This window comes from Neobacillus kokaensis, from assembly GCF_014656545.1.
GTDB classification, from domain to species: Bacteria; Bacillota; Bacilli; order Bacillales; family Cytobacillaceae; genus Neobacillus; species Neobacillus kokaensis.
This window is the reverse complement of the sequence record NZ_BNDS01000019.1, coordinates 1-94072: the sequence shown is the minus strand read 5'-3', so window position 1 is coordinate 94072 and position 94072 is coordinate 1. Positions and strand designations below refer to the sequence as shown.

Genomic DNA, 94072 nt, shown 5'->3' with positions numbered 1-94072 from the left:
AGAGCGTATAGGCGACCGAGCACAATAAAAAAGGAACAGCAGGGTAGCCAATAGAGCGTATAGGCGACCGAGCGCAATAAAAAAGGAACAGCAGGGTAGCCAATAGGGTTGATAAGCGGGCGAAATCCTCAATAAAGAAGACATTCGGTCGGTTATTGATTTTTATAGAATCCTAAAGACTTTTTTGCAGAATCATAAGACTTATTTCACAATCTGTTTCAATTAGATTTTCTTGTAGAATATTCTCGTAACCAGTCAGGTATTGGCCTGAGGTTAGCTTTACGGCGTTCGCGCTTAATTCTCTCCCTCCCTTCCTTAATCCAAGTCTGTAATTTTTCAGGACAATCATTCTCCTCCGATGTAAATACGGCAATATCCGAAATAGTAGGGGGAAATCGACTAATGCGAATGTGTTTTTTTAGCTTCGCCATCACTTTCTCATAATCCATTTCAGAGCAAATTTTGAACCAATACTGAATCGTCTCGTCCTTGGTAGTACAGTGAGGATAAACAGATTCGATTAATACCAATAATTGAAAAACCTCTTTCTTGGTCATGTATAGCGCTCTCCTCTAGTTCATATTTTATCTCCAATAGCCATCACCCGTTCTGTTATGAAGGCGCGATTTACGCCTGATGCCGGCCGCGCTTCTTCTCTTCCACAAGTATTATCCGAATCTCACCACTCGTAGACCTTTTTTGATAAGTTTGTCGACTGTGCCGTACTCCTAGCAAGGGACTTTTCTCATCTTTCTTTGTTTTTTATAAAAGAAAACAGGCAAAAGGACATGGTCATTGTATTGGTGTTTTATGAAAAAAGTCTTAGCTGGGCAGCAGATGTCGAATTATATTACGGAATTTTCTACATAAAGTTACAATTATATTACATTACCGACAGTTCTATTGTGTTTAGTCCATTTGGAATATAAACTAGTAATATATTACGAGTTTGAATTAATGATAGGTATCAAAGGAGATTTTGCAATGATCAAGAAACTACTAAAATATTCGGTATCAGTTGCCGTTCTCACTTCTATGTTTCAAGTTACGCCTGCATTTGCAGAGCGGCCGGTGACACAAGAACAAATTAATGCAACAGAAGGACAGATCGATGACCTTCAAGGCAAGATTCAACAATTAGATGACCGCATTATCATGTCAATGGAGAAAAGCCAGGCATTAAAAGAAAAGATTAACGAACAACAAGGAAAAATTAAAGAAACAGAAACAGAAATTAAGGAAGCCAAAGAGGCCTTAGAAGTTCACAAACAGATTTATTCAGAGCGCCTAAAAAGCCTTCAGTCAGAAGGGAAAGAGTCACTAGCAACCTATGCGGAACTTTTGATTACTTCTAAAGACTTCTCACAGTTTATGACTCGATTCACCGCGATTTCTGCCATTTTGCAAAATGACTCTGACTTATTAACTGGTTTAAATGAAAAACAACAGGCATTAAATAGTGCAGAGGAAAAGTTACATAACCAATTAGATAAGTTAAAGCAGGACCAGACTGACTTAGCTTCAGAGCAGCAAAGCATTAAGGCTGATAAGGGAGAAATTTCTAGGGCTTTGGCAGCTGCGAAAGACACGTTACAGAACCAAAAAGATCAGTATGCACAACAAGAGGCTGAAAAAGAAGCGGCACGTCAGGCGCGGTTAGCTGAACAGCGTGCACAGGAACAACAGCGTGCACAGGAACAGGCTAGTCAAGAGGCACAGCAGCCTGAGCAGCGTGTAACGCAGCAAGAAGAGCGGCCGCAAGCTCAATCCAATCAGCAGCAAGATCGACCAAAAGCATCTGTAAAAAACGAATCTAAGTCAACATCATCAGATGATGGCGGTGGTTCAACTGCTTCTGCAACGGCAAGTCAGGTCATTGCCAATGCTAAAAAATATTTAGGCGTTCCTTACGTTTGGGGCGGGACTACACCAAGAGGATTTGATTGTTCAGGATTTACGGGATATGTGTTTCGTTCTGTAGGCATTAATCTCCCAAGGGTGTCACGTGACCAGCAAGATTTTGGAACTAGAATTTCCTTGAGTCAAGTACGACCAGGAGATTTAGTATTCAGGGGTAATCCAGCATACCATGTTGGTATTTATATTGGAAATGGACAATATATCCATGCACCGCAAACCGGTGATGTTGTAAAAATTTCTTCTTTTAATCCGTCTAAGTTTACTACTGCTGCTAGAGTATTGCATTAATAGCAGAAATCTTTTGAGATACCTATCTAAATCATAAATTAAAAATAAAGAGCCTTGTTCCGGATTGCGGAATAAGGCTCTTTTTCCTTTTTTAGCCGGTTATTGATTTTTTATGGGAAAGCATGATTTAAAATTTAGCACGTATATGTATTAAGAAAAAAGTTTGCTATATGAAAGGAGATTAAATTTTGAGCAATCATGCAGGTAATCAAAATGGACCTTTCAATATTTATAGTTATTATGTTGGTTATAATCCACCGACAACAGTAAATCCTTATCCCCGATATCCTAAAATCCATAACCGGTCATTCTTAAGTCCCTTTACCTTTGTGGTAGGGGATGTCACCATTAATAGCAATACTTATGTCGGCCCTTTTGTAAGCATACGAGCTGATGAAGGGACGCCATTTTATATTGGAAGCAACAGTAATTTACAGGATGGTGTTATTCTTCATGGCTTAAGAAATAAATATATCCAAAAGAGTAATAAAAGGTATTCCATTTATATAGGCAATAAGGTTTCCTGTGCTCATGGGTCACTGATTCATGGCCCTTGTCGGGTTGATGATGATGTATTTATCGGTTTTAAAGCGATCGTCTATAACGCTGTGATAGGGGAAGGCTGCTTTATTTCATCAAGTGCTGTGGTAACGAATGGAGTCAAATTAAAACCCAATTGCTTTGTTCCTCCTGGAGCCAATATCGATACTCAGGAAAAGGCGAACAGGTTATCACCAATGCCTAAAAATGAAGAGGAGTTTGCCAAAGAGGTTCAGCGGGTTAATCAAGAATTTCCGGCTTCTTATTCCATATATTTTGGGAAGAATAAATGTTCATGCGGCTTTCCTTATTAGGAATGTTTATAAAATAACCTGGAAATAAGTTAATGTTTTCAAATGAGAATGTCTTTATCGTCAAATGGCACCGGTAGATCAGCAAAAGAAGTTTTTCCGAAATGGAAAAAGAATAGATTAGTTGAAACGTGGAGACGGTTCATTTGTTTTATATTTTGTCTATGAAACGCAAGAACCGTCCCTCAGTATCTGCTATTTTCTAATTAGGCTGTACAAAGAGGATCCAACTAAATCGCCAGCTTCTTTTAAACGATCTATACTGATATGCTCAATTTTATCTAGTGGTGTATGGTAATAAGGTTCAAGATTTGCTGTTCCAGGCTCACGGCGGATAAAGTTTACTGCTGGGATACCCGCATCATGGAATGAAACATGATCAGAGGCACCGCGCTGGTAGAGAACCAATTGAGAAGGTGTGCCGATTCGTTCTGCTGTTGCCTTTGCGGTATCCGTCACGATGTTTGCCTTACCATCCACAGTGTTCATATAAATTGCTGTAGCTTTTTCCCAGCCGGTACCAACCATGTCCATGTTAAAATTCGCAATGCTGCGGTTGATTTCGTCTTTACTTAACTGGCTGACATAATATTCTGAACCGACTAAGCCGATTTCTTCTGCCCCGACAAAGACAAAACGTAATTCCTTATCAATTGGGTAGCTCTTTAGAACATTTGCCAATTCTAACGCTACAGAAGTTCCTGAAGCATTATCGCTTGCTCCCGGTGCAAATGGAACGCTGTCGAAATGTGCGGAAACATGTACAATGTCATGTTTCTCACCCTTTTGTGGAGTTCTGGTGGCAATAATGTTTTGTGATTTCGCATTTGCAATCCGGTCTACCTTCAGCGTGACAGTTTTACCTTGAGCTGCCACGTCCTTTAGCAAAGCTTCACCGCTTGTTTTTGTAATTCCACCAACAGGTACCGTGGCATTGCCGCCAATCGAAGGGTTTAATGGACCTGGCTGATTAACATTATCATAGATTAATACTCCGATAGCTCCCGATGCAACGGCATTATCAATTTTTTCCTTAAACGTAATCTCACCTCGTGAAATAAGAGCAATCTTTCCTTTGACATCAGCGGTAAAATCGGCTGTTTTCCCTAACCCAGCATTAAAGAGCTGTGACGTAATTCCATCACTTGAGGTAGATGCTGAACCTGCTGGTATATTAACGAGCACTTCATTGTTGTCACTCGTATGTAAGTGTCCAATCATTTTGTCAGGAATGCTAAATTCCTGAGTCTCAACTTTGTAACCTAATGATAATAGGCGCTGTTTGATGAATTCGGCAGCCTTTTGCTCGCCCTCAGTACCAGTAACACGTGGACCAATCGTTTCCGATAAATAGTGGACATCCTGAAAAATTCGTTCGGCATTCACTCTCGCAATTGTTTTCTGGTCGAATGCCTTCACACTAGGGTTATCGATATTCTGTGCTGCCGCTTGGACCTGAGTAGTCAGATTCACTGGAGTAAAATACAAACCAGAAGTTACCAGCATTGAAGATAATAGTATAGCAGAACGCTTTTTTCCTTTTTTCAAAATAAATCCCTCCTAAAGTTTAAATCCCAAGAATGTATTCGCTTACATTTTTGGAAATCCTTCTCACTTTTTAAAAAATGAACCTTTAGGACTAATAGAATAGTTGCCGTGGATAATATTTTGGTACTTAGGGTTTACTTATTGTAAAAATAGTAAGTTTTACAGAGCCTAAAATAAAAAAACTTGTAGAACCATCATGGTCTACAAGTTTTTTATTTTTTATATACCTGTAATCAACAAAAAGAATCTTTTGAATTTGGATTCTTTAAGCCGAATAAAGGACGGATATATAATGCCAAGAAGGTCCCTAGCATTGCCATAATCATCCAAACCCAGCCGTGAAGACTGAAGGAAGCAATTCCGCCGAAATAGGCGCCAATATTACAGCCGAATGCCAGACGTGAACCGTACCCCATTAAAAGGCCGCCGATAATAGATGCCCCAGCTACTCCAGGCTTAATTTTTTTAGGTTTAAATGTACCTTGGAAGGAGGCTGAAATAAATGCCCCTAAAATAATCCCAAAATTCATGACACTTGTTGAATCCGCTAAAACTGTCTTTTTAAGTGCTTCTCCATTTGCTCCTGAGAAAAATCCCCAGCTAGTGACATCTACACCTGCAGCCATAAGGGTTTTGGCGCCCCAAAGAGCAAAGGCAGAGGTAATTCCCCATGGAGTCCCTCTAACTGTTAGGGTTAAAGCATTTAGCACTGCTAAAACAATAGCAGCTGTAAACAATGGCCAAGAACCACGAAGGACCCTTTTCCAACCCGTTGTGGTAGGGAGAGGCTTCATCATTGGCGGATTTTTCTTTTTCGTAATGATAATGGTAATCCAATAAATCGCTGCAAAAACTACTAATTGCAGGAGCCATGCTCCGAAATAGCCAAGTCCAGTCGATTCTGCCAAAGAGATCGGCGGGAGGCTTGGAGTATCCTCCATCCAGAATGTAAAATGATAAGCACCTAGAGTGGAACCAATAATAAAGAAAGTAAGCGTTAAAATCATTGAGGATGAACCGCCGCCTAAATTATATAAAGTCCCCGACGCACATCCATTACCAAGCTGCATCCCAATTCCGAATAAAAATGCACCAAATATCACACTTACTCCGACAGGTGAAACATATCCCTTAGGTGTAATACCGGTAAAGCTGAACCCCGTACTCAGGATAATAGCAAATAATGTGGTTGCGACGACAAACATCAGCATATGAGCTTGAAGCCCTTGAACATTACCAACAGAAACGAGCCTGCGGAAGGCTGACGTAAATCCAAAACGTGCATAAAGTAAAGTCGCTCCAAGGAATAGACCTATTATAAATAAGCTTCCTTGAATCCAATTTGCCGAATGAACAATCGCTATTAATAAAATTAGTGACAAAAGAATCCCAATAGAAACTAATTTCTTTTGCATGGGACTAAGCTTTGTAATGAAAGTTGTAGACTTATGATTCCATGATTTATGGTTAAAATCTGATGTCGTATCTATTACAGTCTGTGCCAATTTTTCCACCTCATATTCCGATAAGATTAGTGTGATTAATACTTTAATATACTAATATGAATTAAACAAAAAGTAAAGAGGCGATATACAATGGGGTTCCATAACTATCAAAGCACAGTTAACATTTTTTTGCCGGAAAAAATTTTATGGTTTTCTTAAATAAAAATGGTATTTTAGACTATATATAATGATATTTTCATAGTATGTATACAAAATTGTACGTAAAGTAGAGGTAATTGTAATGAGTGAAAAACTGATACTTAATGCCGATATCTGTTATCGGCGCGCTGAGGAGCAGGCCGTGGAGTATTTTCAAATCCTTAAGGTGCTGGTCTCGCAAAAAAACTATATCTCTACCCTTACAAAAGATATACAATCATGGAAACACAACCATATCCGCCATCATTTTTTTTCACTGGGAAAGCAAAAAACGACTTCTCGAGGATATCACCCTTATATTCGCTGGCTGGATTACACAGGAAAACTGGAGTCGTATCTTGATCGAAGCATCTCTTATATTTATATGCGGGACTTAGGCAAAGCACTAGGCTCACCTGACACTCAGTTAAGGGTTTGGCGTACGGTTGACACTCTAAAAAATTATTTGATTGATCGAAATAATAAACATGAAACCTTCAGCATGGCCGGGTTGTACCGCTGGGCACAAAAAGAAGGTATTGAAACGACTATGATTTGGCTGTTAGACAAATTAAAGACGGTAAGCGCAAAAATTCCCGAAGGTATGGATGCAGTGCATGCTCAGCGAAAATTGATTAAAATCATTGCTGGGGTCATCATGCATGTGCTTGAAGAGATGGAGGAGGATGTTTCACCTGAAAAACGAATTCAAAAACTAGATAAAGCGATTAGACTTGGTTATGCCTATGGTTTGACATATCCCTTCATTGATGACCTTCTGGACTCTAATATTTTATCCTCAGCAGAGAAAAGGCGATATTCCGATTTGATTTGTACCACCCTTATCACAGGGACTGTACCGAGATTGGGTAACTGGACTGGAAAAAACTCAAATCTAATACGGTTTATACATTCAGAGCTTACTGAAGCGTTTGATTACATTAAAGCCAATCAGCGGGAAACGAATAGAAAAAACTTTTTCGAGCAGGCCTATGTTTTTTTCCTATCTCAAGAAATCGACAGGATGAAGGATCTTAAGCGTACAGATTACACTAATGAGGAGCTTTATATCCCAATCATTTTAAAATCAGCTTCTTCCAGATTGATTGCCCGTTCTGTTATCAGTGCCCCGGAGGATGAGGGCTTTGACAATCGGACATTCTATTACGGAATCTACAATCAGCTTGCAGATGATTTTGCCGATCTGTTTGATGACATGAAGGATGGGGCGGTAACACCTTATACTTATTATCTGAAATACCATGAAAAACGTAAGGATTTGATCAATCCTTTTGAATTGTACTGGGCGGTCATTGCTAATTTGATTCATAATGTATATCAGTCAGATCCCAAGACCTGTGAAGTCATCCTTGGTCGAGCTATAAATGGGCTAAAAAGGTTTAAAGAACGAGTAGGTACCGAGAAATATAATGAGGTAATGAGTCTATTTGCTCTCGGAAATCCAAAATTTAATCATCTTATTCAGAAAATGGTGCGGAAAGCGGATGATGTTGACTTTTTTGATAAATTACTTCGGGACCATATCATTACGATTCTAAAGGAAGAGCAGAAAGAGCGGGAAGAATTTTTAAATATATTTGAAACTGTACGTAATGAAATTAACGGTATGCTGAAAATCGGCGGGCATAATATATTGCTTGGAGATCCAATTATCGATGCAGCCAATTACAGTCTAGAGGGAAATGGAAAGCGGCTCCGACCCATTATTACTTGGTTCATGGGTGTGAAAGAATATGGATTGAAAAAATCAGCCGTTGGACCGCTTCTTAAATCATTGGAATATATGCATACCGCTTCCTTAATTTTTGATGATCTTCCGTCCCAGGATAATTCGTCAAGCCGCAGGGGGCGGTCAACCTTGCATATGACATATAATATTGCTATTGCAGAATTAACTGGTCTCTTTTTGACCCAAAAGGCAGTTGAAGAACAGACATTTCTTGAGCAATTTAATTCAAAAACGGTGTTAAACTTGGTTCGCTATTCGGCCAAGATGACGGCAGATATGTGCCGAGGCCAGGCGATGGATTTGGAATCAAAAGGGAAATCATTGACGCTGGAGCAGCTGAATGTGTTGAGCTTTTATAAAACGGGGATAGCGTTTGAGGCTTCTCTAGTTATGCCTGCCATGCTTGCGGAGGCAGGTGAGTCCGAAATCGATGCTTTGAAAAAATATGCTAAACATACTGGGGTTGCTTTTCAAATCAAAGATGACCTGCTGGATGTCGAAGGGGATATAGAGTCACTTGGAAAACCCTCTGGTCAGGACGCTGAAAATAACAATTCTACTTTCGTTTCTATACTAGGTCTCGATGGAGCAAGAAAAGAGATGTGGAATCATTACTGTCTGGCTGTAGAGGCGTTGCAGGAAGTCCCCCGCAATATACCCTTTTTAAAGCATTTATTGGATTATATCGTGAACAGGGAGCGTTGATGAAAAAACATGGGAACGGTTTTTCTGCTTCCTAAAGGAAGCAAAAGCACCATACCCATGTTTTACTTTAATTTATTTTCCTATTGCCTTTACAATTTCAACAGCAAATTCTGCACCATATTGGCCTGCAGTTTCTAAATCCTCAATTTTATCACCTGAAACTTCTGAGTTTGAAACGGTTCTAATCGATAAATAAGGGATATTAAAAGCTTTAGCTACTTGAGCAACCGATGCTGCTTCCATCTCTTCTACACTTGTTCCGGCTTTCTCGTGAAACCATTGAATTCGATCCACTTCTCGGTTCCAAAAGTCTGCACTGCCGACTTTTCCTTCAACCACTTTTCCATGTGAATATTTATTAGCAACGCTAAGAGCAGCTTTTACTAATTCAGGATCGCTCTTAAAAGATTCATATTCCACCTTTTTACCATTTTCTCTTATGCTTGTAGCCATGAACTTCCATGTTTCTGGCTTCATTCCCTCGCCATCATCTAAATGTTCAGACCTCATGCTGCCAATATTCATGACCTCGGTGCCAATTACTGTATCAAATACATGAATATTCGGGTCATGTCCTCCTGCAGTTCCTTGATTAATAATGACCTTTGGATGGTATTTATCAATAAGTAATGTTGTTGAGGCAGCAGCATTTACCATTCCAATCTCAGTTCTTGATACAACTACTGGGATTTTGTCAATTTTTCCAGTATAAAAGGTGTAATTTCCAATTTGTTCTTCTTTATAATTCCTCATTGCCTTTAGGAGAGCTGAAATTTCAATGTCCATTGCTCCTTGAATAGCAATCGGCTGTTCTGTTTTCTTTTGTTCGTGTCCGGCTTTTTTGTTCTCATTTTTTATCGATGAAAAACCAGCAAGCAATAATGCACTAATCAGCATTACAGCAAAAAACGAGATTGTCATCCTTTTGTTCATAATTTTTTAATTCCTCCTTAACGTAAAACGAACATTAATGGTTTAATATAACAACAATGTTCGTATATTGTTATATTCTACAATAACGAATGATGGCGTTCAAGATAAAATGAATAGGGATTTTGTCCTGTTTTTAGTTTTAACAAAGTAATAAAAATCATAATGAAAAGTAAAAAATAAAGGTCTTTTTACTTTCTTAAAGTAAAAGACCTCTAATATGGCGGCGATTTTTCATGGTATTTGCCTTATGAAACAGAAGAACCTCCTCCTTGTATTATCGCTTAGTAAAGTTTTCGTGGAGATGGCGAGAGAGCAGGATTTGGAGGTAGTCGTCTGGGTTATTGAGCTTTAGTTTTAGTAGTTCTTCTATTTTTTTAATTCGGTGATAGAGCGTGTTTTTATGAATGTGAAGTGTTTCTGCTGTTTCTGAGATCGATTGATTTAGTTTGATATAGGTGAACAGTGTTTTTTCTAATTCGTTATTTTGTGCTTTTTCAGTTCGCAATGGTCCTAAAATATCTTCGATAAATCGTTCTATTTCAGGAGATGGCAGGGTCATGAATAAGCGGTTAATTCCCATCTTTTTGTAATTCATGATGCCCGTTTTTTGACGATTGATAGAAAATGATAGTGACTTCGCTGCTTCATCAAAGCATTTTGACACAAATTCAATCCCCTGATAGGTGGTACTTAAGCCGGCCTGCATGGTGATTTCCTCTTGATTTCCCCACCTGAATAAAAGCGAGTCAAGGGCTTCTGTCATGTAGTCAATTTCTTTCGGGTCCTTTGCTGAAAATAGGACCGTTATTTTATTATGAAAGCCAAAGATCAGTGTGCCTTGTTCCGGCAGCCGCCGCTTCATTCTTGAAATGAAACGATGAATAACCGCTTCAAGTATTTGTAAATCTGAATAGGAGATGATTTCAATTAGTAATACAGCAAAGTATGAATTTGTTTGAATGCCTAAAGATTCACCCATTTCCGCCAATAAATAATCATCCTTGCATTTCACCAGGTCATTAAAAGCCTCATGTGTCTTTTTATAGTATACTTCAGCCTGTGTTTTCTGCTTTGTCAACTCAAGTGCCAAAATCGAACTTGCTTGTTCAATTGTCATTTTATCCTGTGAGGCTATCGGCGTGACTAGCGGAATAATGATACAGCCTAGAGAAACGCGGTCTGAAAGAATAGGGTAAATATAGTAGCTGATCTCCCGCTGCTCATAAATTTCTATAAAAAACGGTCTGTTTTTTGTTCTTAGAATGGCGGAAAACTCTTCGTTACTTAAGTAGGGATAGCTAATGGTTGTTTTTGGATAAAGTTGGGAATCAAGATTATCATAAAAGAAAATCTCTCTATTCATTATTCGGTTTAATTCTGGAATAATTGATTCAATGCTTTTATTTTGTAATGAAATCCTCGTAAGAGTTTCATGGATTTTTGCCCTTTTGATAAGAATATTATTTTTTTCCTCAAGTGTTTTGGTTAATTTAATAATTTCCGCTAATTGTTCATTTTTTTCTTTAAATAGCCTGGCATTGTGTATCGCAATCGCTGCCTGCGCTGCAAAGCCCTCTAACAATTGTAAATCGTCTTCCGTTAAATTCCCTTTCGCGTCATACTGTTGTACGGTCATGACACCAATAGTATTGTCCTTTACAATTAGCGGTACGCTAATCAGTGCTTTTAATTTTAAATGGTTGCTGGCATCTTCAATATAGTCTAAATTTTGTTTAGAGATTGTTGCCATCCCCTCATAAATTTCCGAACGTGAATAATAAATAACAGGTTTGCTAGTGATGAATACTTTTCCGGTAATTGATTCGCCTATTTTTATTTTGATTTCTTGAAGTTTTTCATTAAATCCTATGGCTGATTTAACGAATAGCTCTTTTGTTTCTTCATTATACAGTTGTACGTAGCCGGCATCCGCAGCTGAGATAACGTTAATGGCATGGGTAACGATATGATCTAACACTTCGTTTATTTCTAACGAAGATGTTATAGAACGAATGCTTTCAATTATACTAGTAAGCTGATGACTTTTTTTCACAATAACACCTCCATATTATTATTATACAAAAACCGTTCTTTTATTGTGTGTTCGAACAACGGAGATAGGTTTTTGTTGTGTAGTTAAACATTGAAATAATTTTCAGATATTTTATAATCTTTATTATACAAAAATAAATCTGTCTAAAATTGTCGAAAGTATGGGAGATGGCTAATATGAATAAACTTTATGAACTTTTAGATAAAGCATACGAAGAAATGGTAAGTGTACGTCGTTATTTGCATCAATATCCTGAATTGGGCTTTCAAGAGGAAAATACACCAAAATATATTGCGGAGTACCATAAGAAGCTTGGTCATGAAGTGCGGACTGGCGTAGGCGGCCGCGGTGTTGTTGCAACTTTACGCGGTGGTATGCCTGGACAGACGGTTGCGCTTAGGGCAGACTTCGATGCACTGCCGATTCAAGAAGAAACAGACGTTCCTTATAAATCTAGGGTTGATGGTCTTATGCACGCTTGTGGTCACGATAGTCATACAGCAACCTTGTTAGTACTAGCAAAAGTATTAAACAGTATGAAAGATGAAATTGAAGGAAACGTTGTGTTCATTCATCAGCACGCAGAAGAGGTTTTACCTGGCGGGGCGATTGCCATGATTGAGGATGGCTGCCTGGATGGTGTCGATGTCATCTTTGGACAGCACATCTGGTCACTTTTACCGGTTGGATCAATTGAATATCGTACAGGGCCTGTTATGGCTGCAGCCGACTTTTTTAAAGTCGAAATCCAAGGCCACGGTGGACATGGATCACAGCCTCATCGGACAAAAGATAGTGTCGTAATTGGCGCCCAGCTGGTCAATAATTTGCAGCAAATCGTTTCCCGCCGGGTCGATCCGCTTGATTCAGCTGTTCTTTCCATTGGTTCTTTCGAAGCAAAAAATGCACCAAATGTCATTGCCGATACAGCAAAGATTGCGGGCACAGTGAGAACTTTTAAAGAAAGCACTCGTGAGCATGTGGAAAAAGAAATTGAACGGATTATTAAAGGGACTTGTATCGCTGGGGATGTCGACTATACCTTTGAGTATCAAAAAGGGTATCCTGCAGTTGTCAATCCGAAAGAGGAAATGGAGTTTGTAGTAGATATCGCAAGAACAGTTCCAGGTGTAACAGATGTTGTGGAATGTGAACCGCATATGGGCGGAGAAGATTTTGCTTACTATTTAGAGCATGTAAAAGGAGCCTTCTTCTTTACCGGAGCACAAAATCCAGAGGTGCATGCAGTATTTCCACATCACCATCCTAAATTCAATATTGATGAAAAAGGTATGCTGATTGCAGCGAAAACATTAGGAGCAGCAACATTAACTTATCTACAAAATAGTAAGTAAAAATTTAATGGGAAGAAGGTTGATTCTACATAAATAGAGTAGACTCAGCCATTTAACCGAATTGTAATTTCTGAATATTCAATTAAATATTAAGGGTTTAGATACTTGTTTAATGAAAGGAAGTCATGCTATGTCGCAAATGTTAGCATTGGTAATTGTTTTAATGATTTTATTTATTGGTGATTTTGTTTCTGTTCGTACAAAAGCCTGGGTACCATCTGTATTTATATGTGCAGTCTTGTTCCTGCTGGGCTATTGGACTTTCTTTCCCAAAGAAATCGTCGCCGTTGCAGGTGTACCGCCGGTTGTAGCAACTATGGTCATCTATTTAATTATTACAAACATGGGAACATTACTCTCACTTAAAGAATTGAAAGCACAATGGAAGACAATTATCATATCACTTGCAGGAATCGTAGGGATTATTGCGATCCTTTTTGGGATTGGAATGTTCATTTTCGATTTCCGAACAGTTATAGTTGCCATTCCTCCGTTAGTTGGCGGATTAGTATCTGCTGTGATCATGTCTGAGGGTGCGAAGGAAGCTGGTTTAGTCAGTTTATCGGTTTTCGCCATCGTGATTTATGTGATGCAAGGCTTTGCGGGGTACCCATTAACATCTATTGTTTTGAAAAAAGAAGGGAAAAGACTTCTTGGACAGATTCGTAATGGAAATCTTGCTGTCAAAGGAGAAGAAGCAGGAGCATCTGCACAAGCTGAGCTAAAGCTTTTCAAAAAGCTCCCTGACAAGTACAATACGGATTTTTTCAAGTTTTTACGGCTTGCTGTAGTAGGGTTCGCAGCATACCTAGTATCTACTGCACTAGCTCCAATTATCTCAATTAGTCCATTTGTTCTTTGTTTGTTATTCGGTGTAATTGCTAGAAGCATCGGATTTTTAGAAAAACAGCCGCTTCAAAAAGCAAATGGCTTTGGGATCGGCATTATGATTCTTATGCTCTTTGTGTTTGATGGATTAAAACATGCGACACCAGATATGATGCTGGAAATTTTATATCCACTAATCGTATGTATTGTTCTGGCCGTTATCGGTATGTATATTTTCTCTTTCATCATAGGAAAGGTTTTAAAAGTCAGCAAAGAAATGGCATTTGCTGTTGCACTTACTGCATTATATGGATTTCCAGCAGATTATATCATCACTACTGAAGTAATTAAATCCTTAACAGCTAACGAAAACGAACGAGAAATACTAACCAGCCATATGCTGCCACCAATGCTCGTCGGAGGATTCATCTCCGTCACAATGGTCTCAGTCGTCTTGGCAGGCATTTTCGTAGGATTTTTATAAAATAGATGAAACATGGGATCGGTTCTCATGTTTCATTTTTTTAAATAATAGAGTAATAGCTTTAATGTATTACAAATATTAGTATAATTAGTAATTAACTCCTAGTTGATATAGTAGTTTCTACCCTTATTGGAAAATTTCAAATAGTATAATATTGATAGGAATACAATAACTAGGAGTGATTTAATTGAAGAAACCGTTTTTATCCATCGCCCTAGCATCAACATTGGCATTTGGTGCAATAGGTACTCAGGCAGTTTTCGCCCAAGAGACGGGGACTGTCCACGAACAGCCTTTAAAGGTATTTGATCACAAGGTGATTAAGCATATTAATGCCGAAAACATTTACAATAATATTGCTTATCTATCCAAAACACCTAGGGTAGCAGGTACTGAGGCAGAAGATAATGCGGTGAAGTATATTAAAGAACAGTTCGAATCATATGGCTATGAGGTTGAAATCCAACCGTTCCAATATTTTGGATACACACCTCCGCATACCATTCAATTATCCGTTGAAGGTTATGATGGGGAACTTAAACCCGCTTCGTTTACATACACTGTAAGCGGAAATGTCGCCGGCGACTTGGTTTATGCGGGACTTGGGAAGAAAGAAGAACTGGAAAACATGGACCTAAAAGGTAAAATCGCTCTCATTAAAAGAGGAGATATCAGTTTTGCCGATAAAGTACTAAATGCAGCGGAAAAGGGGGCTGCAGGGGTTATTATTTTTAACAATACAAGCGGTCCCGTAAATGGAACACTTGGTGGTGCAAATGATCAATATGTTCCAGCTGTCGCAATTACTCAGGCTGAAGGAGAGGTATTACTGGAAAAATTAAACAGCGGCTCTAAATTAACTGCCTCAGTAAAAATTGAAGGAGCAAGAACAGGGGAAAGCACTTCCCATAATGTAATTGCTACGAAAAAACCTACCAATAACCAAAAGGATACAAATAAAGTGATTGTCGTTGGTGCTCATCATGATTCTGTTGCCGGAGCGCCAGGGGCAAATGATGATGCCTCCGGAACAGCGACAACTTTAGAGCTTGCCCGCGTATTAAAAAATGTTCCAACTGATACCGAAATTCGCTTTGTCACATTTGGTGCGGAGGAGCTGGGGTTAATTGGTTCAACCTACTATGTTAACAATCTATCAGATGAGGAAAAGGATCGTGTAATAGCAAACTTTAATCTTGATATGGTTGGAAGCCGGGACGCTGGAGAGCTTGTATTACTTACCCTTGACGGTAAACCAAACCTAGTAACTGAGCTGGCTCAAGCTTCAAGTGAGAGACTGAACGGTGCACCGACACCATATGGACAAGGCGGGCGCAGCGACCATGTCCCATTTGCCGAGGCGGGAATCCCGGCAGCATTATTTATCCATAGCCCATCCGAGCCTTGGTACCATACGCCAGAGGATTCTATTGATAAAATCAGCAAGGAAAAACTTCAGGATGTAGCTGAAATTGTAGGCACTGCAGTTTATGACCTTGCCCGTTTTGATAGCATGGGACCAAAGCCGAAAAAAGGACCAAAAGTAAAAGCTGATGCTGATATGTACTTTGAGCAGGCAATAAGATAATTATAGAAAGCCAGTTTGCCACTTTGATGAGGCGGACTGGCTTATTTTATTTTGCGTTGTTCCAATTAGTTCCCAAAAATGTAGATAAGATAGGTTGTTTTGTAGAAAAGGGGGGAATTTCGTAAAATAACTTTATTTTTGTAAAAAAGAACTATAAATTCCTAAGAAATAACCTAATAGCTGTAATTAGTGGTTTTGGAAGTAAGCCCTGAAAAAGTGATGGCGGGCACGGTCTAGGCCTATCAATAGCCAAATGGATTGTCGACACACATCTTGGGACAATTGAAGTAAAGAGTGAACTAGAAAATGGGAGTGGATTTTTGGTAAGATTGCCTAAGAGGTGCTTGGCACCCAATTGAACATGAGACAGAAGAACCATACCCATGTTTCATAAGGAAGTGAACGGAATGAAACCAGCTATACAATTTAACAGTGTAAATTACTCAATTGATGGTCACCCGATTTTGAGGAATATTTCGGGAGCTTTTTATGATGGGGAGATTACGACTTTGGTGGGGCCTTCCGGGGCTGGGAAGACCACACTTCTTAAGCTATGCAATGGGCTGTTGTCGCCAAAGGATGGAGACATTACCATTGGTAATCTAAACATAAATGATTATGACCCGGTGGAATTGCGGAGGACGGTTGGAATGGCGCTTCAAAGTGCGCCGATGATTGATGGAAGTGTCCATAAAAATTTGGCACTGCCTCTGGAATTACAAGGAAAACGGCTTCCAGATATCCAGGCCAGAGATTTGTTAAATGACGTAGGCTTGTCAGAGGATTTTCTTCAAAGAACCAGTAAAGAATTATCCGGCGGGCAGCGTCAAAAAGTATCAATAGCCCGCACTTTGGTGAATCGTCCGCAAATATTATTGCTGGATGAAATCACTTCATCCCTCGACCAAGTTTCGCAAAAGGAAATTGAGGAGCTGATTGTCAAAATCAACCGGAAGTACGGCGTGACTATTGTTTGGATAACACATAACTTAAAACAGGCTTTAAATGTTGGAGCATACACATGGGTGATGATGGCAGGGGAGATCGTTGAAACGGGTGAAAGTGAATTATTAGAATCGCCAAGTAATGAACGAGTAAGACAGTTTGTAAAGGGGGAATTGGGATGGGGATCATTGCATTAATTTTTTCATTAATTTTCGTTCTCATTCCCATCGTATTATCGAAAACCTTGAACCTTGGACTGGAAAAAGATACGATGATTGCAGTCATCCGTTCGATCATCCAATTGTTTATTGTAGGCTATATTCTTAAATTTGTGTTCGATGCCGAAAGCATTATTTATATTTTCTTAATGGTTGCCGTTATGATTATTGCCGCGACTTTAAATGCCCGTAAAAAAGGAGCAGCGATTAAAGGGATTACCTGGAAAATTGCGGTTACGTTAATTTTTATCGAAGTTTTAACTCAAAGTATTTTACTCGGGTTTAATATTACACCCCATACCGCCCAATATATCATTCCAATCAGCGGAATGATGGTTGGTAATGGTATGGTGCTGGCCATCCTGTTTCTTAATCGGTTTATCGCTGAGACTGAGGCCCATCAAGACAAGGCGGAGCTGATACTATCTCTTGGAGGAACGCCTAAACAGGCCGTACACATTCAATTGATGACCTCAATCAAAGCTAGTATGATTCCGACTATTGAGAGTCAAAAAACGATTGGACTTGTCCAGCTTCCCGGGATGATGAGCGGGCAAATTATTGCTGGTGCGAGCCCTGTTCAGGCGGTCCAATTTCAGCTGCTCGTGCTGTTTTTGCTTTTAACAACGGCATCCATCACAAGCGTCATGCTTGGATTTTTATCATACCCAACGCTATTTAACAAACGGATGCAGTTAGCAAGAAGTAAGTAAAGAACCAATCAAAAAGGAGCTTCAGGGCTCCTGTTTTATTATTAGATTATTTTTTTCTCCTGACAGAATACAAAATAAATAATAGAACAAACCATACTGGTGTTAAAAATAAAGCTGTCCGGGTCTCATCGGCAATTGCCATGATAATTAAAATAAAGATGAAAAATGCCAAGACGAGATAATTGATAAATGGTGCTAACGGTGCTTTAAAGATTGATTTTTTTCGTAAATCCGGTCGCTTTTTGAGATAGCAGATATGTGAGATTAAGATGATGCTCCAAACCCAAATAAAGCATATCGCGCTAATGGTTGTCACAATGCCAAATGCCTGGTCGGGAATGAGTTTGCTTAAAAGGGCGCCAAGCGAAAGGACAACCGTTGATAAAAGCAAGGCGTTACTTGGAACACGATTCTTGTTTAATTTCGCAAGCTTAGGCGGAGCCTCTTGGTGGCGGCTTAAATTATAAAGAATTCTGCTTGTTGAAAACAGGCCGCTATTGCACGCCGAGGCGGCTGATGTTAATACAACAAAATTAATAATTCCCGCTGCAACTGGAATTCCAACTAAACTGAAAGTAGTGACAAATGGGCTGCTGGAAGCATTCAAGTGATTCCATGGGTTAATGCTTAAGATGACCAAAAGGGCACCGACATAGAAAAATAAAATCCTTAATGGAATCTTATTAATGGCGGAAGGAATATTTTTTTGCGGATTGGCTGTTTCGGCTGCTGATACACCGACCAGCTCAACCCCTACAAAAGCAAATACGACCATTTGGAATGAAAGTAAGAAACCTGTGCCCCCGTGTGGAAACAATCCGCCGTACTGCCATAAATTTTTTACTGAAACCGTTCCTGTATGTGTTTGAAAACCGATTATCATTAGCACAATTCCGACAATGATGAGTGCAAGTATTGTAATCACTTTAATTAAGGCAAACCAAAACTCTAATTCTCCAAAAAGTTTAACTGTCAGCAAGTTAAGCCCCAATAATAGAATTAAACAAATGGCAGCAGGTATCCATTGGGGTATATTGAACCAATATTGCACATAGACACCAACCGCTATAATATCAGCCATCGCTGTCATGATCCAGCAAAACCAATAGGTCCACCCGGTTACATAACCTGCCCATGGGCCGATATAATCAGCGGCGAAGTCGGTAAAGGATTGATATCCGGCATTAGATAGCAGCATTTCCCCCAATGCCCTCATGACAAAGAATAAGGCAATCCCTACTGCTAGATAGGCAAGAATGATGGACGGTCCGGCTAATTGAATGGCTTTGCCGGCACCAAGAAATAAACCTGTTCCAATCGTCCCGCCGATAGCTATGAGCTGGACGTGGCGATTCTTAAGATCTCGTTTTAATTCTTGTTGTTGTGTCACGTGAAATTCCCCCAGATGATAGTCTTGTAGAACGCAAAAAAAAGAGATTGGATTTCTCCAATCTCTTAAAAATAAAAATGACAAATAGAAAAGTAGGTGTTAATACTTTTCTGTCCTTTTGCCTGAGATTGTGAACCCTTCGGCGCCGCAATCAAAGTTGCGGTCTCTCCAGAAACTGCTCCTGTTATAGTGTGACCCATAACATTCATCGCTTGAGATATTATAAATATTGTCGAAATATGTCTTATATAAAAATAGTAACACATTCAATGGAATTGGTAAATAACCTGAAAAGTGCCTCTAAGGACAAGGTAGAGTGATGAATGATCCCTTCAGGCTTCAAGTAATGTGATAAGAACAAAGAATAGGGAGCACAGGGTTTCCTTTACTTTTTGCCAGTTTTTTTCGTTGGACGAAATAAATAGAAAAGAGTATAGTAGACTCCATGAATTTGGTGAAATGAGAGAAAATTATTTTTTTCATCACAGGAGTGACATTCATGGATAGATTATTACAATTAAATACGATATTTATCAGCATTGTGATAGAAGCTATCCCTTTTATAATAATTGGAGCTTTTGTCTCTGCACTGATTGAAGTATTTGTCTCTGAAAATACGATTATTCGAATGATGCCTAAAAATAGGTTTTTGTCTGTTATAACAGCTAGTTTAATAGGTGTATTGTTCCCAGGCTGTGAATGCGGGATTGTTCCGATAGCTGCACGTTTGATAAAAAAAGGTGTAGCTCCATATGCAGCGATTTCCTTTATGCTCGCAGCACCTATAATTAATCCAATTGTTCTATTTGCGACCTATGTCGCTTTTGGTGACAGTTGGACAATGGTTTGGCAGCGAGCAGGATTGGCTTTGGTGGTTTCTATTTTAGTCGGCTTTGTATTATCTTTTGTTATCAAAGAAAACCCGTTGAAAGAGAATGGTGATGTGCACGTACACGATCACTCTAATCAAAACACCAAACAAAAATTAATAAGTGTTGTAACTCATACGATTGATGAGTTTCTAAGTGTCGGAAAGTTTCTTGTCATGGGTGGATTGATTGCCTCCGCTATGCAGGTGTATGTACCTACGAAAATTTTGCTTACCTTGGGTCATACAAAGGTAACGGCGACTCTAGTCATGATGGCCTTAGCATTTATTTTATCGATTTGTTCCGAAGCAGATGCTTTTGTTGCTTCATCATTTAGGAATAGTTTCGCTAATTATCAAAGCTCAATTGTTGCTTTCCTAGTTTTCGGGGCTATGGTAGATATTAAGAATGTTTTGATGATGACTGGATATTTCAATAAACGACTAATTGTTATCTTAGTTTCTTTAATTACAGTATTTGTATTTATTGGCTCACTTCTTTTTTAAGGGATGGTTGATCATGTATAGAGTTGTTATTTTACTACTTTTTACTAATCTTTTTTTTATGTTGCACTCTACTGGAAACATAGCAAAATACATTAATTTAAAATATTCTTTCCTATCGTACAGCATGATCTACGTCCTTTTGTTTTTAACGATTGCTGAAGGGATAAGATGGTATTTTTCCGATAAAAGGAAAGAACAGGAGAATGAATGTCTCGATTGCGAGCACGGTCATGTCCATGTTAACGAACACCATCATCACCACGACGAAAAAACATTATCGAAGGGAAAGAAAATAAAAAAATTCTTAGCTTACACGTTAGTGTTAATCCCTGCCGTTTCAGGTGTTGTTTTACCTGTGGCGACGCTTAATTCAAAACTAGTGGATGCGAAAGGATTTTCATTTCCAGCGTTAGAGGATTCATCCGACAAATATGGAATGCATCAGGTACTTAATCCAGATATGAGCCAATTTATGGGGAAGGATGCCTTCTTGGATTTAGTTAGCAAAGAATCGAAATCTTACGTAGGGAAAAACGAGTTTACATTAAGGGATGAAGATTACTTAGTGGGTCTTGAAGTACTTTATAATTATATGGGTAAGTTTGCGGGGAAAACACTAACCATGAAGGGGTTTACCTATAATGGTCCCAATTTAAAAAGCAACCAGATATTTTTACTGCGTTTTGGAATTATCCACTGTGTGGCAGACTCAGGGGCTTTCGGAATGATGCTAGAGTTCCCTAAAGACATCCATATTCCAAATGACCAGTGGTATGAAGTAACGGGAAAAGTAGATATGGTATACTATCCGCCAATGAAGGCGAAAATTCCTGTTATTAAAGTAACAAGTTATAAGACGATAGCCAAGCCAAACGATCCATATGTGTATCGAAATAGTTTAAACTAAAAAATACAGGGCCATTTTTTAAGATTCCTCAAAGGAGATTAAAAACTGGCCCTTCTTTATTTTATAAATGTATGGGGCCTTCTGGACCCACTGGAAATCCTACTAGGTACCAGATGATAACTAGTATAATCCAGAAGATGCCAAAGAATAGTGTGTATGGGAATAAGGCTGATATTAGTGTCCCTAAGCCAATTTTGCTATCATATTTTTTAGCGAATGATAATAACAATACAAGGTATGGAAGCATTGGTGTAATTGGATTTGTAATTGAATCACCGACACGGTAGATTGCTTGGATAAACGCAGGGTGATAATCCAAGTACATAAACATCGGCACGAAAATTGGAGCTAGAATTGCCCATTTTGCTGATGCGCTGCCAATTAACAAGTTAACACAGGCAACAAAGATAATAAAACAAACAATTAAAGGAATGCCAGTAAATCCGATTGCTTTTAGAAATTCCGCTCCTTTAATCGCAATAATCGGACCTAAGTTGGTTGCACCGAAAAAAGCAAGCAGCTGAGCAGCGGCAAATACTAGAACGATATATGGTCCCATCGTGCTCATTGATTTCCCAAGCATTTCTCCAAAATCCTTCGATGTCTTTATCGATTTGGAGCCAATTCCGTAGAAAAGACCAGGTATAAAGAAAAGAATCGTGATGAGCGGCACAATGCCATTAATGAACGGTGAATCTTCAATAATTGATCCTGTCTTAGGATTACGTAACAACCCGTTTTCAGGAATAAGCATAGATAATAAAGCCAGCACAAAAATCAATGTAGCAATACCCGCCCACTTCAATCCACGGTGCTCCTCAGGTGTTACTCCCTCCATTTTTTCAATTTCACCTGTATACGTACCAAAGCGGGGAATCGTAAATTTGTGGGTAACCCATAAGGAAACAAATAACAATATAATCGTTGAAACCACAATAAAATAATAGTTCATAGCAGGGTTGGCGGTATAGTCTGGATTGACGGTTTGTGCAGCTGGTCCTGTAAAACCGGCAACAAGTGTATCTGACATACCAATAATTAAATTCGCAGCAAAGGCTCCTAAATCTGAAGCATAGGCAACGACTAACCCTACAAGCGGGTGGTAACCAAATGCCATGACGATCGTTGCCGCAAGCGGTGGCAATACGATTGGACCGGCATCACCAGCAGCATTGGCCACAATCGCAATTAAAATAATACTAGGAATAATGATTTTTTTAGGAGTGGCAATGACAGCCCGCTTCATAATGGAGGTAAAAAATCCACTTTGTTCAGCAAGCCCAACTCCAATCATCATGACCAATACCATGCCAAGCGGGGCAAATGAACTAAAATTGGTCACCATTTTTGTGAGGATTTCGACTACCCCTTCACGATCCAATAGATTATTAATGACTACTTTTTCACCAGTAACCGGGTGAACTGCTGATACATTAAAAAGAGAAGCAATATAGGCAATTAACAACGTAATACCGCAAAGAATAAAAAACAATACGATTGGATCTGGTAATTTGTTACCGGCATATTCAATCGAATCCAGCATTCGGTCAAAAAATGACTTTTTCTGTTTGGGTGTGTTTTCAGCTAATGATGTTTGTTGAGCCATGAGAGCCTCCTTCTATGATTTGTTTGTAAGCGTTAAAGCAGTAAGGACATGGAACTTCAATCCGTCTTTCATCGATGCTTCATCGACATCAAATTTCGGATGATGGTGAGGATACACAATACCTTTTTCTTCATTTCCGGCGCCAATAAATACAAAGCAGCCTGGTTTTGTGTTACTGTAAGCCGAGAAATCCTCACCTCCAAGCATCGGATCAATCCATTGAAGCTTTCGGTCAGGGAAGTATTCTTCAATCATACTTACAATTTCATCCGTCAATTCGTCGTTATTAATCACTGAGTCATAACCATAGGTGTATTCCACTTTTACTTCGGCCCCGTGTGCTTTCGCAATTCCTTCGGCAACCTCGCTAATCCGATTTTTAATTAATTCACGAGTTTCTTTATCAAGAGTTCTAACAGATCCGCCAATTTCAACGGTATCAGGTATGACATTCACTGCATCGCCGCCGTGGAATCTCGTAACAGAAATGACCGCGGAGTTTAAAGGACGGACAGATCGTGAAACGATATGATGAAGGCCAGTAACAATTTGTGCTCCGGCTGCTAATGGGTCGATGGACAGCTCAGGTGTTGAGGCATGACCGCCTTTTCCTTGGACAATAATAGTGAAAATATCACTCGCTGAAGAAATAGCCCCTTTGCGGATGTTAATTGTTCCATATGGATAAGTACTCATTAAATGGATTCCGGCTACTTGGTGTACACCATTGAGGACTCCTGCAGTCACCAATTCCTGTGCACCGCCTGGAGGTAACTCTTCAGCGTGTTGAAAAATAAACACGACCTCACCGCTCAAAGAGGATTTAAATTCTTTTAATATTTTTGCTGCACCTAATAGCATTGCTGTATGTCCGTCATGTCCGCATGCGTGCATGACGCCATCCATTTCAGATGCAAACGGCAGCGCTGTTTCCTCCTTAATCGGAAGTGCGTCCATATCGGCACGAAGCGCAATGACTTTACCTGGCTTTTCTCCTTTTAATCGTGCTACTACGCTTGTTTTTGTTGGTCTAGAAAGCTCCAATCCACCAAACCCTTCAAGGATGTCATAAACAAATTGAGCTGTATTATATTCTTGAAAAGATAGCTCCGGGTGCTGATGTAAGTAACGGCGCCACTTTGTTACATCTTGGAATACCTCTTCTATTCGCTGCCCGAGATCACTAGTCATCATTTTCGGTCCACTCCTCTTAATCTATTAATTTGATAATGCTTTACTACGTTAATAAACTATATAGAGTTTATATAATTTTTTCAATAGGGTTTCAATTTTGATTTCTCGATAAATTATATTAATAAAATAAATATAAATGATAAAACAAATATTTTTTATTAGTTAAACTGTAAAAACATTAAATTTTTAGTTAATAGAAAAAGTTTCAGAATAACTTTTTTTGAATATATTTCTTTATTGATTATATTTTGGTTAAAATAATTCTGAATATTAGATATTGACGAAAAATAATTCCAGCACATATAATTTAGGACATAACCATAAATGAACCGTAAGTTCGAAATATTTTGGAGGGGATTATCGTGGAACAATTGTATCGTTACTTAGAAGAAGGTTTTCAGGAAATGGTTGAAATTAGACGCCATCTACATCAGTATCCTGAATTATCCTTTGAAGAAGTAGAGACGCCAAAATTGATTGCTGATTATCATGAAAAATTAGGGCATGAAGTCCGCACGGATGTGGGGGGACGGGGTGTTGTTGCCACTTTAAGGGGAGGAAAACCAGGGCCGACTGTTGCCTTAAGAGCAGACTTTGACGCTCTGCCAATTCAAGAGGAAAATGATTTTTCTTACAAATCAAAGGTTGATGGAGTGATGCATGCCTGTGGACACGATGGCCATACTGCGGCATTGCTTGGTCTTGCCAAAGCACTTAACCGGATGAAAGATGAGATGGAAGGAAATATAGTCTTTATTCATCAGCATGCAGAAGAAATTCCTCCAGGAGGAGCGATTGCGATGATTAAAGACGGCTGCCTTGACGGGGTTGATGTTATATTTGGAACTCACCTTTGGGCTACTTGTCCGCTTGGAGAAATTGGCTACCGCACAGGGGCATTTATGGCCGCACCCGACCGTTTTGATATTAAAATTCAAGGGTATGGCGGACACGGTTCCCAGCCGGAATTAACAAAGGACAGTATTGCGATCGCCGGCCAGCTGATTGTCAATATGCAGCAAATCGTCAGCAGGAGAGTAAGTGCACTTGATTCGGCCGTTGTATCCATTTGTTCCATTGAGGCCAAAAATCCTTATAACATTATTGCCGATTCTGTTAACCTAACAGGTACTGTCCGAACCTTTAAGGAAGAAATCCGAAATCAAATTGAAAAGGAAATCGAGCGTGTAGTTAAGGGAACATGTATGGCGGCAGATGCTGATTACGACTATCAATTTACAAGAGGGTATCCGGCGACCGTTAACCATAAAGAAGAAACGGAATTTATTGCTGAGATTGCTGAATCAGCTCCGACTGTTACATCAGTTAAGGAATATGAACCACAAATGGGCGGCGAAGATTTTGCCTACTACCTGCAGCAGGTCAAAGGTGCATTCTTCTTTACGGGAGCAGGAATCCCCGGCCGTGAGAGTTATCCGCATCACCATCCGAAATTTGATATAGACGAAAGAGCTTTATTAACGGCTGCGCAGGTGCTGGGAACGGCGGCATTGGAATACTTGAAGAAAAAGTAACGCGTCATCAAGAGGAGTGAACATAGATGAATTTATGGAAAGACTGGCGGTTGCATGTGGTAGTCTTAGGGATTGTAATCGTTACAGAACTAATTGGAACTCATAAAGTGTCTATCGGCAGCGGTGTCATTTTGTTATTGCCAATGCTATATGCCATTATCATTGGTCTTGGAGTATTTTTTACCCCTGTTGTTAAAGAAAAACAATCAAAAAATGCGGAAACGCTTGTCTTTCTGGCAGTCAGCTTATTAATGGCCAAATTTGGCGTAACAATAGGGCCGGCTGTTAACACGATTTTAGAGGTTGGTCCGGCATTGATATTACAGGAACTTGGGCATCTAGCCACACTATTAATAGCCTTGCCAGTAGCTGTATTACTAGGTTTAAAGCGGGAGAGTATTGGTATGACACATTCCATTGGAAGAGAACCGAATGTAGCCTTAATTATGGACAAGTACGGACTAAATTCGCCTGAGGGTCGAGGTGTTATGTCTATTTATATCTTTGGTACGATTTTTGGAGCCGTGTTTTTAGGGCTGATTTCCGGGATCTTGGCGACGATTACACCGCTTCATCCATTAGCGTTTGCGATGGCTTCAGGCGTAGGGAGCGGCAGTATGATGGCTGCAGCCAGCGGTTCGTTAGTTTCGGCTTTTCCGAACTTAGAAAAAGACATTGTTGCACTTGCCGGTGCCAGTAATCTTATTTCTACAGCTACCGGCTTATATGTAAGTATTTTTATCGCACTGCCGTTAACGGAAAAATTTTATGCATTTCTGACAAAATTTCGAGATAAAAAGACTGCTTCAAAGGTCAAGGTGGAGGGCTGATACATGTTACGAACTATCCAAGAGTGGATTATGGTGTTTATTATTGTCGGGCTTATCACGCTCGTTGGAAATTGGATCGGTTATAGTGTTATGCCTGTAAAGGCAATTCCGGGAATAATCGTTTTAATCCTAATCAGCCTTGCGGGACTAGTCCTTGATAAGGTGCTGCCGTTTAAAGTTCCGGCGATTGCCTACATCTCGATTATTGCAATTATTGTATCTATGCCTGGGGTTCCGGGGTCAGAGCAAGTGGTAAAATGGACGACAGACGTAAATTTATTAGCCATTACTACACCAATATTAGCTTATGCGGGGATTGCAATTGGGCGTTCATGGGCAGATTTTGCAAAATTGGGGTGGAGAAGTATTATCGTTGGCATGCTCGTGTTGTTTGGAACTTATTTAGGTTCTGCTGTTATTGCCGAGTTTATATTAAGAATACAGGGGATCATTTAAGTGAGTATTCGTGTAGGACTTATAGGGGTTGAGGACAATTTATCATGGATTAAATCCATAGTGGATGAATACCCCGAATTTCAGTGTTTACCGCTGCTTCATTATTACGACGAAGACGTGATTGAACTTCTTAAAGTACATTCCCATGAAGTAGATTTGTGGCTTTTTTCTGGGATATATCCGTATACGGTTGCAAAAGAATGGGGGCAGATCGATAAGCCGATGTTTTATGTCCCATATACGGGTACAAGTTTATATCGGAGATTATATCAAATCCTTTATCGACATCAATTTGAAGTGGACGAGCTGAGTTTTGATGCCTTAGCGGAAGCGGGATTAAGACAAATCTTTGATGAGTTAGCCGTTCCTTTTCATCAAAATCGTTTGAGTAAAGAATATCATTCTCTTGAAGAAGTAGTTGATCATCACTATCATTTATGGAGCTCCGGTCAAACAAAAGCCGCTGTGACTTGTGCTTGGCAGGTACAAACTGAGCTTGAACGGCTTGGTGTCCCGGTGTTTCGTGTTACCCATACAAAATCAGCGGTTCAGTCGGTGTTAAATATGGCCCTTAGAACATATGAAATGCTGCATTTTAAAAACCGGCAAATTGCCGTTCAAATGTTTGAATTCGATTACTTATCACATTTAACGAAATCAACTTATGCTTCCGATGAGATTTACAACATTGAAATCAATATTACGCAAAGACTGTTAAACTATGCAAAAATGGTACAGGGTTCACTAAAGTCAGTTGGACCGGGCCGGTTTGTTATTTTTACTACCCGCGGCGCACTTTCAGAGATTACCAGAGAGTTTACAGTAATTCCTGAAGCCGCTGAAACAGGGCTGATCACACAAGGCTTGGTAACATGTGGAATCGGAATCGGGCAGTCAGCGTATGATGCAGAAATTCGGGCGGGGAATGCGATGCTTCATGCGCTAGAGCATGGTAAAGGGAATTGGATGGCTGCCTTCGAGGACAAGACGTTCCACGGACCTTTAGGAAAACCCGAGAGTATCTCTTACTCCTATAATTCCAAAGAAATTAAACAGGTGAGCGAAGTAACGTCTTTAAGTCCGGTCACCATAAGCAAGATTTATGCTATTATAAAGAAAATGGACAAGGATGAAATCACAGCCCAGGAGTTGGCCGATCAGCTTCGCATCCTGCCAAGAAGTGCCCGCAGGATATTGACCCAGCTTGAAAAAAAAGGGTTCGCCAAAGAGGTGGGAGAGGAAACACCGCATTTGCGCGGCCGTCCAAGAAAAATATACAGGATTGATTTTAAGATTAGCAAGGTTTGGCAAAAAAATGATATTTAACTTGACAGAAAGTTTCATAAACAGTAATATTACTAACATAAATATTTTAATGACTTCTAAAAAATATAGATTTGCTTTAGCATAAAGTTAATTTAATTGACTAGATGAAAAAGTAAATACCTAAAATGAAGAAGTGAACTTGGAAAATAATGAGGTAGACTGATTAAAGAACCATTTTTGGCTAGTTAATAGTAAACCGACATTTTTTTAAGAATAGTGGACTAGTATGTCCAATATTCCTTAAAGAATGTCGGTTTTTTGTTGTTAAAATTGATGGGAAAGAAAGGAAAGTTCCGAAATGAAGCAAATAAAAAGGAAAAATATTTTCGGAGTTTTGACAGTTTCCATTCATTTATCTCAAGGGAGGGAAGCGTGATGTTCAGTTCCTTGCCAACTGTATTTACGATATTTCTTACACTTTCATTGATTAGTGCATTATGCATGTTATATCCAAGAGTTCCGCTATCTTTCGTTCGTATTCATGTCGGAATTATTTCGTTTCCTCCTATTATCGCTCTTGTTGGTCTATTTACTAATACTGGAAGTATCAGTTTTGGCCCTTTTCTTTATGATTCCTTATCATGGCTGCTGGCGGCGTTTGTCCTAACCATTGGATTAATCGTACAGCGTTACTCTATTCGCTACTTACTTGGCGATTATTCCTATCGAATATATTTTGCGCTGCTGACATTTACTACAATTGCAGATGCACTTGCCTGGCTAAGTGATGACCTTCGCCTTCTTCTAGGCTGCTGGGGGGCAACACTTTTTGGATTGGCATTGCTTATAAGGGTTAATAAAGAATGGCGAGTGGCAAGGAATGCGGCTGTGTTGTCCGGGCGAATGTTTGCCCTTAGCTGGATCCTCTTGTTGGCTGCAATAGGCTGGTTAACATACTTAACAAGTTCTTGGCAGCTGTCATTTATACTTAACCAAAAAGTTTTTTCTCAAATTGATTCTTGGGAGCGAACTGGCATTACTCTTTTGCTAATAGGGGCTGTCATTATTCCAGCAGCACAGTTTCCATTCCAGCGCTGGCTCCTGGATTCGGTCGTTGCACCAACGCCTATTTCCGCCGTTATGCATGCGGGAATTGTCAATGCCGGTGGGATTATGTTGACTCGTTTTGCACCATTTTATGATGGTAACGCAGCGCAGATCATTTTACTGATTCTCTCTAGTATTTCAGTTTTAATTGGCACTGGAATCATGCTGGTTCAGGTTGATTATAAGCGTCAACTGGTAGGTTCTACGATTGCACAAATGGGATTTATGTTGATTCAATGTGCTTTAGGTGCTTATTTGGCAGCGATTATTCACGCCGTGTTACATGGTCTGTTTAAATCTACTTTATTCTTACAGGCAGGATCTGCTGTACCGCACCATGACCCGGTAGATTATTCTTTCCAGCCGCCGTCCGTTCTATGGAGGTTGGCAGGAGGAATTATTGGCATTGTGACCGCCGTTACTTTTTGGCTGTCTGCTCCTGAAGCGGCCTATCAATGGGTCAGCGCACTTATTTTAGGCTGGTCTGTAACGTTAGCGTGGACTCAGCTTGTTGCTTTTGGGTATGGCCGGATTGGACGCATTGCAGGATTGATTCTGCTCGTTGGAGCGGCAATCGGGTACAGCTTGATTCATAGTGCTTTCAGCAGTCTGTTACATGAAACAGTTAACAATGGAATTCCGCCTTCACTTCCCGCGGTATTATTATTTTTCATCATCTTACTGGCAGGAAGTGCTATAGGATATTTATCGGTACACAAACGTACCTCAACATCCTTAGCTGTTATTTACTTATGGTTAGTCCAATTAGGTGAGCCGAAGGAAGATATGGTTGAAAGCCATCCGAAATATTTATCACATTCACTATCCCAAGGAGGTCATTTGAATTGAGTACGGCATTACCATTAACCAGGCCAAACGATTTGGAAAGAAATAATGATTACCTTAGTTTGGATATGAAAGAATTGACAGCGGCAGCAAGCAAGGTCATTGCACCGTTCGGGCCGATTACTACGTTTGCGGCACGTCACCCTTGGGTCGGTTTGGAACACCACACATTTGAGGAAGTGACACGGCAATTCAAAGACACAGTTAATGTAGATTTGCTCCCAAATGATGCCGTACTGCGTTCGGCCTGGGATCAAGGTGAAATAAGTCAAGATAATTTAGATGTAGTGCTTAATTATTGGCTTGATACACAGCCGCTGGATATGCCTCGTGATATTGCGGAACAGTTTTGCAGGAAGGCATTAGGACTTAATCAGTCATTCACTGAACAAACTGCTAACCATGAGTTACAAAGTATGGCAAAGAAACTTAGCCGATTTAAATACCAAATTAGCGAACGTCATGGCGTTCAAACCCTTAGTCAGCGCTTAGAGCAGCATAGCGATAAGAATGTTTTGAAAGAGCTTAACAGTCAATTGATTAAGTGGTGTAAATTGTTCTTGGATGAGTCACAGGCGGTATGGTCCATGCCTAATCGCGAAAAAGGTTTCTATCATGCATGGAGAAGTCTTGCAGGTTTCGACCCTGGTCTTAAAGCTCCTTTACGAAAAGAACTAAAAGAATTGCCGGAAAAGGCGGACGATGCATTAAGAGAAGCGCTGCTGGCACTCGAAATTTCTTTTACTGAAATAAAGGGCTATCTTGAAGCTCATTTGCTGGCCTTACCGGGATGGGCAGGAATGATGCTTTGGCGTTCACAGCAAAGGCCAGACGATCAATCTCTATTAATGGACTATTTGGCTGTTCGACTTTCCATGGAAAGGATTTTGATCAAACCCTATCTGCCAGTACAGGTGCAAAAATACGACGTTCATGTTGAGAAGTTAATTGTCTCCTGGATTCAGTGGGGAGATATGCCTGTTAATGAATGGTCGCAGCTATCTGCGGCTGAAATAAAAGCACGATTGACTCTAGCTTACCGTTTTGATCAAATTCTCCGTAGACGTCTTTGGCTAGAGGCGTGGGAAAAAACATATGAAGACCAATTAAAAAAGACTATAGCATCCGAATGTCATACAGCAGAAATAAGCGAAAAGCCCGCGCTAGTGCAATTTGTCTTTTGCATTGATGTGCGCTCAGAGCCATTTCGCCGCCAACTTGAAAAAACTGGTCCTTTCAAGACCTTTGGAACGGCCGGCTTTTTCGGACTTCCAATCGAAACATGTGAACTGGGCAGTACACATAAACATGACTCTTTACCGGTTATGTTCAAACCGAAATATAAAATAAAAGAATCTTCCTCATCAGAGGTAGTAACTCAATATAAGCAGCGTAAGCAGGCAGTCAATGCACTTGGCAGTACCTTTAAGTCTTTGAAGCACAACCTGCTTGCCAGCCTGGCATTGCCGGAAATCAGCGGTCCATGGCTAAGTCTGCAAACATTCGGACGTACTTTTGTACCTAGGGGTACTGGTACTGCAATAAGAAAGATTCGCGAAAGCTGGCAGCGTAAACCAGCAGCTGAATTGACCCTAGACCACCATCATTACTTAGAATCAGAGCTTCCGGTTGGATTTTCTGAGGGAGAGAAAGTACACTTTGTACGGCAGGCTCTAAATATGATGGGAATAACGGAAGGCTTCTCTCCTTTAGTGGTAATTTGCGGGCATGGAAGTCACAGCACAAATAACCCGTATGCCTCGGCTCTCGACTGTGGTGCTTGCGGTGGAAAATCCAGCGGCTTTAATGCCCGTGTTCTTGCAAACTTATGCAATCAGCAGGAAGTAAGGGAATCGTTAGCTGCGGAGGGGATCGTGATTCCAAAGGATACCGTTTTTGCAGCGGCAGAACATATTACAACTCTTGATGAATTACGGTGGCTGTATGTTCCGGAACTTTCAGCTGCTGCACAAGAGGCACTAGGTCTTGTTAAATCTTTACTGCCAAAGGTTAGTGAGCAGGCAAATACCGAGCGTCTTCTGAAATTACCAAGTCTTGGCTCCAGCACCAAAAATGTAAAAGCAGAGGTTCAAAGGATGGCAGATGACTGGAGTGAGGTACGTCCAGAATGGGGATTGGCGCGCAATGCTGCCTTTATCATCGGGGACCGAGAGATGACGCTAGAGTGTGATTTAGAAGGCAGAGCCTTTTTACAAACTTATCATTGGCATAAGGATCGAAACGGCACATTGCTGGCAAATATTCTTGCGGGACCGGCAACGGTGGCCCAATGGATTAATTTGCAGTATTATGCTTCTACTGTTGCTCCGCATTATTTCGGAAGCGGGAATAAAGCAACACAAACGGTGACATCAGGGATTGGTGTCATGCAAGGGAACTCAAGTGACTTATTAGCTGGCCTGCCTTGGCAGTCAGTCATGCGCTCCGATCAAGAGGCTTATCATGCCCCGCTAAGATTGTTGGTGGTAATCCAAGCGCCAAGTGACTATATCGAGCGAGCGCTCAATCAAGATCGAGCATTTCGGCAAAAGCTGCAAAATGGCTGGATCCGTCTTTCATCCATTGATCCGGAAGGAAACTGGAAAAGCTGGTCTTAATGGCTAATTAGAATATTACAGCCAATTTTTGGCGATAGATGAATGGAACTACTCTTAAGAGAAAGGAGCTTGTTATGGAGAAATCAAAAGGGGCCATGGAAGCTGAGATCAGCAAGGCTTTAACACATTGGGAGAAAAGTTATCTTGGACGCGGTTCCGTCTCTGTAAAATCAGATATTCTAAGAGATATGATTATTGTAATTCTGAAAGGTATCTTAACTCCTGCTGAATATTCACTATGTCAGGATAAAGATGGAATGTTGTCAGTCAAAGAAAATCGGAATAGTTTGGTTGAAAGTGGTATGGAGGACTTAAAGGAAATTATTTTATCCATAACAGGGGTGGAGGTAATTGGTTTTCACACTGATATTAGCACACGGACAGGAGAACGGGTGATGGTCTTTAAACTATCTAGTGATTTGCAAAATAATTGGGGTGAAGATTAATGTCCAAAAATGAAAAGAAAAAAGTGCTGTTTGTATCCGGAATGGGACACAAAAAAGAAGAGTTAATCAAACAAATAGGTGAGCAGAATAACGAAAATATCATCATCATTGAAAGCTATGGATCTGTTATAGCGCCATTTGGTGAGATTATGAGGAATATAATCATTGCTGCTTATCAGGAAAATGTGGATGAAATATTTGTTGCAGCCATAAAAAGTCATCAAAATGATGTGGATGAAACACTTAAGAAAGTATCTGAAAACAAAACTCTACAAGATAAAATTCAAACACTAGATTACCTTTTTAAAAATTGTATGCCTGAATTCCCTGAAAATAATATTAAAGCATGGATAGGAGGAGTCAAGGATTTGTCCAAAGGCGGACAGACCAGTATTGATATCATACGCAATCATCCATTAATGCCATCTCATGTAAAGGTAACAGAATTACTCATAAACGAAGAAAATAATGTACTTTGTTAAAACAAGCGGAAGCCATTAAGGTTTCCGCTTGTTTACTTTCTTTATTCTTTATGTCAAATAGTATTTACTAGATGTAATTATATAAAGTTTCTAGTAAAATAATTACGGGAGTCTAAATATTCTAACTATTAAAAACATAAAATTTTTTTATAGCTAGATTTGAAAGGAGTAACCTTATAATGAAATCAGATGAAAGGGCAAGCGAAGAATCGAGAAGTGACAGCCATTTAATTCAGTTAGCATCTGTGGGACAAATTGCAGCAGGAATTGCTCATGAGGTTAAAAATCCTTTAACGGCAGTGAAAGGGTTTCTACAGCTGCTCAAGCAGGAAGAAAAACACGAATATATTGATATTGCCCAATCTGAATTAGATCACGCTCTTTCAACATTAAATGATTTATTACAGGTTTCAAAGCCGGATTTGGAGGACGAACAGCTTCAAACCATCTATTTATCTGTAGAATTGGAATCAATCTTAAATCTTTTTCAAGATAAATTATATGATATAAAAATCATAACGAATTTTAAAAATACGAATATTGGAATTTTAGGTAAAAAGAATCAATTTAAAAAGGCTTTTTTTAATCTCATTAAAAATGCGATTGAATCAATGAACGGGGAAGGAACTTTAACCATCACCCATGAAGCGATCAATGGGGAACTGATTGTTTCCATTAAAGATACAGGGGTTGGAATTCCTGAGGATAAACGATCATTACTTGGCACTCCTTTTTTTTCAACCAAAGCAGAAGGTACGGGGATGGGGTTGACACAGGTATTTTCAGTCATTTATCAGCATGGCGGTAAGATTGTTGTTGATAGCAAAGAAAATCTAGGAACGACCTTTATAATAAAGCTGGTGCAGCAAAATCAATTAATCCAAAAGGGAGTGAAAAAATTGTTACTACAGTATGAAGAAGGTTGTTCCATAAAGAATTTCTTTTTCAAGAATCGTGAAGCATTTGAAAATACATTGTTAGACGAAGCTATTAATGTAAAAGATAAAATTGATGAAATACATAGAATTGGAAATATTAATCTGTTAAAAAATGCACATAAGCTCGTTTTATTTGTTGTTGAGGAGCAGGTACATGAATTAATTTTGTTTGCTAAGCAGGAAGGGGTTGCATGGGCAAAATATTCCTTAACGCTAGCCTTCAAATTGGAGTGGGTCCAAGCCATTCGCAGGACGCTGTGGGACTTCTTGTATAACTATGATTTGTTAAGTAAGGCTGATAGCGATAGAGAGGCTTTCTTCTATCTGGAAAAAAATATAAATGAATTGATTGACCAGTTTATCAGCTATTTTTTTATCAGCTATTCGAAATACAAGGATGAATTACTAAATCAAGAACGAAAATTAGTTGAAAATCTTTCTGTTCCCATCATTCCGATAAATGATCAAATCTGTATTCTTCCTTTAATAGGTCAACTTGACCAACAGCGGATTAATACGATTCAAAATAAAGTGTTAAATGAAATTGAAATGAACCATATTCAAACTCTAATTGTGGATCTTTCTGGTGTTGCCGACATGGAACAAACTGCATCCAGTAGTTTTATAAAGATAATGGAAGGAATTTCAATGATGGGCTGTAAAGCGATTCTAACCGGATTGCATGCAGAGCTGGTCAAAAGTTTAATATCAGGTGGTACCAGCATCAGTCAGGTGGCAGAATTTAAAGGCACGCTTAAACTTGCATTGAATGATGTGTTTTTTAAGACAGAGTTAGTTTGATTTCATATAAGATAAAAAAAGCTGCTTGGATCCTTGGATCCAGCAGCTTTTTTATTGTTTATTTGACAGTTCACAAATTTGTCATTTTTCATTTTCAAGGTAAAATCCCTATTTTTTCTTATATTACAAAAATAAAAGAAGCTGTTTTTAAGTTAAAAACAGTGATAACAAGGCTTTTTAGGATAAATAAGGGATATTCTTTTACTGGTTGAGACTAAAGTTCAGTTTTTGTAATAGCCAAAAGTTTATTTGTAATTGTGATTCAGTTCACTTCTTTGAGAATGATTCTTAACTATTATGAAAGTAAGAAATGAGACCAATATAAGGGGGTAAATCAAAATGGGAGCTTCAAAAGTTCACAACCACAAAAAAACAAGTGGAGAAAAAGAATTACCAAGAACAGGAACATGGATTTCCCTGGGCGTGGTTGCAGCAGTTATTCTTTTTACGTATTTAGTGTTATACGGATTATATATGGGGAGAGTTTAGGGGGGATAAGAAATGAAGATGCACAAAGATGAAAAGATATGGCTTGCCTTAAGCTTCGGTCTTATGATGATTTTCATGTTAATCACGGGCTATCAGGCTATTGCGGAAGGTATGGAACCACCGAGTAATACTGATATCATTGATCCGCAAAAAGTCGATCAAACGGCGCCATTTGATAAGCCAGGGATTAAGCAGATCGGTGATAAGGAATATGAAGTTGTAATGACATTGCAAGTATTTAGCTTTAATCCAGGTAATATTGAGGTTCCAGCTGGATCCACAGTACATTTTATCTTAACTTCAAAAGATGTTGTCCACGGTTTTGAAATTGCTGAAACCAATGCTAACGCCATGGTAACACCAGGTTATATCCAAAAAGTTACCCAGAAGTTTGATAAACCGGGAAGTTATTTAGTTCTATGTAATGAATATTGCGGTGCCGGCCACCAAGCCATGAGCACCACAATTACTGTTAAGTAAGGGGGGAAAGGCTAATGGAAACGGCACTAAATCAAACGTTCAAAACAAAAGCAACTAAATTGCTAGGAGTTAATAAACAAGACGCAAAAATTTCGAAAACATATTTATTTGTATCATTTGTCATATTGTTAGTTGGTGGTTTTTTAGGGTTAGCACAAGGATTAAACCGTGCGGGTCTTCTAGAACTGCCATCTTGGTTAAACTATTATCAAATTCTAACTATGCACGGCGTGTTCATGCTTCTTGCCTTTACAACTTTCTTCACATTTGGTTATCTCTATGCAGGACTTTCACATGAACTGGGAGGTTTACTTCCAAAGGTTAGAAAGATTGTCTGGACTGCGTTTGCATCCAAGATTATTGGTGCAGTATTGGTTGTGATTCCAATCCTTATGAATGAAGCATCAGTAATGTACACTTTTTATCCGCCTTTGAAAGCACACCCGATGTTTTATATCGGTTTAGTATTTTTCGCAGTAGGTATGTGGCTGTGCAACGTTGGGGCATTTATCCAAGTAGCCAATTGGCGGAAAAATAACAAAGGAAAGCATGTTCCGATTTTTTCCTACTTTGCGACTGGCATTAATGTTCTAATGTTTTTTGCACTTATTCCTGTAGCAGTCGAAGTTATCTATCTTATTCCTTGGTCTTTTGGCTGGGTTAAGACAGTCAATGTTATGGTTTCTCGTACGTTATTCTGGGCGTTTGGACATACGCTTGTTAATATCTGGTATTTAACAGCTACTTCTGCATGGTATGTCATTGCACCGAAATTAATCGGCGGCAGACGATGGAGCGATACATTAACCCGCGTCGTTATTATTGCCCTGGTGATCATGAACATTACCGGTGGATTCCATCACCAAATCATTGACCCAGGTATTTCACTACCAGTTAAAATGATGCACGTATTTATGAGTTTAGCAATTGGTTTCCCATCACTAATGACAGCATTTGCATTGTTTGCCGTATTTGAAAAAACTGCAAGAAAGCAAGGCGGCAAAGGACTTATCGGCTGGTATAAAAAAATGCCATGGGGTGATGTTCGTTTCCTAGCAGTATTTATCGGAATGGCTTCCTTTATTCCAGCAGGTGCCGGTGGTATTGCCCAAACAACCAACCAGTTAGACACGGTTGTGCATAACACAATGTGGATTGTCGGTCACTTCCACTTAACACTTGGTGTGACTGTCGCATTGACATTCTTTGGTATTAGTTATTGGTTAGTTCCATATATTTCAGGACGTATTCTAACACCACAAATCAATAAATTAGGTGTCATTCAAACTTGGATCTGGACAATAGGCATGATCTTTATGTCTGGCGCAATGCATACAGCCGGATTATTTGGATCACCACGTAGAACTTCATATACAACATATGGCGATCATGCAACAGCATTAGGCTGGGACCCATATATGATGTGTCTAGCTATCGGCGGAACATTACTAATCGTTGGTATTATTCTCCAAGTGTATGCAGTGATTAACATGATGTTCTTCGCACCAAAAGGGGAAACAGAATTCCCAATTGCGGAAGCAGAAGAAAATGCATCTCCAACTCCTTACTGGACAGAGCGCTGGGGAATATGGATTATTGTTATGCTAATCGTTGTAGCGATGGCATATGTCGTTCCATTAACAGAGTTTATTGTGAATGGACCTCCAGGATCTCCAGGATTTAAAACTTGGTAAAAAAAACGAGCCGGCGAGAAGGCTGTCCTTTAGCCTTCTTGACGGATTGGCTTGTGACCTCGAGCCCCTAGGCGCTGGAGCTGGACAAATAGAAAGTATAATTCCTTGAAAAAAGAGATAGCTCGTTCGATAGGGCTATCTCTTTATGCTAAATTAGGCAGGATGTGATCATAATGATCAAAAAAAATTGGCAAACCACATTAGCAAGCATCATAGTTATTATATTTGGCTTTAGTCTATTCTTTTTTGGAACAGATGGTTTTACTGCCTATACGGCAGAAAAAGCAAGAGTTAACAAATTAATGCAAGATCAACCAAAATTCCCGAATGTAACCTTTGAAGACAGCAAAGGAAGGGAATATTCAATTTCTGAATTTGAAAATAAATATGTATTCATTACATTTTTATATACGTCCTGTACAACGGTTTGCCCGCAGCTTGAGATGAATATGTCACAGGTTTATAAAAACATACCAAAAAAATATATGGGTAAAGATATTGCCTTCTTAAGTATCAGTTTTGATCCAGATCGGGATACACCGGCGACATTGGAAAAATATCGAACTTATTTTCATAGTGACGGGGAAACTTGGAGAATGGCTAGAATTCCGAACCAAAAGGAATTAGATTCCTTGCTAAAAGCATTTGGAGTTATTGTTATTCCTGACAAAAATGGAACATTTGCCCATAATTCTGCCTTTTACTTAGTAGATAATAAAGGCACCTTAGTGGATGTCTTAGATTATAAGAAACCGGATGAAGCAGCTAAAACAATTATCAACATTCTTAATAAGGAAGAAGGGGAGTAATCATGACGCAATTATTAGTAGGCTTAATTATGATTATTTTCCTGGCACTCCCGCCGGTTGCGAAGATAATGGAATCCGTCATGATTATTCATATGCACATGCAAATGCCTATGCTCATTATTGCCGGATTTCTAATTGCAAAAGTTTTTCAAGAACGGTTTCCCGGCTTTTTTGATAAATGGAATCGAAATGGATTGCCTGGTATCATGTTGTTTATCATCATCGTTTCCTTTTGGACTCTGCCGCGAACAATGGACGAAGCATTAAATGAACAAAGTATGGAAGTTTTTAAATTTATCAGCTTACCGTTATTAGCCGGAATTCCCCTAAGGGATAGCTGGAAACGGCTTGAAAAGCTGGGCAGGAACATTGTTGTCATTCTATTTACCATTTTGTTTTTTGCCATGGGGTGGTTATATGTTGATGCACCTGTACAGCTGTGCAATAACTACCTCGTGATCGATCAAATCATCCTCGGGTGGGGATTTCTAACTACCGCAATTTGCTTTGTGATTTACCTTGGTTATGTTTTCTTCGTCGATCCTTCGAAGTATGAATAAAGGTGTCAGGCACCATGTGAAAAATTCACATGGTGCCTGACACCTTTCTGTATACGCCGTTTGCAAAATCTTTATATGGTGTATGAGGCATAGCTTTAAAATTCTCTACAGCCTCTTTTGCCGATTCCAAGGCATCGCTTATATTGCCTAGTTCGATTTGACATAGCGCATTATAGGAATCTTTGATATAAAATAATGATAGATCATACGGGTGGTGGGCATAGGCTGGTACTTCTACTTTCTTCAGGCAATCCAGCGCTTCTTCATAGCGTCCCAGCCCATATAAGGATTTTCCCTTTTCAAGAAGGAACCAACATCTGTAGGCCTTATCTATTTTTAGGTCTGCCAAATACTTGTCACAGATTTCAAGTGCCTTAGTAAATTCCTGTTCTTCCGAGTTGAGTGAAAAGGCATGAAACAGGTCATAAAAAATAATCGCCTGCTGATCCTCGGCAAAATCCCCGTATTGCTTTAATTTAGAGACATAATGCTCCTGTAGTTCCTTATCTCCAATCATCAACCCATGTGCCGCAGCAAGCCGGTATAAATCATCAATACGGTAAAAAATCCGGTGCTCCTTCGAAAATTGAATCGCATTTTGCATCACAACAGCTGCTGAATCTGAATCTCCGACGGCAAAATGGAGTATTGCTTCATTATAATCTAAGTCAACCCTTGTCATCGGGTCAATGAAATGGTGGTTCGTTTCAATTTGATTCCGTTCCCGTAACAATATCGTTAAGGCTTCTGCATAGTCATGTACAACAAATTTTTCCATTGCCCAAAAGATACCAATACTTGCCCGCTTAGCGGTAAGCTTCATCTCATCGTACATATCTGCGGACTTTTTCGACATCTCCTGCCAGCCGTCTTGTTTTTCTTGATAAAGACTACGGCTGTATATTTCCAATAATCGTGCAGATTCATATCCTTGGGAAAGATTTTCAAGGTAAGGTTCAATCAAAGCAAGCAGCTGTTTATATTTATCGGACTTTTCCCCAAGTGCAGTTTCTTTATTATAAAGCTTCTCAGCTTCATCGAGAACCTCACGTAATTTCTTGGAGCTTATATCTTCTAAAAGCTCGCTTACTTCCACACCCAATCTACCGGCAATATAGACTAAGCTCTCCATCGAAGGATTTGCCTTATTATTTTCAATAAGGCTGAGCATTCCCTTTGTCAGTTCATCCCCGGCCAAAGCTTCAAGAGTCATTTTTTGTTGTTTTCGAAATTCCCGTATTCGTTCACCTAACATGTAAAAAGATTCACCTCTAGACGAATTTATCAATTAGTTTAATTATATTAAACTTTATCTTGAAAAGGAAGAAAACGGCATGATATAATTTGTTTAATTAAATTAAACTTTTAGGTGGGGTTATGTATGAACGAAGCATTAAAATTGAAAAAGGCCACATACCATCTTTGGACATTCACGATTAGTAAGCTGATTTCAGCTTTTGGAGCACAGGTATATGCATTTGCGATTAGTTTTTATATTTTACAAGCAACGGGGTCGGCGACGAGTTTTGCTGCAAACTTGATTTGCAATATTTTGCCTCGGACCATTGCCGCGCCGTTTGCTGGTTATTTTATCGATAATTATTCGCGGAAAAAAATCGTTATTTTTTCACAAATTGCCACGACTTTAGCAATTGGGAGTCTGCTTATCTTTAGTATTACATCAGGGTTATCCTTAGCCGCCATTTACACTACCTCTTGCGTTCTATCCCTTACATCCATGTTTTCCGGTGTCGCTTTTTCCTCATCTATAACCGGGCTTGTCGATCAAAATCGGATTCAAAAAGCAATGTCCCTTAATCAAATGTCGATTTCATTTGCATCAATTGGAAGCCCTGCTGTTGGCGGGTTATTGTATGGTGCTGTGTCTATGCCCACATTCCTTATCCTGTACATGACAGCATCCATTCTAGCAGTTTTGTTGGAAATGACGATGAATTTTAGCCTGTTTAGCAGCCGAAATCCAGAGGAAGACATAAAGGAGCCGATGTGGCAAAGCATGAGATCTGGAATCGCCTATATAAAAACACAGTCGCTGCTTATGACCGTCATTTGGATTGCGCTCTTAATAAACTTTTTCTTTGGTGCCTATCAGGTTGGCTACTCGTTTATTCTGATTGAAAAATTGAAAATAGCCTCTAAGCAGTTTGGTTTGACAGAAGGAGCTTTTGCTGCAGGTATGCTGCTGCTATCGATTTATTTCACTGTTCGAAAGGAGGTTAAATCTCCATTGAAGGTATCCAAGTGGGGGATTATAGGAATGGGTGTGATTATGGCCGCGATTGTTTTGCCATTAATTCTAACTTTTCAACATAATTTGATATTTGGTTATTACATCATACTGCAGCTTGGTTTAGGAACAATGTCGACGATAACCAATACACCTATCATGGTAATTTTACAAAAACAAATCGATGACCGTTATAAAGGGCGGGTATTTTCCATTTTAGAAACGATGGCGATGGCTTTAATGCCTCTTGGAATGGTATTATACGGCTTCTTATATGATGTGTTTCCGGCCCATTGGATTATGATTGTCTCATCATTCTTATTCGTTAGCGTTATACTTGTCTTGGCAAGGCCATCGGTGATTCGGAGAGTTCATCCAGAAATGAATAATAAGAATGCTGTTATGATGAAAAAAGTTCCATCAAGTGTTTGATTTTTGTCGTGTACTGATTTGATTATTTCTTATAATAGAGGTAATTGGGAAAGAAGGAGCGGATGTGCAATGTATGCAGCAGGTCAAAAGGAAATGCAGCAAATGGACCAGTATACAATGGAGCGTCTTGGATTACCCGGTGTTGTTTTAATGGAAAATGCCGGGGGAAGAGTAGTAGAGGAAATATTATCCTGTACCTCTTGTAAAAATCCCAAAGTGGTAGTACTTGCAGGCGGGGGGAATAATGGCGGCGACGGCTTTGTCATCGCCCGCAGGCTGGTTGATTTGGGACTGAAGCCGTTGCTTTGTTTGATGGTGAATCCCGAACGGCTTAAGGGTGATGCAAAGATCCATTTCGATGTTTACGTAAATCGGGGGCTGCCGGTTTTTTATCTGCAAGAAAATACGATGACCGCGTTTCAAGTAGAATTAGAGCAGTCCGACATTATTGTGGATGCCATTTTAGGTACAGGTGTAAACGGCCCGGTAAGACCGCCGCTTGATTTGGTCATTTCACTTGTAAATGAATATAAGGGTAGTAAATTAATCATTTCGGTTGATATTCCTTCAGGTGTTTCAAGTGATACTGGAAAAGTTGTGGGAGCTGCGATTAAGGCAGACAAAACGGTGACATTTGTTTTTCCGAAAAAAGGTTTTTTCCTGAAGGATGGTCCGCGGTATGTTGGAGAATGGAAAGCAGTCGATATTTCTGTTCCGCCCTCAATTGTGCCGGATTTGGGCTTAAAGCTGCCCAATGTCATAACGGAAAAACTGGCGAGGGCGGCGGTTCCGTATAGACCGCAGGATGGTCATAAGGGAACATTTGGTCATACGCTCGTTCTTGGGGGATCACGTCATTTTGTCGGGGCGCCGATTTTTGCGGCAAAAGCAGCTTTACATTCGGGGGCAGGTCTGGTTACCTTGGCGATTCCCGAAAGTATTTATCCTATGGCTGCAGCCCAAAGCCCGGAATCATTATTTTTGCCATTGAGGGAGATTAATGGGCATTTTTCCCAAACTGGTCTTCATGAATTGTTAGAGCGGCTGACACAGTTTAATAGTATTGCGGTTGGCCCGGGGATGGGACGGTTTTCCGGCGGGGAAAAGTGGCTCAGAGGATTGATGGGAGAGTTGACAAATCAGTCATTGGTGGTTGATGCGGATGCGCTTTATTTACTGCGAAATGAACTGGATATTGTCCGCCAATATAATGGAAATGTGATTTTTACACCGCATCCTGGAGAAATGGCTCGGCTGTTGAATTGTACGGTAAGTGAAGTTGAAGCGGACCGGCTCGGGATTGCTAAAAATTTCGCCGAAGAAAATTCTTTATTTTTGTTATTGAAAGGGCATCGATCAGTTATCGCTACTCCGGATGGTGAGGTTTTTATCAACCCGTTTGGTCATGATGCTTTGGGTAAGGGCGGCAGCGGAGATGTGCTGACAGGCTTAATTGCCTCTTTTTTAGCGCAGGGTGCCGGTGCTTTGAACGCTCTTGTCGCGGCAAGCTACCTTCATGCAAGAGCGGGGGAAGAAAAGGCGAAAAGCTTATCCCATTATGGGGTGACCCCGCTGGATCTAATTGACGGGACAAGAGAACAGTTAAATATGATTATTTAGGGAGGAGCCTGCTATGCATGGGCTGCTCTTCTTTTATGAGGACACTAAAGGATTCTCATAAACATTTCATGAGGACATATTGGGCTGTAGGAACCAGGTTGGAGTTCTCATCAACGCTTCATGAGGACATAGTGGGCTGTAGGAACCAGGTTGGAGTTCTCATCAACGCTTCATGAGGACATATTGGACTGTCGGAACCGGGTTGGAGTTCTCATAAACACTTCATGAGGACATAGTGGGCTGTCGGAACCTGGTTGGAGTTCTCCTCAACGCTTCATGAGGACATATTGGGCTGTCGGAACCTGGTTGGAGTTCTCATCAACGCTTCATGAGGACATAGTGGACTGTCGGAACCTGGTTTAAGTTCCCATGACAAGCGTACGAGAGCAAAGAGGAACCCTTGCCCCAACAATGATTATTAAAAAAAACTAACCTATTGGCCCGCTCTTTATCTAGTAATTTGGTATTTTTTGCAGGAATGCCCAGCCTAGCGCCGTATTACTACCATATGCTTGAAAAACTTTTTAAAAAAGGAGTATGGTCAAGATGTTTCCAATTGAAGAAGTACGCCGGCAATTTCCGGCAATGGCCCGCAAGTATAACGGGAAGCAAGCCATCTATCTGGATGGGCCTGGAGGCTCGCAGGTAGCAATGCCCGTGATTGAGGCAATGGTTTCGTATATGTCTGATGGTGGAGCAAATTTGCACGGGGAATTCCCAACAAGCAAGGAGACAGAACAGCATATTGAAAATGCGAGAAGAGCAGCAGCTGACCTAGTTGGTGCCAAAACAAACGAAGTGGCCTTTGGTCAAAATTCAACTTCCTTAATGTTTGCTGTTTCGCGTGCTTTGAAAAAAACATGGACGAGCGGTGATAATATTGTGGTATCCGAAATCGACCATCGCTCCAATGTGGATTCATGGGCGACTGCGGCCGATGATGCTGGGGTTGAAATCCGCTTTATTCCTGTTGACCCGGAAACATTGACATTGGATTTATCCAACCTAAATAGGCTCATTAACGAGAATACAAAGCTCGTCTCGGTTACACTTGCTTCCAATGCTGTCGGAACAATTACAGATATAGAGACTATTTCAAAACGGGCACATGAAGTCGGGGCTATGCTTGCTGTTGATGCCGTTCATGCTGTCCCTCATTTTCGGGTCAACCGTGATCAAATTGGAGCAGATTTACTATTTTGTTCAGCATATAAATTTTTCGGACCGCATCTTGGCATTGCGGTCATCAAGGAAGAAGTTTTTGAAAAATTATCTGTTTATAAACTACAGCCGGCACCAACGTATATCCCTGACAAACTAGAAACAGGCACACAGAACCATGAAGCAATCGCCGCGCTGGAAGCGGGAATTAACTTTATTGCCAGTTTAGGAATGGGGGCGACCCGCAGGGGAAAAATCGAAAGCGCTTATGCAAGAATGGAAGAATACGAAAATAAACTTGCGAGGAAACTGCGAGCTGCGCTGAAAAATATTCCCGAGGTAACGTTATACCAAGCGCCTGAATCCGTTGCGAAGACTCCAACAATTGCCTTTACGATTAATGGTGCCAATCCGGTAGAAGTCTGCAGTTGGCTTGCTGAAAACTATGCAATTTTCATTGCGAGCGGGGATTTCTATGCGTCAACACTTGCAGAAAAACTGGCGATCAAAGAAACAGGCGGTTGGATTCGCGCAGGCTTTGCTCCATATAATACGGAAGAAGAAATAGAACTGGTTACCGAAGCAATCAAAGCCTATATAAAGTCTCTTAAAGTAGTAAATAAATAATATCCTAAACCGGAGCAGCCAATGGGATGCTTCGGTTTTTTAAAAGCACTAGAAAAGCAGTCAATTGATGGACACATGTCTGAAAGAAAGGGAACAGAAATAAAAGGCGCATAAACGCATGCTGGATGGTAAAATTAGCTGGAGAAACAGTTATCGGAGGGATGTTTGTGTTGAAAATCGGAGTAATTGGGCTGGGGGATATCGCCCAAAAAGCCTATCTGCCTGTTTATAGCCAAATAAAGGATGTAGATTTTCATTTTTATACGAGAAATCAGGACAAGTTAAAAGCGATTGGCGAGCAATACCGATTTAGCCATCTTCATTCTGATTTGGAATCACTTGTTAATTGTGGAATTATTGGGGCCTTTGTTCATTCCTCAACATCTTCTCATGAGGAAATCGTCAGCTGGCTGCTTAACAGAGGTGTACATGTCTTTGTGGACAAGCCGATCACGGATAATTATGAAGGTGCAAAAAGGCTGGTGGAGCTAGCCGAGGAGAAGGGACTGACCCTTATGACTGGTTTCAATCGCAGATATGCTCCTTCTTATAAGCGGTTAAAGAAAATTGTCCAGCCAAACATGGTCATAGTACAGAAGAATCGTCATAATCTTCCCGGCGAACCCAGAAACTTTATTTTCGATGATTTTATTCATGTTGTTGATACGATGCGTTACCTATCGCCTTATCCTATTGAAGAACTGCTGGTGAATGGCAGGTTTGAAAATGGGACCCTTTATCATGTTGTAGTCCAATTTATTTCGCAAGGCGGAACAGCGATTGGAATTATGAACAGAGACAATGGCACAAATGAGGAAATTGCTCAAGTCATGGGTCCATATGAGAAGGGAACAGTATACAATGTTTCGCAATTGATAATTTCAAAGGATATGGAAAATTTCGAAGTGAGGAGCAGCGATTGGGAGCCGACGTTGGTTAAGCGGGGATTTCAGGAAATGGTCAATGATTTTATCCAGTCGATGGAATCGAACACCAGCCCTGAAATTACAGCTTGGGATTCACTGGAAACGCATGAAATTTGTGAAGAAATTATTTCAAAGTTATTAAAAAATAGAAACGTATTATAGAGAGAGTTTTTCGTAGCATCATATTTCCCTAAATAAGAAAACCGGGCAGTTGCCCGGTTTTTTGGGAGAAAAGGGGGATTCCTCTATAGTTAAATTTCAATACCTAAGCTCTAACAGCTTAATTTCCATGTTGAGATGTAATTCAATTTTTAAATAAAAGAAAATAAAAAAAGTGTCCGGTTTCCTCGTCTTTTAGCGGGACACCAGACACTAATATAAACAATTTAACGAATACCCTTCATGAAACCTTGAATTTTCGGTGCAAGCATAAAGAGAATAATACTTAAGACGATAGAGGCGCCGCCGATGACACCGAAATACATCATTTCCGTTTCAGGGGTGTAAAATTTAACAATCTGCGCATTAACAGCTTGTGCTGCTGCATTGGATAAGAACCATAAGCTCATCGTTTGCGCTGCGAAGGCTTGAGGTGCTAGTTTCGTTGTAGCAGATAAACCTACAGGCGATAAGCACAGTTCGCCAAGTACGCAGACAAAATAACTAAGTACAAGCCATAATGGATTTACTAAAGAATTCGATCCGCCAAGGTAGGCAGGCAATAGGATGATCAAGAATGATAACCCAGAGAACAATAATCCTAAAGAGAACTTTTGCGGAATAGACGGTTCATATTTTCCTAATCTTACCCATAGCATCGCAAACACTGGCGCTAAAATAATAATAAATAATGGATTTAAGGATTGGAACCAGGCCGGTGAAATAGTCATTCCAGCAAAGTTGAGCTGTGTTCGTGTATCTGCATAGTTGGCAAGAATGGTTGAACCTTGCTCTTGAATTGCCCAGAACATAACTGACGCAATAAATAATGGAATATAAGCAATGACACGAGAACGTTCCACAGCCGTCGTTTTAGGGCTGATATACATTCTAATAAAATAAATAGTAGGAATCAGTAAGCCAAGGATACTAACAATAGTAATAAAGACCGGGAAAGTTAAGATTCCTTTTGGAATGGTAATGAAACAAATAATAGCAATAATTACAATAGCTAATCCGAAGTAAGTAAAGATCTTTTTCTTTTCAGCAGGGGAGAGCGGGTTTGCAACAATGGTTCCGGCAAGACCAAGATTATTTTTCTTGGTAAATACGAACACTAGCAAACCTAGGAACATACCTACAGCTGCGATACCAAATCCTAAGTGGAAGCTGGTATCCATGATTGTCTTGGAACCAACGATTAATGGTGCAAGGAATCCACCTAGGTTAATCCCCATGTAAAAAATACTAAAGCCGGCATCACGACGGTTATCTGTTTCACTATACATTTCACCGACTACACTTGATACATTAGGTTTTAATAATCCTGTACCGATGACAATTAATACCATGGAAACAAAGAAAAAGGCAATACTTCCTGGAATTGCAAGGGCAATATGGCCAAGCATGATAAGTATGCCGCCGTAAAAAACGGCTTTTGACGTACCAAAGACACGGTCAGCAAGCCATCCACCAATAATTCCGGACATATAAACAAGAGAACCGTAAATCGACATAATGGAAAGTGCCAAGGTCTGGTCCATTCCCAGGCCGCCCTTAGAAACTTCATAGTACATATAGAAAACTAGGATAGCTCTCATTCCATAATAAGAGAAGCGCTCCCAAAATTCTGTAAAGAACAGTGTGAATAACCCTTTAGGATGTCCGAAAAATCCTTTTTGAGGTACACTATCCACAATTTTCTGTCTATTAATATTCGACATCAAATTACCTCCTTTTGTTATTCTATAATACTTTTATATTTTAGAATCGTCAAAAACTTTTTTTAAATCCTTGAATAGAAAGTAACTAAAAACATTGATAATTCAATGTTTGGGAATAGGCTGAGTGGAAAAAGAAAGTTTTTTCAAAATAATATCTGTATTTTGAATCATACAACACTCAAACTAATAGAAGAAAAAAACCAGATTGGCGTAAAGACAATCTGGTTTTTTGTAAATTTTATTGGTTTCGGTTATATAGGATTCCTAGTAAAACTAACATCACAATGTCTAGTTTTGCATAAAAAGCAAATTGCAGCAGGTTAGAGTTTAAATATGGAAGCTTTGTGATTAGAATGGCTGCAATTATAATTGCAATTAACGGGATCACCGCTGTTCTAACACACTTATTTAGCAATACCAAAATGCCGCAGCCAATCTCAAGAATAATCACCAGATGGAGCATCATCTCAGGATACGGCAATCCTAGGCCAATAAAATGATTGGCTGTTTCCGTATTTAACAATTTCATCAACCCGGAAATAACGAAAACATATGCGACCGCATATCGAATAAGCTTCATAGTTGATAAATATCGCATGTTCATCCCCCTTTGTACAACTTTATGCACCATGAAGGACAAACAATACTAAAAAAGTGGTTTAATAAAAATGGTGTCAGGCACCAATTTTAGTTGTTGACCTTGACGTTGCGTAAAGGTGTATTGTTGGTTATAGAGGAGGTGATGGTTCAGTGGAGTATACAGTGCAGAAGCTGGCAAGTTTGGCGGGTGTGAGCAGCAGAACTTTAAGGTATTATGATGAAATTGGCCTTCTTAAGCCGGCTAGAGTGACTTCGTCGGGTTACCGTATATATGGTCAAGCGGAAGTTGACTGTCTGCAGCAAATCCTGTTCTATCGTGAATTAGGTTTAGGTCTTGAGGATATTAAGGAGATCATCACAGACCCCGCATTTAATGCCCAAAAGGCGCTTACAGAACATCGGAAAAAGCTCCTTGAAAAGCGTGAACAACTTAACCAATTAATTGCGAATGTTGAAAAGACAATTGCTCATTCGGAAGGGAGAACGGAAATGTCTGATAAAGAAAAATTTGAAGGCTTTAAGAAGAAAACGATAGATGAGAATGAAAAAAATTTCGGAGAGGAAATTAGAGAGAAATACGGCAGTGATACGGTTGACCTCTCAAATGCCAAATTTCTAAAGATGACACAGAAACAATATGAAGAGGTCACAGCTCTTGCAGAACAAGTAACGAAAACCCTTACGGAAGCCATGAAAACTGCTGATCCTGCAGGAGAGTTAGGGCAAAAAGCAGCTGGTCTGCATAAAAAATGGCTTACCTATTACTGGAACGAATACAGTAAGGAGGCCCATGCAGGTCTCGCGAGAATGTACGTAGAAGATGAAAGATTCAAATCCTACTATGACAAAGGACAACTCGGGACAGCCGAATTTCTAAGAGATGCCATTCTTATTTATACCGGATTTAAACAATAATATTATATGGGGCCTGCCCCCACTGTGGTACTGAGTTATCCATAGTGGGGGCAGGCATCTTTTTTTAGGTCTTTGTGACTAGGCGGCGGGTACCTTTTTTATATATATAACCAATTTTGAGTTTTTTTAGAAAATGTTGTATGATATAATTGTCATAATATTTATTATTTTATGATATTTTCACGAAGTTATATTATAACGATTAGGTAGGTGGAAAAGTGAAAAATGAACCTATTCTACAAATACAAGATTTAAAGGTTTCCTTCCAATCAGGCAAGAAGTTCCTTCCTGCTGTGGATGGAATCAGCTTTGAATTAAGAGAAGGAGAAATTCTCGGGATTGTCGGCGAATCCGGGAGCGGCAAAAGTGTCACTTCACTTGCAGCGATGGGCCTAATACCAATTCCGCCTGGGAAAATTGAGAATGGTGAAATCATTTTTGATGGAAAAGATCTTAAAAATATTTCTGAAAAAGAATGGAGAAAAATTCGAGGTAACCAGATTTCAATGATTTTCCAGGAGCCAATGACGTCTCTCAATCCATTATTTACAATCGGCAACCAATTAATGGAAGCTATTCGCTTACATACTAAATTTTCAAAAACAGAAGCAATTGCCCGCAGCATCGAGTTATTAAAGCTAGTGGGAATTCCAAGGGCGGAAGGAATTCTAAAAGAGTATCCGCATCAACTCTCTGGGGGTATGCGTCAACGTGTGATGATTGCGATGGCAATGGCTTGTAATCCAAGAGTGTTAATTGCGGACGAGCCGACAACTGCCCTTGATGTGACCATTCAGGCACAAATTCTTGCATTAATGAAAGAGTTGAATCAAAAAACCAATACCTCGATTATTTTGATTACCCACGATTTAGGTGTCGTCGCCGAAATCTGTGAACGGGTAATCGTCATGTACGCCGGACAGGTAGTAGAGCAGGGAGACGTACGAACCATCTTGAAAAACCCACAGCATCCTTATACGAAAGGATTATTGAAATCGGTTCCAAATTTAAAAGAAAAGAAAGAACGACTTTATAGTATACCAGGAACAGTTCCGACACCGGGAAGTATATTACAAGGCTGTCGTTTTGCTGCTAGATGTACTGAAGTATTTGAAAGGTGCCGATTAGATGCACCTGATTTATATAATTTGGAAAAAGACGGACATGAAGTGCGCTGTTTCCTACATACATTGAAAGAGGGGAGAGACGAACATGTCGGAGTTACTTCTTGAAGTAAACGGACTTAAAAAGTATTTCCCTATAACTGGCGGAGTATTGGGAAGGAAACAAGGAGAAGTAAAAGCGGTTGATGACGTTTCTTTTTATGTGAAAAAAGGTGAAACCTTGGGCATAGTTGGGGAATCCGGATGTGGCAAATCGACAACCGGCCGCCTTTTGATGCGTCTAATAGAAGCAAGTGACGGTTCTATTATTTTTGAAGATAAAGAGATTACCAAGATGTCAAAGTCGGAATTACGTAAAGTCCGCCGAGACATTCAAATGGTCTTTCAAGACCCTTATGCATCCCTCAATCCTCGGCACTCCATTGAGCAAATTTTAGAAGAACCCTTAATTGTCCATGGAATTGGGACAACGGAGGAGCGCCGAAAACGAGTGAAGGAAATGCTCGAGGTTGTTGGCTTGAGCAGTTACCATGCTAAAAGGTATCCGCATCAATTCAGCGGCGGACAGCGTCAGCGGATTGGGATTGCGAGAGCACTCATGACCAAGCCGAAACTGATAATTGCGGATGAGCCAGTCTCGGCTCTTGATGTTTCGATTCAAGCTCAGGTGCTTAATCTAATGAAAGATATTCAACAGGAATTTCGGCTAACCTATATCTTTATCGCCCACGACTTAGGTGTTGTCCGGCACATCAGCGACCGGGTAGGCGTGATGTATTTAGGTAGATTAATAGAATTAGCTGAGAGTGAAGAACTATACGATACTCCATTACATCCATATACAAAAGCACTGCTTTCCGCTGTCCCAATCCCGGACCCCGATTTAAAGAAGAATACGATTTTAATAGAAGGGGACCTTCCAAGTCCGGCAAATCCTCCGTCTGGTTGTGCGTTTCATACAAGATGCGGAGAGTGCTTGGATATTTGTAAAACAACAAGACCAATAGAGCGTGTTCTTAATGGTCATTATGTTGCCTGCCATTTATATAACGAGTGATGGGCGGCATTTATGATATTAAAACAAAAAAATGGGGGGTAAGAAACTAAATGAAGAACAAAATGTTAAAAATGCTGCTAATTTCTTTATTAGCCATCAGTATGTTCCTTGTTGGCTGCAGCGACAAATCGAATTCCAATGCTGGCGATAAAGAGAAGCCGGCTGAGGGCGGCGCTCCTGCCAAAGATACGCTTGTCTATGGCCGCGGCGGTGACTCTGCTTCGCTAGACCCAATCACTACTACTGAAGGTGAAACTTTCAAGGTTACAATTAATATTTTTGAAACTTTGTTAAATTACGGCGAGCAAGATACAACAATTCATCCGGGCCTTGCTGAAAAATGGGAAGTTTCTGATGATGGCTTAACCTATACCTTCAATCTGCGTCAAGGGGTAAAATTCCATGACGGTACTGATTTTAATGCCGAAGCAGTCATCTTCAACTTTAATCGCTGGATGAATGGTGATGCAGAGAAATTCCCATATTACACAATGTTTGGTGGATTTAAGAAGGACGAAGGCCATGTGATTAAGGAAATTAAAGCAATTGATGATCACACAGTACAATTTACTTTAAAAAGACCTCAAGCACCATTCTTGAAAAATCTTGCTATGTCCATGTTTGGCATTGCCAGCCCGGCAGCCCTTGAAAAATATGGCGACGATTTCAGAAAAAATCCAGTTGGTACTGGTCCATTCAAATTCGTTGAGTGGAAGGCAAATGACAAGATTGTCATTGAAAAGAACACTGAATACTGGGATAAGAGCCTTCCTAAGTTAAATAAAATCATTTTCCGCGTCATCCCGGAAAATACGGCACGTCTTAATGCCCTTGCAAATGGTGAAATCGACGTAATGGATGGTTTAAATAATTCAGATGAAGCAACTGTAACGGCAAATGATAAGCTGCAAATCATCGAACGTCCATCCATGAACGTGGGTTATCTAGGTCTTACAACTACTCGTAAGCCGTTTGATAATAAGCTTGTTCGTCAAGCAATCAACCATGCTATTGATAAAAAGACGATTATCGATGCATTCTACGGCGGTAAAGCACTTGCTGCGAAAAACCCAATGCCTCCTTCGATTGAAGGATACAACGATGCGATTCAAGAGTATCCGTATGACTTAGAAAAGGCAAAAGCATTACTTAAAGAAGCTGGTCTTGAAAAAGGTTTTGAAATTGACCTATGGGCAATGCCTGTAGCACGGCCATACATGCCTGAAGCACAAAAGGTTGCAGAAGTTATTCAAGAAAGCTTAAGCAAAATTAATATCAAAGCAAACATTAAATCGGTTGACTGGCCTACTTATTTAGATAAGGCAACCAAAGGTGAGTTTGATATGTTCATGCTTGGCTGGACTGGAGACAACGGTGACCCAGATAACTTCCTATACACATTGCTTGATAAAGACAGCATTGGAGCCAATAATAATGCACAGTATAGCAATGATGAACTGCATGATATTTTAATAGAAGCTCAAACGATTTCTGACCAAGAAAAGCGTAACGAGCTTTATAAGAAAGCGCAAGAAATTATCCATGAAGATGCTCCATGGGTGCCGCTTGTTCACTCAACGCCGCTATTGGCAGCAGCTAAAGATGTGGCAAATTACCTGCCGCATCCAACTGGTTCTGAAGTATTAAGTAAAGTCGAATTCAAACAGTAACTGTGTTATGAGAGGGGAGGTGACTTTACCTCCCCTTTTTCCAACAAGGATTTGTATTTGGAAATAATTACAGTGATAATCCGCGAGTTTTTGGATAATATCCGCGATTTACTGCATTTATCTGAGAATCAGAAATCATAGAAATAATTCAAAAAAGAGGTGAGGAAGTTGCTAACCTATACAGTCCGGCGAATACTTTCATTAATACCTGTTTTAATCGGCATGACCTTGATTGTATTTGCAATTATCCATGCCATCCCGGGAAACCCAGCACAGGTAATTCTTGGACAAAGGGCCACAAAAGAAACAATCGCGGCACTGACGAAACAATTAGGCCTTGAACAGCCGTGGTACATACAATATTTTGATTATATTAGTGCCCTCCTGCATGGAGATTTAGGAATATCACTTCGGACAAGGGGTCCAATCAATCAGGAAGTTTGGCCATATCTGGCAGCAACAATGGAGTTAACGGTAGTTGCTATCATTATTGCTGTTATTATCGGCGTCAATGCCGGAATCATCAGCGCATGGTTTTCAAAATCATGGTTTGATTATGCCGCGATGGTCTTTGCTTTAGTTGGCGTCTCGATGCCAATTTTCTGGCTTGGTTTAATGGGACAATGGGTATTTTCAATTGAATTAGGCTGGCTGCCGACAACGGGGAGAGAGAACCCCAGAGACCCTGTTACATCGATAACGAATATTTATTTGCTTGATACACTTCTGCAAGGAAGGTTTGATCAATTTAAAATAGTTTTTCAGCATTTGATTTTACCTAGTGCTGCCCTTGCAACAATCCCAATGGCGATAATTGCCAGGATGACACGGGCAACGATGCTTGAGGTCATGAGATCCGATTACGTTCGTACTGCTAGAGCTAAAGGCTTGAGAATGTTTTGGGTGGTGTACAAGCATTCATTAAAAAATGCCATTATTCCTGTTCTTACAGTTATCGGTCTACAAACAGGTCTGCTATTAGGTGGAGCGATTTTAACAGAAACGATCTTCGGCTGGCCTGGGATAGGCAGATATTTATATGATGCTATTAATTTCCGTGATTACCCTGTTATCCAATCTGGGATTCTGATTATCGCTGCAATCTTCGTTCTAATCAATTTGATTGTGGATCTATTATATGTTCTTATCGATCCGCGAATAAAATTTACTAAATAAGGGGGGACCGTTAGTGGCAGAACTTGCAAAAAATACAGCTGATATACAGACGACGATACCAGCTGAAGAAAAGTTTATACCTCCGTGGAAGGAGGCATGGCGGTCCTTTTATAAAAATCGTTTAGCCGTCATCGGTCTAGCAATTGTTATCTTTTTTATCATTATCGCCATCATTGCCCCGTGGATCGCTCCATACGGCTTTAAAGAACAAGTCATGTCCGAGCGGATGCAGGCCCCTTCAAGCAAGCATTGGTTTGGTACGGACGACTTCGGACGCGATATTTTTTCCCGGGTGCTGTATGGAGCAAGAATTTCTTTGTGGGTAGGGTTTTTCTCAGTTTTAGGCTCTGTAGTAGTTGGCACGTTCCTAGGAATTGTGGCAGGATACTACGGCCGCTGGGTGGATACGATTATTTCGCGAATGTTCGATATTATGCTGGCTTTCCCTAGCATTCTATTGGCGATTGCCGTTGTCGCGATTCTTGGTCCGTCACTGCAAAACGCTTTAATCGCGATTGCTGTTATCAATGTGCCAAACTTTGGCCGGCTTGTCCGCTCAAAAGTGTTAAGTGTTAAGCAGGAAGAGTACATTATGTCAGCGCGTGCGATTGGGATGAAGGATTCTCGGATTCTCTTTCGCCATATTTTACCGAACAGTATTTCTCCGGTAATAGTTCAGGCAACACTTGCTATTGCCACTGCAATTATTGAGGCAGCAGCCTTAGGCTTCCTCGGTTTGGGCGCCCAGCCGCCGACACCAGAGTGGGGGAAAATGCTGGCCGATTCCAAGAACTATATAACTAACGCCCCATGGACATTATTTTTCCCAGGTATGGCCATCATGCTGACAGTGCTTGGATTTAACCTGATGGGGGACGGATTGCGTGACGTGCTCGATCCGAAAATGAAAAACTAGATGAAAAGACTCCATAACGGGGTCTTTTTTATGTGATGCTGATATGGAGAGGGGTATCTTGTGTGTATAAGGAGTTATAAACGACCGAGAGAGTGAAAAAAATGGGTCGCACGATAGCGTATAAAGGTTATAGGCGCTCGAGAGCAAGCAAAAAAGAGTGTTAGGGTAGCTTATAAGGGGTATAGGCGACCGAAAGCGATGAAAAAAGAGTAGGTGAGTAGCTTATAAGGGTTATAGGCTACCGAGAGCAAGCAAAAAAGAGTGTAAGGGTAGCGTATAAGGGGTATAGCCGACCGAGAGCAAGCAAAAAAGAGTGTCATGGTAGCGTATAAAGGTTTTAGGCGACCGTGTCTCTAAAAAAAGGAGTTGCTCGGTCGCGTATAAAAGGTAAAGTTACACTAGGCAATAAAAAAGGAGTGCAATCGCTCAAAATAGGTTTTGTCATATATAATCAGAAGATTTATAATTACCTAAAGATTGTTCTTTGAAGCAGGAGGAATTTAAGTGAGTAATAAAAACAAAAGTATTGTATTAATAGGCTTTATGGGGGTTGGTAAGACGACGGTCTCCAAGCGGCTTTCAGAAAAACTTAATCGTGAATTTATCGATATAGATGAAGAAATAGAAAAAGAATTCAATATACCGATTCCGGAAATTTTTCAGAAATTTGGTGAAAAGGTATTTAGAGATAAAGAAAAAGAGTTAATTACAAGAATTACTAAACAGGAAAGTAAAATCATTTCCGTCGGCGGGGGCGCATTCTTGCAGAATGATATCAAAAATGAATGCCTGACAAACTGCACAGTCATTTATTTAAATATTTCATTCGAAAACTGGAAGGACAGGCTCAGTCTTATCATCGACAGCAGACCAGTACTGCAAGGAAAAACAATCGAAGAAATGGAAGGGCTTTTTAATAAGAGGAAAGCGATCTATTCTGATCATCATTTACAAATTGAAGTTGATCACAAGAATCCAGAAGAAGTCGTAAATGAAATTCTCCTAAAGGTGGAATAGATATTATGAAGAAAACCATTAAAGTCCGCGGCATCACCATCGGTGAAGGAGCCCCGAAAATTTGTGTACCAATGGTTGGAAAAACATTAACGGAATTATTAGATGAAGCAAAAAGGTTAAAAACAATTGATTTGGATATTGTGGAGTGGCGGGCAGACTTTTTTCAACAGGTTGATGATATACAAAAGGTGAAAGACGCATTAAAGCAAATCCGAGCGATTCTTTCCGACACACCGATAATATTTACCTTCAGAAGTGCAAAAGAAGGCGGCGAAAAGGAAATCAGTCCGGGATATTATATGGAATTGAATAAAGCAATTATTGAAACCGGCCATGCTGACATCATTGATGTTGAATTATTTAATGAAGAATCTCTTGTAAAATCATTAATCCAATCAGCCCACTTAAATAATGTATTTGTCATTATTTCTAATCATGATTTTGAGAAAACCCCTCCAAAAGAGGAAATTGTGGCACGTTTAAGAAGAGCTCAGGAATTAGGCGGGAATCTTCCGAAAATTGCCGTCATGCCGACTTGCCAAGAAGATGTACTGACTTTGTTGCATGCAACCAATACAATGTATACCCAATATGCAGATAGACCGATAATTACTATTTCCATGGGAAGCATAGGCGTGATCAGCCGCCTGGCCGGTGGAACATTTGGTTCCGCACTAACATTTGGTTCTGCTGGAAAAGAATCGGCTCCAGGACAAATTGCTGTGTCGGAACTAAGAAAAACATTAAATCTTTTAACGTACTAATTATTAGTAAATATATAAAAATATAAAAAGACTGCACAAAAAAGGACAACTTTTTTTTGTGCAGTCTTTTTTTACCAAAAATGAAAACGGTACCAATAGAAATGCAATTCTATTGGTGTGAATAAAAATAAAATTTTATAAATATTTATAAATATCCGTTGAATAATTATATACATGCATGTATAATAATTCATTATTAAGCAATGCGTAGGAGTGAAAAAATTGAAAGCTGCAATTATCGGTGGTACAGGGTATGGGGCGATTGAGTTAATTAGGCTGATTAATCAGCATCCATATTTAGAGGTTGGATCGGTTGTATCGAACTCTCAAGCAGGAAACAACTTCAGCGACAGCTATCCGCATTTGTCAGAAATAATGGAGCATCCATTGGAAAAATTTGATGTGGACAATATAGCGGCAAATAATGAAGTTGTATTCTTAGCAACTCCATCAGGTGTGAGCAGCAATCTTGTTCCACAGCTAATGGAGACAGGAATTAAATGCATTGACCTATCAGGTGATTTTAGGCTAAGGTCCACAGAACAGTACGAAACATGGTACAAAAGGACTCCAGCCGATAATAAATATATTAATCAAGCGGTATATGGATTAAGCGAAATTTATCCAGAACACATTAAAAATGCTACTCTAATTGCTAATCCAGGCTGTTATCCAACAGCAGCAACTCTTGGACTCCTGCCAATCTTAAATGGCAATATCGCAGATCAAGAATCTATCATCATTGATGCAAAATCTGGAGTATCCGGCGCTGGAAGAGGACTTTCCTTAACCGCTCATTATGCCGAAATCAATGAAAACTTGAAAGCTTATAAACTTGGGGCACACCAGCATATTCCAGAAATCGAACAGGTCCTCTCTGATGAGAGCGGCAGCCAAATCGCAGTTACCTTCACAACCCACCTGGTTCCAATGACCAGAGGAATTATGTGCAGTACGTATCTTAAGTTAACTGAAACGATTTCAACTAAGGAAGTTGTAGAATTATACAATGAATTTTATAAAAATAAACCATTTGTTAGAATCAGGCCAGAAGGAACGGTTCCGGCTACAAAAGAAGTCCTTGGAAGCAACTATTGCGACATAGGTCTTCATGTGGACCAAAGGACGAACCGGCTGACAATCATCTCTGTCATCGACAACTTAGTCAAAGGAGCTGCCGGGCAGGCAATACAAAATGCGAATATCATATTTGGTTGGGATGAACGAAGCGGTCTAAACCAATTACCAATGTATCCATAAATAATGTAAACAAAGGAAGATAAAGGGGGAATTAGAATTGGCACAGGCAACTACAAGTAAAGAGATTGTTATTTTAGCAGAGGAAAGTGTCACATTACCTAAAGGGTTTAAAGCAGGCGGCTTACACTGCGGCTTAAAAAGAAAACGCAATGATTTAGGTTATATTGTATCTGAAGTTCCCGCGACGGCTGCTGGAGTGTATACAACGAATGTATTTCAAGCAGCACCGCTTGTGGTTACACAAGAAAGTATTGCGAAAGAAAATAAAATTCAGGCGATGATTGTCAATTCCGCTAATGCCAATGCGTGCACAGGAGAGCAAGGGCTAAAGGATGCCTATGAAATTCAAAACAATTTTGCCGGTGAACTCGGGATTCAAAATCACTTGGTAGCGGTTACCTCAACAGGTGTGATTGGTGAATTACTGCCAATGGAAAAAGTTAATACGGGCATTAAACAGATTTTAAATAAAGAGCATGAAGGTGTTAATAACTTTCTTCAAGCCATTCTAACAACGGATATCGTGGTGAAACAGATTGGTGTTCAATTGAATATTGACGGAAAAACTGTCAGCATTGGCGGTGCTGCTAAAGGATCTGGCATGATTCACCCAAACATGGCGACAATGCTTGGATTTGTGACAACAGATGCAAACATTGCACATGAAGATTTATCAAATGCCCTAAAGGATATCACAAACCAAACCTTTAATATGATAACGGTAGATGGTGATACAAGTACAAATGACATGGTCGTTGTTATGGCAAACGGCATGGCAGACAATGAGCAGCTGACAAAAGACCATCCTGATTGGGAAGTTTTTAAAACAGGCTTGAAAATCGTTTGTGAGTCACTGGCAAAAAAGATTGCCCGCGATGGTGAAGGGGCGACTAAGCTGATAGAAGTGAAAGTGGATGGAGGCTTTAGTCAGAATGCGGCACGAGCTGTAGGCAAATCCATCATTTCTTCTAATCTTGTAAAAACTGCTATCTATGGAACGGATGCAAACTGGGGCCGTATCGTAACAGCTATTGGCTACAGCGGGGTGCCGATTGAGCCGAACGCGATTAAGGTTTCACTAGGCTCTATTCCGGTTTTTGAAAATGGTTTACCAATCCCATTTGATGAAGAAGAAGCAAAAAAATACCTAGAACAAGAAAATGTTCAAATTCATGTTGAATTAAATCAAGGTGAATACAGTGCCACCGCCTGGGGATGCGATTTAACCTATGATTATGTGAAAATTAATGCATCCTACCGCACGTAAGAGGGGGACATTCAATGAAATATTTAGTGATTAAATGCGGTGGAAGTGTATTGGAGAATCTGCCAAGATCATTTTATCAAGATGTCATTTCACTACATCAATCGGGAGAATGGACGCCGATCATTGTACATGGCGGCGGTCCATTAATCAATCAATTATTAAAAAGCTTGAATGTTGAAACCAGCTTTGTGAACGGACTTAGAGTAACGAATCAAGATGTTTTAGATATTGTTGAAATGGTATTAAGCGGAATGGTCAATAAGCAGGTAGTTCGAAATATTATCGAAGTTGGCGGAAATGCCATTGGTGTCAGCGGAGTAGATGGCAGCCTGCTGCAGGCAGTTCCGACAGAAAACTCCAAACAGCTGGGATTTGTCGGTGACGTTGTCGGTGTAAACGTGAAAGTAATCGAAGGGGTTATCGGGCAAGGATACATACCGGTTATTTCTCCAATCGGTATTGATGCCAGCGGGCAGCGCTATAACATAAACGGTGATATTGCCGCTTCAGCGGTTGCCAAAGCATTGGGAGCGAATCTTTGCTTCATCAGCGATATTCCGGGGATTTTAGTTGAAAAAGACGGTGTGAAAAAGAAGATTGATAAGGTATCAAAATCAATTATTGAAGAAATGATTGAAAATCATACAATTTACGGCGGTATGATTCCAAAAGTAAAGGCAGCTATTGATGGGCTTGTTCATAATATAAGTGAAGTGGCAATCATTAACGGTTTCGAGAAAAATAGCTTGTTAGATTATACGAACGGTAAAGAAATTGGCACAAAAATTGTGTTAGAAGAGGGGATTGCGTGATGGTAAACAATACTACAGTCTCTGAAATATCGCCAATTATGGCTACATATAGCCGTTTCCCAGTCACGCTTGTAAAGGGAAAAGGAAGTTATGTTTGGGACGATCAAGGGAAACAATATTTAGATTTCACTTCAGGAATTGCAACCTGTAACCTAGGGCATGTTCCTGATGTTGTGAAGGAAAAACTGGAAGAACAGCTGCAAAACCTTTGGCACTGTACAAACCTTTATCATATTCCGAACCAAGAGAAATTAGCGGGATTACTTACAGCAAATAGCTGCGGGGATCAGGTATTCTTTTGCAACTCTGGTGCTGAAGCAAATGAAGCCGCTATTAAACTTGCGAGAAGATATGCCAACAAAGTAAAAGGAAAGGCATCTTCTGAAGTCGTAACCTTTCAGCAATCCTTTCATGGCAGAACATTAGCCACACTGACGGCAACCGCTCAGGAAAAAATCCAAAATGGATTCTTTCCGTTAATGCCTGGGTTTAGTTATTTACCCTATAATGATTTCGAATCCCTTGAGGTCCTAAATACAAAGAAACCTGCGGCCGTTCTTTTAGAACTTGTTCAAGGTGAGGGTGGAGTGATTCCTGCAAATCAAGAGTGGGTGCAAAAACTAGCTCAGATTTGTAAAGAAAACGACATACTTTTAATGGTTGATGAGATCCAAACAGGGATGGGCAGAACGGGAACATTATTTGCCTATCAACAATTTGGAATTGAACCAGATGTAATTAGCCTTGCGAAAGGACTTGGCTCTGGATTCCCAATTGGCGCTATAATAGCCAAAGAGGAAGCTGCGAAAGGCTTTGAACCAGGGAGTCATGGAAGCACATTTGGCGGTAATCCGCTGGCAACCGCTGCTGGTTCGGCAACTGTTACACATCTGGTTGAGAGCGGTGTGTTAGAAAACGCAAAGGAAATGGCAGCTTATTTAGATTTACAGCTAAAAAGTTTGAAAGATAAATTTCCGATTATCAAAGACATTCGCGGTAAAGGATTATTAAAAGGTATGGTTGTAGAAATGAACGCAATCGAAGTTGTTCAAAAAGCAATCGCTAATCACCTGCTTATTTTAACTGCCGGACCAAATGTCATTCGTATTTTACCGCCATTAACGGTAACGAAAGAGGAAATTAATGAGTTAATCGATAAATTGGAACAAACATTCCAAAGTATGGAGAAAGGCGAGTGAGAACGAATGGCACAAGGATATCTTACTTTGGAAACGGGAGAAGTTTTTGAAGGTGTACTGATTGGTGCGGAAAAGGATTCTCTTGGTGAAGTGGTGTTCAATACAAGTATGACCGGATATCAGGAAATCATCACGGACCCTTCCTATGCCGGGCAAATCATTACGTTCTGCTATCCTATCATCGGTAACTACGGTGTCAATGCGGTAGATGATGAAAGCATTGCTCCTGCACTATCAGGAGTGGTGATTGGCGACCTATGTGAAACACCGAGCCATTTTCAGTCAATTGAAAAATTCTCCGAAAAACTGAAATCTGCAGGGGTACCCGGCATTGCTGGAGTGGATACGAGGCTTCTTGTCAAAACGATCCGCAGCCGCGGGACTGTTAAAGGGTATTTAAGCAAAACTAAAGGAACGGATTTTGCTGCACAAGATCAAACTCCTTTTTGGATAGAAAAAGTCTCAGTACAAAATCCTCAATTTTTCCAAAACAATGGACCGCATGTGGTATTAGTAGATTTCGGCTACAAAAAATCCATCCTTACGGCGCTCTTAAATGAAAACTGTGCGGTAACGATTGTACCTTTTAACACCACCTTTGAAAAAATTAAGTCTTTAAACCCAGATGGTGTTCTATTTAGTAACGGACCTGGAGACCCAATGGCACTGCAAAAATGGTTCCCAGAAATTAAAAAGATCAGCCAGTATTATCCGACGCTGGGAATTTGCCTAGGTCATCAGTTAATCGCCCTTGCTTACGGTGCGAAAACCGAAAAGCTCGCTTACGGGCACCGAGGCGGCAATCATCCGGTTAAAGAAATAACTACCGGTAAAGTAAAAATAACCGCACAAAACCACAGCTATGTTGTTATGGACGAAAGTATTGATGGCAAAGTATTCGATGTTACCTATCGGAATATAAATGACCGCTCGATTGAGGGCTTAAAACATAAACACTATCCGGTTCAAACAGTTCAATTTCATCCGGAGGCACATCCGGGACCAAGTGATACGGAATATATTTTAACAGGATTCGTTAAACAGATTGCAGCATTGGGAGAGACGCAATATGCCGTTAAATAAAAGATTAAAAAAAGTACTTGTAATTGGATCAGGCCCGATTGTTATTGGGCAGGCAGCAGAATTTGACTACGCCGGTACTCAGGCATGCATTGCATTGAAGGAAGAAGGCCTCGAAGTGGTCCTTGTGAATAATAACCCGGCGACTATTATGACCGATGAAGCTGTCGCCGATAAAGTTTATATTGAACCATTAAATGTTGCGACGATTGAAAAAATTATTCAAAAAGAGAAGCCTGATGGTGTAATTGGTACTCTAGGCGGGCAAACCGGCTTAAATTTAACAGTAGAACTTTTTGAACAAAAAATTCTAGCGAAATATAATGTTGAACTTCTGGGAACATCAGTTGAGTCAATTAAAAACGGTGAAGATCGTGAACGGTTCCGTAATTTAATGCTGGCTATTGGCGAACCTATCCCGGAATCTGCCATCATTCAAAGCTATGAGGAAGGCGTTCAATTTGTAAAAGAAATCGGGTTTCCAGTCATCATCAGACCGGCATTTACGCTTGGTGGTGAAGGGGGCGGTTTCGCCTATAATGATGAAGAATTAGAAATGGTGCTGAAAAAAGGTCTAGCTGCAAGTCCGATTCACCAAGTCCTTGTTGAAAAAAGCATCAAGGGCTGGAAGGAAATTGAATATGAGGTCATGAGGGACGCAAATGATACATGCATCATCGTTTGCAATATGGAAAACATGGACCCAGTCGGCGTACATACAGGAGACTCCATTGTAGTTGCTCCATCGCAAACGTTAACAGATGTGCAATATCAAATGCTCCGTGACGTTTCTATCAAAGTTATTAGAGAACTTGAAATCATCGGCGGCTGCAACATTCAGTTCGCACTGCACCCTGAATCCAACCAATATTATATTATTGAAGTAAATCCACGGGTAAGCCGTTCATCAGCACTTGCCTCAAAAGCGACCGGTTATCCAATTGCCCGGATGGCCGCAAAATGTGCGATTGGCTACCATTTAGATGAGATTGTAAACCCGATAACAGGCAATACCTTTGCCTCATTTGAACCTGCGATTGATTATATTGTTGTGAAGCTGCCGCGCTTCCCATTTGATAAGTTCCCAGAAGCTGACAGGACGCTCGGAACACAAATGAAGGCAACAGGTGAAGTCATGGCAATTGACCGGACATTTGAAGGAGCGCTTAATAAGGCGGTACGCTCAATGGAAATGAATGTATACGGGCTTTGCCGTGGGGCCAATCACTCTTTGACAGATGATGAACTATTTGAACTGCTTGAAAAAGCTAACGATCAAAGGCTTTTTATCATTGCTGAAGCGTTTAGAAGAGGTATCTCACTTGAAAAAGTCCATCAATTAACTGAAATTGATTCCTGGTTTTTACACAAAATCACTTCAATTGTTGGAATGGAGAAAAAATTAACTTCCTATCAGTGGGCCGATGTGCCGAATTCTTTATTGGTACAGGCGAAAAAGACTAATATAGCCGATAAACTTTTAGCCCAAATTTATGGAATTCCCGAAAAACAGGTTAGAAATAAATGGAAAGAACTTAACGTTAAACCGGGTTATAAAATGGTTGATACATGTTCTGCGGAATTTGACGCTGTAACTCCTTACTATTACTCTACTTATCACGGATTTGATGAAGTTGAGAAAACTGATGCAAAAAAAATCCTTGTTATTGGATCCGGTCCGATTCGCATCGGCCAAGGGATCGAATTTGACTATTGTTCGGTGCATGCGGCCAAAGCGATTAAGAAACATGGCTATCAGGCCGTAGTCATTAATAACAATCCGGAAACAGTAAGTACCGATTACTCAGTTGCCGACCGCCTATACTTTGAACCACTTGCGGTTGAAGACGTCCTTCAAGTGATTGCCAAGGAACAGGTTGAAGGAGTATTGATTCAATTCGGCGGGCAAACCGCGATCAATCTTGCACGTGACCTTGAAGAAGAAGGCATCAACATTTTAGGGACGACAGTTGATAATGTGGACCGCCTTGAGGATCGGAAAGAATTTTACCAGCTGCTTGAGGAATTAAACATTCCACATATAGAAGGAAAGACCGTTAATCATGCTGAGGAATTAGTTGCCGCGGCGGCTGAATTAGGCTACCCGGTTCTTGTAAGACCGTCCTATGTCATAGGCGGGCAGGCGATGTTTACGATTTTTTCTGAACAGGAACTTGCTGACTATATGCAGCAGCTTGAAAATAATCCAAATGAAAAAATGTGGCCGTTATTAGTAGATAAATATCTACCAGGACTGGAATGCGAGATTGATGTCATTAGTGATGGTGAAAATATTGTGGTTCCTGGAATCTTTGAACATATTGAAAAAGCAGGCGTGCACTCCGGTGATAGTATTTCTGTATTTCCACCAATTTCGATGTCTCAGGAAGTGAAAAATACTTTAATAGATTATGCAGGTAAAATTGCTAAAACTGCACCAGTCATTGGAATGATGAATATCCAATTCGTAATTTATGACAATCAGGTGTATGTGTTAGAAGTTAACCCGCGTTCATCAAGGACAGTGCCAATCATCAGCAAGGTAACTGGAATTCCAATGATTGAGTTGGCCATAGCGGTTCAATTAGGGGTTTCGTTAAAGAATTTGTGCGACACAACAGGCTTACAGCCGGAACCTTCATATTATTCCGTAAAAGCACCGGTTTTCTCTTCAGGTAAATTGAAAGGTGTGGACCATGTTCTTGGACCGGAAATGAAATCAACCGGTGAAGTGCTGGGGATGGGATTAACCTACTCTGAAGCGCTTGATAAAGCAGTACCTGGTTTAGGTGGAAATCCAGCAGCAGACTTTCTATTTTGCTCGATTTCAGATCGGGAAAAGCAGTCCAGTCTTCCAATTATCCAGGAGCTTGCAAAAGAGTTTAAGATTGCGGCAACAGAAGGAACAGCTGTCTTTCTCCAAAACAAAGGGGTTGCGGTAGAAAAGGTAGTAAGCGATGAAAACGATGTTAACGAATTGTTCCGAAGTCAGATTTTAAGAGCGGTTATTAATATCCCAAATCAAGGACGAAATAAATTGAAATTTGGTTTCCATATTCGTGAGCAAGCAATTCGCTACAAGGTGCCGGTTTTCACCCATTTTGATACAGTTCATGCAATCTTTGAAATGAATAAGGATTCTTTATCAGAAATAAGTATTCGGACGGTAAGTGAGTATTACAATAAAGAAGAAGAGAGAGGTGCGATTTATGTTGGGGGTAACTAAATTACAAGTAAAACAGAAGGATTTTTTACAGCTGGCGGATTTTTCAAGTGAAGAAATCCATTACCTGCTGGAAGTGGCGCAAGAAATGAAGGCACAGCAAAAGCAGGGAATTCCACATCCGCATTTAAGCGGTAAGGTGCTGGGGATGATTTTTGAAAAGTCATCTACCCGTACAAGGGTTTCCTTCGAGGTCGGCATGCTGCAATTAGGCGGACATGGAATATTCTTGAACTCAAAGGATCTGCAGCTAGGAAGAGGAGAAAGTATTTCGGATACCGCAAAGGTGCTCTCACGTTATGTGGACGGCATTATGATTCGTGCGAATAGCCACAAAGAGGTTAAGGAATTGGCAGAGCATGCGACAATCCCAGTTATTAATGGATTAACGGATGTGCACCATCCGGTTCAAGTTTTAGCAGACCTGCTGACAATACTTGAACATAAAGGAAAGCTTGCTGGATTAAAGCTTTGCTATATTGGTGACGGCAATAATAATATGGCTCATTCTTTAATGGAAGGCGCTGTAAAAGTAGGTATGGATATTACCATTGCTAGTCCTCCAGGATATTTGCCAAATGGAAAAATTACCGAAAAGGCAATTGCTGACGGCAAGCAGACTGGAGCTTCTGTTATCATCACGAATGATCCAGTGAAAGCTATCAAAGATGCCGATGTCGTTGTTACGGATGTTTGGACCAGTATGGGGCAGGAGGAAGAAACAGCTAAACGCTTAAAGGATTTTGCTTCTTATCAGGTTAACAAAGAACTTTGCCAGCATGCGAAAGCAGATTTCCTCTTTTTACATTGCCTGCCGGCCCACCGCGGGGAGGAAGTAATGGCAGAAATTATCGATGGCCCTCATTCTGTTGTATTTGATGAAGCGGAGAACCGATTACATGCTCAAAAAGCAATTTTAAAAATATTACTAGAAAAATAGTCTTTATTTTTTTTGAAATTGATGTATAATAATACTATCAAATGAATTTAAATACAAAACAATGGAATTTAAGGAGCGTTATCATGGCAAAAGAGAAAATTGTTTTAGCCTATTCAGGCGGTTTAGATACATCAGTTTCAGTTAAATGGATTCAAGAAAAATATGGTTATGATGTCATTGCTTTAGGGCTGGATGTTGGTGAAGGTAAGGATCTAGAAGCAATAAAAACAAAAGCGTTAAATGTTGGAGCAGTTAAAGCTCACATTGTCGATGCGAAAGAAATGCTAGCACAAGAATATATTTTGCCAGCTTTAAAGGCAAATTGCTTATATGAAGGAAAATATCCTCTATCATCAGCACTTTCTCGTCCACTCATTTCAAAGCTGCTAGTGGACGTGGCGGAAAAAGAAGGGGCTGTAGCGGTAGCTCACGGTTGTACTGGTAAAGGGAATGACCAGGTACGTTTTGAAGTTTCCATCCAGGCTCTTAACCCAGACTTAAAAGTAATTGCTCCTGTTCGTGAATGGGGCATGACTCGTGACGAAGAAATTGCCTATGCTGAAGAACATGGTATTCCAATTCCAGTAGATTTAGATAATCCTTTCTCTATTGATGCTAACATCTGGGGCCGTGCCTGTGAAGCAGGTGTGCTAGAGGACCCATGGGCAGAAGCGCCGGAAGCTGCTTATGATTGGACCAATCCAATCGAAAAGACACCAGACGCAGCGGAGTATGTTGAAATTGAATTCGAACAAGGTGTACCTGTTGCACTTAATGGAGAAAAATTACCGCTTGTTCAATTAATTGAAACGTTAAATGAGCTTGGCGGCAAGCATGGTGTTGGTCGTATCGATCACATCGAAAATAGATTAGTAGGGATCAAATCCCGCGAAGTCTATGAAAATCCAGGAGCCCTAATTTTAATCAATGCTCATAAAGAGTTAGAATTTTTAACTTTACCACGTGAGGTTACTCAATTTAAGACACAGGTTGACCAGCATATGGCAAAGATTGTCTATGAAGGACTTTGGTACTCACCATTAAAAGCTGCACTTGATGCATTTATAGAAGAAACACAGAAAGTGGTATCAGGCACCATTCGTGTGAAACTTCACAAAGGAAATCATACGGTTGTTGGACGTAAATCCGTTCACAGCTTATATAATGAAGAACTGGCAACATATACAAAAGGCGATGCCTTCGATCACAATGCAGCAGTTGGATTCATTAAATTATGGGGTCTGCCAACAAAGGTTTACTCTGAAGTGAACAAGAAAGAAACAGTTTTGAAATAATGAGGGATGCCCCCGAAGTGATTCGGGGGCACTCTGCTTAAAATAATAGTGTCAATAACGGTGTCAGGCACCATGTGAAAAATTCACATGTTCAGCTTCAGCGCCTAGCCCCTCGAGTCATAAGCCAATCCCCCAAAAGGTTAAAAAACAACCTTTCGGCCGGCTTGTCTTATACTTGTCGGGGCTGACCGAGGCGCTTACGCTTTTCTTGGTGTCTGACACCGCAACACATAATTTAGGGGGAGCAGCAATGTCAAAGCTATGGGGCGGACGTTTTACGAAAGAGACGAACAAGCTGGTTGAAGAATTTACCGCTTCGATTTCGTTCGATCAAAAGCTGGCGAAAGAGGATATCGCCGGCAGCCTGGCGCATGTTCAAATGTTAGGCGAGTGCGGCATTATTCCTAAAGAGGACGCAGAAACCATTAAACAAGGTTTACTTAAAATTAAAGAAAAAGTAGACCAAAATGAAGTAGAATTTTTAGTAGAAGACGAAGATATTCATATGAATATTGAAAAACTATTAATTGAAGAAATCGGAGCAGTTGGCGGCAAACTACATACAGGCCGCAGCCGAAACGACCAGGTCGCAACCGATATGCATCTCTATTTGCGAACTAAAACGACTGAAATTATTAAATTGGTGGAAGACGTTCAGCTTTCCATCATTAAGCAGGCGAAAGAGAATATTGAAACATTAATTCCGGGATACACCCACTTGCAGCGGGCACAGCCGGTATCCTTCGCTCATCATCTAATGGCCTATTTTTGGATGTTCGAACGAGACAAAGAAAGATTAGTAGATTCCTTGAAACGCATCAACTGGCTTCCATTAGGCTCCGGTGCATTAGCAGGGACAACCTTCCCGATTAATCGGGGGAAAGTTGCAGAAATATTAGGATTTGAAACGATTTATCCAAACAGCATGGATGCAGTCAGCGATCGAGATTTTATTTTGGAGTTTTTATCGATTGGTTCTATTATTATGACTCATATCTCACGTCTTTCTGAAGAAATGGTTCTCTGGTCAAGCCAGGAATTCCAATTTATCGAGCTCGACGATTCTTTCTGTACAGGTTCAAGTATCATGCCGCAAAAAAAGAATCCAGACGTGCCGGAACTCTTGCGTGGAAAAACAGGGCGTACTTACGGCAACTTAATTGGGTTGTTAACCGTATTAAAGGGACTGCCTCTTGCTTATAATAAAGATTTACAGGAAGACAAAGAAGGTATGTTTGATACGGTAGAAACATTAGAAGGTTCATTGAAGCTATTAGCACCAATGATTGAGACGATGACCGTTAATAAAGATATCATGCGCAAAGCAATCAACAACGATTTTTCAAATGCCACAGATATTGCTGATTACCTAGTAACAAAAGGCCTGCCTTTCCGTGAAGCCCATGAGGTGATTGGGAAAATTGTGTTATATTCAATACAATCAAATAAATTCTTGCTTGATTTAAGCATGGAAGAATACAAGCAATTCAGCGATTTATTTGAAAATGATATTTTTGAAGTACTCGCCCCTGAACATGTTGTCGCTGTTCGCAACAGCTTCGGCGGGACCTCTCCAAATCAGGTTAAGCAACAAATTAAATTGGCAGAGGAAAAGATCCAACAATAACAAAGGTTTTGGCCCGCCAAATGGCGGGCTCTTCTTATATAAATTAGAAAATCTTGCCGTGTATACCACTTATTTATGTTGGTTATTTTTAATAGTTCAATTAATTTGTATAAAATACTAAAATAATAGATAATTTAAAGGAAAATATGATTTGGAGGTTAGATATGAAACTTAGAGTGTCTGTGGTGCAGTATCATCTGCATACGATTCAATCCTTTGAAGACTTCGCTGCTCAATGTGAGCATTATATAAAAACCGCTGAAGAGTTTGGCGCTGAATTTGTCCTCTTTCCTGAATTTTTTACAACCCAGCTGCTATCTATTGGCAATGGGAAGGGGCAAAGCCTGACCATCAATGACCTTCCTAACTTTACGGAGCAATACCGCAGCCTTTTTTCTAATTTTGCCAAACAAACCAATATGCATATTATTGCAGGAACACATATTATCGAAAAAGACGGTAAGCTGTATAATACCGCACATTTATTTTACCCTGATGGCCGGATTGGTGAACAAGCTAAGCTTCATATTACACCAACGGAAGTAAACGAATGGAATATGGCGGCAGGGGATTCATTTCAAATATTTGAAACAGATAAAGGAAAAATTGCGCTGCTCACTTGCTATGATATCGAGTTTCCAGAAATTGTCCGGATGGCTAAAGCTAAAGGTGCCGATATTATTTTTTGCCCATCATGTACTGATGACCGTCACGGCTTCCACCGGGTCCGCTACACAAGCCACGCCCGCGCTATTGAAAACCAGGTATATGTGGTCCTAACAGGAACTGTTGGAGCGCTTCCAACGGTTGATTTTATGCGTGCTAATTTTGGCCAGGCGGTTATTATTACACCTAACGATATTCCGTTCCCGCCAAAAGGTATTTTAGTAGAGGGTGAAATCAATAATGATATGGTTGTCACAGCCGACCTCGATTTAGAGCTTTTATATGAGGTGCGCGAGCGCGGCTCCGTTACAACATGGCGTGACCGAAGAACCGATTTGTATGTCGATTGGGAAAAATAATTTTTTTATAAAAAGGAAGTGGAAATGTGTATCGCAGCGAATTCTATGTATATGACCAGGACCGGCCTCTTCCGGTATGCATCCGCAATTATACGAAAGCGGATTTTGACCAGCTCATAGAGATTCAATCCGAATGCTTTCCTCCTCCTTTTCCAGAGGAATTGTGGTGGAATAAAGAGCAGCTGACTAATCATGTGACGCATTTTCCTGAAGGAGCCTTATGTGTGGAAATTAACGGCGAATTAGCTGGTTCACTTACAGGACTTTGTGTAGAATTTGACCCAAACCATTCCAGCCATACATGGGAGGAAATTACGGACTACGGTTACATCAGGAATCATGATCCAATTGGAAATACCCTTTATATTGTTGATATCAGTGTCCGCCCCAAATATCGAAAATTAGGGCTGGGAAAGCTGCTGATGCAGGCAATGTACCATGTAGTGATTGAAAAAGGTTATGACCGCTTGCTTGGCGGCGGGCGGATGCCCGGTTACCATAAAGCGGCTGACAAAATGACTCCTGAACAGTATTTGACGGCCATTATTAATGGAGAAACGAAGGATCCTGTCATCAGCTTTTTACTGCGTTGCGGACGGGTGCCATTGGGAATAGCAGAGAATTATCTTGATGATGAAGAATCACATAACAATGCCGTATTAATGGAATGGAAGAATCCATTCAAATAAGAAAAGCACAGGAACCCGCAGCAATGCTATTGGGCACCGAATTAAAAAAGGAGGCATACATAAAATGGAATACAATCGCATTACAAGTATTGACGATCCAAATTTTAAAAAGCTTCATGACTTAATGGGGCAAATCTTTCCGCCTGAGGAAGTACTAGAATATGAGTTGTGGAAAGAACCTTTAGAAGACCCAGGCATCCGTGTATTTGTGGCTGTTCACAACGACCAAGTTGTAGGCGCAACAGAATATCGTTATTATCAAGATTGGAATATTGCGATGACGGATTTCACAATTATCAGTCAACCTGGCCTCGGTCTTGGCCGCTTTTTAGCACAAAATCGCTTAAAGGATTTAAACCAGCTTGCGAAAGAAAATGGAAAAGTACTCTTCGGAATGTTTGCTGAAATTTATGACCCGTATAGAGTGGAAAATCATGAATTTGGTGGTGTGAAGGTAATGGACCCATACGTACGCCGTGAAGTTCTGTCACATTTAGGATATAAGCGTCTTGATCTTTCTTATGTTCACCCATCATGGGAAAATACGGGCGAAGCGGTCAACGGGCTTGATCTATGCTTCATGCCTTCTGATGAAGAGCTGCAGACACTGCCGGCATCCCTTGTAAAGGAATTCCTGACCACGTATTATTCCGTTTTATCCAATAAGCCGCAGGAATGGCTGAAGATGATTCAGACAATCGAGTCCAAGGAAGCCATTGATTTATTACCACTTTAAACTAAGAAACTATTGACATTATCGGTAGATTCAGTTAATATTTTCTTTAATTATTGGAAAATTAATAAAAGTTTAATATAAAACTCTTATCCAGAGCGGCGGAGGGACTAGGCCCTGTGAAGCCCGGCAACCTTCAAGGTAATCCTTGAAAAGGTGCTAATTCCTGCGGATCTATTTAGATCTGAAAGATAAGAGGAGGATTTTAACGGACCTCTTCTTATAGAAGAGGTTTTTTTATACAGTAAAGCATTTATGAAGGGGTGGAAGGTGAATGTCAGTTATAAAGGTGGCCATATTAGGCTTCGGAACAGTTGGTGAAGGAGTTTACAGGACAATTCAATCACATGCTGAAGAATTTACAGCTGTTCTTGGAAAAAAAGTTGAAGTAGCAGCCATACTTATTAAAAATAAGCAGAAGAAAAGAGAAGTAAGAGAAGATGTTCTCCTCACATCTGATTTTGAAGAGATTCTTGAGCTTCCCCAGCTTGATGTGGTCATTGAAGCAATCGTCGACAAAGAGCCGACCTTCACGTATTTGAAAAAAGCCATCGGCAGGGGCTGTCATATCATTACAGCAAATAAAGAAATGTTTGCCCATTATGGAAAGGAATTGCTTGAACTAGCAAAGGTAAACAATGTTTCGGTAGGATACGAAGCAACGGTTGCAGGCGGAATTCCTGTCATTCAAACGCTAAGACAGCTTTTAAAAATTAACCGTGTTTCATTAATTCAGGGAATTTTAAACGGGACTTCAAATTTTATCTTAACTGAAATGCGTGAAAAAAAGCAGTCGTTTGCCGAAAGTCTACAGCAGGCTCAAGAAAATGGGTATGCCGAAGCAGACCCAACGAATGATATTGAAGGTTTTGATGCCTTTTATAAAGCAATGATTCTTAGCAGAATCGCTTTTGGAGAAGAGCCGGATTGGCAGGATGTTGAGCGGCAGGGAATTACCTCGATTACGAGCGAGTTAATTACAGCAGCGGAAAAATTAGAGCTAAGGTTTAAACATGTGGCGAGCATCAGCAGGGAAGGCGGGCGTGTTGTAGCTGCGGTAAAACCAGTCTTGGTGGGCAATGAGAATCCATTCTATCATGTCGAAGGCGTTGAAAATGCAGTTAATGTTCACTCAGATATTGTCGGCAGAATTACATTGCAGGGGCCGGGAGCGGGAATGTTTCCAACTGCCAGTGCGATGATTGAGGATTTGGTTTATGTTTGTCAAAGCCGTTCGGGTGAGCGCAATATTGTTAAAAATACTGTTGAAATTTCTGAGACGTCTAAAGGGGAACAAAAAGAATATTGGCTGGTCCAAGGGCTTTCCAATAATTCGGGAGTTACTTGCATTGATGAGGTTTCTACAGGTATTAATCTTATCGAGTCATCTAAAAAGGATTTAGATTTGCTCGCCGGGCAGCATCCGGGAATTTGTTACTTCTCAATCCTCGGTGAAGTGGATTTGGCGATTTTAAATAAGGAAGCCGCAACGGTCATTTAGATTTATGAGGACTATGATCTCAAGATTCAAGCCACAAACGTTCTCAAGAAATACATTTCAAATTTAACCTATCAATAGCATCCAAATACAAGGATGCTTTTTTATTTTATCCAGAATATTATCCACTAAAAAAGTCCAGTATTTAAAAGTACTCCACAGACTTATGCACATTATCCACTGAAAATTCTGATTTGGATGTTAACAATAACGAACTATTGATTAACAAGTCATATTAGTGCTTTCTTAGGTCTGTCCACAACATCCAAATTTCCATAAAATACGTTAAGACATTAAGTTCACAATTTATTCAACTTTCTAACATTTAAATGTTAAGAAACTGTGAAAGCCGTTGTTTTTCCATAAAACGAGTAGTATATTATAAGTGTAGAGAAGATAGTGAAAGACTTCACAAACCTTCTCTATAAGTAACAGCTAGCTGATTAACTCTTATCAAAAATAAATCATTTGGAGATGATTGTGATGAGATGGTACAAAACCCCTATCGCAGCAGTTGTTTGGACGGTTTTGCGGATGTATCTTGGCTATCAATGGGTTATAGCAGGTTATCATAAAATTGCAGGTGGGTTCGATGCAGGCGGATTCCTGAAAGGGGCACTTGCCAATGCAGCAGGGGATCATCCAGCAGTGCAAGCTTGGTACGCAGATTTCTTACAACAATTTGCCATTCCAAACGTTGATATTTTTAACGTATTGATTCCTTGGGGCGAACTACTAGTCGGTATCGGTTTAATCGTCGGATTAGCAACTATTCCAGCCTTACTTGCCGGAGCCTTTATGAACTTGAACTTTATGCTTGCGGGTACAACTAGCACTAACCCAATTCTTTATACTATTGCCATGATACTATTATTCGCAGGTGCAGGTGCATACTATTTCGGACTTGATCGATTCGCAGTCCCTTATATTAAAGGCTTTTTCAAAAAAAATCAGACTAAAACGCTAACCCACTAACTCTTAAATGGATGGAAGAAGCAGGTCAAAGCTCCTGCTTCTTTTTTTAGGTCTATTTACGGTTTCTAACCCGCTGATTAGCTGCATTTGCTCTTGCTTGAGCTTCAAGGTCTGCACCGTCAGCCATCTCTTTTGAAAATTCCACATCCTGTCCGTCAGACTTCATGTTCTTTGGCACCTGTGGAAGTGAAGCTTTGTTTTTATCGCGTGATTTTTGTCCTCGTGAACGACCCATTACCGAAAACCCCTTTCACTATTAACTAATGAGAACCGAAAAGGTCCCGTTATTAGCTTCTACAATTTGCAGGGGTTCATGAATGGGAAAAACTTTCAGTTGGTTCAGTGTCAAATGCAAGAAATTTGGGACTATCCACCGCTTTCCGCAATAAAAACCTAATATACAAGTAACTATGTTATCCGCAACTAAAAAACGGCTCCTATCAATAGAGCCGCTGTAAATCTAGAGCTTTGTATTCCTATCCGAAAACCCGCCAGCTCGGTCTGCCATTTTAAAATCGCGCTGGTATAACACCTCTTGTGTGCTTGTTAAAGAATATTTTCCTTTACCCATGTCCTTTTTCTTCTTTCCACCCATCATGCTCATTCCCTTCAACAGTATTTGTCAATCGAACTAAAAGCAAAAATGGTACATTTCCCCGCTTTAACGGGCACTAATGACCCCTACATCAAGGATTTATATGTTTACAAGATTTTAGGAGGGATCAAACTGCCCGTAAAAGCCCGATTGGTTCAACTAACAATCAGCGGGGGTATCCCCCCGCTGATTGAAGTTTCACTTTATGTACTCAAAACCATTTTTGCCTTTAATGAGGGGAAAGATACTTTTTTTAATAAAAATATATATTTTTTGTAACAGTTTCGCTCCAAGTAATATGGTAAAGTATTGTTGAGGTGAGCATATGGCCATTATTACGAAAATCACCACGCAGCAGAAAAATCAGGACCGCTATAACATTTTCATGGATTATGGCAAAGGCGAGGAATTTGCCTTCAGTGTTGATAGCGATGTATTAATTAAATTTCAATTAAAAAAAGGAATGGAGCTTGATGAATTTTCATTAGTGGAAATTCATTATCAAGATGATATTCGCAAGGCCTATAATTTAGCCGTCCATTTTCTTGCAAGAAGGATTCGATCGGAAAAAGAAATCAGGGATTATCTCAATAAAAAAGATCTTGAACAACCTGTTATTCATGAAGTAATTCATAAGTTAAAAGGGCAGCATTACATCAATGATGCGGAGTTTGCCACTGCCTTTGTAAGAACGATGGCAAATACAACTGACAAGGGACCAGATCAAATAAAGCTTGAATTAAAAGAAAAAGGAATTGCAGAAGGGTTTATATTCACGGCTTTATCGGAATTTCCTAAAGAGCAGCAAATTGAAAAAGCAGTAAAGCTCGGGGAGAAATATTTTAAAAAGCCGTCAAAAGATTCCTTAAAAATTCAAAGGCAAAAGCTCGAGCAGCAGCTTATCCGAAAAGGTTATTCTTTCGAAGTGATTCAAATTGTTCTGCAAGAAACGGCAATTGAGGAAAATGATGAAGAGCTTGAAGCAATCAGATATCAGGGGGGGAAAATTCACCGGAAATATGCACAATATACCGGATTTGAGTACGAGCAAAAGATGAAACAGTCGTTATATCGCAAAGGTTTTTCGATAGAATTGATTGAAAAATTTTTATCAGAACAAGAAAAATCATGACAAAGGCGTCATGATTTTTTATTTTAATAATGATTTCTTTATTAATTTGATAAAAGAATTTATACTAAACTAAAGCGATATATGGGAGTTGAAAGAAATGCAGCAGGAGAAACGCTATAGTGATATGACAGAACAAGAATTATGGCAGGAAATTGCTACGCTCCAAGAAAAAGCCCGAAAAGCAGAGCAAATGGGTATCGTTAATGAGTTTGCAGTATTGGAGAGGAAAGTGCAAATGGCAAGAGCCTATCTACTTGATCCTAATCAATTTAAAGCCGGGGAAATTTACGAAATTGAAGGCGCTCCAGGGGAATATTTCAAAATTGATTATATGAATGGTGTATTTGCTTGGGGTTACCGTACGAAAGGTAATGGCACAGAAGAGGCGCTGCCAATCTCTTTATTAAAAAAGCTTAACTAATGATGGACAAACCAGAGAAAGCTTTGCTCTGGCTTGTCTTTTTTCTAAAAAATTACTTCCACACTTGCGGTGACTCATCATCTCGTTCGCCGGAAGCCCGCATCCGTTCTTGTGGATGAGTATTAATAGTTCCGTCCGCTCTTTTTGATGCATATTCCGCTTTTGCCCGCGGTTCTCCCTCAAGCTTATTATTGTTTTGGTTTGGGAAATTACGCTGTTTATTTCTCATGCTATACCTCCAAGTAAGGGAATGAGAAACGTGAAAAGCAAGGTGCTCTTTGCTATGCTTATCACGTAAAGTTAGTATTTACTTAAATTCTGTACTTATGTTAAAAGAAAATGGCAACGAGGTGTACGAATGAACGACTATCATGAACGACTGGTAAAATTATTACTTAAAAAAAACGACCATCTCTCCTACTATCAAGCACGAACCTGGGTCGAACTGTTATGGGATGATTTTGAAACGACCTTTGCGAAGGCGGGAGAGGAATACATGGGAAGTGAAATGACAGAAAGAATTGTTAAACAATGGATTGAGAATTATGGAGACAAACTTCATGAATTCACTGCAACAAATCCGAAATATAAGCACTTTCTTGAGCAGGATAAAAATACGTTGCATTAAAAAAGCGGTGACAGATTTGTCACCGCTTAAATTTATCCTGGAATAACCCCTAATTTCTTTCTTAATTTTTTTTCGCTAAACACCCAGCCGGTATATGATCGAATCGGCTGTAACTCAGAATCCAATTGAACGACTGCAACAAAAGGATAATGTCCATTGCTTCGGTAGCGTAAATCAATAAAACGAACCTCGTAATAATCATCGTATTCATCCACTTCCCATCGGTAAACTGGTGAGAAGGAGAGAAACGCAGAAATATTATGATCCTTTTTAGCTGCTTCAATGACAGGTGTATTTGGCACTGGTATCCGTTTAAAACGATCAAGAATTTCTACTTTGCCATCAACGGACCTGCCGACAAAAAAGATATTTTCATTCATCGCAGCAATGCGCCATTGATGGAACTTCATCGTAGGGGCAACAATAATTTCTGTTGCATCAGGAATAAGAGATCTTACTTCCACTAGTACCCGCTTTCTAGTTTGATATCGCTTAATATAATAGCCGAGGATAATGGTGTACATCACTAAAAACGTAAAACCTGGATGTGCTCCTAATATCCATGCAATAATTCCTAGAACATGAATTGCAAAAATAAATGGGTCAAACGTATTAATCCAGCCAAGTGCTACCCATTTGGAATTAAATGGACGAAGTGCCTGGGTCCCGTAAGCATTAAAAATATCCACAAAGACATGGATAAACACGGCAGCAAAAGTCCAAGCCCATAAATGCAGCAAGTTAGTTCCTGGAAAAAACGGATAAATGATAGCAGTGAGTAAAAGCGGCCATAAAATCACTGCCGGGATGGAGTGGGTAACTCCTCGATGATTTCTAATATAAATGGCATTATTTCTTAATTTTAAAACAGTATCAATATCTGGTATTTGTGAACCAACAATAGTGGCGATTAAAACACTAGTTGTCGTAACATGGCTGCTTGCGACCGCTGGATCAAGTGTTGCCAGTCCGCCAAGCGCAATACCCATTACAACATGAGTTCCAGTATCCAAACTTGTTGCCTCCTTCAGAATCTTGTCAAAATCAACAAAGTGGATTATTCTTTTACGAGTTACTTATTATTATATACCCTTTTCATTGTTTGTTTATCAAAATGGAGGAAAAAGTTATGTCAAATGAACTTGAAAATTTAAATAAAATCAATATAAATTCCTTTCAGAATGATTTAATTTCTTGGTTTAAAAGAGAACAGCGTGATTTACCATGGCGGAAAGACCAAGACCCCTACAAAGTCTGGGTATCGGAAATCATGCTGCAGCAAACAAGAGTCGATACAGTTATTCCGTATTTTAATCGTTTTATCGAATGGTTCCCAACAATCGACGACTTAGCAGATGCTGATGAAGATAAGATCCTCAAAGCATGGGAAGGTCTCGGTTACTATTCAAGGGTGCGAAATTTACAATCAGCGGTAAGAGAAGTGCGGGAGACTTATAATGGTGTGGTTCCATACACTCCTGAGGAGATATCCAAACTCAAAGGTGTGGGACCTTATACTGCCGGGGCAATTTTAAGTATTGCTTATGGAATTCCTGAACCTGCAGTGGATGGCAATGTGATGAGGGTGCTTTCACGAATTCTATCGATTTGGGAGGATATTGCTCGTCCAGCATCGCGTAAGGTATTTGAACAGGCAGTACGCAAACTTATTTGCCATGACGACCCGTCTGCCTTTAATCAGGCATTGATGGAACTAGGGGCATTAATTTGCACACCAACATCTCCTGCCTGTCTGTTATGTCCAGTTCGAGAGCATTGCCAAGCATTTGAAGAGGGAGTGCAAAATGAACTGCCAGTTAAAACGAAAAAAACAAAAACGCGTCATGTACAGTTGGCTGCCGCTTTACTAGTGGATGATCGAGGTAGATTTTTAATTCATAAGCGACCTGATACTGGGCTGCTCGCAAATTTATGGGAATTTCCTAATGTTGAAATTGAACATCCGGTGGAAGGTGAGAGAGGGCATGTCGACGAACTTTTTCACACCTCGCTAGGCTTGAAAATTAAATTAGGAAAAATTATTGGTCAAGTGGAGCATGTTTTTTCCCATTTAATTTGGAATATCAAAGTTTATGTTGGAAAGATAAATAGCGAATATGAGGAAAGCTGTGATTGGAAGCTTGTTTCGATAAAAGAAATGGAACAGTATGCTTTTCCAGTGCCTTACCAAAAGATGTTTAAGATGTATCTAAATCAAGAGAAATAAAAAGCATTGGCTACCGTTCGATGTTATAGTATCCTTCTTCGGTAGCCAATAACTTAAAATCACATCTGCAGTTCCTTAGTCCCCCCGCGATTTTGTATCTCATCCATAATCTCTCGATGAATCGTCTGCCCCTCAGTATTTAAATAAGGCATCATCTGCTGTAAGGCATGATGAAAATAACCCAGCTCCACATCTTTCCAATCGGTAATCGACATCATTGACAGCTCTGTCATATCTCGCCCTGCATACATCGTTTCATACTCCTTTCAAAGCCATTATCGAGATTAGTTTTTTGTATATCCATTGTCTTCTATGCACAGAAAAGCTAAAATGATAGCATCACTTTTAAAAGGGGCAAGGAATTTTATGACACAAAAAGTAGCATTAGTTACAGGCAGCAGTCGCGGAATTGGTAAAGCGACTGCCATTAAGCTCGCTCAAGAAGGATACGATATTGTCATCAACTACGCTAGAAGTAAAAAAGGGGCATTGGAGACTGCTGAACAAATTGAAGCACTAGGTAGAAAAGTGTTAATTGTAAAAGCGAATGTCGGAGATGTCAGCAAAATTAAAGCGATGTTCGCACAAATAGAAGAAGAATTTGGCCGTTTGGATGTATTTGTTAATAATGCAGCATCCGGGGTTCAGCGTCCGGCAATGGAGCTTGAAGAATCGCATTGGGATTGGACACTAAATATCAACAGTAAGGCGCTGTTATTTTGTGCCCAAGAGGCTGCCAAGTTAATGGAGAAAAGCGGCGGAGGTAAAATTGTCAGCATCAGTTCACTAGGTTCCATTCGTTACTTAGAAAACTACACTGCTGTGGGAGTATCGAAAGCAGCTCTTGAGGCCTTAACAAGGTACTTAGCTGTTGAATTAGCCTCAAAGAACATTGTTGTTAATGCTGTTTCCGGTGGAGCGGTTGATACAGAGGCATTGAAGTCATTTCCGAACAGGGAGGAACTTCTTCAGGAAGCAGCAGAAAAAACACCAGCGGGAAGAATGGTGGAAATAGAAGACATGGTAAATTGCGTCATGTTCCTGCTATCTGATCAATCAAATATGATCAGAGGGCAGACAATTATTGTAGATGGCGGGATTTCACTGCTTGTTTAATTTTCGATAATTTTTTAGGATAATCTCCACGAACCTGGGTAAATTAAACTCGTGGAGGTGATATCAATGGCTAAATTCAACCAACAGCCAAACAAAACTTCTGCTGGAACTAACATCCAGGAAGTGAGACAGCAAAACGCACAATCTGCGGGTGCAGGTGCTGCAGGACAATTCGGTACTGAATTTGCAAGTGAAACAAATGCTGCAGAGGTAAGACAGCAAAACGCTCGTTCTGCACAAGCAGGCGGTGCTGGATCATTTGGCACTGAGTTTGCAAGCGAAACAAATGCTCAAGAAGTAAGACAACAAAACCAACAAGCAGAATCCCGTAAAAACCAAAATGCCGGTAAATTCGGCCAAAGCTAATAACTATACTTACGACGAAGGCGCTCATCAATCGGATGGGTGCCTTTTTTTTTCTAATATCGCAACATATATCAAGGGGCGTTTATTTCGAAATTTCGACAAAACCTCTCTTCAGTTTACAGAAAAAGTCAAAGGAAATTGAGGATTATTTAAAGAATACATATAGGAACTAAAAATAAGGCGGTGAGGAAATGAATGATTTTAATCGATTAGTTTCTGAACAGATGGCAACAATGGAAAAATTACTGTTTCTACAGGCAGAACTGGAACGTTGTCAACAAATTGAAGCGGAACTGCTCGCTTTACAAAGTGAAACAGAACTTGAAAGTATTCAAGCCGACATTCAACTAATGAAAAAAGAATTAAAAGAGATTCAGACCATTTTTGAAAAACAAACAGAAGAGGTCATTGATTCCTACCGGGAAATGAACTTAACTCCTTCTTGATAAAACAATTTTTTACAAAGAGCCATGGGAAATATGGCTCTTTTGTTTTAAATTCTACTCACAAACGTTATAATAATAAGAAAAGGACTTTTCTTTGTTGCCTTTTGTCGGTGGAATTATAGGTAAGATAGGTTGCAAAGGTTCGAAAATGAAGGTAGGGGAGAAAATGGGCGTACCCATCGAAGGTGAACCAATACAAATACATAGCTATAAACACAATGGGCACATCCATCGCGTCTGGGAAGAAACAACCGTTTTAAAAGGATCACAAAATTTAGTGATTGGCGGGAATGATCGGACATTGGTAACGGAATCAGACGGCAGGACCTGGATCACAAGGGAACCTGCAATTTGTTATTTCCATTCGCAATATTGGTTTAATGTGATTGGCATGATTCGTGAAGATGGTATTTATTATTATTGTAATATCAGTTCACCTTTTATTTTTGATGGTGAAGCACTGAAGTATATTGATTATGATCTTGATATTAAAGTGTACCCTGATATGACCTTTAATTTGTTGGACGAGGATGAATATGAACGTCATCGGCGTGAAATGAAATATCCCGCTGTCATTGATCAAATTTTAAAACGAAATGTCGATAAACTGATTCAAATGATTAGGCAGAGAACAGGTCCGTTTGCTCCAGATTTTATCGATATTTGGTATGAACGTTATTTGACGTACAGACGTTAGAGGACAAGGGGGGAGCACACTAAAAAGTAAATTGAGTCAAATTAAGTATGTTGCTCGTATTTATTTTATGACTTAAGAAAAGTGGTTAGCTCTGCTCGCACGTCTTTTTTTAAAACGCCTGTTGACTTGTTCAACAGGCGTTTTCAATGTACAAGAGAAATAAGGAAGGGGGGGCTTTTCGTTTGGATAGTATTCGAAGGTATCTTTCATTTGTAAAACCGTACCGCTGGCAGATTATTGTTACGATTCTCATAGGGGTTATTAAATTCTCTATCCCGCTTATTCTTCCAATGTTGATTAAGTACGTTATTGATGATATTGTGCAAAATCCCGATTTAGCTGGCAATGAGAAACTCCATAAATTAATGGTCATTATGGGGGTCATGATTGTTATTTTCATCGTACTTCGACCGCCGATTGAGTATTACCGGCAATATTTTGCCCAATGGACATCCAATAAAATATTATTCGACCTTCGTGATGCGATGTATAAGCATATTCAAAAGTTGAGCTTTAAATATTATGCCAACACCCGTGCAGGCGAAGTTATTTCACGTGTCATTAATGATGTAGAACAAACAAAAACCTTTGTCGTTACTGGCTTAATGAATCTATGGCTCGATATGGCTACAATTATTATTGCTATTATTCTTATGTTTTCGTTGAATGTGAAGCTGACGATTGTTTCCATTTTGCTTTTTCCACTTTATGCTTTTTCAATTCGTTATTTTTTCGGCAAGTTACGCTATTTAACTCGAGTTCGTTCCCAGGCACTGGCGGAGGTTCAAAGCTATTTGCACGAACGTGTACAAGGGATGCCTGTCATTAAAAGCTTTGCCATTGAAGAATATGAACAAACTCAGTTTAATAAAGTGAACTATAATTTTTTAGATAAAGCATTGAAACATACAAGTTGGAATGCTAAATCGTTTGCTGCCGTTAACACCATAACAGACATCGCTCCATTGCTTGTTATCGCTTATTCTGCCTACCTCGTAATTCAAGGCAATTTGACGTTAGGAACATTGATGGCGTTTTATGCTTATATTGATAAGCTTTATAATCCGTTAAGAAGATTGGTTAACTCGTCGACAACGATTACCCAATCGTTTGCGTCTATGGACAGGGTATTTGAATTTTTAGATGAAAAGTATGACGTGGTTGATGACCAGAATGCCATTGAATGCAGGCAAGTGAAGGGTGATATTGCGTTTGAAGCTGTTTCTTTTTCTTATAACGAAGGAGAGGAAACGGTGTTGAAGGATATTAATATCCATGTGAAAAAGGGAGAAACGATTGCACTTGTTGGCATGAGCGGCGGCGGTAAGTCTACTTTTGTCAGTTTAATTCCACGGTTTTACGATGTGACAGAAGGAAACATTCTGCTGGATGGAATGGATATCAGAAAGTTTAAGGCTCAGTCATTACGAGATAAAATTGGAGTTGTTTTTCAAGATAATATTCTTTTTAGTGAATCTGTCAGGGAGAATATTTTACTCGGAAAACCGGATGCAACTGAAGAAGAAGTCATAAACGCGGCTAAAGCAGCCAATGCCCATGAGTTTATTTCGAATCTTGCGGACGGATACGAAACAAAGGTCGGGGAACGTGGTGTCAAGCTTTCCGGCGGTCAAAAACAAAGGATTGCAATAGCTCGGGTTTTCTTGAAAAATCCGCCGATATTAATTCTAGATGAAGCAACTTCTGCCCTTGATTTGGAGAGTGAGCATTTAATACAGGAATCACTGGAAGAACTGGCCAAAGACCGGACGACCTTTATTGTTGCTCACCGACTATCTACGATTACCCACGCTGACCGAATTGTTTTAATTGAACATGGCCGGATTGTTGAAGTTGGAAAACATGATGAGCTGATGGCGAAGCAGGGGAATTATTATAAATTATTTCAGGTACAACAATTGGAACAAAAAGAAACCGAGGCGGATTAATCTCGCTTCGGTTTTTTCTTATTCATTTTCCTCGCCTTCAATCGATATTTCATTGTGATGATAGGAGTGGAAGCTGGTGATAAGTGTATCGAGATGCTCCACCTGCTCGCCATAATCAATAATAGAGGCGATAATTTGCATCATATGGTAGATATGAGGCTGCTGCTCCTGGCCGGAAAGTTGATTTTGAAAGGTTAAAAAGAAATTGAATAATTCTTCTTTATTTAAATTATCATTTTCCTCGGGATATGGTGGTGGTGTAGGAATTTTCCCGATAAATCTAAGCATGAGATGTTCATGATGGTACACCAAGGAATCCAGCTGTTCCTGTGTTGCCTCCTTAAAATCCTCCGGAAGCTGCAAAAGTTCATTTTCATAGCGATGGATTCGCTTCAACGTATCAAGTGCTTTTCTAGCTGCAATCGTCATCTGCCTGTATACAACGAGCTTACGAGATTTTTCTAAATCATTCTTTTTAAAAAAGCTTCTTTCCTCTTTGTACATTTTATAAAACTGTTCCATGGACTGGATGTTTTCTTTTAGTTTTTTAATATCCGCTTTCAGCAGCTGATGATCATAATTATGACGAATGCTGAGGCGAATCCACTTGATAGTTTCTTCGGTTGTACTTACGATTTTTACATAAAGCTTATTTTCATATTTTGGCGGCATAAAAACTAGATTCACAATAAACGCAGAGAAAACCCCGACCATAACGGTAGAAAAACGAATTCCGGCAAACTCAATAAAACTCATATTTGTAGTTTCCATTATAGAAATGAGGGTTACCAGGGAAAGTCCAATTGTATTCTCAAGTTTTAATTTAAGATGAAGGATGATGACAATGATGGCCGCAAGTCCGATAACAATAAAATGATTACCAAGCAGCAGAACAAAAACGACCGCGAGAATCGCGCCGATTACATTCCCTTGAATTTGTTCAATAATTGTTAAATAGGTCCGGTAAATGGTCGGCTGAATCGCGAAAATCGCAGCGATTGCGGCAAAGACCGGTGAAGGTGAATGCAGCATCTGTGCAATATATAATGATAAAACAATAGCAATTCCCGTTTTTAAAATGCGGGCTCCTAACTTCATGTTTAAGTATTATCCTTTCAAAAATGGTTATTTATAGTTTCTTACCCTTAAATAATAATGTACTATACATGGATTAAAACATATTATCAAGAAAAATTATATGAACAATTATCAAATTGTTGCAGAAAATGAATGAAAAAAATAAAACGTCCGCAAAATGTGCGCGGACGTTTCATGGAGACTAAAACAACCAGTTATTCAGCTTATAAAGATGAAAATGCGTTTCTTACAGCATGTAATGTCGCTTCAATATCTTCTTCGGTATGGGCGATCGTAAGGAACCAGGCTTCGTATTTCGACGGTGCTAAATTTATTCCTTGATGGAGCATAAGTTTAAAGAATTTCGCAAACATTTCACCATTGGTATTTTCGGCCTGCTCGTAATTTTCAATTGTTTCGTTTGTGAAATAAATCGTAAGGGCCCCTTTTAAGCGATTAATGGTAATATCGATACCATTTTCGTTAGCTGCTTCTAAAATACCTTCTTCAAGCATTGCACCCAGACGATCGAGATAATCGTAGACCCCTTCTTGTTGTAATATTTCAAGGCAGGCGATGCCGGCAAGGATTGAAGCTGGATTACCTGCCATTGTTCCCGCTTGATAAGCTGGTCCAAGAGGAGCTACTTTTTCCATAATTTCTTTCTTGCCGCCGTAAGCGCCGATTGGCAGCCCGCCGCCAATGATTTTTCCCATTGCGGTTAAATCAGGTTTTATGCCCAACAAATCCTGTGCACCACCATACATAAAGCGGAAAGCGGTAATAACTTCATCATAGATAACTAGTGCTCCGGCAGCATGAGTCAGATCATTAACCTGCTCCAAGAAACCAGGGTTTGGTTCGACAATTCCGAAGTTGCCGACAATTGGTTCTACTAAGACTGCGGCAATTTGGTTGCCCCATTTTTCTAGCGCCTGCTTAAATGGTTCAATATCATTGAATGGTACAGTAATGACTTCTTGGGCGATTGATTTTGGCACCCCTGCAGAATCCGGTGTTCCGAGTGTAGAAGGACCGGAACCGGCAGCGACTAGGACAAGGTCTGAGTGACCATGATAACAACCGGCAAATTTAATAATTTTATCACGGCCAGTGTAAGCACGGGCAACACGAATGGTTGTCATTACGGCTTCTGTACCAGAGTTAACAAAGCGCACCTTATCAAGGGAAGGGATCGCCTCTTTTAGCATTTTGGCAAATTTCACTTCATGTGGTGTCGGGGTTCCGTAAAGGACTCCTGTTTCCGCAGCACGTTTGATTGCTTCGGTGATATGCGGATGGGCATGCCCGGTTATAATGGGGCCATATGCAGCAAGGTAATCGATATATTGGTTGCCGTCGACATCCCAGAAGTAGGCCCCTTGGGCGCGCTCCATTACGACCGGAGCCCCGCCGCCGACCGCTTTATAGGAACGAGATGGGCTGTTGACACCGCCGACAATATGTTCTAATGCTTCGTTATGTAACTTTTGCGAATTAGAAAATTGCATGATTTTTCCTCCTGTCTTTTTATCAATTCTTATTCTATCACTTTTTTTCTGTTTTAACTTTTCGACTTTTTTAACTCGCAGATAAAGGGTGCAAACTCGCAGATATATTGATACAACCTGCAGATATCTACCTCAACCCCGCAGATAAACCTCCCATGAGGCATGACAGTTGTGTTCCCTTCCTTCTTTAGATAAACTATTTGATTAGGTATGTATCGGGAGGTACAAAAATGAAGAATGCAATTGAAGTAAATAATTTACGAAAAGAGTTCAAGGCGTATTCAAGCCGCTCTGGCTTGAAGGGGGCGTTTCGGGATCTTTTTACACGAAATTATAAAGTGGTTCCTGCTGTAAATGATATTAGTTTTTCGGTTAAACAAGGAGAAATGGTTGGTTACATCGGAGAAAACGGTGCAGGTAAATCAACAACGATTAAAATGCTGACCGGGATTTTAACCCCGACCTCAGGCCAAATCACCGTCAACGGGATGAATCCCCATAAAGAAAGGGAAAGATTTGTCCAGACAATCGGTGTCGTATTCGGGCAGCGCTCCCAGCTATGGTGGGATATTGCCGTTCAAGAATCCTTCCGTCTGCTCAAAAAAGTATATAAAGTGACCGATGAACAATATGATGACCATATGCAGCATGTAATTAAAACATTAGATATCGAGCCGCTTTTGGATAAACCCGTCCGCAAACTATCGCTCGGACAGAGGATGAGATGTGAACTGGCAGCTGCGTTGATTCATAATCCACCGCTGTTGTTTTTGGATGAGCCAACAATCGGTCTTGATGTTCTCGTGAAGCTGAAAATCCGTGAGTTTTTAAAAGAAATCAATGAAAAATACAATACTACGATTCTTCTTACAACACACGATTTGTCTGATATCGAGGCATTGTGTGACCGGGTGATTATGCTTGATGCCGGCAAGGTAATTTATGATGGAGCTTTAAATGACTTAAAGGAAAACTTGGCCGATGGGAAGGAGCTTCATTTTCAGTTTCTTGAGAAGGTGGACCTTCCTGCGGTGAAGAAGGTGACCGGCGGACTGCCAGTAAAGTGGGATTACGATGAGAAAGAGCAGGTGTTTATTGCTAATCTCGACAATGACGACCTTTTAATTTCACAAGTGATCGCGACAGTTGTGGCTGCTTTTAAAATCAAGGACATTAAAATTAATGAGACTTCAACAGAAGAGATTATTCGTAATATTTATGAAAAGGGTGCGGTCGAAGTTGGATAAATACTTGGAGATGATACGAGTCCGCTTTTTGATGATGCTCGCATACCGGACTAACTATTACACAGGAATTTTAATTTATAGCATTAATATTGGTGCCTATTATTTTTTATGGACGGCAATTTACGGCGGCAAAGAGGAAATTCAAGGCTTGTCTGTTGTGCAGATGACCACTTATGTGGCAATTTCCTGGATGGCAAGGGCGTTTTATTTTAATAACATTGACCGAGAAATGGCAATGGAAATTATGGAGGGGAAAGTCGCTGTTGAATTAATCAGACCATACAATTATCTTGGGATGAAAACGATGCAGGGGCTTGGTGAAGGGATCTTCAGGTTGTTCTTCTTTTCACTGCCGGGGCTTGTAATCGTGTATTTTATTTTTCCGATTCGTTTCACTTGGGATTTAGGTGTCTGGGGGTTATTTGCTCTTTCCATTTTGCTGAGCTTTTTTATTAATACGCAGCTGAATCTCCTAACAGGTATTACGACCTTTTTCTTATACAATAATGCCGGTTTGATTCGTGCGAAACGGGTGATCATTGATTTATTTTCTGGGCTGCTCCTGCCGATCAGTTTCTTTCCCGGCTGGGTTCAGTCCATCATGAAATTTCTGCCGTTTCAAGGGATCAGCTATGTGCCGAGTATGATTTTTACACAAGGATTTACAACACAAGAGGCATGGGCAGCCATCGGCCAGCAGTTTATTTGGGTCATCGTTTTAATCATACCAATTCAATTGCTTTGGCATATCGCTAAGAAACAGCTGGTCATTCAAGGGGGATAAAAGGTGTTTTATGTATCAATGTTTTTTCAATATATCTCTCAATATGTAAAAACAAGACTTCAATATCGAGCAGATTTATTTGTTGAATTTTTATCTGACTTAATGTCGCAGGCTATTAATCTTATTTTCATATTGGTTGTTTTTGGCCATACTGATTTGCTTGGCGGATGGAGCCGGGATGAAATTATCTTTATTTATGGCTTTTTCCTTGTACCATATGCTGTTTTTTCTGCGTTTTTTAACATTTGGGATTTTAATGAACGGTATATAGTTAAAGGCGAACTCGACCGGATTTTAACAAGACCAATTCACAGCCTGTTTCAAATCATCCTCGAGCGGATTGAATTGGAGTCGCTGTTGGGAGCAGTTACTGGAATCGCGGTTATGGTATATGCCGGAAGCCGTTTAGGGATAACACTAACATGGTATGATCCGTTATTATTTATTGTTTTTGTCATTGGCGGTGCCCTTGTGTACGGTGGGATCTTTGTCGTGCTTGCCTGTATCAGCTTTTGGGCCGATGCCAAAACATCTATCATGCCGATGATGTACAACATCAGCAACTATGGCCGTTACCCAGTAAATATTTATAATAAATTAATCCGCTTTGTGCTGACATGGATATTGCCGTTTGCCTTTGTCGGAGTCTACCCTGCCTCATTCTTTTTAGAAAAAGAAGAATGGTATTTGTATGCTTATTTAACACCGGCGATTGGAGTAGTCTTTTTTAGTCTATCGGTCTTTCTGTGGAATCAAGGGATCAAAAAATACCGTGGTGCGGGGAATTAAGGTGTCAGGCACTATGTGAAAATTTCACATAGTGTCACTGACACCTTTTCTCTTTAACGATATATTATTGGTCAAGCCTGCATAGTAATAGAGTATCCCCCGTTTAGAGGTGATCTTGAGTGATTATTTTCTTGCTGCCAATTGTTTTGTTTTGCATTTTTATGAGTATACGAACTTTGTTTATTCCAAATACGATTAAAGGAAAATTAGTTTCTGTCGATAATTTCTTTTATTTATGTACCGTTTACTTAACGGTTATTATTGGTTTTGGGTTAATTTATTTAATTTTGCAATTAATGGGAATGGCTGTTCTTGCCGAAGCAAATCATGAGAACCGTTACAATATTTTTGAAACGAGCTTTTATTTCAGCGCGATGATGCTTTTTTCTGTAGGGAATGGAGATGTCATCCCCCTAGGCATGGGGAGAATGATTGCCGCATCAGAGGCATTAATCGGCTACACTTTGCCCGCTGCCTTTGTTGCCAAAGTCATGTTTGACAGGGAAAAATAAGCAGGAAAGTTGTTTTGTTTCTTGACTTTGGTTAGGCTAGTGATAGGGATATTTTTCAAAATGGAGTGAAGATGATGACAGTGGAAATAGGTAAACAAGCACCTGATTTTACTTTAGAAGCACAAAATGGAGAAAAGATAACATTATCAAATTTAAAAGGAAAAAACATTGTTCTTTATTTTTATCCAAAGGATATGACGCCAGGATGTACAACAGAGGCCTGCGATTTCAGAGATCAATATGAACAATTTAATGATGTTAATGCAATAATCCTTGGGGTAAGTCCAGATCCTGTGGACCGCCACCAAAAGTTTGTCGAAAAACATGGCCTGCCATTTCTGCTACTAGCTGATACCGAACATCAAGTTGCTGAAAGTTATGGTGTTTGGAAGCTGAAGAAGAACTTTGGCAAAGAATATATGGGGATTGAACGCTCGACTTTTATTATTGATAGTGATGGCAAACTTGCAAAGGAATGGAGAAAAGTACAAGTAAAAGGGCATGTAGAGGAAGCGTTAACCTACATCCGGGAAAATCTAAAATAATTTCCAGCCTATTTTTCCGAGAAAAGGCATTTGTCCAATGCAATTAAGCTTGAATTGAATATCATTTTATTAGGGCATACCTCCTCAGATAAAAATTTTGGGTCCTTCATAGGACCTCTTTTTATTGCCAAAAAGTCTAGGGGATATGAAGGAACTTTTATTACCTACTAAATCCGAGGATAGAATGAAAAAAACTAGGGAAATTTCTAGGAAGAGAAATATTTAAAAAAGTTTATCATACAATACAAGCAAACATTCATTCATAAGATTCATTATGTTTCGGGTATTACAATATTGACAAACGTACTAATTAATTAGTAAACTAATTATAACAATTATAATCTAATAATATGTTTTAGAAAAGAGGTGCATGGCGATGAATCAGCTAAAAGAAGCGTTGGATACCCTTAAGGATACTGGAGTAAGAATTACTCCACAACGTCATGCGATACTTGAATATTTAATAAACTCGATGTCACATCCTACAGCAGATGAAATTTATAAAGCCTTAGAAGGTAAATTCCCGAATATGAGTGTGGCAACAGTTTACAATAATTTACGAGTATTTCGTGAAGTTGGACTTGTAAAGGAATTAACCTTTGGTGATGCCTCAAGCAGGTTTGATTTTATTACAACCCACCATTACCATGTGATATGCCAGCAATGTGGAAAGATTGTTGATTTCCATTATCCTGGTTTAGACGAGGTAGAGCATTTGGCTTCTCATGTGACGGGTTTTAAGGTAGATAACCACCGAATGGAGATTTACGGAATCTGTCCTGATTGTACAGGAAAAGAAGTACATTGAGTAAAATAGTAAAAAGGCGGTATAACTTTGATGGTTGAAATAAACCATGGAGTTACGCCGCCTTTTTTTTATTTGTAAGATTTTTTATTATATTTTTCATCAAACTCTTTGCCAACCAAATTTTGATCAAGCGTCAATGGTTCACGGCAATGCATACACATATCCACTCTGCCCAGCATTTTTGTCGGTTTCCCGCAGCTTGGACACTTTACCTGAATAGTCTTTGTCGAAAGCATTCCAATCCAGAAGTACACCACAGTACTGGCAATTACAAAAAGGAGTCCCAAAATCATAAAAATGGTCATAATAAGTGGTGAGGTTCGAAAATAAATGCCGACATACATTACAATAAAGCCGATAAAAATTAAAGAAAGTGCAAAAGTACGAATTTTATTAATTTTACTTGAATATTTCGCCATGTTTCATCCTCCTAGAGAAACTATACCATATTTATTTTAAAAGGGAAAAAGAGATACAATTTGAAGAATGTCGAAATTTGTCTTAAATTTTAGAAGGAGATTTTTTTTAACTGTCGAACATATATTGCTAGCAAGAAAAATGGAGGTATCATGGAATGGAAGACATTCTTCGGCCCATTTACCAAGAAAGGGCAAGCCAATTAAATACCTTAGGAGTTTTATTGGTAGAAAAAAAGGAAAAAACAATACTCACGACAGATTCATTTGATGTTATTCTTTTAATTATCGTCAAAGAGGCAGATCAGCCGGTATTTATAAAGCATTATACATATGACCAGCAAAAAGCTGCCATGCACATTATTACAAAAGCACAGTTAAAGGAATGGCTCCTATTAGGAACCAACCGCAAAATATTTGAGTGGCTTCATCATGCAAAAATAATATTCGATCGGAACGAATATGTCGCAAATTTAAAAACAGAACTACAAGAGTTCCCCTTTAACGGTCGAAAAGTCAAAATGGGCTTGGAATTTGCAAAGCTAATTCGCCGTTATGTGGACGGAAAAACGCTATTTGAAAACAAACAATTCTTAGATGCTTACAACCATATTGTACATTCCTTACACCATTTAGCGAGGCTTGCAGTAATTGAAAATGGAATGCATCCTGAACTAACAGTATGGCGGCAGGTAAAACAAATTGAGCCGGAAATTTATAAATTATATGAAGAACTGGTTAACAGTGAAGAGACACTTGAACAAAGACTCGAGCTTTTGTTCCTGGCAAGTGAATTCTTGATTCACTCAAGAACGGAAATGGGCTCCGCTCATTTAATTGAAATACTTAGCTCGAAGGATTATTGGTTGTTTAATGAGATGATGAGTGAACAGGAGTTAATTCCTTACTCTGTTGATTTATCAGTCTTGCTCGAGTATTTAATTGACAAACATTTATTAGAAATTGTTAATATTGAAACTAAAGGTCATGGGATTTTTCACCGATGTTACCGCATAAATAATAAATTATCGTAAAAAAGTTAAAAAAGTGTTGACCATTGAGTAAATACTTGATATATTAATAACCGTCGCTGCGAAATAATTAAAAAGCTTTCGTAGCTGGCGGTTGAAAATAAGGTGTTGACATTCTAAATCACCTTATGATATATTATAAAGGTCGCTTTTGAGCGATTGAAAAAATGTTGGATAAAGGAAAAAGAAAACAACCAACAAAAATATTGTTCCTTGAAAACTAAACAAACAAAAACGTCAACAAACAATAATAATTAGTTTCTTATGAAACTAAGCCAACGTAACATTTTTGAGCTAATCAACTTTCTTGGAGAGTTTGATCCTGGCTCAGGACGAACGCTGGCGGCGTGCCTAATACATGCAAG

The 94072-nt window shown here is 39.8% G+C and carries 85 protein-coding genes, 1 rRNA gene, 1 pseudogene and 2 riboswitches; of the genes and pseudogenes, 68 read left to right on the top strand and 19 right to left on the bottom strand.

Features of this window, described 5'->3' with window-relative positions:
- Window positions 1–218 precede the first annotated feature (218 nt).
- Window positions 219–557, bottom strand: a complete 339-nt coding sequence (locus tag IE222_RS18760) for a replicative helicase loader/inhibitor (protein WP_191275470.1) — start codon at window positions 555–557, stop codon at window positions 219–221.
- Window positions 558–984: 427 nt separating this feature from the next.
- On the opposite strand from IE222_RS18760, the gene IE222_RS18755 reads away from it, so the two are divergent.
- Entirely contained in the window at window positions 985–2208 is a 1224-nt protein-coding gene (locus tag IE222_RS18755) for a C40 family peptidase (protein WP_223282806.1), read from the top strand.
- A gap of 188 nt (window positions 2209–2396) precedes the next feature.
- Window positions 2397–3062: an LbetaH domain-containing protein gene (locus tag IE222_RS18750; protein ID WP_223282805.1), complete on the top strand. Its 666-nt coding sequence runs from the start codon at window positions 2397–2399 to the stop codon at window positions 3060–3062.
- A 192-nt stretch (window positions 3063–3254) separates the two neighbouring features.
- On the opposite strand, the gene IE222_RS26735 is transcribed toward IE222_RS18750, so the two are convergent.
- Window positions 3255–4607, bottom strand: coding sequence for a DUF4910 domain-containing protein (locus IE222_RS26735; protein WP_275671476.1), 1353 nt, complete (start codon window positions 4605–4607; stop codon window positions 3255–3257).
- A gap of 233 nt (window positions 4608–4840) precedes the next feature.
- Window positions 4841–6040, bottom strand: coding sequence for a YeeE/YedE family protein (locus IE222_RS18740; RefSeq protein WP_370465067.1), 1200 nt, complete (start codon window positions 6038–6040; stop codon window positions 4841–4843).
- 313 nt (window positions 6041–6353) lie between these two features.
- Between IE222_RS18740 and IE222_RS18735 the strand changes: the two genes are divergently transcribed.
- Window positions 6354–8705 carry a polyprenyl synthetase family protein gene (locus IE222_RS18735; protein ID WP_191275468.1) on the top strand — a complete coding sequence of 784 codons (2352 nt, stop codon included), beginning with the start codon at window positions 6354–6356 and terminating at the stop codon, window positions 8703–8705.
- Between the two features lie 72 nt (window positions 8706–8777).
- On the opposite strand, the gene IE222_RS18730 is transcribed toward IE222_RS18735, so the two are convergent.
- Window positions 8778–9638, bottom strand: coding sequence for a 5'-methylthioadenosine/S-adenosylhomocysteine nucleosidase (locus IE222_RS18730; protein WP_223282804.1), 861 nt, complete (start codon window positions 9636–9638; stop codon window positions 8778–8780).
- Window positions 9639–9912: 274 nt separating this feature from the next.
- On the bottom strand, window positions 9913–11691 hold the full coding sequence (locus IE222_RS18725) for a helix-turn-helix domain-containing protein (protein WP_191275466.1): 1779 nt from the start codon (window positions 11689–11691) through the stop codon (window positions 9913–9915).
- A gap of 176 nt (window positions 11692–11867) precedes the next feature.
- Here IE222_RS18725 and IE222_RS18720 point away from each other — a divergent pair, with 176 nt between their 5' ends.
- The 6 genes and pseudogenes from IE222_RS18720 to IE222_RS18695 all read left to right on the top strand — a co-directional run bounded on the left by IE222_RS18720 (window position 11868) and on the right by IE222_RS18695 (window position 17822).
- Complete coding sequence (locus tag IE222_RS18720; RefSeq protein ID WP_191275464.1) at window positions 11868–13046, top strand: M20 family metallopeptidase; 1179 nt, start codon at window positions 11868–11870, stop codon at window positions 13044–13046.
- Between the two features lie 130 nt (window positions 13047–13176).
- Complete coding sequence (locus IE222_RS18715; RefSeq protein WP_191275462.1) at window positions 13177–14358, top strand: hypothetical protein; 1182 nt, start codon at window positions 13177–13179, stop codon at window positions 14356–14358.
- 187 nt (window positions 14359–14545) lie between these two features.
- Window positions 14546–15946, top strand: coding sequence for a M28 family peptidase (locus IE222_RS18710; RefSeq protein ID WP_191275460.1), 1401 nt, complete (start codon window positions 14546–14548; stop codon window positions 15944–15946).
- Between the two features lie 212 nt (window positions 15947–16158).
- A pseudogene (locus IE222_RS18705) lies at window positions 16159–16305 on the top strand (ATP-binding protein); the annotation flags it as partial.
- A 48-nt stretch (window positions 16306–16353) separates the two neighbouring features.
- The gene (locus IE222_RS18700) at window positions 16354–17088 is read left to right on the top strand and encodes an ABC transporter ATP-binding protein (protein WP_223282803.1); all 735 of its coding nucleotides are present in this window, start codon (window positions 16354–16356) and stop codon (window positions 17086–17088) included.
- Window positions 17070–17822, top strand: coding sequence for an ABC transporter permease (locus tag IE222_RS18695; protein WP_191275457.1), 753 nt, complete (start codon window positions 17070–17072; stop codon window positions 17820–17822). The genes IE222_RS18700 and IE222_RS18695 overlap by 19 nt, the downstream gene beginning before the upstream one ends.
- 46 nt (window positions 17823–17868) lie before the next feature.
- On the opposite strand, the gene IE222_RS18690 is transcribed toward IE222_RS18695, so the two are convergent.
- Window positions 17869–19212 (bottom strand): amino acid permease, encoded by a 1344-nt coding sequence (locus tag IE222_RS18690; RefSeq protein ID WP_191275455.1) that lies wholly within the window; start codon window positions 19210–19212, stop codon window positions 17869–17871.
- A gap of 100 nt (window positions 19213–19312) precedes the next feature.
- A riboswitch (glycine riboswitch) is annotated at window positions 19313–19394 on the bottom strand.
- 317 nt (window positions 19395–19711) lie between these two features.
- Here IE222_RS18690 and IE222_RS18685 point away from each other — a divergent pair.
- Entirely contained in the window at window positions 19712–20587 is an 876-nt protein-coding gene (locus tag IE222_RS18685; RefSeq protein ID WP_066393821.1) for a permease, read from the top strand.
- Window positions 20588–20600: 13 nt separating this feature from the next.
- On the top strand, window positions 20601–21494 hold the full coding sequence (locus tag IE222_RS18680; protein ID WP_191275453.1) for a TIGR03943 family putative permease subunit: 894 nt from the start codon (window positions 20601–20603) through the stop codon (window positions 21492–21494).
- 61 nt (window positions 21495–21555) lie between these two features.
- Here the strand turns inward: IE222_RS18680 and IE222_RS18675 are convergent, their stop codons facing one another.
- Both IE222_RS18675 and IE222_RS18670 read right to left on the bottom strand, forming a co-directional pair.
- A complete protein-coding gene (locus IE222_RS18675) occupies window positions 21556–23100 on the bottom strand; it encodes an AbgT family transporter (RefSeq protein ID WP_191275451.1) in 1545 nt (514 codons plus the stop codon).
- Between the two features lie 12 nt (window positions 23101–23112).
- Window positions 23113–24294, bottom strand: coding sequence for an amidohydrolase (locus IE222_RS18670; protein WP_370465066.1), 1182 nt, complete (start codon window positions 24292–24294; stop codon window positions 23113–23115).
- Between the two features lie 362 nt (window positions 24295–24656).
- On the opposite strand from IE222_RS18670, the gene IE222_RS18665 reads away from it, so the two are divergent.
- The 14 genes from IE222_RS18665 (at window position 24657) to IE222_RS18600 (ending at window position 39651) form a co-directional block, all read left to right on the top strand.
- Window positions 24657–25829: an amidohydrolase gene (locus IE222_RS18665; RefSeq protein WP_275671475.1), complete on the top strand. Its 1173-nt coding sequence runs from the start codon at window positions 24657–24659 to the stop codon at window positions 25827–25829.
- Between the two features lie 26 nt (window positions 25830–25855).
- Window positions 25856–26659, top strand: coding sequence for a DUF3100 domain-containing protein (locus tag IE222_RS18660; protein WP_191275450.1), 804 nt, complete (start codon window positions 25856–25858; stop codon window positions 26657–26659).
- 3 nt (window positions 26660–26662) lie between these two features.
- Window positions 26663–27115 (top strand): hypothetical protein, encoded by a 453-nt coding sequence (locus IE222_RS18655; protein ID WP_191275448.1) that lies wholly within the window; start codon window positions 26663–26665, stop codon window positions 27113–27115.
- Entirely contained in the window at window positions 27116–28441 is a 1326-nt protein-coding gene (locus IE222_RS18650) for a helix-turn-helix domain-containing protein (protein ID WP_191275447.1), read from the top strand. It begins immediately after the preceding gene.
- Window positions 28442–28816: 375 nt separating this feature from the next.
- Entirely contained in the window at window positions 28817–30337 is a 1521-nt protein-coding gene (locus IE222_RS18645; protein ID WP_191275445.1) for an NADH dehydrogenase subunit 5, read from the top strand.
- Window positions 30334–32952, top strand: a complete 2619-nt coding sequence (locus IE222_RS18640; protein ID WP_223282802.1) for a DUF2309 domain-containing protein — start codon at window positions 30334–30336, stop codon at window positions 32950–32952. The genes IE222_RS18645 and IE222_RS18640 overlap by 4 nt, the downstream gene beginning before the upstream one ends.
- A 74-nt stretch (window positions 32953–33026) precedes the next feature.
- Window positions 33027–33398: a Na-translocating system protein MpsC family protein gene (locus IE222_RS18635; RefSeq protein WP_191275443.1), complete on the top strand. Its 372-nt coding sequence runs from the start codon at window positions 33027–33029 to the stop codon at window positions 33396–33398.
- Window positions 33398–33880: a carbonic anhydrase gene (locus tag IE222_RS18630; protein ID WP_191275441.1), complete on the top strand. Its 483-nt coding sequence runs from the start codon at window positions 33398–33400 to the stop codon at window positions 33878–33880. Before IE222_RS18635 ends, IE222_RS18630 begins: the two co-directional genes overlap by 1 nt.
- Before the next feature lie 179 nt (window positions 33881–34059).
- The gene (locus tag IE222_RS18625; protein ID WP_191275439.1) at window positions 34060–35619 is read left to right on the top strand and encodes an ATP-binding protein; all 1560 of its coding nucleotides are present in this window, start codon (window positions 34060–34062) and stop codon (window positions 35617–35619) included.
- Window positions 35620–35958: 339 nt separating this feature from the next.
- Window positions 35959–36108 (top strand): hypothetical protein, encoded by a 150-nt coding sequence (locus tag IE222_RS18620; protein ID WP_191275437.1) that lies wholly within the window; start codon window positions 35959–35961, stop codon window positions 36106–36108.
- Window positions 36109–36120: 12 nt separating this feature from the next.
- The gene (locus tag IE222_RS18615; protein WP_191275435.1) at window positions 36121–36588 is read left to right on the top strand and encodes a cytochrome c oxidase subunit II; all 468 of its coding nucleotides are present in this window, start codon (window positions 36121–36123) and stop codon (window positions 36586–36588) included.
- A 14-nt stretch (window positions 36589–36602) separates the two neighbouring features.
- On the top strand, window positions 36603–38282 hold the full coding sequence (locus IE222_RS18610) for a cbb3-type cytochrome c oxidase subunit I (RefSeq protein WP_191275433.1): 1680 nt from the start codon (window positions 36603–36605) through the stop codon (window positions 38280–38282).
- Window positions 38283–38455: 173 nt separating this feature from the next.
- Entirely contained in the window at window positions 38456–39091 is a 636-nt protein-coding gene (locus IE222_RS18605) for an SCO family protein (protein ID WP_191275431.1), read from the top strand.
- A 2-nt stretch (window positions 39092–39093) separates the two neighbouring features.
- Entirely contained in the window at window positions 39094–39651 is a 558-nt protein-coding gene (locus IE222_RS18600; protein WP_191275429.1) for a hypothetical protein, read from the top strand.
- A gap of 25 nt (window positions 39652–39676) precedes the next feature.
- Here the strand turns inward: IE222_RS18600 and IE222_RS18595 are convergent, their stop codons facing one another.
- Window positions 39677–40906, bottom strand: coding sequence for a helix-turn-helix transcriptional regulator (locus IE222_RS18595; RefSeq protein ID WP_191275427.1), 1230 nt, complete (start codon window positions 40904–40906; stop codon window positions 39677–39679).
- A gap of 126 nt (window positions 40907–41032) precedes the next feature.
- Here IE222_RS18595 and IE222_RS18590 point away from each other — a divergent pair, with 126 nt between their 5' ends.
- The 4 genes from IE222_RS18590 (at window position 41033) to IE222_RS18575 (ending at window position 46827) form a co-directional block, all read left to right on the top strand.
- Window positions 41033–42331, top strand: a complete 1299-nt coding sequence (locus IE222_RS18590; RefSeq protein WP_191275425.1) for an MFS transporter — start codon at window positions 41033–41035, stop codon at window positions 42329–42331.
- Window positions 42332–42400: 69 nt separating this feature from the next.
- On the top strand, window positions 42401–43951 hold the full coding sequence (locus tag IE222_RS18585; RefSeq protein ID WP_191275423.1) for an NAD(P)H-hydrate dehydratase: 1551 nt from the start codon (window positions 42401–42403) through the stop codon (window positions 43949–43951).
- 546 nt (window positions 43952–44497) lie between these two features.
- The gene (locus IE222_RS18580) at window positions 44498–45739 is read left to right on the top strand and encodes a cysteine desulfurase-like protein (RefSeq protein ID WP_223282801.1); all 1242 of its coding nucleotides are present in this window, start codon (window positions 44498–44500) and stop codon (window positions 45737–45739) included.
- Between the two features lie 167 nt (window positions 45740–45906).
- A complete protein-coding gene (locus IE222_RS18575; RefSeq protein ID WP_191275472.1) occupies window positions 45907–46827 on the top strand; it encodes a Gfo/Idh/MocA family protein in 921 nt (306 codons plus the stop codon).
- A 224-nt stretch (window positions 46828–47051) separates the two neighbouring features.
- On the opposite strand, the gene IE222_RS18570 is transcribed toward IE222_RS18575, so the two are convergent.
- Together IE222_RS18570 and IE222_RS18565 are read right to left on the bottom strand one after the other, a co-directional pair.
- Window positions 47052–48548, bottom strand: a complete 1497-nt coding sequence (locus IE222_RS18570; RefSeq protein ID WP_191275420.1) for a peptide MFS transporter — start codon at window positions 48546–48548, stop codon at window positions 47052–47054.
- Window positions 48549–48786: 238 nt separating this feature from the next.
- Complete coding sequence (locus IE222_RS18565; protein ID WP_191275419.1) at window positions 48787–49146, bottom strand: DoxX family protein; 360 nt, start codon at window positions 49144–49146, stop codon at window positions 48787–48789.
- Window positions 49147–49298: 152 nt separating this feature from the next.
- On the opposite strand from IE222_RS18565, the gene IE222_RS18560 reads away from it, so the two are divergent.
- From IE222_RS18560 to IE222_RS18455, 22 genes are all read left to right on the top strand, one after another.
- Window positions 49299–50063, top strand: coding sequence for a MerR family transcriptional regulator (locus IE222_RS18560; protein WP_191275418.1), 765 nt, complete (start codon window positions 49299–49301; stop codon window positions 50061–50063).
- A 218-nt stretch (window positions 50064–50281) separates the two neighbouring features.
- Entirely contained in the window at window positions 50282–51295 is a 1014-nt protein-coding gene (locus IE222_RS18555; RefSeq protein WP_191275417.1) for an ABC transporter ATP-binding protein, read from the top strand.
- Complete coding sequence (locus IE222_RS18550) at window positions 51276–52244, top strand: ABC transporter ATP-binding protein (protein ID WP_191275416.1); 969 nt, start codon at window positions 51276–51278, stop codon at window positions 52242–52244. Before IE222_RS18555 ends, IE222_RS18550 begins: the two co-directional genes overlap by 20 nt.
- Window positions 52245–52294: 50 nt before the next feature.
- Complete coding sequence (locus IE222_RS18545; RefSeq protein WP_191275415.1) at window positions 52295–53914, top strand: ABC transporter substrate-binding protein; 1620 nt, start codon at window positions 52295–52297, stop codon at window positions 53912–53914.
- Window positions 53915–54082: 168 nt separating this feature from the next.
- Window positions 54083–55090 carry an ABC transporter permease gene (locus tag IE222_RS18540; RefSeq protein ID WP_191275413.1) on the top strand — a complete coding sequence of 336 codons (1008 nt, stop codon included), beginning with the start codon at window positions 54083–54085 and terminating at the stop codon, window positions 55088–55090.
- A 13-nt stretch (window positions 55091–55103) separates the two neighbouring features.
- On the top strand, window positions 55104–56006 hold the full coding sequence (nikC, locus tag IE222_RS18535) for a nickel transporter permease (protein WP_191275412.1): 903 nt from the start codon (window positions 55104–55106) through the stop codon (window positions 56004–56006).
- Window positions 56007–56510: 504 nt separating this feature from the next.
- Window positions 56511–57023 (top strand): shikimate kinase, encoded by a 513-nt coding sequence (locus IE222_RS18530; RefSeq protein WP_223282800.1) that lies wholly within the window; start codon window positions 56511–56513, stop codon window positions 57021–57023.
- A 5-nt stretch (window positions 57024–57028) separates the two neighbouring features.
- Window positions 57029–57787 (top strand): type I 3-dehydroquinate dehydratase, encoded by a 759-nt coding sequence (aroD, locus tag IE222_RS18525; RefSeq protein WP_191275410.1) that lies wholly within the window; start codon window positions 57029–57031, stop codon window positions 57785–57787.
- A 222-nt stretch (window positions 57788–58009) separates the two neighbouring features.
- Window positions 58010–59047: an N-acetyl-gamma-glutamyl-phosphate reductase gene (gene argC, locus IE222_RS18520; RefSeq protein ID WP_191275408.1), complete on the top strand. Its 1038-nt coding sequence runs from the start codon at window positions 58010–58012 to the stop codon at window positions 59045–59047.
- A gap of 37 nt (window positions 59048–59084) precedes the next feature.
- Window positions 59085–60314, top strand: a complete 1230-nt coding sequence (gene argJ, locus IE222_RS18515; RefSeq protein ID WP_191275406.1) for a bifunctional ornithine acetyltransferase/N-acetylglutamate synthase — start codon at window positions 59085–59087, stop codon at window positions 60312–60314.
- A 14-nt stretch (window positions 60315–60328) separates the two neighbouring features.
- Window positions 60329–61126, top strand: a complete 798-nt coding sequence (argB, locus tag IE222_RS18510; RefSeq protein WP_191275404.1) for an acetylglutamate kinase — start codon at window positions 60329–60331, stop codon at window positions 61124–61126.
- Window positions 61126–62325, top strand: coding sequence for an acetylornithine transaminase (argD, locus tag IE222_RS18505; protein ID WP_191275402.1), 1200 nt, complete (start codon window positions 61126–61128; stop codon window positions 62323–62325). The genes argB and argD overlap by 1 nt, the downstream gene beginning before the upstream one ends.
- Window positions 62326–62331: 6 nt before the next feature.
- Window positions 62332–63408, top strand: a complete 1077-nt coding sequence (locus IE222_RS18500; protein WP_191275400.1) for a carbamoyl phosphate synthase small subunit — start codon at window positions 62332–62334, stop codon at window positions 63406–63408.
- A complete protein-coding gene (gene carB, locus IE222_RS18495; protein ID WP_191275398.1) occupies window positions 63395–66631 on the top strand; it encodes a carbamoyl-phosphate synthase (glutamine-hydrolyzing) large subunit in 3237 nt (1078 codons plus the stop codon). The genes IE222_RS18500 and carB overlap by 14 nt, the downstream gene beginning before the upstream one ends.
- Entirely contained in the window at window positions 66615–67568 is a 954-nt protein-coding gene (argF, locus tag IE222_RS18490) for an ornithine carbamoyltransferase (RefSeq protein ID WP_191275396.1), read from the top strand. The genes carB and argF overlap by 17 nt, the downstream gene beginning before the upstream one ends.
- An 83-nt stretch (window positions 67569–67651) precedes the next feature.
- Window positions 67652–68863, top strand: a complete 1212-nt coding sequence (locus IE222_RS18485) for an argininosuccinate synthase (RefSeq protein WP_191275394.1) — start codon at window positions 67652–67654, stop codon at window positions 68861–68863.
- A 250-nt stretch (window positions 68864–69113) separates the two neighbouring features.
- Window positions 69114–70490, top strand: coding sequence for an argininosuccinate lyase (argH, locus tag IE222_RS18480; RefSeq protein ID WP_191275392.1), 1377 nt, complete (start codon window positions 69114–69116; stop codon window positions 70488–70490).
- Between the two features lie 164 nt (window positions 70491–70654).
- On the top strand, window positions 70655–71515 hold the full coding sequence (locus tag IE222_RS18475) for a carbon-nitrogen hydrolase family protein (protein ID WP_191275390.1): 861 nt from the start codon (window positions 70655–70657) through the stop codon (window positions 71513–71515).
- A 26-nt stretch (window positions 71516–71541) separates the two neighbouring features.
- Entirely contained in the window at window positions 71542–72204 is a 663-nt protein-coding gene (locus tag IE222_RS18470) for a GNAT family N-acetyltransferase (protein WP_191275388.1), read from the top strand.
- Window positions 72205–72268: 64 nt separating this feature from the next.
- Window positions 72269–72940, top strand: coding sequence for a GNAT family N-acetyltransferase (locus tag IE222_RS18465; protein ID WP_191275386.1), 672 nt, complete (start codon window positions 72269–72271; stop codon window positions 72938–72940).
- Between the two features lie 83 nt (window positions 72941–73023).
- Window positions 73024–73135: riboswitch (SAM riboswitch) on the top strand.
- Between the two features lie 76 nt (window positions 73136–73211).
- Window positions 73212–74438 carry a homoserine dehydrogenase gene (locus IE222_RS18460; RefSeq protein WP_191275384.1) on the top strand — a complete coding sequence of 409 codons (1227 nt, stop codon included), beginning with the start codon at window positions 73212–73214 and terminating at the stop codon, window positions 74436–74438.
- A 480-nt stretch (window positions 74439–74918) separates the two neighbouring features.
- Complete coding sequence (locus tag IE222_RS18455) at window positions 74919–75410, top strand: DoxX family membrane protein (RefSeq protein WP_191275382.1); 492 nt, start codon at window positions 74919–74921, stop codon at window positions 75408–75410.
- 52 nt (window positions 75411–75462) lie between these two features.
- Here the strand turns inward: IE222_RS18455 and IE222_RS18450 are convergent, their stop codons facing one another.
- Entirely contained in the window at window positions 75463–75645 is a 183-nt protein-coding gene (locus IE222_RS18450; RefSeq protein WP_191275380.1) for a YfhD family protein, read from the bottom strand.
- Between the two features lie 225 nt (window positions 75646–75870).
- Window positions 75871–76005, bottom strand: a complete 135-nt coding sequence (locus tag IE222_RS18445) for a YfhE family protein (RefSeq protein ID WP_191275378.1) — start codon at window positions 76003–76005, stop codon at window positions 75871–75873.
- 325 nt (window positions 76006–76330) lie between these two features.
- On the opposite strand from IE222_RS18445, the gene recX reads away from it, so the two are divergent.
- Together recX and IE222_RS18435 are read left to right on the top strand one after the other, a co-directional pair.
- Window positions 76331–77137: a recombination regulator RecX gene (gene recX / locus IE222_RS18440; protein WP_191275376.1), complete on the top strand. Its 807-nt coding sequence runs from the start codon at window positions 76331–76333 to the stop codon at window positions 77135–77137.
- A gap of 97 nt (window positions 77138–77234) precedes the next feature.
- A complete protein-coding gene (locus IE222_RS18435) occupies window positions 77235–77558 on the top strand; it encodes a YfhH family protein (protein ID WP_191275374.1) in 324 nt (107 codons plus the stop codon).
- A 52-nt stretch (window positions 77559–77610) separates the two neighbouring features.
- Here IE222_RS18435 and IE222_RS18430 read toward each other — a convergent pair whose 3' ends face one another.
- Window positions 77611–77787: a small, acid-soluble spore protein K gene (locus tag IE222_RS18430; protein ID WP_191275372.1), complete on the bottom strand. Its 177-nt coding sequence runs from the start codon at window positions 77785–77787 to the stop codon at window positions 77611–77613.
- A gap of 129 nt (window positions 77788–77916) precedes the next feature.
- Between IE222_RS18430 and IE222_RS18425 the strand changes: the two genes are divergently transcribed.
- On the top strand, window positions 77917–78186 hold the full coding sequence (locus tag IE222_RS18425; protein WP_191275370.1) for a YfhJ family protein: 270 nt from the start codon (window positions 77917–77919) through the stop codon (window positions 78184–78186).
- Window positions 78187–78218: 32 nt separating this feature from the next.
- Here IE222_RS18425 and IE222_RS18420 read toward each other — a convergent pair whose 3' ends face one another.
- Window positions 78219–79199 (bottom strand): metal-dependent hydrolase, encoded by a 981-nt coding sequence (locus IE222_RS18420; RefSeq protein ID WP_191275368.1) that lies wholly within the window; start codon window positions 79197–79199, stop codon window positions 78219–78221.
- A gap of 116 nt (window positions 79200–79315) precedes the next feature.
- On the opposite strand from IE222_RS18420, the gene mutY reads away from it, so the two are divergent.
- On the top strand, window positions 79316–80413 hold the full coding sequence (gene mutY / locus IE222_RS18415; RefSeq protein ID WP_191275366.1) for an A/G-specific adenine glycosylase: 1098 nt from the start codon (window positions 79316–79318) through the stop codon (window positions 80411–80413).
- 59 nt (window positions 80414–80472) lie between these two features.
- Here the strand turns inward: mutY and yfhS are convergent, their stop codons facing one another.
- Entirely contained in the window at window positions 80473–80664 is a 192-nt protein-coding gene (yfhS, locus tag IE222_RS18410) for a mother cell protein YfhS (protein ID WP_191275364.1), read from the bottom strand.
- Between the two features lie 115 nt (window positions 80665–80779).
- On the opposite strand from yfhS, the gene fabL reads away from it, so the two are divergent.
- The 5 genes from fabL to IE222_RS18385 all read left to right on the top strand — a co-directional run bounded on the left by fabL (window position 80780) and on the right by IE222_RS18385 (window position 84987).
- Window positions 80780–81529 carry an enoyl-[acyl-carrier-protein] reductase FabL gene (gene fabL / locus IE222_RS18405; protein ID WP_191275362.1) on the top strand — a complete coding sequence of 250 codons (750 nt, stop codon included), beginning with the start codon at window positions 80780–80782 and terminating at the stop codon, window positions 81527–81529.
- 66 nt (window positions 81530–81595) lie between these two features.
- On the top strand, window positions 81596–81895 hold the full coding sequence (locus tag IE222_RS18400) for a gamma-type small acid-soluble spore protein (protein WP_191275360.1): 300 nt from the start codon (window positions 81596–81598) through the stop codon (window positions 81893–81895).
- Window positions 81896–82086: 191 nt separating this feature from the next.
- Window positions 82087–82341, top strand: coding sequence for a YgaB family protein (locus IE222_RS18395; RefSeq protein WP_191275358.1), 255 nt, complete (start codon window positions 82087–82089; stop codon window positions 82339–82341).
- 166 nt (window positions 82342–82507) lie between these two features.
- On the top strand, window positions 82508–83038 hold the full coding sequence (gene ntdP / locus IE222_RS18390; protein WP_191275356.1) for a nucleoside tri-diphosphate phosphatase: 531 nt from the start codon (window positions 82508–82510) through the stop codon (window positions 83036–83038).
- Window positions 83039–83220: 182 nt separating this feature from the next.
- Window positions 83221–84987: an ABC transporter ATP-binding protein gene (locus IE222_RS18385; RefSeq protein ID WP_223282799.1), complete on the top strand. Its 1767-nt coding sequence runs from the start codon at window positions 83221–83223 to the stop codon at window positions 84985–84987.
- An 18-nt stretch (window positions 84988–85005) separates the two neighbouring features.
- Here IE222_RS18385 and IE222_RS18380 read toward each other — a convergent pair whose 3' ends face one another.
- Together IE222_RS18380 and IE222_RS18375 are read right to left on the bottom strand one after the other, a co-directional pair.
- Window positions 85006–86085, bottom strand: a complete 1080-nt coding sequence (locus tag IE222_RS18380; protein ID WP_191275353.1) for an FUSC family protein — start codon at window positions 86083–86085, stop codon at window positions 85006–85008.
- 203 nt (window positions 86086–86288) lie between these two features.
- Complete coding sequence (locus IE222_RS18375) at window positions 86289–87575, bottom strand: glutamate-1-semialdehyde 2,1-aminomutase (protein ID WP_191275351.1); 1287 nt, start codon at window positions 87573–87575, stop codon at window positions 86289–86291.
- Between the two features lie 230 nt (window positions 87576–87805).
- On the opposite strand from IE222_RS18375, the gene IE222_RS18370 reads away from it, so the two are divergent.
- The 6 genes from IE222_RS18370 (at window position 87806) to perR (ending at window position 92260) form a co-directional block, all read left to right on the top strand.
- Window positions 87806–88822 carry an ABC transporter ATP-binding protein gene (locus tag IE222_RS18370; RefSeq protein ID WP_191275349.1) on the top strand — a complete coding sequence of 339 codons (1017 nt, stop codon included), beginning with the start codon at window positions 87806–87808 and terminating at the stop codon, window positions 88820–88822.
- On the top strand, window positions 88815–89606 hold the full coding sequence (locus tag IE222_RS18365) for an ABC transporter permease (protein WP_191275347.1): 792 nt from the start codon (window positions 88815–88817) through the stop codon (window positions 89604–89606). Before IE222_RS18370 ends, IE222_RS18365 begins: the two co-directional genes overlap by 8 nt.
- Before the next feature lie 3 nt (window positions 89607–89609).
- Window positions 89610–90395, top strand: a complete 786-nt coding sequence (locus IE222_RS18360; protein WP_191275345.1) for an ABC transporter permease — start codon at window positions 89610–89612, stop codon at window positions 90393–90395.
- A gap of 119 nt (window positions 90396–90514) precedes the next feature.
- Window positions 90515–90907 (top strand): ion channel, encoded by a 393-nt coding sequence (locus IE222_RS18355; RefSeq protein WP_223282798.1) that lies wholly within the window; start codon window positions 90515–90517, stop codon window positions 90905–90907.
- A gap of 74 nt (window positions 90908–90981) precedes the next feature.
- Window positions 90982–91452, top strand: a complete 471-nt coding sequence (gene bcp, locus IE222_RS18350) for a thioredoxin-dependent thiol peroxidase (protein ID WP_191275341.1) — start codon at window positions 90982–90984, stop codon at window positions 91450–91452.
- Between the two features lie 370 nt (window positions 91453–91822).
- Window positions 91823–92260, top strand: coding sequence for a peroxide-responsive transcriptional repressor PerR (gene perR / locus IE222_RS18345; RefSeq protein ID WP_191275339.1), 438 nt, complete (start codon window positions 91823–91825; stop codon window positions 92258–92260).
- A gap of 68 nt (window positions 92261–92328) precedes the next feature.
- Here the strand turns inward: perR and IE222_RS18340 are convergent, their stop codons facing one another.
- Window positions 92329–92679, bottom strand: coding sequence for a YgzB family protein (locus tag IE222_RS18340; protein WP_191275336.1), 351 nt, complete (start codon window positions 92677–92679; stop codon window positions 92329–92331).
- Window positions 92680–92834: 155 nt separating this feature from the next.
- Here IE222_RS18340 and IE222_RS18335 point away from each other — a divergent pair, with 155 nt between their 5' ends.
- Both IE222_RS18335 and IE222_RS18330 read left to right on the top strand, forming a co-directional pair.
- Window positions 92835–93710 carry a nucleotidyltransferase-like protein gene (locus IE222_RS18335; RefSeq protein WP_191275335.1) on the top strand — a complete coding sequence of 292 codons (876 nt, stop codon included), beginning with the start codon at window positions 92835–92837 and terminating at the stop codon, window positions 93708–93710.
- A 301-nt stretch (window positions 93711–94011) separates the two neighbouring features.
- A 16S ribosomal RNA gene (locus IE222_RS18330) occupies window positions 94012–94072 on the top strand; the annotation flags it as partial.

Excerpts from the sequence above, each read along its gene's own strand:
- IE222_RS18760 (WP_191275470.1), bottom strand. The coding sequence starts at position 557 with ATGACCAAGAAAGAGGTTTTTCAATTATTGGTATTAATCGAATCTGTT.
- IE222_RS18755 (WP_223282806.1), top strand. The coding sequence starts at position 985 with ATGATCAAGAAACTACTAAAATATTCGGTATCAGTTGCCGTTCTCACT.
- IE222_RS18735 (WP_191275468.1), top strand. The coding sequence starts at position 6,354 with ATGAGTGAAAAACTGATACTTAATGCCGATATCTGTTATCGGCGCGCT.
- IE222_RS18730 (WP_223282804.1), bottom strand. The coding sequence starts at position 9,638 with ATGAACAAAAGGATGACAATCTCGTTTTTTGCTGTAATGCTGATTAGT.
- IE222_RS18720 (WP_191275464.1), top strand. The coding sequence starts at position 11,868 with ATGAATAAACTTTATGAACTTTTAGATAAAGCATACGAAGAAATGGTA.
- IE222_RS18715 (WP_191275462.1), top strand. The coding sequence starts at position 13,177 with ATGTCGCAAATGTTAGCATTGGTAATTGTTTTAATGATTTTATTTATT.
- IE222_RS18700 (WP_223282803.1), top strand. The coding sequence starts at position 16,354 with ATGAAACCAGCTATACAATTTAACAGTGTAAATTACTCAATTGATGGT.
- IE222_RS18695 (WP_191275457.1), top strand. The coding sequence starts at position 17,070 with ATGGGGATCATTGCATTAATTTTTTCATTAATTTTCGTTCTCATTCCC.
- IE222_RS18685 (WP_066393821.1), top strand. The coding sequence starts at position 19,712 with ATGGATAGATTATTACAATTAAATACGATATTTATCAGCATTGTGATA.
- IE222_RS18680 (WP_191275453.1), top strand. The coding sequence starts at position 20,601 with ATGTATAGAGTTGTTATTTTACTACTTTTTACTAATCTTTTTTTTATG.
- IE222_RS18675 (WP_191275451.1), bottom strand. The coding sequence starts at position 23,100 with ATGGCTCAACAAACATCATTAGCTGAAAACACACCCAAACAGAAAAAG.
- IE222_RS18670 (WP_370465066.1), bottom strand. The coding sequence starts at position 24,294 with ATGATGACTAGTGATCTCGGGCAGCGAATAGAAGAGGTATTCCAAGAT.
- IE222_RS18660 (WP_191275450.1), top strand. The coding sequence starts at position 25,856 with ATGAATTTATGGAAAGACTGGCGGTTGCATGTGGTAGTCTTAGGGATT.
- IE222_RS18655 (WP_191275448.1), top strand. The coding sequence starts at position 26,663 with ATGTTACGAACTATCCAAGAGTGGATTATGGTGTTTATTATTGTCGGG.
- IE222_RS18645 (WP_191275445.1), top strand. The coding sequence starts at position 28,817 with ATGTTCAGTTCCTTGCCAACTGTATTTACGATATTTCTTACACTTTCA.
- IE222_RS18635 (WP_191275443.1), top strand. The coding sequence starts at position 33,027 with ATGGAGAAATCAAAAGGGGCCATGGAAGCTGAGATCAGCAAGGCTTTA.
- IE222_RS18630 (WP_191275441.1), top strand. The coding sequence starts at position 33,398 with ATGTCCAAAAATGAAAAGAAAAAAGTGCTGTTTGTATCCGGAATGGGA.
- IE222_RS18625 (WP_191275439.1), top strand. The coding sequence starts at position 34,060 with ATGAAATCAGATGAAAGGGCAAGCGAAGAATCGAGAAGTGACAGCCAT.
- IE222_RS18620 (WP_191275437.1), top strand. The coding sequence starts at position 35,959 with ATGGGAGCTTCAAAAGTTCACAACCACAAAAAAACAAGTGGAGAAAAA.
- IE222_RS18615 (WP_191275435.1), top strand. The coding sequence starts at position 36,121 with ATGAAGATGCACAAAGATGAAAAGATATGGCTTGCCTTAAGCTTCGGT.
- IE222_RS18610 (WP_191275433.1), top strand. The coding sequence starts at position 36,603 with ATGGAAACGGCACTAAATCAAACGTTCAAAACAAAAGCAACTAAATTG.
- IE222_RS18605 (WP_191275431.1), top strand. The coding sequence starts at position 38,456 with ATGATCAAAAAAAATTGGCAAACCACATTAGCAAGCATCATAGTTATT.
- IE222_RS18600 (WP_191275429.1), top strand. The coding sequence starts at position 39,094 with ATGACGCAATTATTAGTAGGCTTAATTATGATTATTTTCCTGGCACTC.
- IE222_RS18595 (WP_191275427.1), bottom strand. The coding sequence starts at position 40,906 with ATGTTAGGTGAACGAATACGGGAATTTCGAAAACAACAAAAAATGACT.
- IE222_RS18590 (WP_191275425.1), top strand. The coding sequence starts at position 41,033 with ATGAACGAAGCATTAAAATTGAAAAAGGCCACATACCATCTTTGGACA.
- IE222_RS18585 (WP_191275423.1), top strand. The coding sequence starts at position 42,401 with ATGTATGCAGCAGGTCAAAAGGAAATGCAGCAAATGGACCAGTATACA.
- IE222_RS18580 (WP_223282801.1), top strand. The coding sequence starts at position 44,498 with ATGTTTCCAATTGAAGAAGTACGCCGGCAATTTCCGGCAATGGCCCGC.
- IE222_RS18570 (WP_191275420.1), bottom strand. The coding sequence starts at position 48,548 with ATGTCGAATATTAATAGACAGAAAATTGTGGATAGTGTACCTCAAAAA.
- IE222_RS18565 (WP_191275419.1), bottom strand. The coding sequence starts at position 49,146 with ATGCGATATTTATCAACTATGAAGCTTATTCGATATGCGGTCGCATAT.
- IE222_RS18550 (WP_191275416.1), top strand. The coding sequence starts at position 51,276 with ATGTCGGAGTTACTTCTTGAAGTAAACGGACTTAAAAAGTATTTCCCT.
- IE222_RS18545 (WP_191275415.1), top strand. The coding sequence starts at position 52,295 with ATGAAGAACAAAATGTTAAAAATGCTGCTAATTTCTTTATTAGCCATC.
- aroD (WP_191275410.1), top strand. The coding sequence starts at position 57,029 with ATGAAGAAAACCATTAAAGTCCGCGGCATCACCATCGGTGAAGGAGCC.
- argB (WP_191275404.1), top strand. The coding sequence starts at position 60,329 with ATGAAATATTTAGTGATTAAATGCGGTGGAAGTGTATTGGAGAATCTG.
- argD (WP_191275402.1), top strand. The coding sequence starts at position 61,126 with ATGGTAAACAATACTACAGTCTCTGAAATATCGCCAATTATGGCTACA.
- IE222_RS18500 (WP_191275400.1), top strand. The coding sequence starts at position 62,332 with ATGGCACAAGGATATCTTACTTTGGAAACGGGAGAAGTTTTTGAAGGT.
- carB (WP_191275398.1), top strand. The coding sequence starts at position 63,395 with ATGCCGTTAAATAAAAGATTAAAAAAAGTACTTGTAATTGGATCAGGC.
- argF (WP_191275396.1), top strand. The coding sequence starts at position 66,615 with ATGTTGGGGGTAACTAAATTACAAGTAAAACAGAAGGATTTTTTACAG.
- IE222_RS18485 (WP_191275394.1), top strand. The coding sequence starts at position 67,652 with ATGGCAAAAGAGAAAATTGTTTTAGCCTATTCAGGCGGTTTAGATACA.
- argH (WP_191275392.1), top strand. The coding sequence starts at position 69,114 with ATGTCAAAGCTATGGGGCGGACGTTTTACGAAAGAGACGAACAAGCTG.
- IE222_RS18475 (WP_191275390.1), top strand. The coding sequence starts at position 70,655 with ATGAAACTTAGAGTGTCTGTGGTGCAGTATCATCTGCATACGATTCAA.
- IE222_RS18465 (WP_191275386.1), top strand. The coding sequence starts at position 72,269 with ATGGAATACAATCGCATTACAAGTATTGACGATCCAAATTTTAAAAAG.
- IE222_RS18460 (WP_191275384.1), top strand. The coding sequence starts at position 73,212 with ATGTCAGTTATAAAGGTGGCCATATTAGGCTTCGGAACAGTTGGTGAA.
- IE222_RS18455 (WP_191275382.1), top strand. The coding sequence starts at position 74,919 with ATGAGATGGTACAAAACCCCTATCGCAGCAGTTGTTTGGACGGTTTTG.
- IE222_RS18450 (WP_191275380.1), bottom strand. The coding sequence starts at position 75,645 with ATGGGTCGTTCACGAGGACAAAAATCACGCGATAAAAACAAAGCTTCA.
- IE222_RS18445 (WP_191275378.1), bottom strand. The coding sequence starts at position 76,005 with ATGGGTGGAAAGAAGAAAAAGGACATGGGTAAAGGAAAATATTCTTTA.
- recX (WP_191275376.1), top strand. The coding sequence starts at position 76,331 with ATGGCCATTATTACGAAAATCACCACGCAGCAGAAAAATCAGGACCGC.
- IE222_RS18435 (WP_191275374.1), top strand. The coding sequence starts at position 77,235 with ATGCAGCAGGAGAAACGCTATAGTGATATGACAGAACAAGAATTATGG.
- IE222_RS18430 (WP_191275372.1), bottom strand. The coding sequence starts at position 77,787 with ATGAGAAATAAACAGCGTAATTTCCCAAACCAAAACAATAATAAGCTT.
- IE222_RS18425 (WP_191275370.1), top strand. The coding sequence starts at position 77,917 with ATGAACGACTATCATGAACGACTGGTAAAATTATTACTTAAAAAAAAC.
- mutY (WP_191275366.1), top strand. The coding sequence starts at position 79,316 with ATGTCAAATGAACTTGAAAATTTAAATAAAATCAATATAAATTCCTTT.
- yfhS (WP_191275364.1), bottom strand. The coding sequence starts at position 80,664 with ATGTATGCAGGGCGAGATATGACAGAGCTGTCAATGATGTCGATTACC.
- fabL (WP_191275362.1), top strand. The coding sequence starts at position 80,780 with ATGACACAAAAAGTAGCATTAGTTACAGGCAGCAGTCGCGGAATTGGT.
- IE222_RS18400 (WP_191275360.1), top strand. The coding sequence starts at position 81,596 with ATGGCTAAATTCAACCAACAGCCAAACAAAACTTCTGCTGGAACTAAC.
- IE222_RS18395 (WP_191275358.1), top strand. The coding sequence starts at position 82,087 with ATGAATGATTTTAATCGATTAGTTTCTGAACAGATGGCAACAATGGAA.
- ntdP (WP_191275356.1), top strand. The coding sequence starts at position 82,508 with ATGGGCGTACCCATCGAAGGTGAACCAATACAAATACATAGCTATAAA.
- IE222_RS18380 (WP_191275353.1), bottom strand. The coding sequence starts at position 86,085 with ATGAAGTTAGGAGCCCGCATTTTAAAAACGGGAATTGCTATTGTTTTA.
- IE222_RS18375 (WP_191275351.1), bottom strand. The coding sequence starts at position 87,575 with ATGCAATTTTCTAATTCGCAAAAGTTACATAACGAAGCATTAGAACAT.
- IE222_RS18370 (WP_191275349.1), top strand. The coding sequence starts at position 87,806 with ATGAAGAATGCAATTGAAGTAAATAATTTACGAAAAGAGTTCAAGGCG.
- bcp (WP_191275341.1), top strand. The coding sequence starts at position 90,982 with ATGACAGTGGAAATAGGTAAACAAGCACCTGATTTTACTTTAGAAGCA.
- perR (WP_191275339.1), top strand. The coding sequence starts at position 91,823 with ATGGCGATGAATCAGCTAAAAGAAGCGTTGGATACCCTTAAGGATACT.
- IE222_RS18340 (WP_191275336.1), bottom strand. The coding sequence starts at position 92,679 with ATGGCGAAATATTCAAGTAAAATTAATAAAATTCGTACTTTTGCACTT.
- IE222_RS18335 (WP_191275335.1), top strand. The coding sequence starts at position 92,835 with ATGGAAGACATTCTTCGGCCCATTTACCAAGAAAGGGCAAGCCAATTA.